Origin of the sequence: Roseibium sp. (assembly GCF_039982295.1) — a bacterium.
Classification (GTDB): Bacteria; Pseudomonadota; Alphaproteobacteria; order Rhizobiales; family Stappiaceae; genus Roseibium.
The window spans coordinates 225,478-336,894 of sequence record NZ_JBDWYP010000064.1; the positions used below are offsets into that span (position 1 = coordinate 225,478).

General features: G+C 57.6%; 106 protein-coding genes, 2 tRNA genes and 2 pseudogenes (1 of these 110 only partly in view). 55 read left to right on the forward strand and 55 right to left on the reverse strand.

The annotated features are described in order from the left end of the window. Together ABJZ52_RS13995 and ABJZ52_RS14000 are read right to left on the reverse strand one after the other, a co-directional pair. Positions 1-1,039, reverse strand: the 5' portion of a protein-coding gene (locus tag ABJZ52_RS13995; protein WP_348191795.1) for a M48 family metalloprotease. Its footprint begins 344 nt before the window's first position; 1,039 of the gene's 1,383 nt are visible here — the first part of the coding sequence; its start codon is at positions 1,037-1,039; its stop codon lies beyond the left edge, outside the window. Between the two features lie 128 nt (positions 1,040-1,167). Continuing rightward, positions 1,168-2,070 carry a hypothetical protein gene (locus ABJZ52_RS14000; RefSeq protein WP_348191792.1) on the reverse strand — a complete coding sequence of 301 codons (903 nt, stop codon included), beginning with the start codon at positions 2,068-2,070 and terminating at the stop codon, positions 1,168-1,170. A 159-nt stretch (positions 2,071-2,229) separates the two neighbouring features. On the opposite strand from ABJZ52_RS14000, the gene ABJZ52_RS14005 reads away from it, so the two are divergent. Then, a tRNA-Arg gene (locus tag ABJZ52_RS14005) sits at positions 2,230-2,306 on the forward strand. 26 nt (positions 2,307-2,332) lie between these two features. On the opposite strand, the gene ABJZ52_RS14010 is transcribed toward ABJZ52_RS14005, so the two are convergent. Beyond that, positions 2,333-2,734: a DUF393 domain-containing protein gene (locus ABJZ52_RS14010; protein WP_348191790.1), complete on the reverse strand. Its 402-nt coding sequence runs from the start codon at positions 2,732-2,734 to the stop codon at positions 2,333-2,335. 162 nt (positions 2,735-2,896) lie between these two features. Between ABJZ52_RS14010 and acuI the strand changes: the two genes are divergently transcribed. Then, positions 2,897-3,889 carry an acryloyl-CoA reductase gene (acuI, locus tag ABJZ52_RS14015; RefSeq protein WP_348191787.1) on the forward strand — a complete coding sequence of 331 codons (993 nt, stop codon included), beginning with the start codon at positions 2,897-2,899 and terminating at the stop codon, positions 3,887-3,889. Positions 3,890-3,933: 44 nt separating this feature from the next. On the opposite strand, the gene ABJZ52_RS14020 is transcribed toward acuI, so the two are convergent. The 4 genes from ABJZ52_RS14020 to ABJZ52_RS14035 form a co-directional block, all read right to left on the reverse strand. Next, positions 3,934-4,950 (reverse strand): ATP-dependent carboxylate-amine ligase, encoded by a 1,017-nt coding sequence (locus ABJZ52_RS14020; RefSeq protein WP_348191784.1) that lies wholly within the window; start codon positions 4,948-4,950, stop codon positions 3,934-3,936. A gap of 24 nt (positions 4,951-4,974) precedes the next feature. Next, entirely contained in the window at positions 4,975-5,613 is a 639-nt protein-coding gene (locus ABJZ52_RS14025; RefSeq protein WP_348191782.1) for an outer membrane lipoprotein carrier protein LolA, read from the reverse strand. Positions 5,614-5,696: 83 nt separating this feature from the next. Next, the gene (locus ABJZ52_RS14030) at positions 5,697-8,396 is read right to left on the reverse strand and encodes a DNA translocase FtsK (RefSeq protein WP_348191779.1); all 2,700 of its coding nucleotides are present in this window, start codon (positions 8,394-8,396) and stop codon (positions 5,697-5,699) included. Further along, complete coding sequence (locus tag ABJZ52_RS14035; RefSeq protein WP_348191776.1) at positions 8,393-9,628, reverse strand: aminotransferase class I/II-fold pyridoxal phosphate-dependent enzyme; 1,236 nt, start codon at positions 9,626-9,628, stop codon at positions 8,393-8,395. Before ABJZ52_RS14035 ends, ABJZ52_RS14030 begins: the two co-directional genes overlap by 4 nt. Before the next feature lie 175 nt (positions 9,629-9,803). Between ABJZ52_RS14035 and ABJZ52_RS14040 the strand changes: the two genes are divergently transcribed. Further along, a complete protein-coding gene (locus ABJZ52_RS14040) occupies positions 9,804-10,460 on the forward strand; it encodes a GDSL-type esterase/lipase family protein (protein WP_348191773.1) in 657 nt (218 codons plus the stop codon). Here ABJZ52_RS14040 and ABJZ52_RS14045 read toward each other — a convergent pair. Then, the gene (locus ABJZ52_RS14045) at positions 10,457-10,651 is read right to left on the reverse strand and encodes a DUF1674 domain-containing protein (RefSeq protein WP_348191958.1); all 195 of its coding nucleotides are present in this window, start codon (positions 10,649-10,651) and stop codon (positions 10,457-10,459) included. The genes ABJZ52_RS14040 and ABJZ52_RS14045 overlap by 4 nt on opposite strands. A gap of 247 nt (positions 10,652-10,898) precedes the next feature. On the opposite strand from ABJZ52_RS14045, the gene htpX reads away from it, so the two are divergent. From htpX to ABJZ52_RS14070, 5 genes are all read left to right on the forward strand, one after another. After that, positions 10,899-11,864, forward strand: a complete 966-nt coding sequence (gene htpX, locus ABJZ52_RS14050) for a zinc metalloprotease HtpX (RefSeq protein ID WP_348191770.1) — start codon at positions 10,899-10,901, stop codon at positions 11,862-11,864. Positions 11,865-11,928: 64 nt separating this feature from the next. Next, positions 11,929-13,377 carry a transcription antitermination factor NusB gene (locus tag ABJZ52_RS14055; RefSeq protein ID WP_348191767.1) on the forward strand — a complete coding sequence of 483 codons (1,449 nt, stop codon included), beginning with the start codon at positions 11,929-11,931 and terminating at the stop codon, positions 13,375-13,377. Positions 13,378-13,507: 130 nt separating this feature from the next. Further along, the gene (locus ABJZ52_RS14060) at positions 13,508-15,367 is read left to right on the forward strand and encodes a heparinase II/III family protein (RefSeq protein ID WP_348200148.1); all 1,860 of its coding nucleotides are present in this window, start codon (positions 13,508-13,510) and stop codon (positions 15,365-15,367) included. A 126-nt stretch (positions 15,368-15,493) separates the two neighbouring features. Further along, positions 15,494-17,110 (forward strand): bifunctional phosphoribosylaminoimidazolecarboxamide formyltransferase/IMP cyclohydrolase, encoded by a 1,617-nt coding sequence (gene purH / locus ABJZ52_RS14065; RefSeq protein ID WP_348187584.1) that lies wholly within the window; start codon positions 15,494-15,496, stop codon positions 17,108-17,110. A 286-nt stretch (positions 17,111-17,396) separates the two neighbouring features. Next, a complete protein-coding gene (locus ABJZ52_RS14070) occupies positions 17,397-19,496 on the forward strand; it encodes a methyl-accepting chemotaxis protein (protein ID WP_348187583.1) in 2,100 nt (699 codons plus the stop codon). Between the two features lie 73 nt (positions 19,497-19,569). On the opposite strand, the gene ABJZ52_RS14075 is transcribed toward ABJZ52_RS14070, so the two are convergent. Together ABJZ52_RS14075 and ABJZ52_RS14080 are read right to left on the reverse strand one after the other, a co-directional pair. Continuing rightward, the gene (locus tag ABJZ52_RS14075) at positions 19,570-20,925 is read right to left on the reverse strand and encodes an MFS transporter (RefSeq protein WP_348187582.1); all 1,356 of its coding nucleotides are present in this window, start codon (positions 20,923-20,925) and stop codon (positions 19,570-19,572) included. A gap of 71 nt (positions 20,926-20,996) precedes the next feature. Next, positions 20,997-25,802 (reverse strand): NAD-glutamate dehydrogenase, encoded by a 4,806-nt coding sequence (locus ABJZ52_RS14080; protein ID WP_348187580.1) that lies wholly within the window; start codon positions 25,800-25,802, stop codon positions 20,997-20,999. Between the two features lie 96 nt (positions 25,803-25,898). Between ABJZ52_RS14080 and ABJZ52_RS14085 the strand changes: the two genes are divergently transcribed. From ABJZ52_RS14085 to ABJZ52_RS14100, 4 genes are all read left to right on the forward strand, one after another. Beyond that, positions 25,899-26,468: a peroxidase-related enzyme gene (locus ABJZ52_RS14085; protein WP_348187579.1), complete on the forward strand. Its 570-nt coding sequence runs from the start codon at positions 25,899-25,901 to the stop codon at positions 26,466-26,468. 90 nt (positions 26,469-26,558) lie between these two features. Then, on the forward strand, positions 26,559-27,509 hold the full coding sequence (argC, locus tag ABJZ52_RS14090; protein ID WP_348187578.1) for an N-acetyl-gamma-glutamyl-phosphate reductase: 951 nt from the start codon (positions 26,559-26,561) through the stop codon (positions 27,507-27,509). Positions 27,510-27,549: 40 nt separating this feature from the next. Further along, positions 27,550-28,155 (forward strand): 3-isopropylmalate dehydratase small subunit, encoded by a 606-nt coding sequence (gene leuD, locus ABJZ52_RS14095; RefSeq protein ID WP_348187576.1) that lies wholly within the window; start codon positions 27,550-27,552, stop codon positions 28,153-28,155. Between the two features lie 158 nt (positions 28,156-28,313). Continuing rightward, positions 28,314-29,165, forward strand: coding sequence for a protein-methionine-sulfoxide reductase heme-binding subunit MsrQ (locus ABJZ52_RS14100; protein ID WP_348187574.1), 852 nt, complete (start codon positions 28,314-28,316; stop codon positions 29,163-29,165). Here ABJZ52_RS14100 and ABJZ52_RS14105 read toward each other — a convergent pair. Beyond that, on the reverse strand, positions 29,162-29,665 hold the full coding sequence (locus tag ABJZ52_RS14105) for a cyclic nucleotide-binding domain-containing protein (RefSeq protein ID WP_348187572.1): 504 nt from the start codon (positions 29,663-29,665) through the stop codon (positions 29,162-29,164). The two genes, ABJZ52_RS14100 and ABJZ52_RS14105, sit on opposite strands and share 4 nt — an antisense overlap. A gap of 25 nt (positions 29,666-29,690) precedes the next feature. Beyond that, complete coding sequence (locus ABJZ52_RS14110; RefSeq protein WP_348187571.1) at positions 29,691-30,374, reverse strand: response regulator transcription factor; 684 nt, start codon at positions 30,372-30,374, stop codon at positions 29,691-29,693. 227 nt (positions 30,375-30,601) lie between these two features. Between ABJZ52_RS14110 and ABJZ52_RS14115 the strand changes: the two genes are divergently transcribed. The 5 genes from ABJZ52_RS14115 to ftsY all read left to right on the forward strand — a co-directional run bounded on the left by ABJZ52_RS14115 (position 30,602) and on the right by ftsY (position 35,668). Next, on the forward strand, positions 30,602-31,126 hold the full coding sequence (locus tag ABJZ52_RS14115) for a L,D-transpeptidase family protein (protein ID WP_348187569.1): 525 nt from the start codon (positions 30,602-30,604) through the stop codon (positions 31,124-31,126). 87 nt (positions 31,127-31,213) lie between these two features. Beyond that, entirely contained in the window at positions 31,214-32,110 is an 897-nt protein-coding gene (locus ABJZ52_RS14120; protein ID WP_348312264.1) for a neutral zinc metallopeptidase, read from the forward strand. Positions 32,111-32,210: 100 nt separating this feature from the next. Further along, positions 32,211-33,143, forward strand: coding sequence for a diaminopimelate epimerase (gene dapF / locus ABJZ52_RS14125; protein WP_348187565.1), 933 nt, complete (start codon positions 32,211-32,213; stop codon positions 33,141-33,143). Further along, a complete protein-coding gene (mtaB, locus tag ABJZ52_RS14130) occupies positions 33,140-34,408 on the forward strand; it encodes a tRNA (N(6)-L-threonylcarbamoyladenosine(37)-C(2))-methylthiotransferase MtaB (RefSeq protein WP_348187563.1) in 1,269 nt (422 codons plus the stop codon). Before dapF ends, mtaB begins: the two co-directional genes overlap by 4 nt. Positions 34,409-34,453: 45 nt before the next feature. Further along, the gene (gene ftsY / locus ABJZ52_RS14135) at positions 34,454-35,668 is read left to right on the forward strand and encodes a signal recognition particle-docking protein FtsY (protein ID WP_348187560.1); all 1,215 of its coding nucleotides are present in this window, start codon (positions 34,454-34,456) and stop codon (positions 35,666-35,668) included. Positions 35,669-35,785: 117 nt separating this feature from the next. Here the strand turns inward: ftsY and ABJZ52_RS14140 are convergent, their stop codons facing one another. The 3 genes from ABJZ52_RS14140 to gloB form a co-directional block, all read right to left on the reverse strand. Then, the gene (locus ABJZ52_RS14140) at positions 35,786-36,226 is read right to left on the reverse strand and encodes a cupin domain-containing protein (protein ID WP_348187557.1); all 441 of its coding nucleotides are present in this window, start codon (positions 36,224-36,226) and stop codon (positions 35,786-35,788) included. 93 nt (positions 36,227-36,319) lie between these two features. Continuing rightward, positions 36,320-36,526, reverse strand: a complete 207-nt coding sequence (locus tag ABJZ52_RS14145; RefSeq protein WP_348187555.1) for a hypothetical protein — start codon at positions 36,524-36,526, stop codon at positions 36,320-36,322. A gap of 87 nt (positions 36,527-36,613) precedes the next feature. Then, the gene (gene gloB / locus ABJZ52_RS14150) at positions 36,614-37,402 is read right to left on the reverse strand and encodes a hydroxyacylglutathione hydrolase (protein WP_348187553.1); all 789 of its coding nucleotides are present in this window, start codon (positions 37,400-37,402) and stop codon (positions 36,614-36,616) included. 128 nt (positions 37,403-37,530) lie between these two features. Between gloB and ABJZ52_RS14155 the strand changes: the two genes are divergently transcribed. Further along, entirely contained in the window at positions 37,531-38,310 is a 780-nt protein-coding gene (locus ABJZ52_RS14155) for a methyltransferase domain-containing protein (protein WP_348187551.1), read from the forward strand. On the opposite strand, the gene metW is transcribed toward ABJZ52_RS14155, so the two are convergent. Next, a complete protein-coding gene (gene metW / locus ABJZ52_RS14160; protein WP_348187549.1) occupies positions 38,307-38,942 on the reverse strand; it encodes a methionine biosynthesis protein MetW in 636 nt (211 codons plus the stop codon). The genes ABJZ52_RS14155 and metW overlap by 4 nt on opposite strands. A gap of 1 nt (position 38,943) precedes the next feature. Continuing rightward, positions 38,944-40,140, reverse strand: a complete 1,197-nt coding sequence (locus tag ABJZ52_RS14165; protein WP_348187546.1) for a homoserine O-acetyltransferase — start codon at positions 40,138-40,140, stop codon at positions 38,944-38,946. 224 nt (positions 40,141-40,364) lie between these two features. Here ABJZ52_RS14165 and ABJZ52_RS14170 point away from each other — a divergent pair, with 224 nt between their 5' ends. From ABJZ52_RS14170 to ABJZ52_RS14180, 3 genes are read left to right on the forward strand one after another with little or no spacing between them, the layout of a single operon-like run. Next, positions 40,365-41,240, forward strand: a complete 876-nt coding sequence (locus tag ABJZ52_RS14170; RefSeq protein WP_348187544.1) for a chorismate mutase — start codon at positions 40,365-40,367, stop codon at positions 41,238-41,240. Continuing rightward, positions 41,237-42,364, forward strand: a complete 1,128-nt coding sequence (hisC, locus tag ABJZ52_RS14175) for a histidinol-phosphate transaminase (protein ID WP_348187541.1) — start codon at positions 41,237-41,239, stop codon at positions 42,362-42,364. The genes ABJZ52_RS14170 and hisC overlap by 4 nt, the downstream gene beginning before the upstream one ends. A gap of 23 nt (positions 42,365-42,387) precedes the next feature. Continuing rightward, positions 42,388-43,317: a prephenate/arogenate dehydrogenase family protein gene (locus tag ABJZ52_RS14180; RefSeq protein WP_348187539.1), complete on the forward strand. Its 930-nt coding sequence runs from the start codon at positions 42,388-42,390 to the stop codon at positions 43,315-43,317. Between the two features lie 7 nt (positions 43,318-43,324). Here ABJZ52_RS14180 and ABJZ52_RS14185 read toward each other — a convergent pair whose 3' ends face one another. After that, a complete protein-coding gene (locus ABJZ52_RS14185; RefSeq protein ID WP_348187593.1) occupies positions 43,325-44,185 on the reverse strand; it encodes a polyprenyl synthetase family protein in 861 nt (286 codons plus the stop codon). 218 nt (positions 44,186-44,403) lie between these two features. Here ABJZ52_RS14185 and ABJZ52_RS14190 point away from each other — a divergent pair, with 218 nt between their 5' ends. The 4 genes from ABJZ52_RS14190 (at position 44,404) to ABJZ52_RS14205 (ending at position 47,347) form a co-directional block, all read left to right on the forward strand. After that, positions 44,404-45,624 carry a cyclopropane-fatty-acyl-phospholipid synthase family protein gene (locus ABJZ52_RS14190; protein ID WP_348187537.1) on the forward strand — a complete coding sequence of 407 codons (1,221 nt, stop codon included), beginning with the start codon at positions 44,404-44,406 and terminating at the stop codon, positions 45,622-45,624. After that, entirely contained in the window at positions 45,611-46,396 is a 786-nt protein-coding gene (gene mtgA / locus ABJZ52_RS14195) for a monofunctional biosynthetic peptidoglycan transglycosylase (protein WP_348187534.1), read from the forward strand. Before ABJZ52_RS14190 ends, mtgA begins: the two co-directional genes overlap by 14 nt. Before the next feature lie 168 nt (positions 46,397-46,564). Continuing rightward, a complete protein-coding gene (gene rpmF, locus ABJZ52_RS14200) occupies positions 46,565-46,750 on the forward strand; it encodes a 50S ribosomal protein L32 (RefSeq protein ID WP_153771517.1) in 186 nt (61 codons plus the stop codon). A 174-nt stretch (positions 46,751-46,924) separates the two neighbouring features. Next, a complete protein-coding gene (locus ABJZ52_RS14205; RefSeq protein ID WP_348187531.1) occupies positions 46,925-47,347 on the forward strand; it encodes a hypothetical protein in 423 nt (140 codons plus the stop codon). Positions 47,348-47,393: 46 nt separating this feature from the next. Here ABJZ52_RS14205 and ABJZ52_RS14210 read toward each other — a convergent pair whose 3' ends face one another. After that, positions 47,394-48,038 (reverse strand): septation protein A, encoded by a 645-nt coding sequence (locus ABJZ52_RS14210; RefSeq protein ID WP_348187529.1) that lies wholly within the window; start codon positions 48,036-48,038, stop codon positions 47,394-47,396. A gap of 121 nt (positions 48,039-48,159) precedes the next feature. Here ABJZ52_RS14210 and ABJZ52_RS14215 point away from each other — a divergent pair, with 121 nt between their 5' ends. Both ABJZ52_RS14215 and ABJZ52_RS14220 read left to right on the forward strand, forming a co-directional pair. Further along, the gene (locus tag ABJZ52_RS14215; RefSeq protein WP_348187527.1) at positions 48,160-48,777 is read left to right on the forward strand and encodes a methyltransferase domain-containing protein; all 618 of its coding nucleotides are present in this window, start codon (positions 48,160-48,162) and stop codon (positions 48,775-48,777) included. Positions 48,778-48,814: 37 nt separating this feature from the next. Then, a complete protein-coding gene (locus tag ABJZ52_RS14220) occupies positions 48,815-49,543 on the forward strand; it encodes a DUF3299 domain-containing protein (RefSeq protein WP_348187524.1) in 729 nt (242 codons plus the stop codon). Between the two features lie 88 nt (positions 49,544-49,631). Here the strand turns inward: ABJZ52_RS14220 and phbB are convergent, their stop codons facing one another. After that, positions 49,632-50,360 (reverse strand): acetoacetyl-CoA reductase, encoded by a 729-nt coding sequence (gene phbB, locus ABJZ52_RS14225; RefSeq protein WP_192109906.1) that lies wholly within the window; start codon positions 50,358-50,360, stop codon positions 49,632-49,634. Positions 50,361-50,485: 125 nt separating this feature from the next. Continuing rightward, the gene (locus ABJZ52_RS14230) at positions 50,486-51,670 is read right to left on the reverse strand and encodes an acetyl-CoA C-acetyltransferase (protein WP_348187521.1); all 1,185 of its coding nucleotides are present in this window, start codon (positions 51,668-51,670) and stop codon (positions 50,486-50,488) included. A 305-nt stretch (positions 51,671-51,975) separates the two neighbouring features. Between ABJZ52_RS14230 and phaR the strand changes: the two genes are divergently transcribed. After that, the gene (phaR, locus tag ABJZ52_RS14235) at positions 51,976-52,572 is read left to right on the forward strand and encodes a polyhydroxyalkanoate synthesis repressor PhaR (RefSeq protein WP_348187518.1); all 597 of its coding nucleotides are present in this window, start codon (positions 51,976-51,978) and stop codon (positions 52,570-52,572) included. Positions 52,573-52,628: 56 nt separating this feature from the next. Here the strand turns inward: phaR and ABJZ52_RS14240 are convergent, their stop codons facing one another. Beyond that, complete coding sequence (locus tag ABJZ52_RS14240; RefSeq protein WP_348187516.1) at positions 52,629-53,060, reverse strand: heme-binding protein; 432 nt, start codon at positions 53,058-53,060, stop codon at positions 52,629-52,631. Positions 53,061-53,186: 126 nt separating this feature from the next. On the opposite strand from ABJZ52_RS14240, the gene ggt reads away from it, so the two are divergent. After that, a complete protein-coding gene (ggt, locus tag ABJZ52_RS14245; RefSeq protein WP_348187514.1) occupies positions 53,187-54,782 on the forward strand; it encodes a gamma-glutamyltransferase in 1,596 nt (531 codons plus the stop codon). A gap of 6 nt (positions 54,783-54,788) precedes the next feature. On the opposite strand, the gene ABJZ52_RS14250 is transcribed toward ggt, so the two are convergent. Continuing rightward, a complete protein-coding gene (locus tag ABJZ52_RS14250) occupies positions 54,789-55,097 on the reverse strand; it encodes a hypothetical protein (RefSeq protein WP_348187512.1) in 309 nt (102 codons plus the stop codon). A 179-nt stretch (positions 55,098-55,276) separates the two neighbouring features. Here ABJZ52_RS14250 and ABJZ52_RS14255 point away from each other — a divergent pair, with 179 nt between their 5' ends. Together ABJZ52_RS14255 and ABJZ52_RS14260 are read left to right on the forward strand one after the other, a co-directional pair. Further along, entirely contained in the window at positions 55,277-55,837 is a 561-nt protein-coding gene (locus ABJZ52_RS14255) for a helix-turn-helix transcriptional regulator (RefSeq protein WP_348208112.1), read from the forward strand. Between the two features lie 87 nt (positions 55,838-55,924). Next, positions 55,925-56,536: an HD domain-containing protein gene (locus tag ABJZ52_RS14260; protein WP_348187509.1), complete on the forward strand. Its 612-nt coding sequence runs from the start codon at positions 55,925-55,927 to the stop codon at positions 56,534-56,536. A 16-nt stretch (positions 56,537-56,552) separates the two neighbouring features. Here ABJZ52_RS14260 and ABJZ52_RS14265 read toward each other — a convergent pair whose 3' ends face one another. Further along, complete coding sequence (locus ABJZ52_RS14265) at positions 56,553-56,885, reverse strand: hypothetical protein (protein ID WP_348187507.1); 333 nt, start codon at positions 56,883-56,885, stop codon at positions 56,553-56,555. Between the two features lie 277 nt (positions 56,886-57,162). Between ABJZ52_RS14265 and ABJZ52_RS14270 the strand changes: the two genes are divergently transcribed. Beyond that, a complete protein-coding gene (locus ABJZ52_RS14270) occupies positions 57,163-57,519 on the forward strand; it encodes a hypothetical protein (RefSeq protein WP_348187506.1) in 357 nt (118 codons plus the stop codon). Here ABJZ52_RS14270 and ABJZ52_RS14275 read toward each other — a convergent pair. Continuing rightward, positions 57,513-58,466 (reverse strand): LysR family transcriptional regulator, encoded by a 954-nt coding sequence (locus tag ABJZ52_RS14275; RefSeq protein WP_348187504.1) that lies wholly within the window; start codon positions 58,464-58,466, stop codon positions 57,513-57,515. The two genes, ABJZ52_RS14270 and ABJZ52_RS14275, sit on opposite strands and share 7 nt — an antisense overlap. A 92-nt stretch (positions 58,467-58,558) precedes the next feature. Here ABJZ52_RS14275 and ABJZ52_RS14280 point away from each other — a divergent pair, with 92 nt between their 5' ends. Further along, on the forward strand, positions 58,559-59,524 hold the full coding sequence (locus ABJZ52_RS14280; protein ID WP_348187502.1) for an NAD-dependent epimerase/dehydratase family protein: 966 nt from the start codon (positions 58,559-58,561) through the stop codon (positions 59,522-59,524). A 96-nt stretch (positions 59,525-59,620) separates the two neighbouring features. On the opposite strand, the gene rplT is transcribed toward ABJZ52_RS14280, so the two are convergent. The 4 genes from rplT to ABJZ52_RS14300 form a co-directional block, all read right to left on the reverse strand. After that, positions 59,621-59,980 carry a 50S ribosomal protein L20 gene (gene rplT / locus ABJZ52_RS14285; protein WP_153771501.1) on the reverse strand — a complete coding sequence of 120 codons (360 nt, stop codon included), beginning with the start codon at positions 59,978-59,980 and terminating at the stop codon, positions 59,621-59,623. A 32-nt stretch (positions 59,981-60,012) separates the two neighbouring features. Beyond that, positions 60,013-60,210: a 50S ribosomal protein L35 gene (gene rpmI / locus ABJZ52_RS14290; protein ID WP_153771500.1), complete on the reverse strand. Its 198-nt coding sequence runs from the start codon at positions 60,208-60,210 to the stop codon at positions 60,013-60,015. Positions 60,211-60,441: 231 nt separating this feature from the next. Next, entirely contained in the window at positions 60,442-61,359 is a 918-nt protein-coding gene (locus tag ABJZ52_RS14295) for a response regulator (protein ID WP_348187499.1), read from the reverse strand. Next, positions 61,352-64,744, reverse strand: coding sequence for an ATP-binding protein (locus ABJZ52_RS14300; protein WP_348187497.1), 3,393 nt, complete (start codon positions 64,742-64,744; stop codon positions 61,352-61,354). The genes ABJZ52_RS14295 and ABJZ52_RS14300 overlap by 8 nt, the downstream gene beginning before the upstream one ends. A 299-nt stretch (positions 64,745-65,043) precedes the next feature. Between ABJZ52_RS14300 and urtA the strand changes: the two genes are divergently transcribed. From urtA to ABJZ52_RS14330, 6 genes are all read left to right on the forward strand, one after another. Next, positions 65,044-66,336 carry an urea ABC transporter substrate-binding protein gene (gene urtA, locus ABJZ52_RS14305; protein WP_348187495.1) on the forward strand — a complete coding sequence of 431 codons (1,293 nt, stop codon included), beginning with the start codon at positions 65,044-65,046 and terminating at the stop codon, positions 66,334-66,336. Between the two features lie 153 nt (positions 66,337-66,489). After that, positions 66,490-68,109 (forward strand): urea ABC transporter permease subunit UrtB, encoded by a 1,620-nt coding sequence (gene urtB, locus ABJZ52_RS14310; protein ID WP_348187493.1) that lies wholly within the window; start codon positions 66,490-66,492, stop codon positions 68,107-68,109. Then, entirely contained in the window at positions 68,106-69,332 is a 1,227-nt protein-coding gene (gene urtC / locus ABJZ52_RS14315; RefSeq protein ID WP_348187491.1) for an urea ABC transporter permease subunit UrtC, read from the forward strand. The genes urtB and urtC overlap by 4 nt, the downstream gene beginning before the upstream one ends. Before the next feature lie 4 nt (positions 69,333-69,336). Continuing rightward, positions 69,337-70,083 (forward strand): urea ABC transporter ATP-binding protein UrtD, encoded by a 747-nt coding sequence (gene urtD / locus ABJZ52_RS14320; protein WP_348187489.1) that lies wholly within the window; start codon positions 69,337-69,339, stop codon positions 70,081-70,083. 8 nt (positions 70,084-70,091) lie between these two features. Then, a complete protein-coding gene (urtE, locus tag ABJZ52_RS14325; protein ID WP_348187487.1) occupies positions 70,092-70,787 on the forward strand; it encodes an urea ABC transporter ATP-binding subunit UrtE in 696 nt (231 codons plus the stop codon). 82 nt (positions 70,788-70,869) lie between these two features. After that, the gene (locus ABJZ52_RS14330) at positions 70,870-73,743 is read left to right on the forward strand and encodes an AsmA family protein (protein ID WP_348187485.1); all 2,874 of its coding nucleotides are present in this window, start codon (positions 70,870-70,872) and stop codon (positions 73,741-73,743) included. 103 nt (positions 73,744-73,846) lie between these two features. Here the strand turns inward: ABJZ52_RS14330 and phnN are convergent, their stop codons facing one another. The 9 genes from phnN to phnG all read right to left on the reverse strand — a co-directional run bounded on the left by phnN (position 73,847) and on the right by phnG (position 81,090). Then, entirely contained in the window at positions 73,847-74,428 is a 582-nt protein-coding gene (gene phnN / locus ABJZ52_RS14335) for a phosphonate metabolism protein/1,5-bisphosphokinase (PRPP-forming) PhnN (protein WP_348187056.1), read from the reverse strand. After that, complete coding sequence (locus ABJZ52_RS14340) at positions 74,421-75,563, reverse strand: alpha-D-ribose 1-methylphosphonate 5-triphosphate diphosphatase (RefSeq protein ID WP_348187058.1); 1,143 nt, start codon at positions 75,561-75,563, stop codon at positions 74,421-74,423. The genes phnN and ABJZ52_RS14340 overlap by 8 nt, the downstream gene beginning before the upstream one ends. After that, entirely contained in the window at positions 75,560-76,294 is a 735-nt protein-coding gene (locus ABJZ52_RS14345; RefSeq protein ID WP_348187482.1) for a DUF1045 domain-containing protein, read from the reverse strand. The genes ABJZ52_RS14340 and ABJZ52_RS14345 overlap by 4 nt, the downstream gene beginning before the upstream one ends. A 102-nt stretch (positions 76,295-76,396) precedes the next feature. Beyond that, complete coding sequence (phnL, locus tag ABJZ52_RS14350; protein WP_348187480.1) at positions 76,397-77,095, reverse strand: phosphonate C-P lyase system protein PhnL; 699 nt, start codon at positions 77,093-77,095, stop codon at positions 76,397-76,399. An 8-nt stretch (positions 77,096-77,103) separates the two neighbouring features. Further along, the gene (gene phnK / locus ABJZ52_RS14355) at positions 77,104-77,892 is read right to left on the reverse strand and encodes a phosphonate C-P lyase system protein PhnK (RefSeq protein ID WP_348187478.1); all 789 of its coding nucleotides are present in this window, start codon (positions 77,890-77,892) and stop codon (positions 77,104-77,106) included. Then, complete coding sequence (locus tag ABJZ52_RS14360) at positions 77,889-78,824, reverse strand: alpha-D-ribose 1-methylphosphonate 5-phosphate C-P-lyase PhnJ (protein WP_348187476.1); 936 nt, start codon at positions 78,822-78,824, stop codon at positions 77,889-77,891. Before ABJZ52_RS14360 ends, phnK begins: the two co-directional genes overlap by 4 nt. Further along, complete coding sequence (locus ABJZ52_RS14365) at positions 78,821-79,957, reverse strand: carbon-phosphorus lyase complex subunit PhnI (RefSeq protein ID WP_348187474.1); 1,137 nt, start codon at positions 79,955-79,957, stop codon at positions 78,821-78,823. Before ABJZ52_RS14365 ends, ABJZ52_RS14360 begins: the two co-directional genes overlap by 4 nt. A 3-nt stretch (positions 79,958-79,960) precedes the next feature. Next, entirely contained in the window at positions 79,961-80,602 is a 642-nt protein-coding gene (gene phnH, locus ABJZ52_RS14370) for a phosphonate C-P lyase system protein PhnH (RefSeq protein WP_348187472.1), read from the reverse strand. Beyond that, entirely contained in the window at positions 80,602-81,090 is a 489-nt protein-coding gene (phnG, locus tag ABJZ52_RS14375; protein WP_348187470.1) for a phosphonate C-P lyase system protein PhnG, read from the reverse strand. The genes phnH and phnG overlap by 1 nt, the downstream gene beginning before the upstream one ends. A gap of 119 nt (positions 81,091-81,209) precedes the next feature. Here phnG and phnF point away from each other — a divergent pair, with 119 nt between their 5' ends. Further along, on the forward strand, positions 81,210-81,944 hold the full coding sequence (gene phnF / locus ABJZ52_RS14380; RefSeq protein WP_348187468.1) for a phosphonate metabolism transcriptional regulator PhnF: 735 nt from the start codon (positions 81,210-81,212) through the stop codon (positions 81,942-81,944). A gap of 24 nt (positions 81,945-81,968) precedes the next feature. Here phnF and ABJZ52_RS14385 read toward each other — a convergent pair whose 3' ends face one another. Further along, positions 81,969-83,528 carry a CYTH and CHAD domain-containing protein gene (locus ABJZ52_RS14385; protein ID WP_348187466.1) on the reverse strand — a complete coding sequence of 520 codons (1,560 nt, stop codon included), beginning with the start codon at positions 83,526-83,528 and terminating at the stop codon, positions 81,969-81,971. A gap of 89 nt (positions 83,529-83,617) precedes the next feature. After that, entirely contained in the window at positions 83,618-84,151 is a 534-nt protein-coding gene (locus tag ABJZ52_RS14390; protein ID WP_348187464.1) for a cupin domain-containing protein, read from the reverse strand. A 982-nt stretch (positions 84,152-85,133) separates the two neighbouring features. Between ABJZ52_RS14390 and ABJZ52_RS14395 the strand changes: the two genes are divergently transcribed. Beyond that, complete coding sequence (locus ABJZ52_RS14395) at positions 85,134-85,697, forward strand: hypothetical protein (protein ID WP_348187462.1); 564 nt, start codon at positions 85,134-85,136, stop codon at positions 85,695-85,697. 424 nt (positions 85,698-86,121) lie between these two features. On the opposite strand, the gene ABJZ52_RS14400 is transcribed toward ABJZ52_RS14395, so the two are convergent. The 4 genes and pseudogenes from ABJZ52_RS14400 to ABJZ52_RS14415 form a co-directional block, all read right to left on the reverse strand. Continuing rightward, the gene (locus ABJZ52_RS14400; protein WP_348187460.1) at positions 86,122-86,844 is read right to left on the reverse strand and encodes an SH3 domain-containing protein; all 723 of its coding nucleotides are present in this window, start codon (positions 86,842-86,844) and stop codon (positions 86,122-86,124) included. A 169-nt stretch (positions 86,845-87,013) separates the two neighbouring features. Next, positions 87,014-87,244: pseudogene (locus ABJZ52_RS14405) on the reverse strand (transposase); the annotation flags it as partial. Continuing rightward, positions 87,195-87,654, reverse strand: a pseudogene (locus tag ABJZ52_RS14410) (IS6 family transposase); the annotation flags it as partial. The pseudogenes ABJZ52_RS14410 and ABJZ52_RS14405, both read right to left, overlap by 50 nt. A gap of 468 nt (positions 87,655-88,122) precedes the next feature. After that, positions 88,123-88,207 (reverse strand) — tRNA-Leu (locus ABJZ52_RS14415). Positions 88,208-88,374: 167 nt separating this feature from the next. On the opposite strand from ABJZ52_RS14415, the gene ABJZ52_RS14420 reads away from it, so the two are divergent. From ABJZ52_RS14420 to ABJZ52_RS14435, 4 genes are read left to right on the forward strand one after another with little or no spacing between them, the layout of a single operon-like run. Then, positions 88,375-88,953 carry a YqaA family protein gene (locus ABJZ52_RS14420; RefSeq protein WP_348187458.1) on the forward strand — a complete coding sequence of 193 codons (579 nt, stop codon included), beginning with the start codon at positions 88,375-88,377 and terminating at the stop codon, positions 88,951-88,953. A gap of 17 nt (positions 88,954-88,970) precedes the next feature. Continuing rightward, positions 88,971-89,483, forward strand: coding sequence for a disulfide bond formation protein B (locus tag ABJZ52_RS14425; protein WP_348187456.1), 513 nt, complete (start codon positions 88,971-88,973; stop codon positions 89,481-89,483). Next, on the forward strand, positions 89,480-89,734 hold the full coding sequence (locus ABJZ52_RS14430; protein WP_348187454.1) for a hypothetical protein: 255 nt from the start codon (positions 89,480-89,482) through the stop codon (positions 89,732-89,734). Before ABJZ52_RS14425 ends, ABJZ52_RS14430 begins: the two co-directional genes overlap by 4 nt. 53 nt (positions 89,735-89,787) lie before the next feature. Continuing rightward, on the forward strand, positions 89,788-90,222 hold the full coding sequence (locus ABJZ52_RS14435) for a metallopeptidase family protein (protein WP_348187452.1): 435 nt from the start codon (positions 89,788-89,790) through the stop codon (positions 90,220-90,222). A gap of 39 nt (positions 90,223-90,261) precedes the next feature. Here the strand turns inward: ABJZ52_RS14435 and ppa are convergent, their stop codons facing one another. Further along, positions 90,262-90,801 carry an inorganic diphosphatase gene (gene ppa / locus ABJZ52_RS14440; RefSeq protein ID WP_348187450.1) on the reverse strand — a complete coding sequence of 180 codons (540 nt, stop codon included), beginning with the start codon at positions 90,799-90,801 and terminating at the stop codon, positions 90,262-90,264. A 161-nt stretch (positions 90,802-90,962) separates the two neighbouring features. On the opposite strand from ppa, the gene ABJZ52_RS14445 reads away from it, so the two are divergent. Together ABJZ52_RS14445 and ABJZ52_RS14450 are read left to right on the forward strand one after the other, a co-directional pair. Continuing rightward, on the forward strand, positions 90,963-91,517 hold the full coding sequence (locus ABJZ52_RS14445; protein ID WP_348187448.1) for a hypothetical protein: 555 nt from the start codon (positions 90,963-90,965) through the stop codon (positions 91,515-91,517). A gap of 647 nt (positions 91,518-92,164) precedes the next feature. Beyond that, complete coding sequence (locus tag ABJZ52_RS14450; RefSeq protein WP_348187446.1) at positions 92,165-92,560, forward strand: DUF2794 domain-containing protein; 396 nt, start codon at positions 92,165-92,167, stop codon at positions 92,558-92,560. A gap of 74 nt (positions 92,561-92,634) precedes the next feature. Here ABJZ52_RS14450 and ABJZ52_RS14455 read toward each other — a convergent pair whose 3' ends face one another. From ABJZ52_RS14455 to ABJZ52_RS14470, 4 genes are all read right to left on the reverse strand, one after another. Beyond that, positions 92,635-93,393, reverse strand: coding sequence for a Bax inhibitor-1/YccA family protein (locus tag ABJZ52_RS14455; RefSeq protein WP_348187444.1), 759 nt, complete (start codon positions 93,391-93,393; stop codon positions 92,635-92,637). Positions 93,394-93,561: 168 nt separating this feature from the next. Beyond that, the gene (locus tag ABJZ52_RS14460) at positions 93,562-94,335 is read right to left on the reverse strand and encodes a hypothetical protein (protein WP_348187442.1); all 774 of its coding nucleotides are present in this window, start codon (positions 94,333-94,335) and stop codon (positions 93,562-93,564) included. A 149-nt stretch (positions 94,336-94,484) separates the two neighbouring features. Further along, a complete protein-coding gene (locus ABJZ52_RS14465; RefSeq protein WP_348187440.1) occupies positions 94,485-97,055 on the reverse strand; it encodes an ABC transporter permease in 2,571 nt (856 codons plus the stop codon). Further along, positions 97,052-97,774, reverse strand: a complete 723-nt coding sequence (locus ABJZ52_RS14470; protein WP_348187438.1) for an ABC transporter ATP-binding protein — start codon at positions 97,772-97,774, stop codon at positions 97,052-97,054. The genes ABJZ52_RS14465 and ABJZ52_RS14470 overlap by 4 nt, the downstream gene beginning before the upstream one ends. A 170-nt stretch (positions 97,775-97,944) precedes the next feature. Between ABJZ52_RS14470 and ABJZ52_RS14475 the strand changes: the two genes are divergently transcribed. The 3 genes from ABJZ52_RS14475 to thpR all read left to right on the forward strand — a co-directional run bounded on the left by ABJZ52_RS14475 (position 97,945) and on the right by thpR (position 100,454). After that, positions 97,945-98,583: an arylesterase gene (locus ABJZ52_RS14475; RefSeq protein WP_348187436.1), complete on the forward strand. Its 639-nt coding sequence runs from the start codon at positions 97,945-97,947 to the stop codon at positions 98,581-98,583. 48 nt (positions 98,584-98,631) lie between these two features. Next, complete coding sequence (locus ABJZ52_RS14480; RefSeq protein WP_348187434.1) at positions 98,632-99,684, forward strand: aldo/keto reductase; 1,053 nt, start codon at positions 98,632-98,634, stop codon at positions 99,682-99,684. A gap of 233 nt (positions 99,685-99,917) precedes the next feature. Next, on the forward strand, positions 99,918-100,454 hold the full coding sequence (gene thpR / locus ABJZ52_RS14485; protein WP_348187432.1) for an RNA 2',3'-cyclic phosphodiesterase: 537 nt from the start codon (positions 99,918-99,920) through the stop codon (positions 100,452-100,454). A 4-nt stretch (positions 100,455-100,458) separates the two neighbouring features. Here the strand turns inward: thpR and ABJZ52_RS14490 are convergent, their stop codons facing one another. Beyond that, the gene (locus ABJZ52_RS14490; RefSeq protein WP_348187430.1) at positions 100,459-101,655 is read right to left on the reverse strand and encodes a glycosyltransferase family 4 protein; all 1,197 of its coding nucleotides are present in this window, start codon (positions 101,653-101,655) and stop codon (positions 100,459-100,461) included. An 88-nt stretch (positions 101,656-101,743) separates the two neighbouring features. Here ABJZ52_RS14490 and ABJZ52_RS14495 point away from each other — a divergent pair, with 88 nt between their 5' ends. Beyond that, positions 101,744-102,514, forward strand: a complete 771-nt coding sequence (locus ABJZ52_RS14495; protein ID WP_348187428.1) for an alpha/beta hydrolase — start codon at positions 101,744-101,746, stop codon at positions 102,512-102,514. Positions 102,515-102,526: 12 nt separating this feature from the next. Here the strand turns inward: ABJZ52_RS14495 and ABJZ52_RS14500 are convergent, their stop codons facing one another. Further along, a complete protein-coding gene (locus tag ABJZ52_RS14500) occupies positions 102,527-103,168 on the reverse strand; it encodes a DNA-3-methyladenine glycosylase 2 family protein (RefSeq protein WP_348187426.1) in 642 nt (213 codons plus the stop codon). Positions 103,169-103,276: 108 nt separating this feature from the next. Between ABJZ52_RS14500 and gluQRS the strand changes: the two genes are divergently transcribed. Further along, positions 103,277-104,182 carry a tRNA glutamyl-Q(34) synthetase GluQRS gene (gluQRS, locus tag ABJZ52_RS14505; protein ID WP_348187424.1) on the forward strand — a complete coding sequence of 302 codons (906 nt, stop codon included), beginning with the start codon at positions 103,277-103,279 and terminating at the stop codon, positions 104,180-104,182. Between the two features lie 299 nt (positions 104,183-104,481). Next, positions 104,482-106,590 (forward strand): EAL domain-containing protein, encoded by a 2,109-nt coding sequence (locus ABJZ52_RS14510; RefSeq protein WP_348187422.1) that lies wholly within the window; start codon positions 104,482-104,484, stop codon positions 106,588-106,590. Positions 106,591-106,610: 20 nt separating this feature from the next. Here ABJZ52_RS14510 and ABJZ52_RS14515 read toward each other — a convergent pair whose 3' ends face one another. Next, entirely contained in the window at positions 106,611-107,579 is a 969-nt protein-coding gene (locus tag ABJZ52_RS14515; RefSeq protein WP_348187420.1) for an AEC family transporter, read from the reverse strand. 237 nt (positions 107,580-107,816) lie between these two features. On the opposite strand from ABJZ52_RS14515, the gene ABJZ52_RS14520 reads away from it, so the two are divergent. Continuing rightward, positions 107,817-108,944 (forward strand): hybrid sensor histidine kinase/response regulator, encoded by a 1,128-nt coding sequence (locus ABJZ52_RS14520; RefSeq protein ID WP_348187418.1) that lies wholly within the window; start codon positions 107,817-107,819, stop codon positions 108,942-108,944. Between the two features lie 6 nt (positions 108,945-108,950). Here ABJZ52_RS14520 and ABJZ52_RS14525 read toward each other — a convergent pair whose 3' ends face one another. Next, entirely contained in the window at positions 108,951-109,577 is a 627-nt protein-coding gene (locus ABJZ52_RS14525; RefSeq protein ID WP_348187416.1) for a 2-hydroxychromene-2-carboxylate isomerase, read from the reverse strand. A 95-nt stretch (positions 109,578-109,672) separates the two neighbouring features. On the opposite strand from ABJZ52_RS14525, the gene ABJZ52_RS14530 reads away from it, so the two are divergent. Further along, a complete protein-coding gene (locus tag ABJZ52_RS14530) occupies positions 109,673-110,533 on the forward strand; it encodes a phosphatase PAP2 family protein (RefSeq protein WP_348187414.1) in 861 nt (286 codons plus the stop codon). Between the two features lie 20 nt (positions 110,534-110,553). Here the strand turns inward: ABJZ52_RS14530 and ABJZ52_RS14535 are convergent, their stop codons facing one another. Further along, positions 110,554-111,006 carry a host attachment family protein gene (locus ABJZ52_RS14535; RefSeq protein WP_348187412.1) on the reverse strand — a complete coding sequence of 151 codons (453 nt, stop codon included), beginning with the start codon at positions 111,004-111,006 and terminating at the stop codon, positions 110,554-110,556. Positions 111,007-111,133: 127 nt separating this feature from the next. Further along, complete coding sequence (locus tag ABJZ52_RS14540; protein ID WP_348187410.1) at positions 111,134-111,397, reverse strand: hypothetical protein; 264 nt, start codon at positions 111,395-111,397, stop codon at positions 111,134-111,136. Positions 111,398-111,417: the final 20 nt, after the last annotated feature.

Below are 111,417 nucleotides of genomic sequence, written 5' to 3' on the forward strand. Positions count from 1 at the left end.
CTGCAACAACACCAGGCAGGCCGTTGATCGTTGTTTCCCGAACGCTTTGCGGCAAAAGACCGTTGATCCAGCCCGATGTCATGTACTCACTGAGGGAATCATAAGTGCTGAGATCCGCACCGTCGAAACGCATGGCGGTGCCATCGCCATTGCTCGCAAGAACGGCTTCAGGAGAATTCTCCTGAATGTACCCCTTTGGGACAGTGAAACTGATCCCGAGAGCCTTATGTAGAAAGGCGCGCCCTCGCACGAATCCTTCGAGCGGATCGTCGCCAAAAAGCATTCCGTCGATCTGGCTCAAATATCGATTTCTGTCCCTTTCACCGATGCCTGGCGCGCCGACTTGACGTGCGGATTTGACCGCGAGGGCAAAGCGTTCCGGTGTTGTCGGATGGGAGGACAGGAAGTCGGGGGCGTTGTCTCTGTCGTTCTGCGCAGTCTGATAGGCGGAATAGTCGGCCATGGACTTCAGAAAGCGAGAGGCGGCGTAGGGATCATACCCGGCCTTGGCGAGGGTGCGCACGCCAACCACGTCGGCTTGCAATTCCTGAACCTGGGAAAAGCGTGCGAAGGAAAGCTGTGATGAGACGATGGCTGCCCGCGCCTTGGCCGAATCCTGAACCACATTGGTCAGGATCTTGTTCGCGAGCTCGCGGGCTTCCGCGCGTTGTTGGCGCTCAATGGCGTGATTGGAGGTTACATGGGCCATCTCATGGGCCAGAACCGCAGCCAGCTCCGATGTGTCATTGGCCAGGGCCAGCAATCCGCGAGTGACATAAAGGTAACCGCCCGGAAGGGCAAAGGCGTTGATCGCAGGCGAGTTCAGGATCGTGATCCGATAGCTTTGGGACGGATCTTCGGACGCGGCCACGAGGCGGCCTACAACGCTGGCCACCGCCCGCTCGGCGCCGGCATCCTTGTAGACGCCGCCATAAGTAGCGACGACGCGCGGGTGTTCGCGCGCTCCGATGTCCTCGGCCAGGCTGGGGCGCAGTGAACCCGGTGCAATTGACCCACCTGGCGATCCGGTATCAAGCAACTGGCAAGATGCGAGCAAAAGGAACAGCGACAGCGCCGCCGGTGCCGATCTCCGACATTTTATTGTCTTCGCTGCGGCGGGCACTTGCCTGATCCTCGCTATTGCCAGATTGAGAGCGCGTCGCGCAGTCACTTCCTGTCCTCTTCACGATCAAGGATCGTCAGTTGCCCCGGATGGCTCAGCCTCAGCAAGGGGCCATCCCGGACTTCTATCACACCACGCAAGCGAACCGCTCGCCCCGATAAATCCGTCCAGTCCAGACCCTGGTCCAAAAGCGCCTTTTGAAGGGCGTCGTCGTTTGCCGCGTCGATGCTGGCGGTGAAATCAGTTTTCCAGTACCTGCCAAAGTTGAGATAACGAGTGCGCTCGGTTTTTCCAAGCGAAACGATGCGTCCCTCGACGATAACGTGTTGCCCTGCAGCCTGAACAAGCGGTTCTGGATAATAGCTGCTGAAGATCTTGCGCGCTTGCCAGAGGCCGCTTTTGTCTTCGCGGGCCCGATCCTCGGCTTCAACAAGACGCTGAGTGCAGGACCAACTACCCAGTTTTGGGTCCACTGCGGTGAGACCCCGCGCGATAAGTTGTTCCTGCAGCAATCTGTGCTTTCTGTCCGGCCCATCTGCTTGAACAATCCAGGCCGGTATGAAACCCCAGCGGTTGGCCGGACCGGCGAGAAAAGCGCGAAATTTGGCGCTCGCGGCTAGATCCCGCTCCTTGTGCAGGGATGACCAGCCGCCAATTGTGTCTGCCAAGATGTAGAAGGTGTTGCCGGGACCGGGAAACAGGCCTTTGGATGTCGGAGGGCCAACGTCGACGGCTGACGACGATACGTGTTCTTGCAGGCAAGGGTGCTCGCTGATGTCTTCTGCCAGTGCAGGGCCTGTTATCACGGCGAGTAACGCGAGCAGGGCACCTTTCGCAAAAGCACTGGAAAATGTCCGCAATGCATCGTTCGCCAAACAGGTGTTGTTCGGTCGCATGAGATATTTGCGGCTGCCTTTTGCCGCAACCAGTGGGATGCAGAAAGCCAAATTTCCATTTTCCGCTGCCAACGTCTTTATTGACGTAGCCGTCAATTGCGGCAGGTGAAAGACCGAATCCGTCTCATTTTGGCGGTCTTTTCAAAATGCACATGACGCATGAGCAGAGGGCTCGCAAAGCCGATCTCTTCATGTTATCTGCAAAGACATGGTCCCGTAGCTCAGCAGGATAGAGCATCAGATTCCTAATCTGAGGGTCACAGGTTCGAATCCTGTCGGGATCACCAATCTTTTCAAGGTATTCTGATTTGCTTTAGCCGTCTTTGGCTAGGCTCTGAGCCGTCGTGCCTGCCTGTTCGGCGGCAAGCCGACAATGAGGATAAGCGTTGAAGCGGAGTTTGGCGAAGACGCGGTAGAGGCGGCTGGCCAGAGCATAGAGCAGGGGAATCCGCAGCAGGCGGGCCAAAAGCCGCCATCCGCTAAACTGGCCCCACAGAACAATAAAGGCATCGATACCACTGTGGATCTGGCCCTTGTTGTCCGCCACCCGCATGAACATCAGGGCTTCCGCCTCGCTGAGGCCGCTGCCGGCAAGTGTTTCCGGTGCCCGTGCCACGTCATTCCAGCGGATCGGCGCGCTTGCCTTGCGCTTTTGAAAAAAGGCGATCTCACGGGCACAAAGACCACATTTCCCGTCATAGTAGACTGTCAGCATCGTTGGGTTCCTCATACGCATCGGACTTTCGCCTTTTGGTTGATACGCCTAGACGAAGGGAGCAGATTTCTCCTGCTGCCCATTGCCTTTTTCCGCGATAGGATCATTCCACTTGAAGGCTGCTTTGCGAGCGGCGGGGGTTTGCAACATCTGGAGGTGCCTATGACGTTCAAGGCAATGGTTGTCGAGAAGGGCGAAGACGGCAAAACATCAGCATCCATCCAGGATCTTGATGACAGTCGCTTGCCGGATGGCGATGTAACGGTTGCGGTCGAGTATTCGACGGTCAACTACAAGGATGGCCTTTGTCTTGGCTCTGGTGGCGGACTTGTGCGGACCTATCCACATGTGCCGGGGATCGACTTTGCCGGGACCGTCGAAGCGTCTGATGATGCACGCTACAAGCCTGGAGACAAGGTTGTTCTGACCGGCTGGCGTGTCGGTGAGGCCTGGTGGGGCGGCTACGCACAGAAAGCCCGGGTCAAGGCGGATTGGCTGGTGCCGCTGCCAGATGGCTTGAATGCGCGTGACGCCATGGCGGTGGGAACCGCCGGGTTTACGGCGATGCTCGCGGTCATGGCGCTTGAGGATCATGGGTTGAAGGCAGGTGACGGTCCGGTTCTCGTAACAGGTGCGGCCGGCGGTGTCGGGTCGGTTGCGACCGCGATTCTATCGAACCTGGGGTATGAAGTTGCGGGGGTTACGGGTCGGCCGGAGACGGCTGACTATCTGACGTCGCTCGGCGCGAGCCAGATTGTTGCTCGAGAAGACATCAACGAGACAGTGAAACGCCCTCTTGAAACAGAAGCCTGGGCCGGATGTGTCGATGCGGTTGGCGGTGCGATGCTGGCGCGGGTCTTGGGTCAGATGAAATACGGCGCATCGGTTGCGGCAGTTGGGCTTGCGGGCGGAGCCGGGTTGCCGGCAACGGTGATCCCGTTCCTGCTGCGCGGGGTCAATCTTCTTGGCATCGACAGCGTAATGCGTCCCTACGAAGACCGGTTGCGCGCCTGGGAGCGTCTTTCGAAGGATCTGCCACTCGACAAGCTGCATGCCATGATCCAGCCAGCTACGCTGGCGGACCTACCGGAGTTGGGTGCATCGATCCTCAATGGCGGCGTCAAGGGGCGGGTCGTCGTCGACGTCAATGCCTGATCTGCCTTATCGGTCCTGCGTTGTTGGAAATCTGGAGGCGGCGCCTAATACGCCGCCTCCATCTGCTGCGTGAGCGCGTCAAAGACCTGCTCATATATGCCTTCGACCATTTTGGCGTGCACGGGCCCCAGTCGGTGCAGCATCGAGAGCCCGGGCGCCGCGTTTAGTTCCAAGATCTTGAAATCTGGTGCCGGGGCGCTTTGGGCGTTCTCGACGATCAGGTCCGCACCAAAATAACTGAGACCAAGCGCCTTGCCGCTGGCGATTGCCACGTCGGAGATTGCCTTTGGCAGATCTGGTGTGACATCACGGGCGCTTCCTCCTGACGAAAGATTGGCGGTCGGCAATAGCGTGACTTCAACGCCGGATGAGGGAACATCAGACAGGGCATATCCTTGATCCTCGAGCGTCTGGACAAGGCGGGGATCTTCAAGGGCGATTTGCTTTATTTCGCCAGCCAGGTCGGCAAGGCTTGAAAGCCCGTCGCCAACGACGGTGGGCGCTGTGCGCTCAACAGCGCAGAGGATCTTGTTGCCGAGCACCAAGACCCTGATGTCGCGGCCAATTGCTGCCTGCTGGAGAAGCGCCTTGTCGTGGCGCTGGAACAGGTTCGTCAGGCTGGATGCCAGTTCCGCCTGAGTCCGGACCTTGAAAACATCCGATCCTTCCTTGCCATCGTTGGGCTTTGCAAAAAGGGGATACCCCGCCTTTTTTGCGAACCTCTCCGCCGCCTGAAACCCTATGAGGGTGTCCGTGTAGCCCGGCTGTCTGGATGAGAGTGTGGCGATTGATGTGGGTGAACTGATCAGCAAGCTATCTGGAACGGGAAAACCATCGCGCCTCAGAAACTCCGCCGTATAGGCTTTGTCCCGCGCGATTTCACTTGCGCCCAGTGGATTGAGATCGAAGCGCGTGCCGACAAAGAACGAGCGTTTCCCGGCTTTGTTGGCAATGTAGCCGGCATGCCCAAGCGCATGGTCGATGACCAGGGACAGGTCATGGCGCTCGCAATAGTCCGTCAGGAGACGAGAGACCAGCGGCTTGGCTCTAGAGGCAGGCATGCCGCTGGTCATGGGCTGAGAAGATCAGTTCTGGTTCTGGCGCGTGTTTGCCAGATAGTCGATCTTGAAGAGCTTCGGATTGGTCGGGCCGTTAGAGGTTACGTTGTAGACGGCGACCGACGTGTCGTAGCCTTGAGCGTCGGTGACAGTCCATTGCTTCAACGCATAGTCCTTGGCATCGAAGATCAGGGTCAAGATACCGGAATTGAAAGTCGTCTTGTCTTCAAGCGTGACGGTCACGAGATCAGGCTCAACCAGAACATTCGTGACGTTCGCGTCTTTTTGCAGGTCGATGTTTTCGGCCAGCAGAAAGCGGAGTGGGGTCTGACTCAAGGGCCAGATGTCCTGTGTCGCGAGCTTCCGGTCTTTCACCGAAACGGATTTGCCATCGGCGATAATGTCGAGTTTGGCGGGTGGGTTGTAGTAAAAACGGACCTTTCCGGGGCGCGCGAGGTAGAATTTGCCTTCGAGCTGATTGCCTTCCGGCCCGAACTGGATGAAGTCGCCATGCATGGTCTTCACCGAGTTGAAGTAGGAGTTCACGTCGGACAGTGTCTTTGCCTGTTCCTCTGTCAGCGCCTTTGCGCCAAGGCCGCTCAGGCTCAGAAAAAGAGCTGCGACAAGGAGTGACTTCAACGCGGTTATGGCAGAACGGTGCAGCATGTCGTGTCCTGAGTGTCTCGTTGCATATGAGGTCTCATTCTTCAGGTAGAGCGCTCATGTGGCGAAGCTTGGGCGATGGCCTGTTAGATATCGTCATCATTGCCGTTTTGTACAAGGATCTCGCGCTTTCCGGCGTGATTTGCGGCACTTATCAGGCCCTCCTGTTCCATCCGCTCTATCAGGGAGGCCGCCCGGTTGTAGCCGATCGACAGGCGACGCTGGATATAGGATGTGGAGGCTTTTTTGTCGCGCAGGACAATGGCCACTGCCCGGTCGTAGAGATCGTTGCTTTCATCTCCGCCGCCGCCGGATCCGCCGCCGTCGTATGGGCTGTCGGAAGGCTCGTCTTCCTCTGTGACGGCTTCAAGATACTGAGGCGTGCCCTGGACCTTCAGATGGCTAACGATATGCTCGACCTCGTCATCGGACACGAACGGTCCGTGGACGCGCTGGATGCGTCCACCGCCTGCCATGAACAGCATGTCACCCATGCCAAGCAGCTGCTCGGCGCCCATTTCGCCAAGAATCGTGCGACTGTCGATCTTCGATGTGACCTGGAAGGAGATGCGGGTCGGGAAGTTCGCCTTGATCGTACCGGTGATCACATCTACGGACGGACGCTGGGTTGCCATGATCAAATGGATCCCTGCGGCACGAGCCATCTGAGCCAGGCGTTGAATGGCGCCTTCGATATCCTTGCCGGCGACCATCATCAGGTCAGCCATCTCATCGACCACAACGACGATGTACGGCATGGTTTCGAGCGGCAGATCCTCGTCTTCGTAGATCGGCTGCCCGGTCTCGCGGTCAAATCCGGTCTGGACCGTCCGGGTAAAGCTCTCGCCTTTTTCAAGCGCCTGCTTGATCCGGGTGTTGTAGCCGTCGATGTTGCGGACACCGACTTTCGACATTTTCTTGTAGCGGTCTTCCATCTCGCGAACGGTCCATTTCAAGGCAACCACGGCCTTTTTCGGATCGGTCACGACTGGCGTGAGCAAATGAGGGATGCCGTCATAGATCGACAGTTCGAGCATCTTCGGATCGATCATGATCATCTTGCACTCGTCCGGCGTCAGACGATAAAGCAGCGAGAGGATCATGGTGTTGATCGCGACCGACTTGCCCGAGCCGGTGGTACCTGCCACGAGCAGGTGAGGCATGCGGGTCAGATCTGCGACCACGCTTTCGCCATTGATGGTCTTTCCAAGTCCCAGTGCCAGCTTCGATTTTGTTTTCTCAAAGTCGTTCGAGGCCAGAAGCTCGCGCAGATAGACGGTTTCACGCCTCGCGTTTGGCAGTTCGATGCCGATGGCGTTCTTGCCTGGAATGACCGCGACGCGCGCGGAAATTGCGCTCATGGAGCGGGCAATATCGTCGGCAAGACCAATGACTCGAGAAGACTTGATGCCAGGTGCCGGCTCCAGTTCGTAGAGTGTCACAACCGGACCCGGGCGGACCTCGATGATTTCACCGCGGACGCCGAAATCTTCAAGAACACCTTCCAGGATGCGGGCATTCTGTTCCAATGCATCGGCGGAGAGTCCGGGGATCTTGCCCGTGGTCTTTGGTTCGGCGAGCAGCATTAACGGAGGCAGCTCGTAGTCCTCGGGAGCGCCCAGAAGAGATGGCTGTGCCTCGTTGATAACCCTTTTGCCCTGTTTTGGACGCGGGGCGGGCGGGATGATGCGACCTTGCGGCGGTGCTTCGTTGGCTGGCGCGGCGATGCCGACGGGTTTGGGCAGCGGGGCTTTTGAGATGAGGAGGTCATCCGGTTCGAAGCCCTCGCCCTCTTCGTCAAAGGAACCGTCTTCGCTTTCCGTCTCAGGCTCCTGATCCCGATCGTCATAGTATGTGCCGAGGCCATCGTCGTCGTTCGGCATCAACTTGTCGGCGAGGGCGCGACGGAAGGCTTTCAGGGCTCCGCCATGCTTTTCATTGACGGGCTCGTAGTCCTCTTCCTCCTCGTCCCACTCCTCTTCGACGTCCTGGGCACGCCCGTAACCGGTCGCGCGCCGCAGCAAGGATGCGCCCTGGAGCGACCAGTGGCTGACCATGCCGATCGTTGAGCTGAGGATCAGACCAATGCGAGATTCGCTTTCGTCGTCATCGTCAAGGCCCAGTTCGTCTTCAATGCTGCGACCGTGGCCGTTCGGAACCTGCCGTGCGACAGAGTCTTCGGAGATTTCTGCAGAGCGGAACCAGCCAGCAGAGGCGAAGAGCAGGAGAGCTGCCGGAAGACCAAGACCAAACACGCCGATGATCGTGGCGGCACCTTCGGTAAAATTGTCCGTGAGCAGTGCAGGGACAGCATGGACACTATCGCCGAGAAAACCGCCGAGACCTGTTGGCAAAGGCCAGCTTTCGGGTACTGGCAGGGACGCCAATGCACCAGAACTGATGACTGAGCCGGCGACCCAGTAAAACAAACGCTTGCGGCCAATGCGCATGGTGTGACCGGCCAGAAGCCGCCAGCCCCAGAGCACAACCGGAACGAGGAAGACTGCGGTTGCCAGGCCGATGGTCTGCATCAGGATGTCGGCAATGATTGCGCCTGGCCGTCCCAGGGCGTTGCGAGCGGGTTCGGATGTTGCGTGGTTGAGGCTTGGATCTGTGACCGACCATGTCGCAAGGCTTGCGGCGAGTGCCGCTGCAAAGGCGATGACACACAGGCCGCCGAGACCAACGAGATTCCGCTTCAGGAACCTTTTGACAGGGCTCTGTGTGTCGAGCAGGTCGATCGATGCGCGGCGGCCATTTCCGCGGACGGCACTTGCCCGTCTCATGCCTTGTCTCCCAACCAGGATGCTAAGCGCCCAAGCGCTGTTTCAGTGGTTTCAAGCGAGGCGCAGAGGCCAACGCGAATATAGGATTTGCCGGGATTGCTTCCGTCCGATTGATCAGACGCCAGATAGGCGCCTGGCAGGACCTTGATTCCGGTATCGGTCCAAAGGTCTCGTGTGACGGACTCGGAATCACCCCAGCGCGAAATGTTCAGCCAGAGGAAAAAGCCAGCCTCCGGTGTGACTTTGCCCATGAGCGGTGCGAGATGTCGCTCTGCCGCGTCGAACTTTTCGTTGTACAGGCGACGGTTTTCTATCACATGCGCTTCGTCACCATAGGCTGCTGCGGCAACGGCTTGATTGGGCAGTGGCACCTGAGGCGCGGCCAATCCGCGGAACTTGACCCACCTGCCGAGAAATTCCGGATCTCCTGCGGCAAACCCGCAACGCAGACCCGCCAGGTTGGAGCGTTTCGACAAGGAATTCAGGACGATGATCTTGTCAAAAACCTGGGAGTTGTCGCCGCCCATTGCCTTTGCTGCCTCAAGGATACCGACAGGCGGTACGTCTCGGTAAATCTCGGAGTAGCACTCGTCGGCAAAAATGTAGAAACGGTGCTTTCGCGCCAGGCCGATCAGTCTTTGCCAGTAAGCAATGTCTGCGACATAGCCTTCGGGATTTGTCGGGGATGCGATGTAGAAGGCGACTGTCCGATCGAGGATCTCGGGTGAGAGGCTGTCAAGGTCTGGCAGAAATCCGAGACCTGGAACTGCATCCAGGAGCACTGCTTGCGCGTCTGCAATATGGGCCGCGGCGGCATAGGTCTGGTAAAATGGGTTCGGAAGAATGACAACCGGATGATCCACGTCTTTTGCCAGCTGATCCCGGGCAGCAATTGCGCCAAATGAGAGACCCTCGCGGGATCCGTTCAGCGGCAGAACACCGTTTTCCCGGTTGATCAAGCCATCCAGCCCATAGCGCCGATCCAGCCAGTCTGCGACGGAAGCGCGGAATTCCGATGTGCCGTTGATGGGCGGATAGCGCCGGAAATCGGCCATGTTGTCATTGAAGACCCTGGCGGTGAATTCCGGCATCGCGTGTTGCGGCTCGCCGATGGTCATGGCAATGGGATCCATGCCCGGTGCCACGCCTTCGAGCAGGGACGCCAGTCGCCGAAACGGATTTGAACTCGGCAGGGCAGCGCCGCGCCGATACTGAGAGATACTAAGGGTCATGAATGTCCCGGGCATTCCGAATGCATGATTGCACTCAGGCTATAGCCCTGTTGGTAAAGCTCTGATTAACCAACCCGGAAAGGTGACAGTTCTTTCGGTTCGAAATTCGGTCTTGCGTTGAAGGCTTTCTGGCCTACTTTCAAGCCTCGGACAGAATGGTAAGGGCTTTGAAATCATGCGGGAAACCGGCGATCCAATCTCCGTCGTCTGCTTCGGCGATTCCCTGACCTGGGGGTTCAAGCCCGGAGAGCGCACACGCTATGGGCATGACCAACGCTGGACGCGTCTTCTGCAACGTGACCTGGGTGATGCTTTTTATGTCCTGGAAGAGGGCGTGAATGGGCGAACGACGGTGTTCGAGGATCCTGTCCGGGGGGACAAGAACGGTCTCGCTCACCTGGCAACTGTCCGCAAGACTCATATGCCGATCGACATTCTCGTGCTTATGCTTGGAACCAACGACCTTCAGTCACGGTTCAACATGAGTGCCGGCGCGATTGGCTACGCTGTTGCGCGCCTACTTGACTATGCTCGTACGCCGACCGACGACCCGGAAGGCAAGGCGCCGAGGATTCTCCTGATTTCTCCGCCGTCGCTGGGCGGCTTTGCAGAGTCACCCCTGGAATCCATGTTCTGCGACAAGAGCATAGCAGAATCGAAAAAACTCGCCGAAATCTACGCCGAGATTGCGAAGCAATATGGCGCGGCGTTCCTTGATGCGGGCTCGGTGGTCAGCGTCAGCGATGTGGATTCGGTTCATTGGGACGCAGAAATGCAGGCGCCCTTTGCGAAGGCTGTTGCCGATCAGGTGCGGAAACTGGTGAAGACCTAAAAGTCCGAGGTCAGGCCATTGACTTCCCAATCGTCGTAGCGGGTTGGCTCAAGGCCTCCGCGGCCGTTGACTTCCTTGGGAAGATCTTCCTGTTTTGCATCGATGTACTTACGCCGTTCTTCCGCTTCCTGCAGGGCGCGCTGGGCCGCGGGTGGCAAGTCCTCGAAGCGGCGCACAGGTGCTTCCTCGATGTTTGTCGCAAGACTGGGGGCATCGGTGGCAAGCTTGAAGTCGAGGATCTTGGCGTCCTGTTTGGGCGTGTCAGGGCTCTGATCAGTGCTATCGGTCACGGGTTTCAACCTCCTGATTTTCCCGGTTTCGGTCGTCAAAGCTTGCGCAAATGGCGGAACGACACCATTTCCTCTTCAACAGCAGGCTATATAGGGCCTCGATCCCGAATGCAAAAACCTGGGCTTTGATAGCGAGGTGAACAACACAATGAATTATATCCGTACGGCGATGCTTCTGGCTGCCATGACGGCGCTCTTCGTGGGCATTGGCTATATGATTGGCGGTCAGAGCGGCATGATGATTGCGCTGATGATCGCTGCCGCCATGAACGTGTTCAGCTACTGGAACTCGGACAAGATGGTGCTGAAAATGCACCATGCGCAAGAGGTGGATGAGCGCACGGCTCCGGAGCTTTTCCGGATGATCCGGCAGCTCTCCGCGAATGCGGATCTGCCGATGCCGAAGGTCTATCTGATCAACAATCCGCAGCCTAACGCCTTCGCTACGGGCCGGAACCCGCAGAATGCTGCCGTTGCCGCCACGACCGGGCTTCTTGACATGTTGACGATGGAAGAAGTTGCAGGAGTGATGGCCCATGAGCTGGCCCATGTGAAGAACCATGACACGCTTATCATGACGATCACTGCTACGCTGGCCGGCGCAATCTCAATGCTCGGCAATTTCGCGTTCTTTTTCGGTGGCAACCGGGACAACAACAATCCATTTGGTTTTGTCGGCGTGCTTGTGGCGATGATTGTAGCGCCCATGGCCGCCATGCTGGTGCAAATGGCAATTTCCAGGACCCGAGAATATGCGGCAGACCGTATGGGCGCCGAAATTTGCGGTCAGCCACTCTGGCTTGCCTCAGCGCTCGGCAAGATTGCCGGCGGTGTGGAGCGTATTCACAACCCGGACGCCGAGCAAAACCCAGCAACCGCACATATGTTCATCATGAACCCCTTGTCTGGTGAACGGATGGACAATCTGTTCTCCACGCATCCCAACACTGCCAACCGGATTGCAGAGCTGCAGAAGCTTGCCAATGCAGGTCTTGGCGGCGGTGGATACGCTCCTCGCCAAGAAGCACCGCAACGGGCATCTTTCGACGGACCATGGGGTGGTGGTGCACGCCAACCAAGCAAACCGCAGCGGCCGAAGGGGCCATGGGGCTAGGCCCATTCGCTGGTGATAGGCGGCGAAAAGAAATGGCTTTCGCCGACAGATCAAGCCTTTTACAATGCAGATCTTGCGCCGGGACCGGGAAACCGATCCCGGCGCTCATTTTTTCTTCAACCGCTTGAGAGTTCCCTTGTCGAACCTGACTGACCCAAACAAGAGGGTAAAGCCCTCAGATTTCGCCGGTAAGCCCCAGACGCCAGGGTTTGCCGCTCGCAAGATTGCAGCGGATCTCCTCGGCAATGTGGTCCACAAGCGGCGCCCGCTGGACAATGAGCTTGATCTCAATTCCGGCCACTCCGGGTTTCGGGAACTGGCCTTCAACGATCGCGCATTGGTGCGGGCTATCCTTGGTGTCTGTCTGAGGCATCGTGGTGAAATCGCCGAAATCATCGATCGCCTTCTGGATCGGCCCATTCCTGAGAAATCCGGCCGGGTTCTGGATATCCTGCACGTAGGCATTGCCCAGATGCTTTTCATGGAAGTGCCAGATCGCGCGGCAGTGTCTCTTGCTGTTGAGAACGCGTCCGCAGATCGCCGCGCGCGTCCGTACAAAGGCCTTGTGAATGGCGTTCTACGTCGGCTTGGGCGCGAGCGCGAAGCGTTGACGTCCGATCTCGACAGAGCTGCGCTGAACACGCCGGAGTGGCTGCTTGAAAGCTGGACACAGAGCTATGGTGCGGAAACGGCCAAGGCAATCGCAACTGCGCATCAAAGCGAAGCCGCGCTGGATCTGACGATCAAGGATGGGTCTGCAGCCGCCTGGGCGGAAAAACTCGGAGGAACAGTTGTTGGCGCCGGGTCGGTTCGCCTGGTCAAGAAGGGCGCAGTCGACAAGCTTGAGGGTTTCGAAGATGGCGCCTGGTGGGTCCAGGATGCGGCGGCGGCGTTGCCTGCAAAGCTTCTTGGAGACCTCACAGGCAAGCGCGTCGCGGATCTTTGTGCTGCGCCGGGCGGGAAGACGGCGCAGCTTGCGGCAGCTGGCGCCGAAGTGACCGCTGTCGATATTTCGAAAGGTCGGCTGAAACGCGTAAGCGAGAACCTTGCACGTCTAAAGCTCTCGGCGGAGGTTGTGACCTCGGATATCCGTGAGTGGGAACCGGAGGCGCCGTTCGATGCGATCCTGCTTGATGCGCCTTGCAGTGCGACAGGCACAATCCGGCGTCATCCAGATGTGCCCTGGTTGAAGCAACTCTATGATGTCGAGACCCTGTCGAAGATCCAGGGCGAGCTTCTGCGCAGGGTTATCGGTTGGCTGAAGCCGGGGGGCGTGCTGGTTTATTGCACCTGTTCGCTGGAGAAGGCTGAAGGCGAGGATCAGATTGCCGGCGTGCTTGCCGAGCGTGACGGTATTGAGCTGATCCCGGTCACAGCTGACGAGATCGGTGGCCTGACTGCGTCAGTGACCGAGGAAGGGTATCTCAGGACTCTGCCATGTCAGCCGGTGACGAAAACTGGCGATGAAACCGGCCTGGATGGCTTTTTCGCCGCGCGTATCAAGAGACTTTAACGGCGCATAAACCGTTCCTGCGCAGATAATGGCAACAAAATACTAACCTTAACGGTCCGTTGCCGTTCGATCCAGAGGACTTACTTATCCGCGCTCCTTGCCTCCCATATGGCGGAATGATGCCGTGACCATGAGCGTTGCTTCTGAAAAGGGGCGCGTGTGTCGGCTTGCTGCCGGATACGCGTGGCAGCGTCTCTTGCGCTGGCTTCATGGCGGCCCGCTGTTCCGGCTAAGACCTCAGCCGGGAGCACCAGCGCGCCTGCTGATTGCGCCTCAGGACCTGAGGACGGCGGATCAGACGAATGCAGCGGACATCTATGGTGGGCGCTTCCTGTTTTCCGGCTATCTCGTTGAGACACATGGTGCATCTCCGTTCGAACTGGAGGGCGAGCACCCTGATTGGCAGCGCCAGTTGCACGGCTTTGCCTGGCTGCGTGACCTTCGCGCGGCCGACAGCCGTATCTCCCGCCAGAATGCGAGAGCGCTGGTTGATGATTGGCTGAAGCACTCGGGCCGCTGGCATCCGATTGGCTGGGAAGCGCCGGTCGTGACCCGTCGGGTGATGTCCTGGCTGGCCCATTCGCCGTTCATTCTCGAAGACGGCGATCATGATTTCTACAATCGGTTTTTGCGGTCACTTTTGCGGCAGGTGCGATATTTGCGCCGAACCATCAATGAAACCCATGATGGGGTCGAACGACTGCAGGCAGCGCTTGCCATAGCGGCAGCCTGTGTCTCCATGTCCGGACAGGGGCGTTTCGCGCGTCAGAGCATTCGCCGTCTTGACCAGGAGCTTTTGCGCCAGATCCTGACCGACGGCGGACATATCTCGCGAAACCCACGGGCCATCGTCGAAATTCTCGCCGATTTGTTGCCGGTTCGTCAGGCATTCGTCGCTCAAGGCCTCGAGCTTCCTGCCGCGATGCTGCAGTCGGTTGACCGGATGATGCCGATGATGCGCTTCTTCCGCCACGGCGACGGTGCCCTCGCGCATTTCAATGGTATGGGGTCGACGCCAAATGATTTGATTGCCACGATCATGGCCTATGACGATGCTCGTGGCGCGCCGCCGATGAATGTGCCGCATACTGGCTACCAACGCCTGTGTGGCGGTTCGTCGGTCGTTATCATGGATACGGGAAAACCACCGCCCCTTGGCATCAGCGAAGATGCTCATGGGGGGTGTCTTGCCTTTGAATTTTCCTCAGGTCTCAAGCGGATTATCGTGAATTGCGGCGTCTCAAGCCGCAGCAACGAGATGTGGCGGAAGGTCAGTCGGTCAACGGCCGCCCATTCAACGGCGACGATCGAAGACACCTCTTCCTGCCGGTTCTTGAGCGAGAGGCCGTTCGGGCGTTGGCTGGGCGCGCCGATTATTGCCGGTCCGAAACATGTGCAGGTTGAACGTGAGGATGACGCTGCAGGCAGCCGCGTGACGGCCTCCCACGACGGTTACCAGCAGCAATTCGGGATTGTTCATGCGCGTGATATCCGCCTTTCAGGTGACGGCACCGTTCTAGACGGGATCGACAGCTTCCCTGTTGGTGCAAGGGTTGACGAACCCGGGGATCAGTTCGCCATTCGTTTTCATCTTCATCCCGCCATCAAGCCGTCGTTGCTCCGTGGCGGGACAGCGGTTCTTCTCGTCTGCCGCGATGGTGAGGCGTGGGAATTCGACGCGCCAGGCACCGAACTCGTGCTTGAAGAGTCCATTTACCTCTCTGACGTCTATGGGCACCGCAAGACCATGCAGATCGTCCTCTACGGACGTATTCGCGACAGTCAGTCATCTGCCTGGCAATTCCGCCGCACAGCGACTGCCAAACTCAGCCGCCGTGGATCCAGCGAATTTGACGAGTTGGCGCGGACAGCCGAGTTGCCGCTTGTTGATCCGGATGAAGATGCTCCCTCGGAGTTTGATCCGGAAATCGACGAGGCTATTGATGAAGACGGGCAAGAGCTCGCTCCAGATGTGGATCCCAAGGCTTAGGGCACCGTAACGGCCGCTTTCCCAGAGCCATTTCTCGTTCTTTGTCGTCGTGGCTTTTGATTTGGGCGCAATCGTGTTAGGGCGACGCCAACTTCCCCGGATCGTCCCAACCGCGAGGCAATTTTAATGGCCATTGTGTCCAAGAGCGTCCCTGTTCCTCCGCTTGTTCCCGTCAAACGGGCTCTCCTTTCCGTCTTTGACAAGACAGGTCTCGTCGACTTTGCGAAGGCGCTGTCCGAGCGCGGCGTCGAGTTGGTCTCCACGGGCGGATCCTACAAGGCGCTGAAGGATGCGGGCCTGGCGGTTCTGGACATTTCCGAGGTGACCAAGTTTCCGGAAATCATGGACGGGCGGGTGAAAACGCTTCATCCGATGGTTCATGGTGGCCTGCTTTCCATTCGCGACGATGCTGAACATCAGGCCGCGATGAGTGAGCATGACATCACTGGCATCGATCTCTTCTGCGGCAATCTTTATCCGTTTGAAGATGTTGTCGCCAAGGGCGCCGACTATGCGACCGGTGTCGAGAACATCGACATTGGCGGGCCAGCGATGACCCGTGCAGCCGCCAAGAACCACGCCTATGTCACCGTTGTTACGGACCCGGCCGACTATGATCAGGTGATTGCTGAACTCGACAAGAATGATGGCCAGTCGCCGATCGCCCTGCGCAAGAATCTGGCGCTCAAGGCCTTCGCCCGTACGGCTGCTTATGACGCCGCTGTTTCCAACTGGCTGTCGGATCAGCTTGACGAGGCCACTCCGGCCCACCGGGCAGTTGGCGGCGCGCTCGCTGAAGTCATGCGCTACGGCGAAAACCCGCACCAGTCTGCCGGCTTCTACAAGACTGGCGAAAATCGCCCGGGCGTTGCAACGGCTCGCCAGATCCAGGGCAAGACCCTGTCCTACAACAACATCAACGATACGGATGCGGCGTTCGAACTCGTTAGCGAGTTTGATCCGGCCCGGACGTCTGCTGTTGCCATCATCAAACACGCCAACCCCTGCGGTGTTGCAGAAGGTGCAAGCCTGAAGGAAGCCTATGAGCTGGCACTTCGCTGTGACCCGGTGTCTGCTTTCGGCGGCATCGTTGCCCTGAACCAGAAACTCGATGCAGCTGCGGCGGAAGAGATCGTCAAGATCTTCACCGAAGTCATTATTGCGCCTGAAGCTGATGAAGCTGCCATGGAGATCATCGCCGCCAAGAAGAACCTGCGTCTTCTGCTGACCGGCGGCCTTGCGGACGCTCGCTCCAGGGGGCTGTTCGTCAAGTCGGTGGCTGGTGGCCTGCTTGTTCAGTCCCGCGATAACGGTGTCGTTGATGACCTCGACCTGAAGGTTGTGACCAAGCGTGCGCCGAGCGAACAGGAACTCAACGATCTCAAGTTTGCCTTCCGCGTGGCAAAGCACGTGAAATCCAATGCCATCGTTTATGCCAAGGATGGTGCGACCGTCGGTGTTGGTGCAGGCCAGATGAGCCGTATCGACAGTGCACGTATCGCTGCCCGCAAGGCTCTGGATGCGACCGAAGCGGCTGGGCTTTCAGAAGCGCTGACCAAAGGTTGTGTGGTCGCGTCCGACGCCTTCTTCCCATTCGCCGATGGTCTTTTGTCGGCGGCTGAAGCTGGTGCGACCGCCGTCATTCAGCCTGGTGGTTCCATGCGAGATGACGACGTGATCGCGGCAGCCGATGAAGCAGGTCTCGCCATGGTCATGACCGGAATGCGTCACTTCCGTCATTAAGCTTGCATCAGGGATCTCTTTTGAGATCCGCTTGCTGCTTCTTCTGTTTTCAAACAACGATTTTGTTCAGCCGGTTCGTTCTGCGATCCGGCTGAAAGTGTATTTGGGGAGGTGGTTTCCCTTCCACGTAGCGGCAGCTTTCGCCGGCTCTGATTATCCGACTTTTGGCCACCGTAATTTTATCAGGTCGAAGGTCTTTTTTAACACAAAAATGGTGCAGTGCAGAGGTGTTTACACCTCATAGTTTTATGGGCTCCTGAAAAACTTGCCGTGGGATTCCGGATACATGTTTCAAAAGGCACAGGTCACGACCAAGCTCGTCGCCGTCAGCATTGCGGCGCTTGCCGCCGTTCTGGTTGCAGGCATTGGTTTCATCAGTTGGACGGCGTCCCAGGTGACGCAGCAACTCACGGTGCATCAGGCAGAGGCCGTTGCACGTGAGCAGGCGGAATATGTTCGCCGCACAATGGAAGAGGGCCTGACTGCAGCTCGAGGCTTTGCTTTCAGTCTCAACGGTTTGAAGAGTTCCGAAATGACCGACCGTGCCGCCTGGTCGTCGGTTGTCGAAGAGACAATGAAGTCCAACACGTCGCTTTCGGGCGCCTGGGCGGCGGTGATCAACAACGCGCTTGATGGCAGGGACGCAGACTTCAAAAACGCTGAGCTGCACGACGATTCCGGCGAGTGGCGACCGTATTACTACCGGCTTCCGGACGGAAATGTCGGGTTCCGCCCTCTCTCCGATCTGGATGAAACGGAAGCCAGCAACTGGTTCAATGTTCCTTACAAAACCGGCAAAGACTATGTGACAGAGCCCTACAGCTGGGAAGCTGGCGGCAAGACGGTTTCCGGCGTATCGTTTGGCATTCCGCTGCGTGACAAGACAGGTGTCATCGGAGTGGCTGGCGTCGACATCATGCTGACGCCGCTGGCGGAGACCTTGAACGGTCTGCATCCGCTGGAGACCGGTTCGATCCACCTTTTGTCGCGCGAGGGGAAATGGATTTCCCATTCTGATCCGGCACTTCTCGGCAAGGATTGGACCGAGGGGAGGTCACCCCTCGACGCCGAACAGGCCGGTGCCGTTCTCGGCGCAGTCAAAACGGCACAACCCTTCCAATACCCCGGGTATTCCAACAGCTTGAGTTCCGAGGTGCTGCGCATCATCACGCCAGTGGATATTGGAGATGGTGCCGCGAGCATGTCGGTTGTGGTCAATGTGCCCGTGTCGACCTTGAACGCTGCTTCGGCGGGCATTGTCTACACGATCATCGGGATCGGCGTTTTGCTTCTGATTGTTGTCGGCATGTCCATCTATCTCGTCGGCAACACCATTGTCCGTCGCCCGCTGGAGAAAATTGTCACCAGCATCCAGGCGTTGATGGACAAAAGATATGATGAGCCAATTCCAGGTGCTGGCCGCCACGATGAGATCGGCAAGATTGCGTCCGCACTTGAGGTGTTCCGCGAGAAGGCCCAGGAAGCAGACATGCTTGCGCAGGAGCAGGAACAGCTGCAGGAACAACAGCTTGCCCGAGCCACGCAAATCAGGGATCTTTCGGAGAGTTTTGACGCAAAGATTTCTCATCTGGTCCAGACGGTTCTTGCACAGGTGTCCGACCTGAACGGTGCTGCAGTTGTTTTGACCAAAGGCGCAGATCACACCAGCTCTCAGAGCACGATGGTTGCTGCCGCCTCGGAGGAAGCTTCTTCCAATGTTGAGACCGTGGCCTCGGCTGCGGAAGAGTTGATGGCATCTGTTGAAGAAATTCGCAGGCAGATGGGTCAGTCAGCCGAAATCGCAGGTCAGGCGGTTCAGCAAGCGCAAGACACCAATGCGAAGATCGAGGGACTCGCGGAAGCGGCCAGCCGGATCAACGAAGTGGTGAAGCTGATCACGGATATTGCCGAGCAGACCAACTTGCTGGCCCTGAACGCAACCATTGAGGCTGCCCGCGCGGGCGAAGCCGGCCGCGGCTTTGCAGTTGTTGCAGCGGAGGTCAAGGAACTCGCGACCCAGACGGCGAAGGCGACGGACGAAATCTCGATGCAGATCCAGTCGGTGCAGAGCGAGACTGAAGGCGCTGTCGGTGCGATCCAGGGGATTTCGCTGACCATCGAAAAGATGAACGAGATTGCCAACAGCATTCAAGGTTCTGTGGACCAGCAGGGTCAGGCGACCGAAGAGATCGCTCGCAACATCCAGGAAGCCGCCAATGGTACGCAGGATGTGGCGCGCAGCATCGTGACGGTTGCTTCATCGGCTGATGAGACCGGCAGCACAGCACGCCAGGTCAGTTCGGTGGCTGAAGTGCTTCAGAGTGAAGCCAGCAGCCTCAAGGACGAGGTTGATGGCTTCCTGGTAGGCGTCCGGTCGGTCGCGTAGGCTTGGACATTCCCTAAGATGCCGGAATGTCGGGCGCCGCAGCGATTTCTCGTTGCGGCGCCTTTTTTTGTTTCTAGTGCGATTTTGTCAGCAGAAATGCACCGATCCCGAAGAAAATCAGGATCGCGGACATGCCCGCAGCCTGGCTGCCGGTCGCAACTGTGAGCAGACTGACAGAGAGTGGTGCCAGAAAACTGGTGACCTTGCCGGAAAGCGCCAGAAGTCCGAAGAATTGCGAGATCTGTTCTTTTGGCGCCAGTTCGACCAGAAGGCTGCGTGATGCAGCCTGAAGCGGTCCTGCTGCAGCGCCAATCAAGGCGCCCAGGGCGAGGAAAAGCTGTTCAGGGGCTGTCGTGAACAGGCCGCTGTTTGTTGCGGGGGGCGCCGTCTTGATCAGAAACAGGATCGTTGTCTGATCAATCGAGATCAGTCCAAGTCCGCAGGTTGTCAGAATTGCAAGCGCCCCGAAAAGGACGGCCCTGGGACCATAACGATCGTCCAGCCGTCCGCCGACAATGGCACCGATGGTGCCGGTAATGGTCAGAAGAATGCCGAAGGCGCCGATCTGGATCGAGCCCCAGCCAAGTTGGCCTGCCGCGTAGATGCCGCCGAAGGCGAAGAGGGCTACGAGACCGTCCTTGTAGGCCATGTTTGCCAACAGAAACACAAACAGCGGCCGGTTGCGCCGAGCGTTGCGAAGGCTAGCCAGAAGGTTGGCAAGGCCTACCCTGATCGCCGGGGCGAGGTTCGCCTTCTTCGGGGCGTCCGGAACAAAGAAAAACAGCGGTACCACAAAGACCAGGTACCACAGCGCCGAGAATGGCTCTGAGGCCCGATCACCCTCGCGCGTTGCGGGATTGAGCCCGAACAGTGGATCAAAGCCCAAGAGGGTTTTGCCACTCTCCGGGTTCGCTGCCAAAAAACCTAGAGCTATCACGAGACTGACCAGTCCGCCCGCATAACCGGCAGCCCAGCCGGTGCCAGAGAGTCGGCCGACGCGGTTTGATGGCGCGAGATCCGTCATCATCGCGTTGTTGAAGACAGTGGCGAATTCGATGGCAAGTGTTGCCACAGCAAAGCTGGCCAAGGCCACTGGAATTGCCGAAGGATTTCCCGGCTCCGTATACCAGAGCATCCAGCAGGCGAAGACAAAGGGCAGCGAGAAGACGAAGATCCAGGGCTTGCGGTGTCCGGTTGCATCGGCAATCGCCCCGAGAATGGGGGCGAGCAAGGCGATGGCAAGACCGGCGCCTGCGGTCGCATAACCCCAAAGGGCCTGGCCCTCCGCGGGCGTATTGGCCAGGGCCGACGCGAAATAGGGCGCAAAGACAAAGGTGGTCACCAGCGTGAAGAACGGCTGGGCTGCCCAGTCGAACAGGGCCCAGGAGGCGATCGCAAGGCGGTTCGCCGGAGCAATCATTTGGGTCATGACACTTTCCGGAGCTTGAAGCGGACGACCGGCACACTGACTGCCGGCCGTCCTTCAGGTCAAGCCCGGGATCAGCGTGTTGCTTCGGCGAGCAAGCTTGCCGCAACGGAGAACTTGGAGACGGACAGCTCGCCTTCCAGAATCTCATTGACGGTCCGGGTCGTGCGAGCCACGGATTTCTCGTGGGCCGACAGCCAGGTCTGGAAGCTGCCGGCGGCGATTGCCTGCACCGCGAGGTTGCGATGAGCCGCAGCCAGGATGGACCGTGCCCGGTCAAGAGCCAGCCCATCATAGTAATCCGCTATGGAAAGTTCTCTTGCGAGAGCGTCCATCGCTCCGATGCGGAAGTGTGCTGCGACTTCAAAGAAGGCCTTTGCAACTTCGTCCAGCTGGCTGCCAGTTTCTTCGGCAACCAGGACAATGTCCGGAATTGCCGCTTCGACGGGTAGCCAGGCGATACGAGTTGCGAGTTCTTCCGGAACAGCATTGTCCACATAGTGCTCAGCCAGACGTGTTATTTCACTCGCCTGGTCTTCGCTCAGAATTACCGCTAGCAACGGCCGAAGACTTTTTACGCCGGCTCCAAAGCGCTCCACGACATCGGAAATGCCGTCTGTGAAGGAGACGTTGCGTTTGAACCAAACCACCTGTTCGAGGAGTAGATCCTGAATGCTTGAATAAAGTTCAAGCTGGATTGCTCCATCAATCGTCGTATCAAGCGCATCGATCTCAGCGTTCAGGTCTGTGAGATCGAAGCTGTTGCGTACCGCAACGAAGCTTTGGGCGATGTCAGATGCGGTGGCGCCGGTCTGATCCATGAGCCGGGTCAGGAACGTCGGTCCGCCACGGTTGATCATGGAATTGGCGAGCATGGTCGCGATAATCTCGCGTCGCAGGCGATGGGTTGATATTTCATCGGAATAGTCGCCGGCCATCTGGTCCGGGAAGTAGCGGAACAGCTCTCGCTCGAGGTAGGCATCGTCTGGCACGGTGCTGGCGAGCAGATCATCGTAGAGCGTGAGCTTGGCGTAGGCGAGCAGAACGCCAAGTTCTGCGCGGGTCAACGTCTGGCCAGCCTTGATCATTTCGGAGAGGCTGGAATTGTCCGGCAGTTGCTCGACCTGACGATCGAGAAGGCCTGCCTGTTCGAGCTGGCGCATCATCCGCGCCTGATAGCCAAGATCTTCCGAGCCGCGCCGTTCGGTCATCGAAATGGCGAGGGTTTGCAGATAGTTGTTCCGCAGAACCAAATCTGCGACTTCGTCCGTCATTTCGGCCAGGAGTTCGTTACGCTGGGCAATATCGAGCTTGTTTGCCTTCACCGCAGCGCCGAGGGCGATCTTGATGTTCACTTCCATATCGGAGGAATTCACGCCTGCGGAGTTGTCGATTGCATCGGAATTGCAGCGACCGCCCTGCTTGTGGAACTCAATCCGGGCAAGTTGTGTCAGGCCAAGGTTGGCGCCTTCACCAATAACCTTCGCGCCGACTTCCGGCGCAACGATGCGGATCGGGTCATTGGCACGATCGCCTGCGTCCGCATCCGTTTCGGTGGTGGCACGGATATAGGTGCCGATGCCGCCAAACCAGAGCAGATCGACATTCATGCGCAGGATCGCGGTCATGACAGCCTGCGGTGTAGCGTTTGCGTGGGAAATGCCGAGCAACGCCTGAATTTCAGGGGAAAGCGGAATGGATTTGGCTGATCTTGGGAAGATGCCGCCGCCCTTCGAGATCAATGATGTGTCGTAATCCTTCCAGGACGAACGCCCAAGGTCGAACATGCGCTTGCGTTCGGTCCAGGTCTTCGCCGGATCGGGATCGGGATCGATAAAGATATCGCGGTGGTCGAAGGCTGCGACCAGCTTTGTCGTTTTGGACAACAACATGCCGTTGCCGAATACGTCACCGGACATGTCGCCGACACCAGCGGCCGTGAAGGGTTCGCTCTGAATGTCGCGGTTCATTTCCCGGAAGTGCCGCTTGACCGCTTCCCAGGCTCCACGGGCCGTGATGCCCATCTTCTTGTGGTCGTAGCCGGCGGATCCACCCGAGGCGAAGGCGTCGCCGAGCCAGAAATCCCGGCCTTCCGAAATGGCGTTTGCGGTATCAGAGAAGGTTGCGGTGCCCTTGTCGGCGGCGACCACCAGATAAGGATCATCGCCATCGTAGCGCTGGACCTCAAGGGGTGGTTTTACCGCGTCGTCGACGAGATTATCGGTTACGTCCAGCAAGGCGTTGATGAAGATCTTGTAGCTTTCCGTGCCCTCCTGGAACCAGGCCTCACGGTTGCTCATGTCCGGGAGCATTTTGGGAACGAAACCACCTTTCGCACCAACGGGAACAATCACTGCATTCTTGACCTGCTGCGCCTTTACCAGGCCGAGCACTTCGGTGCGGAAATCCTGAGGGCGGTCGGACCAGCGCAGGCCGCCACGTGCGACCATGCCGAAGCGCAGATGCACGCCCTCAACGCGCGGGCTGTAGACGAAGATCTCCCGGAAAGGCCGCGGCTGTGGCAGTTCCTCGATTTTGCGCGAGTCAATCTTGAAGGCGAAGGTTTGTTTTGGCTTACCGTCTTTGTCCAGCTGGAAGAAGTTGGTGCGCAGGATGGAATCAATGGCGTTCTGGAACCGGCGCAGAATGCGGTCGTCATCCAGGCTGGTCACGCTATCCAGGGCGGCGGTGAGCTCGCTTTCCAGACGCGCGGTGCCCAAGGTTCGGTCCTTGTCCTTGGCGGTGGGCAGGAACCTGAGATGGAACAGCTCGACAAGCTTGGAGGTGATTTCCGGATAGTTGTTGAGCGTCGTCCACATATAGTCTTCGGAAAAGCGGATGCCGGCTTGCCTGAGATACTTCGACAGGGACCGGACGATCGCGATGTCGCGCCATGCAAGACCCGCGGTCAGAACGAGAGCGTTGTAGCCATCGTTCTCGGCCCGGCCTGACCAGATCGCCATGAACAGGCTTTCAAGCCTGTCCTGAAGGTCTCCCTCGAGGGCAATATCGCCGCTCCGGCTGGCCTCCAGCGTCATTTCATGGAAATAGGACAGGGGAGCATCCGAAGGAGTGATCCGATAGGTGCGCTCGTTGATGACCCGGAAGCCCATGTTTTCCAGAAGTGGGACACGAGCGGAAAGGGGGATCGGAGCGCTGCGGTTGAAAACCTTCAGGGAGAGGCGTGTCGCCTTTGCACCGGTGGTGCGGAAGAACGTGATCGCTGTAGTGCGCGCTTCCGACAGGGTTTCAATCTTGACCACATCGGACAATGCCGTTTCAGCGTTGTAGACTTCCTTGTAACCGCCATGGAAGGCCAGAGCGTAGCGGTCTGACAGATCACGGGCCCGTATGGGATCGAAGCGCGCCTTCATGGCGTCGCGCAGGCTGTCCGGCCAGGTTCTGACCATGGATGCGACAGCACGTTCCAACTCGTCCTGTTCCGGCTTGGGCGTCTCGCCCTTGTCGCGGCCGATGATGAAATGAACGCGCGCGAGTGGCCCCTCCATGTAGGTCACATACCAGGCTGACAGGCGACCTTCGTAGATCGACGCCAGGTAGGTTCCGATGTTGAGACGCACTTCTGTGGTGTACCGATCGCGCGGTACGAAGCAGAGGATCGACACGTAGCGGTCGAAGCGGTCGGCGCGCGATAGCACGCGAATGCGCGGCCTTTCGTCAAGCTGCAGGATCGTTATTGCAAAGTCGAAGAGCGTTTCGCGGTCGATCTGGAACAGTTCGTCCCGAGGGAAACCTTCCATGACATTGGTTAGTGCACGTCCGGAGTGGCTGTCCGGATCATAGCCGGCCTTGGCCAGAACGCTGGCCGTCTTGCGGCGCAAGAACGGGATTGTGCTGGTTGGTTCGGTGTAGGCCGTAGATGTGAACAGGCCAACGATGCGTAATTCGCCGACCATCTTGCCGTCGGCGTCAAACAGCTTTGCTCCGACATACTCCATGTGGACGCGGCGATGGACCTTGCTCCTCACATTTGCCTTGGCAATGATCAGAGGATCCGGCTTCATCAGGAATTCGCGGATTTCGGGCGTGATCTGCACGAATTCAGAACCACGACGCAGGACGCGCACGTCGGGATCTGCGAGCAGGCCCAGCCCTGTTCCGTCTTCGGGTGAAAGGTTGCCTTCCTCGACACCTCCTTGGAAGGTGTACTCCCTCATTCCCAGAAGAATGAAATTGTCGTTCGCCATCCATTCAAGGAAGTGGATGGCCTCCCAGAGTTCGTCGCTGCTGCCCTCAAGTTGCGCGGTCTTGTAGGTGTTGATCGCGCGCAGCAAGCGCTTGTGCATTGGCGTCCAGTCCTGAACGGCGGACCGGACGTCTTTCAGCACTGCGTCAAGACGGGCAGCCAGCTCTTCGCGTGCCGCCTCCGAGTCGAGCCGTGTCACATGAATGTGGATCAGGCTTTCCTGGTCTTCCTCGCGCGGAGCTCCTTTTTTCTTGCCAGTGGCGGAGACCAGGGCGCCGTCCGCGTTCCGTTCGACGTTGAAAATCGGATGGAGCACGAGATGGACTTCAAGGCGGCTGTCCTGCAGCTCCGCCATGACCGAGTCCACGAGGAACGGCATGTTGTCGTTGACGATCTCGACGACGGTCAGTTCCCCCGCCTTGTCGCCGTCTGCCTTGAAGGCCGGGTTTGTCACGTCGACGCGGTGGGTGCCTCGAGGGTGTATCTGGAAGTCGGCGAAAGCGTGTTTTGCGAAGCCGATCAGCTCTGCCTGCGAGTAACCCACGAGATCTTCAGCCGCGCCGCGGATGTAGAACTCCCGTGCGAAGTCCGCCAGGGCGGGATCCTCCTTCTGGAGGGTCTGGTGGATGGCTTCGATGAGCCCCATTTTTGCGACTTCTCTACGATCCGGCATTTCCAACCCTTTCGAATCCGTATTCGACGGCTTTTTGTCATGCTAGCTTCAGAACATGAAGGGAAAACTTACAGATTTATACATCAGGGGAAACGCATGAGCGAAAAATGCATAACGGCGCTTGATATGGGCGACGATGGGGCGCTCAGCCCGGAGACGCAAAAATACTTTGGCCTCTGTGAGGAAAAGCTCGGTCTGATTCCAAATGTGCTTAAGGCCTACGCCTTTGACGACACGAAATTGCGAGCCTTCACGGACATGTACAATGACCTGATGCTTGCCGAGAGTGGCTTGTCGAAGCTGGAGCGCGAGATGATTGCCGTCGCAGTTTCTTCGGTCAATCGTTGTTTCTACTGCCTGACGGCGCATGGGGCGGCTGTCCGGGAGCTCTCCGGTGATCCTGTTCTGGGGGAGCTGATGGTCATGAACTACAGGGTCGCGGACCTGAGTGAGCGCCATCGCATGATGCTTGATTTTGCGGTCAAACTGACAGAAAGGCCGGCGGAAATCCTGGAACAGGACCGCCAGGATCTGCGGGATGCAGGATTCTCGGATCGCGATATTTTCGATGTTGCGTCGGTTGCGGCCTTCTTCAACATGACCAACAGGGTCGCCGCTGCAACGGACATGCGCCCCAATGATGAGTATCACTCAATGGCGCGTTGAGTTCGTGAGGCTTGCAAGTCCGTGACATAATGGGCATTTGGGTGTAGGAGACACGGGTTTTTAAAACCCACAGGAGAGGGAGCCGGGGCTATGGTCGCGCGCGTGTTCATTGATGGCGAAGCAGGTACGACGGGTTTGCAGATCCGCGAGCGCCTCGCCACACGCCGTGATATCGAGCTCCTTTCGATCCCTGACCATCTGCGCAAGGATATCTCTGCGAAGACCGATATTCTGAATTCGGCCGATGCGGCGATCCTGTGCCTGCCTGATGCGGCAGCCAAGGAAAGCGTCTCCCTGATTTCCAACGACACCACGCGAGTGATCGATGCCTCGACCGCCCACCGGGTGGCGGATGGTTGGGAATACGGGTTTGCCGAAATGGACAAGGGCCAATCCTCGCGCATCGCGTCGGCGATCCGTGTCGCCAATCCTGGCTGCTGGCCGCAGGGCGTGATCGCGTTTGTTCGTCCGCTGATTGCGGCAGGCCTTCTGCCTGCTGACTATCGGCTGTCAGTCAATGGTATCTCTGGCTATTCCGGCGGCGGCAAGTCAATGATCGAGGCGTATGAGACTGCGGGCGACAATGCGAATGTGTTCCTGCCTTACGGTCTGGGTTTCAATCATAAGCACCTTCCGGAAATGAAGCGCTATTCGACGCTCGAGAACGAACCGCTTTTCGTGCCGGCCGTTGGCAACTACTACAAGGGCATGCTGACCGCAGTTCCCCTGCAGCTTTCGACCCTCGACAAGGTTCCGACCGGTGCCGAGCTGCACGCCGCAATTGCCGATCATTTTGCAGCTGTGCCCGGTGGGTTCGTTGAGGTTGCACCGCTGGCCGATCTGGAACGTGCCGGCGACCTGAGCCCGCAGACACACAACGGCACCAACGGCATGAGCTTGCATGTCTTTGCCAATGATGAACGCGCGCAGGCCGTTTTGATCGCGACCTATGACAATCTGGGCAAGGGCGCATCTGGTGCCGCTGTCCAGAACCTGAACCTGATGCTCGGCGTCGACGAGACCACAAGCCTCGCCGCCTGAGCCCAATTCAAGAAAAACAAAGACCTCTGGAGTAACCGCCTTGGACAAGTTCGATACACTTACAGGTGTTGCCGCGCCGCTGCCGATCATCAACATCGACACGGACATGATCATCCCGAAGCAGTACCTCAAGACGATCAAGCGCACGGGGCTCGGCACGGCGTTGTTCAGCGAGATGCGCTACAATGAAGATGGTTCCGACAATCCGGACTTCGTGCTGAACAAGCCTGCCTACAGCGGCGCCAGCATTCTGGTCACCGGAGAGAACTTCGGCTGCGGATCCTCGCGTGAACATGCGCCCTGGGCGCTGCTGGATTTCGGCATTCGCTGCGTGATCGCTACGTCCTTCGCAGACATTTTCTACAACAACTGCTTCAAGAACGGCATCCTGCCGATCAAGGTCTCTCCCGAGATCCTCGAGAAGTTGATGGATGACGCGTCGCGGGGCTCAAACTCCACGCTGACCGTCGATCTGGTCACCCAAACCATCAAAGGACCGGACGGCGGCGAGGTTAGCTTTGAGATTGACCCCTTCCGTAAGCATTGCTTGCTGAACGGCCTCGACGATATCGGCTTGACCATGGAAAAAGCGCCTAAGATCGATGTCTACGAAAACAAGACAGCCGAAAGCCGCCCCTGGGCATAAGCCAGTGCCTGGGTGGAGTTGACCTTGCATCAAGTTGTTTTGAGAAAGGCCGGGCTAAACGCCCGGTCTTTTTTTGACAGCCCTCTGGGCCATCACACCGTCTTGAATAACCGTTTGGTGAATTTTCGGACGTTTGGCTGTAGGTCTGAGGCATGATCATGACTGCTTCTCTTGCGCACTACGCTCCCTGGACAGACCGTCGAGGCATGCTGTCGGCTCTGCGGCTTGTCGTGTTTGTCGCCATCCTGGTGCCCGGGATCGCCATCTTTGCGGACTTGATATTCGGCCCGGTCCGGCCCGAGCCCTACGAGCATGCTCTGAATGAAAGCGGCGAATGGGCCGTTCGCTTGCTGCTGCTTTCGCTTTTCGTAACGCCCGTTCGGCGGATCTTCTCCTGGAACAAGGTGATCGGTGTCCGGCGAATGATCGGTGTTTCCGTTCTGGCTTACGGGCTCTTGCACCTCGGCCTCTACATGGCCCAGGAAAACTGGGACCTGGTGAAGGTTGCTTCAGAGATTGTCGTGCGGATTTATCTCACGATCGGATTTGTCGCATTGCTGGGTCTGGTGGCGCTGGGAGTGACGTCCTTTGACCGCGCTGTGCGACGTCTCGGGCCGACCTGGAACCGGCTGCATCAGCTTGCCTATCCAATCGCCGTACTTGGCATCCTGCACTTTTTCCTGCAGTCAAAGTCGGATGTGGCGCAGCCAACGGTGATGGCAGGATTGTTCGTGCTCCTGATGCTCTACCGTCTTGCTGCCCGTAGTCGCCTTCAAGTCTCAAGCTGGTGGGTCTTGCTGCTTTGTGCAGTTCTGGCGGCCGCCGCGACGGCGGGTCTTGAATATGCCTGGTACGCACTCGCAACGGGCATTCCGGCGCAGCTCGTGTTTTTGGCAAACTTTGATGTTGCGACAAGTTTCCGCCCGGCGGTCTGGGTCGGACTGTCCGGCGCGGTGGTAAGCCTGGCTGCTGGCGGGCAGCAGATGTGGCGATCCGTTCGGACGGCTTAAGTCTCGTTTGAGCCGCGCAGGCCCTTTGATACGGAAAGTCGTTCCAGTACCGCCATGCGTTCGCCGATCGGGGCAAGGGCGCTGGCGGTGAGTTTGTAACGTGCGGCGTGGGCTTCAAAAAGCCTCTGCGCCAGCTCCGGATATTCCTGGATCATGCGCTTGAACAGGGCGCGCCGGATCCGAATGACGCGAACGTACCCGATTGCGATAGCGCGGCAGGGACGGGTCGCATCAACCAGCATGGCCGTTTCACCCAGAAGCGTTCCGGTTTGTGCCAGATCGATTTCCTCGAAACCGTTCGGACCGCGCCTTTGCAGGCTTACGTCACCTTCGGCAATAACCAGACCGCCGTCAGCGCGTTCGCCTTCATCGAAGAGCATCATGCCGTTCGGATAGTCGAGGCTCTCGGCGCTGAAGGCGAGGAGACGCAATTGGTCATCGGCAAAATCCGACAGCATCGGAATCTTTTGCAGAATCGCTATGTCCTGAACGAGGCTCATATGTCTGATTTACGCTCATTAGCCCTCAGGGCACAAGCTTGTATCCACCGGCTTCTGTTACCAAAAGCTCCGCATTGGACGGATCACGCTCGATTTTCTGCCGCAGCCGGTAGATGTGCGTTTCCAGCGTGTGCGTGGTGACGCCCGAGTTATAGCCCCAGACCTCATGCAGAAGGATGTCGCGGGTGACAGGCTTTTCGCCGGCGCGGTAGAGGAACTTCAGGATCGAGGTTTCCTTCTCCGTCAGGCGCACCTTGCTGCCCTTGTCGTCCTGCATGATTTTTGCGGCGGGGCGGAAGGAATAGCGGCCGATGGCGAATGTCGCGTCTTCGCTCTGCTCATGCTGGCGCAGATGGGCACGAACCCTGGCCAGCAGAACCGCAAACTTGAAGGGCTTGGTGACATAGTCGTTGGCACCAGCCTCAAGGCCGAGAATCGTGTCGCTGTCGCCGTCATGGCCTGTCAGCATAATGATCGGTGCCTTGAAACCGTTCTTGCGCAGGAGCTTGACGGCCTCGCGGCCATCAATGTCGGGCAGACCGACGTCCATCAGAAGCAGATCGACATGGTCGTCCTTGGCAAGGGCAATGCCGTTTGCAGCGGAATCAGCCTGGATGGTGGCAAACTCGTCATAGAGAGAGAGCTGCTCTACAAGCGCTTCGCGCAATTCGGTGTCGTCATCGACAATCAGGATGGTGCGGGCGGTCATATCGTGCTCCTCGCTCGGCCCCCGGGCCTTACCTCTGGTTTCCCGTCGCTGTTCTCACGGCGATGTGAAAAACAGATGGGGGCTGTCACGTGTTTGTGCGAGCGAAATCCTCGTCAAACAAGTCATTCGCCGTCAATTCTACTTCACGCCGGGTTTATGGACGGTTTATCAAGAGCTTCAGGGCTTTGATGATTGGTGAGGTCCGTTTGACCGGGAGAAATGACAAATTGGCCAGATACCTTGATGTTCGCGCCCTTCCAAGCTGCAAAACAAGAGGAAACCTGACGTTCGGAGCGATCACGGTTCCGTGCGCCCTCGGCCGGTCCGGCTTGACGCAGATGAAGCAGGAAGGCGATGGCGGCACCCCGATTGGCCAGTTTGAACTGTTGAATGTCTACTACAGGGCCGATCGTGGCCGACGTCCGATGACGGAATTGCCCGTGGAGGCGCTGAACCCGGACGATGGCTGGTGCGACGCGCCGGGTCACCCGCGCTACAATCGGCCGGTGGAGCAGCCCTTTGACGCCAGTCACGAGAAAATGTGGCGGACTGACCGGCTCTATGACATCGTCGTTGTTCTGAATTGCAACATGTTTCCGGCGGTTCCCGGCAGAGGCAGCGCGATCTTTTTTCACATTGCCCGCGAGACCTATACGCCGACGGAGGGATGCGTGGCCGTTGCTCCCGAACATATGCGCCTGATCCTCTCCAAGGTTCGCACGGGTGATATCATGCGTGTGTGGAGCAACTGATTGCCGTAACAGCCGGTGTTTGACGTTCATCACCGGAACGCTTGCTGCTATTCAGTCATTGACCACAGGAACAGCAGGAGTTCTCCGATGCGCTGGAAAGGCCGCCGCGGCAGTAGCAACATCGATGACAGGCGTGGGGCTCGCTCCCCGGGACGGCGAATGCGTTTGCCGACCGGGCGGCGTACCCGAACAGGCGGTGGCCTTGGCCTGACCGGAATTGTGGTGGTGCTCGTTATCTCATGGGTTACGGGCATCAATCCGCTCACACTTCTTGGAAGTATTGATGACGGCGGCGGCAATCCGTCCTATCAGACCCCGGTTCCAACCGAAAACGCGGGCAATGATGAGCAAGCAGAGTTCGTCTCGGTCATTTTGGCGGATACTGAAAACACCTGGAACCAGCTTCTTGCGCGTCATTCGGTGGATTATCCGGAACCTACGCTGGTCTTGTTCTCGGATTCAGTGGCGTCGGCTTGCGGCAATGCCAGTTCTGCGACGGGGCCGTTTTATTATGGCGCGGACAGCAAGATCTACATCGACCTTTCCTTTTATCGGCAGCTTGCAGGCCAGTTGAATGCACCGGGCGATTTTGCGCAGGCCTATGTCCTGGCACACGAAGTCGGTCATCATTTGCAAAATGTTCTTGGCATCCTGCCGGAATTCCACAAGGCGCGGCGCTCGATGTCCAAGGCAGACGCCAACGCTCTTTCGGTGAGGGTTGAATTGCAGGCGGATTGCTTCGCGGGCATTTGGGCTCATCATGCCGCCCGACAGCGCGGCTTTATCGAAGATGGTGATGTGGAAGAGGCGTTGAATGCGGCCAGCCGCATTGGCGACGATACCTTGCAGCGTGAGGCTCAGGGTTATGTCGTGCCTGAAAGCTTCAATCATGGAACGTCGGCTCAGCGCGTGCGATGGTTCCGGGAAGGCTTTCGATCCGGTGACATGGGTATGTGCGATACGTTCAATGCGACAAGCCTTTAACGCTGAGCTGCAATGATCACGCCTTAGACTGGTAATTGGTCAGGGTTTCCGCCATATAGGAGCAAATGACCTGTCGTGGAACAGGCGATTTCCAAACCCGATGAATGAAGCGAACACTGGTATGGCGCAGGCGCGCAGGCCCTTTTTGAAGATGAATGGTCTTGGCAACGACTTCCTGGTCTGGGATGCGCGGGATGAACCGTTGCGCCTGGACGCAGAGGTTATTGCCAAACTGGGCGACCGCAACACCGGTATCGGATTTGACCAGATGATCACGGTGGAACGTTCGCCCGCCGGCGCTGACGCCTTCATGCGGATCCACAATTGTGATGGTTCCCAGGTCGATGCCTGCGGCAACGCAACCCGCTGCATCGGACGTTTGCTGATCGAGGAAGCCGGCAAGGATTTCGCGACCATCGAAACCAATGCAGGGCTTTTGCATGCCTTTGCAAGCAAGACGCCGCGCACCGTAACGGTCGACATGGGCAAGCCCCGCCTTGAATGGGACCAGATCCCTTTGGCGGAAGAATTCGCCGACACACGCGCTATTGAATTGCAAATCGGCCCCATTGACGATCCGATCCTGCATACGCCGGCTGCCGTTTCGATGGGCAACCCGCACGGTATCTTTTGGGTCGACGATATCGAGGCCTATGACCTGTCCAAGGTCGGACCGCTGCTTGAGCACCACCCGGTCTTTCCTGAAAGCGCGAATATCTCGCTGGCTCATGTTTTTGCGCCGAATGAAATCCGGGTGAAAGTCTGGGAACGCGGCGTTGGTCTGACCGAGGCCTGCGGAACCGCGGCTTGTGCTGTTGCCGTAGCCGCTGCGCGGGACAGCAAGGCGGGACGCTTGTCGACCATCCACCTGCCGGGTGGGCCGCTTCAGATCGAGTGGCGCGAGAGCGACGATCACGTGCTGATGACCGGGCCGACCGAGATTGAATTCGAGGGTGAGATCGATCTCGAAACGCTGCACTGGTCGAAGACCGGTAAGGGCGACGAGATTTCTGTGGCGGGAGCTGCAGAATGACCATTGATGTCGTCACCTTCGGTTGTCGCCTGAATTCCTATGAATCCGAGGTGATGAAGCGCGAAGCGGAAGCTGCGGGCCTCAAGGATGCTATTCTGGTCAATACCTGCGCGGTCACCAATGAAGCTGTTCGCCAGGCGCGGCAGGCCGTGCGCAAGGCCAGGCGCGACAATCCGGAAGCGCGTATCATCGTGACCGGCTGCGCCGCGCAGACGGAAAGTGCCACTTTCTCCGAAATGGAAGAAGTTGATCTGGTGCTCGGCAATACCGAGAAACTGGAGCGAAAGTCCTATCAGCAGGTAGCCGCATTCGGCATCGACGACAGCGAGAAGGTCCGGGTCAACGACATCATGAGTGTCGAAGAGACTGCGGGCCATCTGATCGACGGGCTTGAAGGACGCGCGCGGGCTTTCGTACAGGTTCAAAACGGCTGCGATCACCGCTGCACCTTCTGCATCATTCCATACGGCCGGGGAAACTCGCGCTCGGTCCCTATGGGTGTTGTGATCGATCAGATCCGCCGCCTGGTGGAGAATGGTTACAATGAGATCGTCCTGACGGGCGTCGACATCACATCCTATGGCGCTGACCTTCCGGGCGCGCCGAAGCTTGGCACTTTGACGGCGAAGATCCTGAAGATGGTGCCTGACCTCAAGCGTTTGCGCCTGTCCTCAATCGACTCCATCGAGGCGGATGACGATCTGATGCGGGTCATTGCCGAGGACGAGCGGCTGATGCCGCACTTCCATCTTTCCCTGCAGGCCGGGGATGACATGATCCTCAAGCGCATGAAGCGCCGTCATCTGCGCGCCGACACGATTGCCTTTTGCGAGGACGTGCGGCGAATGCGTCCCGATGTCGTTTTCGGCGCCGATATCATTGCCGGTTTTCCGACCGAGACCGAAGAGATGTTCCTGAACAGCCTGCGCATTGTCGATGAATGCGGGCTGACGCATCTGCATGTTTTCCCGTTTTCGCCGCGTCCCGGAACGCCGGCCGCGCGCATGCCTCAGCTGCAACGCCCTGTCATCAAGGAGCGGGGCGCCAGGCTGCGCGCAAAAGGCGATGCCGCGCTTCTTGCGCATCTGTCGTCTGAAGTCGGCAAGACCCGGCCAGTTCTGGTGGAGAAGGAAGGTCTTGGGCGAACGGAGCAGTTCACACAGACCGAGATTTCCGGCGGTGTGGCTGGAGAAATCCTTCCGGTTAAAATCACTGGCCATTCCGGTCGACATCTTCTGGGCGACGTGGTCTCGAAAGCGGCTTAACATCAGGTCGGCTTTTCTTTCACACAGATCCATCAAGGCGAGTTCATGAGCGAGAAAAAGCGCGGGTTTCTTGGGCGGTTGTTTGGCAGCAAGGACGACCAGCCGGATGAGCTTGCTGACGTTGCCAGCGAGCCCGAGGCCGAAATTACGGCTGCGCCGGAACCCGTCGCAGAGGCTGACGATGCGACGTTCGAGGACACGGAAACGATGGTTCATCCGGTCGCGGACATGAGCCCGGTTCCAGACGTTCTAGATGCTGGCTCGACCCCTGACCTTGCGCCGGTCCCTGCCTTTCAAGACCCGGCCCCTGCGCAAATCTCGACCGATACGGCGTCTGAGCCGAAGCGGTCCTGGTTCCAGAAGCTGAAGCATGGTCTTTCGCGTTCATCTTCTGCGCTGACAGATGGTATTTCGTCCATCTTCACCAAGCGCAAGCTTGATGCGACGATGCTTGAGGAGCTGGAGGACATCCTGATCCAGGCGGATCTTGGTGTCGATACGGCCATGGCCATCACCGAGCGATTGTCAGAAGGACGCTACGACAAGGAAATCGAGCCTGAGGAAGTCCGCGCTATCCTGTCCGAGGAGGTCGAGAAGGTTCTGGAGCCGGTCGCGCGCCCGCTTGATCTGAACCGCGGGAAGTCACCGCATGTGGTGCTCATGGTCGGTGTAAATGGCACCGGAAAGACCACGACAATCGGCAAGCTCTCCCAGAAACTTGCTTCTGAGGGCAAGACAGTGATGCTGGCGGCCGGTGACACCTTCCGTGCGGCAGCTGTTGAGCAGCTGAAGATCTGGGGTCAGCGGACAGGCGCCGAGGTTGTAGCGCGCGAAACAGGCGCAGATGCCGCTGGCCTTGCGTTTGACGCCATGAAAGCTGCCAAGGAAAAGGGCGTCGACGTTCTTCTGATCGATACCGCCGGCAGGCTTCAGAACAAGACCGAGTTGATGGATGAGCTGGAAAAGGTCATCCGCGTGATCAAGAAGCTGGATCCGGACGCTCCGCATGACGTCATTCTGACACTGGATGCAACAACAGGACAGAATGCGCTTAGCCAGGTCGAGATCTTCGGCAAGGTGGCCGGTGTGACAGGTCTCGTGATGACCAAGCTCGACGGCACCGCCCGCGGCGGGATTCTCGTCGCCATTGCTGCAAAGAACCAGCTGCCGGTGCATTTCATCGGTGTTGGCGAGGGCGTTGAGGACCTGGAGCCTTTCTCCGCCAAGGACTTTGCATCTGCAATTGCAGGTTTGGCTTAGGTTATTCCGCTTCCGGCTCAATGCGGGGATGGCTGGGGAGCAATGATCACCATTTCCGAAGTGCAGACCTCTCCTCAAGTGCCTTGCCGGTACCGGGATGAGGCGCACGTATGAGCGCTAGCCCGGTTCCCAGCCTTCTGGCGCCATTTCAAATCCGTCAAACTGGAAGCCCGGTGCGACGGTACAGCCTACGAGAGTCCAGGTGCCGAGCGAGCGGGCCTGTTGCCAACTATAACGGGGCACGACGCCTTGAGGGCGTTCACCAATGATCAGATCGTTGCCGAGAGTGTGTCTCTCGACCGTCACGCCATCTGAACTGATGGAAAGTTCCAGCGGGCTGCCTGCGTACCAGTGCCAGGTCTCGACCGCATCAACCTTGTGCCAGTGTGACGTCACGCCTGCAGGCAGCAGAAAGTAGATCGCTGTCGAAGCTGCACGCCCCGTTTCGTCTGTGACTTCATCGCGGAACGTTTCAACGTAAAAGCCACCTTCGGGATGCGGTTGCATGTTGAGGAACTTGACGATTTCGTCGGCAGACAGGGACGTGATGTCAGGCATTTCCGAGCTCTTTTCCGTGGCAGGCCCGAAACTCTAATGCGTTGCGGGCCTGCAAGTAAGTCTTTTGAAGCTCCTGGGCAAACGTGTCTCTGCCTAGTTCGCAGATGTTTGCGCCAGATCATCAATGGCTTCACGCAAGGCGCCCAGCACTTCTGCATGAAGTGTCAAGGTGTCGAGCTTGTGACCGCCGCCTTGCTGAGCGGGAATAGGCTCTGCCTGCATTAGGATGCGGTGAACCACCGCTTGCGCGCGTTGTTCAGCTGTGCGCGCTTCGCACGCACAAGGTTTCGTGTCCGTCATCACAAAATGCCCCTTTCTGATGGCGAGGCTTTTCATATGGGAACGCATTTGACCTTTCGAAAGGTCACTTGTGAATTTTGGAGAAGCTTATGCATTGTCCTTGCGCGTGCGGATTTCGGCGAAGACCGCCGCGTCGGAGGCATCACTCATGCCAAGAGCTGCTTTGATCGAAGGTTCATTCGCCCGCAAGAAGGGGTTCGTGGCGAGCTCCTGCGCCATCGTGGTCGGCAAGGTTGGCTTCCCATGGGCGCGCAGGATCTCTACCTCTTTGGCGCGGTCTTGCAAGTCGGTGTTTTGCGGATCGATCGTCAGGGCGAATGTGGCATTCGATTGCGTGTACTCGTGGCCGCAGTAGATTTCCGTGTCTTCGGGCAGGATCCGCTTCAGCTTGTCGAGAGAAGCCCACATCATCTCCGCATCGCCCTCGAACAGGCGGCCGCAGCCGAGGGAAAACAGAGTGTCGCCGGTGTGGGCGAACTTGAGCGCGGGATAGTACCAGGAGATCTGATCGAGCGTGTGGCCGGGTGTCGAGATCGCCAGCGCCTCAAAGGGCCCGGTCAGAACCTTGTCGCCATCTTCGACGGTCGCATCCATACCGCTGATCTTTTGGCGGGATCGTTCAGGACCAATGACATGGGCGTCTGTCTTTTCCTTCAGTTCCGACAGACCCTGAACATGATCCCAATGATGATGGGTGATCAGGATGTGAGAGAGTTTCCAGCCAGTGTCATCAAGGACTGCCAGATAGGGTGCTGCATCGGGCACATCGATGGCGATGGTCGTTCCGCTGTCCGGGTCATGGATCAACACGCCGAAATTGTCGGAAAGGCATGGAAACTGACGGATCTCGACTTGGGGCGTGGTGGACGTGGACATTCCTGGGGTACTCCGGTTGCAGGTCGCGTCGCCCTAACGTGGCAAAGCCATTCAGCCGGGACAAGTGTTGGTCCTTGCGAAATGGTCCGGATCAAGGTTCAATCGCGCCAGTTTCAGATGAGCGGACCATGTATCTCGACGTTGCCGATCTAAGGACTTTCTATGATCTGCCCATGGGCCGGCTTTTGCGGGTCCTGATCGGTGGCCGGATCCGTGCGCTCTGGCCAAGCCTCGAAGGACAAAGCCTGCTCGGGATTGGCTACGCCGGGCCATTCATGCGGCCGTATCTGGGGAGTGCGGAACGATGTATCGCAGCCATGCCCGCGCCACAGGGCGCGGTTGGATGGCCCCGCGAGGCTGATAATGCAGCGGTCCTCATAGAGGATGGCCGGCTTCCCGTGTCCGATGCGTTTTTCGACCGGGTTTTGGCGGTTCATGCGCTCGATCATGCGGCCGATCCTGCCGCCATACTACGCGAAGCCTGGCGTGTTCTGGCGCCAGGTGGGCGGATGATCGCCATCGTTCCGAACCGGCGTGGATTGTGGTCCCAGTCGGAGCTGTCGCCATTCGGCTATGGCAGGCCCTATTCGCGCGGACAGTTGAAGGGGCTCCTGCGCAGCTGCCAGTTCGATGTGGCGGCTCAGGATGACGCGCTTTTTCTACCTCCGACAAGAGCGCGGTTTGTTTTGCGCTCGGCACGCACATGGGAGGGGATCGGGCGCCGGATGTGGCCGGCGTTTGGCGGCTTGCTGATTATGGAGGCGGAGAAGAAGGTTTTCCGCGGCCTGCCGGTCGAGGGCACCAGAAGTGCTCTCCGTGTGCTGAAGCCGGTCTTTATTCCGGAGGGAGCGCCCGCCGGGCTAAAGCCGGTGCGGCGTTCAAGTGCAGTGACACAATCTGAGACTTAGGGGCGCCGTAGTTGGAAAACCGCCTGCTCGGCGATGATGTTCCAGACCCACCAAGGCGCAGCAACCGGAATTTCATTGCCCTTGCCGCTCAGCGCGACAGCCTTTTCGACCGTTGCATCCAGCTCCCGGCAAAGTTCGACAAAGTCGCGCAGGGAACAGAAGTGAATGTTTGGCGTGTCATACCACTCGTAGGGCAAGTATTTGGTTACCGGCATGCGGCCCCGGAACAAAAGCTGCAAGCGGTTGCGCCAATGAGCGAAATTCGGGATCGAAATGATCACCTGGTTGCCGATGCGCAGCAGTTCGTCCATGACGCCCTTCGGATCCCGGGTTGCCTGAAGGGTCTGGCTCATCACCACGACATCAAAGGACTTGTCTGGATAATCCGCCAAATCGGTGTCTGCGTCGCCCTGGATCACGGAAAGTCCTCGTGCGACGCATTTGTTCACGCCGTTCTGGGAAAGCTCAATCCCCCGGCCGTCCACGTCACATTCTTTGGCAAGCAGCATCAAAAGAGTGCCGTCGCTGGAGCCGATATCCAGGACGCGTGCGCCTTGGGGCATGAGATTTGCGACCACGCGGTGGTCGCCACGCACGGGAACTACACCAAGAGCCGGATCGAAGTTTGTCATGTCAGTCGCTCCCTCCGGGCGCGGGAATGCCACGTGCGTTGGCCGCACCGGTGATGAAGCCGCGAATGGTCGAGAACATCTCCGGCACATCGAGCAGGAAGGCATCGTGGCCCCTGTCGCTGTCGATTTCGACAAAGGATACGTTCGCAGCAGCGGCATTGAGCGCTTTGACCACGGCGCGACTTTCCGATGTGGGGAACAGCCAGTCCGACGTGAAAGACATCACGCAAAACCGGGTGTTGCTGTCCTTGAATGCTGCGGGCAGTGAGCCGAATTCAGCGGCCAGATCAAAATAGTCCATCGCCCGTGTGACATAGAGATAGGAATTGGCGTCAAACCGGTCGACGAACGTCATGCCCTGATGGCGCAGGTAGCTTTCGATCTGGAAATCAGCGTCGAAGCCAAAGGTCAGATCATCCCGGTCCTGCAGGTTTCTGCCAAATTTCTGATGCAGGGATTCATCAGACATATAAGTGATGTGCGCCGCCATGCGTGCGACCGACAACCCCTTGGTGGGTCGTTTGCCGGCAGCAATGTAGGCGCCGCCGCACCAGTCCGGGTCAGCCATTATGGCTTGGCGCCCGACCTCATGAAACGCAATGTTCTGGGACGAGTGGCGCGCACCGGCTGCAATTGGGACGGCCGCGAACACACGTTCAGGATAGCTGGCTGCCCATTGCAACACCTGCATGCCGCCCATGGAACCACCAACAACGGCGAAGAGCGTGTCTATGCCAAGGCGGTCGATCAGGCGTGCCTGTGCGCGAACCATGTCGCGGATGGTCACCACCGGCATCTTCAAGCCATAGGGCGCATCGGTTGCCGGGTTCGTCGTCGCTGGACCCGTTGTGCCCAGACATCCGCCAAGAACATTCGCACAGATCACAAAGTAGCGATCCGTATCGATCGGGCGTCCTGGTCCCACCATGCGGGTCCACCAGCCCGGTTTTCCAGTGATTGGATTGCTGGATGCTACATATTGATCGCCGGTCAAGGCGTGGCAGATCAGAACCGCGTTTGTCTTTTCCGCGTTTAGCTCACCGTAGGTCTCATAAGCAATTTGCCAGGGCGCGAGTTCTGTTCCCGCGTCGAGCTCGAGCGGTTCGTTCGCCGGGAATTCCGCGAGTTTGCTGCTCGGGCGGTCTGCTTCTGCCAACGGGATGTTTGCTGGATCTGTCGCGGAGGTCTCTTCGGCCATATCAGGGTCGCGGGTCACTCTAGTGCGGTTTTGTCCGGGAAAAGCGAGCCAATGGGTCGTTTCACTGGTCCGTTGCCGACTTGCTGGTCAGGTTCCCGGCCGGGAACCAAGCACCTAGGATCGGCAGGGGCGCGGTGTCAATGTTTTCTTTTGCCATTTCGGTGTGCCATGCCTATGACTAAGGCCTTCAAAAGCTTGCTCCCACAGAGGTTCCAGGGTTCCCAATGAGCATCACTACCGACCGCGAAGCAACGCTGGATGGTTTGCATCACCGTATCGACGAGCTGGATGGCCAGTTGCATGCACTTCTAATGGAACGTGCGCAGATCGGGTCTGGAATAGCCGCCGCGAGATTGGCGAGCGGCGCAGAAAGCGTGGTTTTCCAGCCGGACCGAGAAGCCGAACTAATGCGCCACCTGGTGGAACGCCACGAAGGTGTGTTGCCGCTGGTAACAGTTGAGCACCTTTGGAGGGAGCTGATCTCGGCGTCATTGCGCCTGCAGGGTGATTTTCAGCTGCATCTGGATGGCAGTGCGGACCTTCTGGGAATGCTGGATCTCGCAAGATTCCATTTCGGCTTTTCCTGCGAGCTTGTGCCAGGCGCCGATGCGGCGGATGTGGTTGGATCGGTCGCGGCTTCTGACGGTGATCTCGGATTGATTGCACTTCAGGACCGGGCAGATCTTCCCTGGTGGCGTGGTCTCAACACCGATGGCGCGGAGGTGATCGCCCGCCTTCCCTTCCTGGTTGTTGATGAGCGACCGGCAGATATGCCGGCCCTGGTGATTTCCCGGTCGGTGGCCGAAACGGTGAAGCGCGACACATTGGTCTTTGACGCGCGCTGGACCGGAGTCCTGCCAGGCAACCTGATGAATGAAGGGCTTGAGGTCGTCAGCTTCCACCGCTCCGCCAGTGGCGTTGACGCCTTGCTTGCAGTCTCTGCGCAGTTGAGCGAAGACGAAATATTCAAGGCCTGTGCCGCTGCAGGCGCCGAGCCGGATGTTTTGAGACTGGTTGGCGGCTACTCCGCCCCGATCGACGTTGAAGGCGATGCGGATGAAGATTTTGATGCCGCTGCCTCTGAAGGAATGACTGAATGACCGATGCATCGAAATCCACGGTCGCCGACGAGACCTCGAAGCGACCTCTGCCACGTCCTGGTGTTCTGGATATTGCCGCCTATGTGCCGGGCAAGTCCAAGGGATCCAAAGGCGTGACACTCCACAAGCTGTCGTCCAATGAGACGCCGCTGGGTGCGAGTAAAAACGCCATCGCTGCGGTGGCCAATGTCGCTGAACACCTGGAGCTTTATCCAGATGGTGCATCTACGGCGTTGCGAGAGGCCATTGGCGAGGTCTATGGACTGAACGCCGACCGGATCATCTGTGGTGCCGGTTCGGACGAGATCCTCAGCCTGCTCGCCTACACCTATCTGGCGCCGGGCGATGAAGCGATTTATTCCGAGCACGGTTTTCTGGTCTATGACATTGCGATCCGGGCGGCCGGAGCAACTCCGGTGGTGGCCCCGGAAAAGAACCTGACGACCGATGTCGACGCCATTTTGGAGCGGGTGACGGAGCGCACGAAAGTCGTTTTCATCGCCAATCCGAACAATCCGACTGGTACATATTTACCGTTTGAGGAAGTGCGCCGCCTGCATGACGAGTTGCCAGCCAACGTACTTCTGGTGCTCGACGCAGCCTATGCGGAATATGTGCGCAAGAACGATTATGAGAGCGGCATGGACCTGGCCGCCACTGCTGAAAACGTGGTGATGACCCGCACGTTCTCCAAAATCTACGGCCTTGCCAGTTTGCGCCTGGGGTGGGGTTTTGGCCCTGCTCACATCATGGACGCCATGAACCGTATCCGCGGGCCTTTCAACGTCAATGGTCCTGCCATTGCTGCCGGTATTGCTGCCGTTCGTGACAAGGCCTTTCTTGAGCGCGCTGTTGATCACAATGAAACCTGGTTGCCCTGGGTGACGGCAGAGCTTGAAAAGCTCGGTCTGTCGGTCACGCCGAGTGTCGGTAACTTCGTCCTGATCCATTTTCCGGACATCGAAGGCAAGCGCGCGAAAGACGCCGATGCGTTTCTTCTGGATCGCGGCTGCGTTCTGCGCCTGGTTGGAAATTATGGCCTCCCGAACTCTCTTCGCATGTCGATCGGTTCCGAAGATGCCAACAAGACCGTCGTCTCCGCCCTTGCCGAGTTTCTTGGATAACCCACTGAAGTCCTGTTTGTCTGATGAGTGAACCACAGTTTGAACGTTTGGCCCTGATCGGTATCGGCCTGATCGGATCTTCGATTGCCCGGGTCGCCCGCGAGCGGAATCTTGCGCGCGAGATTGTTGTGTCCACGCGCTCTGCGGAAACGCTGGCCCGTGCGGAAGAGCTGGACCTTGGCGATCGCTATTGTCTCGATGCGGGAGAAGCCGTCGAGGGAGCCGATCTTGTCGTTCTCTGTGTTCCCGTTGGGGCAAACGGCGCCGTGGCCAAATGGATTGCGCCTTCCCTGTCACCAGGGGCAATCCTGACGGATGTTGGCTCGACAAAGCAATCGGTGGTGGATCAGGTCCGGCCACATGTGCCGGATGGTGTTCATTTCATACCAGGCCATCCGATTGCCGGCACGGAGCAATCCGGCCCGGACGCCGGGTTTGCAACCCTGTTCGACAACCGCTGGTGCATCCTGACGCCGGAACCGGGCGTTGATGCCGCGGCCACTGAAAAGCTCTCTGCATTTTGGCGCGGTTGCGGATCGAATGTGGACCTGATGGATGCGGACCACCATGATCTGGTGCTCGCGATCGTCTCGCACCTCCCGCATCTTATTGCCTACAACATCGTTGGCACGGCCGATGATCTTGCAACGGTGACAAAGTCGGAAGTCATCAAGTATTCAGCCTCGGGTTTTCGCGATTTTACCCGCCTTGCGGCGTCGGACCCGACCATGTGGCGTGACGTCTGCCTGAACAACAAGGACGCTATCCTGGAAATGCTGTCCAGATTTTCGGAAGATCTGTCGGCCATGCAGCGCGCGATCCGTTGGGGCGATGGCGATGCCTTGTTCGATCTCTTCACGCGAACCCGCAGCATCAGGCGGTCGATTATCGAAGCGGGCCAGGAAACAGACGCGCCAGACTTCGGCCGTGTACAGCCGAAAGCGGACGATTGAAGCAGCACTAGTGATCGCGGTTTGCGATGAAGCCGGCGATCGCAGAGAGGTGGCCCGCCCTGTCGCCAAAAGGCGCCAGAAGGGTCTGCGCTTCCTCCAGAAGCCTTGAAATTTCAGTACGCGTTGCATCGGCGCCCAGGAGCGCCACAAGAGTGGCCTTGCCTGCGTCAGCGTCCTTGCCCGTCGCCTTGCCTGTGACGTCAGAGCTTGCTTCGACGTCCAGCAGGTCATCGGCAAGCTGAAACGCAAGGCCGATAATCTCGCCGAAACGGGTCATGCGCTGGATCTCGATGTCGTTCGCATCAGCAAGAATTGCGCCTGCACGGCAGGCATATCGAAGGAGCGCACCGGTCTTCATGGCCTGCAGCGTTCGAATTTCCGTTTCTGTCCTGTCCCGGTTCTCCGACTCGATATCCAGCATCTGGCCGCCAGCCATTCCCCCGACTCCTGCGGCACGGGAGAGCTCGCGGCCAAGTTTTAAGCGCGTTGCGGCCTCTGGATGAACCATCTCATCGGTGATGACATCGAAAGCCAGGGTCAGGAGTGCATCACCTGCGAGTATGGCTGTTGCCTCGTCAAAGGCCTTGTGGGTCGTCGGACGACCGCGTCTCAGGTCATCATCATCCATGGCCGGTAGATCATCGTGGACCAATGAGTAGCAGTGGATGAACTCCAGCGCGGCACCCGCCTGACAAACCCCTTCGTCTGCTCGTCCAAACAGGGCTGCCGTCTCCATCAAGAGCACGGGGCGCAGTCGTTTGCCGCCGCTGAGGGCCGCATAGCGCATTGCCTCAAGTAGTCGGGCCGGTCGAGTTGTCTCTCCCGCCACGACCTGCTCGCGAAGCAATCCTTCGAGAGCCGTTTCCATTTGCTGTGCCTGTTTGGCAAGGTGCGGCTTGATGTCGAAGGTCAAGATCGGCTCCTGGATGGGTAACGTGATTGGCGAGCAAGTTTCGGTTTCCCTGAAGCCAATTGCCTGTATCGTCAAGAAAGAAAGATAAAAATCGATAGCATCAATTTGAATTGCGATTGTTTGGGCCGCTCTCTTGGATAAGTGCCAATCAGGTTTTGCCGGAGGTTTGTTGAATGCGTCTTTTGTCGAGCTTGCTGAAATCCTTTGTGAAACGCGGGCAGATGCGCGTCTATGACGCCGAGGGTGACCTGCATGAATTTGGATCGGGTACAGATGGCCCGACGGTTGCGATCCGTCTGCACGACAAGAAACTCTATAGGTCGCTTTTTCTCAATCCGGAGCTCGCCGCCGGCGAAGCCTATATGGACGGAAGCCTGACCCTGGAGGAAGGCTCAACGATCTACGACTTCATGTTTCTGTTTTCGATCAACCGGGCACCTCTGGGCTCCAACCCGGTCCAGGGGCTTCTACGGCGTTTCTGGAAGGCGTTCAGGCGGCGGCAGCAGAAGAACAACGTGGAGCGGGCAAAGGAGCAGGCTCGGCATCACTATGACCTCTCAACCGAGATGTATCGCCTGTTCATGGATGAGGGGCTGAACTACAGCTGCGCCTACTACTCTTCGCCCGACGACACGCTGGAGCAGGCCCAGGCGGCCAAGTTGAACCATCTTGTCGCCAAGCTTGATCTGCAACCGGGCATGGAGGTGCTGGAAATTGGCGGCGGCTGGGGATCTCTGGCAATCCGTATGGCCCAGGCTGGCGCCAAGGTGACCTCGCTGAACGTCTCGCCAGAACAGGTGAAGATTGCAGAAGAGCGTGTCCGAGCAGCCGGGCTGGAGGACAAGATCCAGTTTGTGCTGAAAGACTATCGCGAGTTTGAGGGACAGTTTGACCGGGTGATTTCAGTCGGCATGATGGAACATGTCGGCATTGGCCATCTCGATGCGTATTTCGGCAAGATCAAGGATTGCCTGACCGACAGGGGCTATGCTGTCATCCACTCCATCGGCCGTATGACCCCTCCGGGAACGACGGGGCCGTTCATCCGCAAATATATTTTTCCTGGCGGCTACGTTCCGGCGCTCTCGGAAGTCTTTGCCTCCACCGAGCGGCTTGGGCTATGGGTCTGCGACAACGAGATCCTGCGATTGCATTATTACTATACAATCCGGGACTGGCGGCTGCGGTTTGAGGCGCGCCGGGAAGACGCGGCGAAACTCTATGACGAAACCTTTTGCCGTATGTGGGAGTTTTATCTCTGCGCGGTGGAGTTGGGATTCCTGCATGGCTCAAACATGGTGTTCCAGCTTCTCCTGTCGAAGGAACGCGACGCTGTGCCGATCATTCGGGATTTCATCGTCGACAACGAACGGAAACTGAATGGCCCGAACTAAGGCCGGGACTGCCAAATCCACGGCAGGCAAGACGGGCAAGGGGAAACGACAGGACAGAGGTGATGCTAGCCGTGGCGTGCTTGCCAGATGGCTGGACAAGGCATCGTGGCGCCGTTGGGCGATCCGCGGTGCCTTCGCGATTCTGCTGCTGCCGCCGTTTCTGACTGTTGTCTATGCAGTTGTGCCACCCGTCAGCACCTTGATGCTTGCCCGTTATGCTCAACTGTTGTGGGTGGACCGGCAATGGCGCTCTCTGGACGAAATATCGCCACATCTGGTGCGCTCCGTCATCACGTCGGAAGATAGCGGCTATTGTGACCATGGCGGTGTCGACTGGGCTGCGCTGCAAAAACAGGTCGATGTTCTTTTGAATGAGGGGGAAGCGCCACGCGGTGCCAGCACCCTCACCATGCAGACTGCAAAGAATCTTTATCTATGGGGCGGGCGCAGCTATCTGCGAAAAGGGCTTGAATTGCCGCTGGCCCTGATGATCGACGGGATCTTGACGAAACGCCGGATCATGGAAATTTACCTCAACATTGCCGAGTGGGGAGAAGGCATATTTGGAGCGGAGGCTGCCAGTCAGGCCTGGTTCGGAAAACCGGCCAAAGATCTGACGAGAACCCAGGCTGCGCGTCTGGCAACCGCACTGCCGAACCCGTTGGGGCGAAATCCCGCAAAGCCTTCCCAGGGCCACCGCAAGCTGTCTTCGACCAACCTTTCCCGGGTCAAAGGTGCCGGCCCCATATTCGGCTGTGTGCTTGGCTCTTGACGGGCCGGTTGCTTCTGTGTACGTCGGCAGCAAGAAATTTCACTTGATGGGCTGGCAAAAGCTGAGCGTTGCCTGTATAACGCCGCCCATTCCAACACGCTGCGTGACGCCACGCCCCGGGCTTTCCCGGTCCGGGCCGCGCGACTATGGACCACGGAGAAGAACAAAATGGCCGTACCGAAGAGGAAAACTTCGCGCATGAAGCGCGGTTTCCGCCGTTCCCCGGACGCCCTGAAGCAGCCGACATACGTTGAGGACAAGGATTCAGGCGAACTGCGTCGCCCGCATCATGTTGACCTCAAGTCTGGCATGTACCGGGGCCGTCAGATCCTCGCACCCAAGGACGACGTCTAAGGGTTCAGGATTGCCGCACGGCAAACGAGATTGAGGCTGGCCTTGTTTCGACAGGCCGGCCTTTTTCTTTTTGTGGCCTGCCATCTTGAATTGGCCGGGAAGATCGTGTCAGGTCCGCAGCATCAGCCTTTCCCGGGATCAGCGCCCCGGGCAAACGCAATCTGGAGCCTGTTCATGCGCCTTCTCTCCGCCTTGCCATTCACCCTGTTCGCGTTTCTGATCTACAACGGCCTGACCTTCACAGCCGGCGAAACGGATCCGGGGTTCTGGACCACGCCGGTCATCACCTTCGGCATGGTCTCCGGCGCGACGTTCCAGCTGCTCGCCAGTGATCTCCTGATCACCGCAGGCCTGTTTTTTCTTTTCGTTGAAATTCTGAAGGCCACGCGCATCGGACGGGCGGCCCTGCTTGACCACATGCTGTCAGTGCTTGTGCTCGTGGCTTATCTGGTCGAGTTCCTGGTGCTGCCACAGGCAGCAACCTCGCTCTTCTTCATCCTGATGGTCATCGCCCTGATTGACGTCATCGCAGGCTTTTCGATCTCCATCACCGGCGCGCGCCGGGACGTGGCTTTTGGCCACGGCGACATGCATTGATCAATCGCGGTGTTTGCTCGTCGGGGCTAAATCCGGGATGAGGTGATCAGGCCTGATCACCGTCGTCCTCGACAAGAGCGTGCTTTTGAATCAGCGGCAACTGGGTCATCGTGAACAGCAGGGTGATCGGCATGACGCCGAAGACCTTGAAGTTGACCCAGAAGTCGGTCGAAAAATTGCGCCAGACGATCTCGTTGATGGCGGCAAGCACGAAAAAGAACAGACCCCAGCGCCACGTCAAAACGCGCCAGCCCTCGTCGGTCAGTTTGAAGGCGCTGTCGAAAACATAGCCCAAAAGCGATTTTCCGAAGAGCAGGCCGCCGAGCAGAACGGCGCCAAAAAGGCAGTTGATGATCGTCGGCTTCAGCTTGATGAAGAGATCATCATGTAGCCAAAGTGTGAGGCCACCAAAGACCAGCACGACAACACCTGTGATCAGAGGCATGACCGGCAGGCGTTTGGTCAGGGCAAGAGATGCGACGAGCGAAATGGCGATGGCGACCATGAAGGCTGCCGTTGCCAGGAAGATCGGCTTGCCAAGCGCCTGAAGCACGGGAAAGGCTTCTGCAATCTGCTCGCCGCGGGAATTGAACAGGAAAAAGATCGCCAGCGGTCCAAGTTCGAGGGCCAATTTCAGGAGCGGTGAAAGCTCCTTGCGCGAGGGATCGTTCGGATCGCGTTCAAATTCCATGGGGCTCTTTCAGTCAGGAAGGGTCGCCGTTCATTTAGCAATGTCACATAGTGACCAGACGCGGGAAAGGTCAAGGGACGGTATGGTGGGAATTTCGAATGAGGTTCGGCAGGGCGGAAACATGCGGCATGCTGACGATGCCCTGAACACCTATGAGACGATTTCTGACAGCTGGATCACACGGTCGGAGCAGATCGACATCGAGGGCCTTTATCAGCCGGTGAGGGATTTGTTGCCGCCGCCACCTGCGAACGTTCTGGATATTGGCGCAGGAACGGGGCGCGACGCGGCCTGGTTTGCGGCGAAGGGGCACCCTGTGACTGCAGCCGAGCCTGCTGCGCGACTGCGATCTGCCGGAGAGGCCTTGCATGCAGGTAAGGCTATCGAGTGGTCAGATGCGCAGCTTCCTGATCTTGGTGCGCTGGGTGCGGGCAATCGCTATGATTGCCAGGTGATGATCGGTGTTTGGCAGCATCTGCCGGAGCCACAGAGACCCCCGGCCATGAAACGGCTTTATGAGCTTGCCAGTGAGAAAGGGCGTGTGGTCATGTCTCTGCGCCACGGGCCGGGCGCACCTGGGCGCCCGGTGTTTCCGATTGATGCCCCGGCGACTGCGGAGCTTGCGAAGGCAAATGGCTTTTCCGTACTCAGGAGCGTGATCATGTCCTCCATGCAGGACTGGAATCGCAAAGAGGGCGTTGAATGGACTTGGCAGGTTCTCGAGGCCTCGCGCAGTTGACCGGGCACGATGCAAGGGCCACAGGAGATAAAACCTGATGAGAAAGATCTTTCTTGTTGCAGCCGTCACAGGTTTCCTGCTGCCGGGCCTTCTGGCATTTGGGGCACTTGCCGCAACGACGATTACCTGGGAGGCCTTGAACGACACGCCGGCGGCGCAGTTCGAAGATCCCTACGAGGCATTGAGCATTCAGGAACTGAGGTCACTTGGAATCGTTCTCAGATTGCGGCAGCAACTGTCCGGGACCGGCGTCGCGGGCGGGGAACGCCAGGAGCTTCAGAAACAGCTCAACAGTGAGGAAGCCAAGCTCGCTGCCGCAGGTGTTCGAACGGACTGGCTTCTGGAGCAACGCGAAGCGATCGGTCTTCAGCGCGCCAAGGCAGCCCTTGAGGGCAATCCGGCGCTCGGGGGCAAGGATGTTGCCATAACCGGTTATGTGATCCCTGTCCTGAACAGCGACGGTGTGTCCATGAGTGGTTATCTGGTTCCAGAGTTTGGCATGTGCAGCCATATTCCGGCACCTGACCCAAACCAGATGATTCACTACAAGTTGCCCGCCGAATGGCAAGCCGATCAGATCTATCAAGCTGTTATGCTGAAAGGCCGACTTGATCTGACGGTGACCCGCCAGGCCATTCATCTGCTTGATGGTCAGGTGGAGATGATTTCGGCCTATGACATGGCCGTCTCGGAAATCCAACCGTTGGAGCCGGGCGGTCGATCCCTCAAGGAGCGGATCTTCCGGTTCTTCAAGCCAGGGGATTAGCGGGCTAACGCTCTATGGGCACGCAAGGTCCGGAAATAAAAAAGGCGCCCCGAGAGGCGCCTTTCGTTCCTGGTGGCATTGGCCGTCATCAGCCGTTGGCGATGTATTGACCGCCGTTGATGGTCATCACAGCTCCGGTCATGAAGGCCGCGACATCGGAGGCGAGATAGACCACGGTGCCGGCGATTTCTTCCGGATGGCCAAGGCGGCCGACCGGAATGCCGGAGATGATAGAGGTCAGAACCTTTTCAGGCATGGCCGCCACCATGTCAGTGTTGATATAGCCCGGGCAGATCGCGTTCACAGTGATGCCCTTGAACGCGTTTTCCTGTGCCAGAGCCTTGGTGAAGCCGATCACGCCGGCCTTGGCCGCCGAATAGTTCGCCTGACCCATCTGGCCCTTCTGGCCATTGATCGACGAAATGTTGATGATCCGGCCGGAGCCGCGGGCACGCATGCCTTCGATCACGGGACGGGTCATGGTGAACATGGAATCGAGGTTGGTGGAAAGTACCGCGCGCCACTGGTCGAAGGACATTTTGTGGAACATGCCGTCCTTCGTGATGCCGGCGTTGTTGACCAGAACTTCAACCGGTCCAAGGTCAGCTTCGACCTTGGCGATGCCTTCGGCGCATTCCTCCGGGTTGGCGACATCCCACTTGTAGACGTGAATGCCAGTCTCGGCCTTGAACGCCTCAGCTTTTTCGACGTTGCCGTGATAGGTGGCAGCGACGGTGTAGCCCGCTTCTTTGAGACCTCGCGAAATGGCTTCGCCGATGCCGCGCGTTCCGCCCGTGACCAGTGCAACCTTGTTCATCTGTACCTCCTCTTTCGCCCGTAGACCGGGCTTTCACAATCCCCGTGGTCGGTATGTCATGACAAAGCCGCTTTTGCTTCGCCATGACAGATATCAAATGTGGTTAGGCCTTTTGGGCCCAGCGGTTATGACCGCTCGATGCACATGGCAACGCCCATGCCTCCGCCGATGCAGAGGGTGGCGAGACCCTTCTTGGCGTCGCGACGGACCATTTCGTGGATCAAGGTGCAGAGAACACGTGCGCCAGAAGCGCCGATCGGATGCCCGATGGCGATGGCGCCACCATTGACGTTGACGATGTCCGTATCCCAACCCATGTCCTTGTTGACCGCACAGGCCTGTGCGGCGAAGGCTTCGTTGGCTTCGACCAGATCCAGTTCGGAAGCGGACCAGCCTGCCTTTTCCAGTGCCTTGCGGGAGGCAGGTATTGGACCTGAGCCCATGATCGCAGGGTCGACGCCTGCGGTGGCCCAGGAGGCGATGCGCGCGAGTGGCTTGAGGCCGCGTTTTTCGGCTTCTGCTGCGCTCATTACCAGAATCGCAGCTGCGCCGTCGTTGATGCCCGAAGCATTGGCTGCAGTGACGGATCCTTCCTTGGTGAAGGCCGGACGCAGTTTTTGCATGCTTTCCAGTGTCGCGCCGTGGCGGATGTATTCGTCGTCTTCAACGATCGTGTCGCCCTTGCGGCCCTTGATCGTGACCGGGGTGATCTCGTCCTTGAACTTGCCGGCCTTCTGGGCGGCTTCCGCCTTGTTCTGCGAGGCAAGGGCGAATTCATCCTGCTGTTCGCGGGAAATTTCCCACTTTTCGGCAACGTTTTCAGCTGTCTGACCCATGTGATAGCCGTTGAAGGCATCCCACAGACCGTCCTTGATCATGGTGTCGACCATCTTGTAGTCGCCCATCTTGTAACCGGCCCGCATAGGGGCGCAGTGAGGCGACAGGGTCATGTTTTCCTGACCGCCAGCCATCATGATCGTGGCGTCGCCGCACATGATCTGCTGGGCGGCAATAGCAACCGAGCGAAGACCCGAACCGCAGACCTGGTTGAGGCCCCATGCGGTTGCGCCTTCCGAGATGCCAGCCCCGATTGCAGCCTGGCGTGCCGGGTTCTGACCCATGCCGGCGGTGAGGACCTGGCCGAAAACGACTTCGTCGACATCGTCACCGGAGACTCCGGCCTTGTCGAGGGCGGCCTTCATGACAATCGCGCCTAGCTCATGGGCGGGGGTGGTGGCAAATGCACCGTTAAAAGAACCGACGGGGGTGCGTGTCGCGCTGACAATTACGACATCAGTAGAAGCGCTCATCATAAACTCCAGATGCTTTTCCTCCAGGAAGGGCCGCGGCGCACAATGGCAGCATGGCTGCACTGGCGTGTTGTCCCTCTCTCCGCGACTAGAAACTGTGGCCCATCTCAAGTCAACCGGAATGCCCCTTACTTGCATGCGCTTTTCGCAGGCGCATAAACATCCTTTCGTCACTGCACACAAAAAGGCTGGCAAGAGCTGCATCTATTGGCTTAGTCTCAAAGTTGGAGGAAGCGGCGGCGAGCTCTATTAGCTTGTCGTCAAACGGGAACTTGCCGCGAGGCTCCTTGCAACGGAAGACGGGAATGGCAAAGACCAACGAGCCAACGATCATTAAAAAATACGCCAACAGGCGGCTCTACAACACAGGTACCAGCACGTATGTGACGCTGGAGGACCTGGCCGTGATGGTGAAGGGGGAAGAGGACTTCATCGTCTATGACGCTAAAACGGGAGACGATATCACGCGCTCTGTTCTGACGCAGATTATCTTCGAGCAGGAAGGCAAAGGCCAGAATTTGCTGCCGGTCCCATTCCTGCGTCAGTTGATCCGCTTCTACGGTGACAGCATGCAGGGACTGGTTCCCAGCTTTCTGGAATATTCGATGACGTCACTGACTCAGGAGCAGGACAAGCTGCGGGCGCAGATGAGTGACACCTTCGGCGCGACGGCCTTCGACGCCATCGAAGACCAGGTCAAGCGCAACACGGAAATGTTCGAGCGGGCAATGAAGATGTTCATGCCCTTTTCTGCGGGCGAAGCTGGCGGCAGTCCTGCGGCGGGAGACGGCGCTTCTGCACCGCAGGCCGCCAAGGCCGAGCCGTCGTCGGATCTCGATGACATGAAGCGCCAACTTGCCGATATGCAGGCCAAGATCAACGCGCTGGGCGACAAGAACTGACAGGGCGTGTGTCAGCCGGGTTCAAGTCACCCGGCTGACTGCATGGAAGTTTGGCGTCAGCCGCAGTCGGCAACCAGATCGACCGCTGCAACGCCGGCAAGCGCGGCTGCTTCATCATTGTCAGATGTGTCGCCCGTGATGCCGACGGCACCGACCACGTCGCCGGCTTCATCCTTCATCAGGACACCGCCAGCTACGGGAACGATGGCGCCGCCAGAGACACCATTCAGTGCCTGCACGAAGTGTGGGCGGCTTTCCGCATTGGCATTCAGCCAGCGGGTGCCGGTTCCCACGGCCAGGGCACCGAAGGCTTTTCCGCTGGCGATTTGCGGACGCATGATCGAAGCGCCGTCCTGGCGCGAGAGCGAGACGAGATGTCCGCCAGCATCGAGAACGGCCACCGTCAGGGGCTTGAGTTTCAGCTCCGCTGCCTTTTCGAAAGCGGCTGAAATGATTTGCTCAGCCATTGAAAGAGTTAGTTTGCGCATCTGGTTGCTTCTCCCTTACAAATTGGACACCTCAGTGTGACAGGGCTAACAGATTGCCTGCCGGGCGAACAGAAGCCTGAATAACCAAAGATTTCCTCCTGGGAGGAAAAACTCCGGAGATTGAATTTGAAACGCGATTTTGAAGCGCCAGGACGTTCACCGGTTTTTGCACGTGAAGCGGCCGTAGCCACATCGCATCCGCTTGCCACCAGCGCGGCGCTTGAGGTGCTGCAGGCGGGCGGGAATGCCGTGGACGCTGCTATCGCTGCATCAGCAGTTCAGGCCGTGGTCGAGCCGCAAATGACTGGAGTTGGCGGTGACTGCTTTGCCATCGTTACGGAGCCGGACGGAAGAATGGCCGGTTTCAACGGATCGGGGGGTGCACCTGCGTGCATCAGCACGGACTATCTGGCCGCTAGGGGCATCGATGAACTGACGCCGACATCGCCACATGCCGTAACCGTCCCAGGCGCTGTTCGGGCATGGGAGACGCTTTTGAAAGCGCATGGCACGCTCGGTTTCGACGCTTTGTTCAAGCGGGCCATCGATTATGCGGAGAATGGTTTTCCGGTCGCGCCGCGGGTTCAGCATGACTGGAAAGACAGCGTCGACCGGGTGAGCGGATCAGAGGCGGCCAAGGCTGCCTATCTGCCGGGCGGAAAAGCTCCTGACGTCGGTCAGATCATGAAGTTTCCGAGGCTTGCGGAGACTTTGAAAGCAATCGCAGCCGGTGGTGCCGATGCTTTCTACACTGGCCCAGTTGCGGAAGATATTGTCTCGACCCTTCAGGGGCTTGGCGGCGTCATGACGCGTGAAGACCTTGCGGCCTGTCATACGACAGCGGTGTCTCCCGTGATCCGTGATTATCGAGGCTTCACCATTGCCGAGCTGCCACCCAACGGTCAGGGGGTAATTGCCCTGGTGATCCTCGGCATTCTGGAACGTTTCGATCTTGAAAGCCTGGATCCATTGGGTCCGGAGCGGTTGCACCTGGAGATGGAGGCATCGCGTATCGGCTATGCGGTTCGAGACAAATTCGTTACCGATCCCGGCTACATGGACATCTGCCACACAAATCTGATTGCGGAAGACTATCTGGATCAGCTTGCGGCCATGATCGATCCCTACAAGAAGCTTGAGGAACTTCCCGGAACAAGCTTGGCGCCTCAAACGGATACGGTCTATCTGACCGTGGTCGACAAGAACGGCCTTTCGATCTCCTTCATCAATTCGATCTTCAACTCGTTCGGCAGTGGCATTCTGGCGCCTGAAAGCGGCGTTCTGTTGCACAACCGCGGGGCCGTCTTCCACGCCAAGCCGGGTCATGCCAACACGATTGCCGGTGGCAAGCGCCCGATGCACACGATTATCCCGGCGATGGCTTTGAAGGACGGAGCTCCCTGGCTTTCCTTCGGCGTGATGGGTGGTCATTATCAGGCTTGCGGCCACGCTCATCTGATTTCGAACATCATTGATTACGGCATGGATGTTCAGATGGCGATCGACTTCCCACGCATGTTCTTTGACCTGGACACACATGTGCTGGAAGCCGAAAAAATGATTCCACAGTCCACGCTCGATGGCCTGGCCGCAAAGGGCCATGAAGTGCGCCGTGCAGCCGGTGCGATCGGTGGAAGTCAGGCGATCATGATCGACAAGGCCAACCATGCGTTGATTGCAGGATCCGATCCGCGCAAGGACGGCCACGCGGCCGGATACTGACGTGGTTCAGAAGGTTGCCGAGTATTGGTGGCCGGTCAGGCGGCCTGCCTCTCGTTGGCCGGCGTTGCGGTAAATCGCAGCGCCGGTGGACAAAGTGATGGCATCGTTCTGAGCTGCGGTCATCCGCAGCAAGTCTGGTGAATACGCCAGCGGACTTGCCGGGTTGGTTGCCTCGCGACCGGAGCTGGCTGGCTGTCTCTTTTCCTCAATCAGCGAAAATTCTGCGCGGCGTCGCGCGCGTGGTTCGGCCTGTCGCGCTTCCTGACGGGCGAAAGTCGGGCTATCATCAACGCGGGTGATGGCTGTGATCTGCATGGTGCTGATCCTCTTTCCAGGTGGCCGTTCGGCGGCCTCATGCGGTAAACGCATTGTCAGGTGTAGAGGTTCCGCAGCGTTCGTGGCGTGTTGAGGATCACACATTCGAGACTTGCTGGGCGAGACTTGCTGGGCGAGACTTGTTGGGCGCAGGAGAGCCAGACGTGTTTCAGCTGGGCATGCAACGTCATGAATGGTTTGGGCCGACATTGCGTCGATGGCGAATACTGAATCGGGTCAAACAATCTTCACTTGCGGCCGAAATGAGGGTTTCACAAACCACCGTGTCCCGTTGGGAGAGTGGCCGGCTGGTTCCAGAGGGTGCGCATGCGCAGTGGCTTGAACGGCTTTTAAGCGCTCGGCCCACATCGTCAGCGGACCATGCCTTGAACGAGTTGGTCGAAACTTCCCGGCAACCGGTTCATCTCATCTGCGACTTCACCCACCGTTTGCTGGCAGCGTCAGCTCCGCGCCTTGAAGACTGGCGTGTTCCGCTCAGCGACAAGCTCGGGACGTCGCTCTGGCGCTATGCGACGGATGGCATTCGTGTTGGCGAGGCCAGTCTTGCGGGGAAGGGTTGGATGGATGCCCACCCGCCGGAGGTGACGGTCTTGACCGAACGCATGGATCATCGCGATCTGACAATCCGGGCAGGCGAGATAGTCTATACGCGTATCGCGCTGTCGGACGGCAGTTTTGCGCGCCTGGTCCGCGATGGAGCTCGTCAGGAGCTGGCATAAACGCGTCGCTGGCCTGGTTTCCTCTGCATTGGCTGCATAAATTATGCGGGACGTTGCGGCACAGCAGGTGGTCGATATTCTTGCGTCATGACTTTTGCACCTGATCAAGAACCAATCCCCGCCGACACAGCTCGGCACGTTCGTATCATCGATTTTATCCAGGCTGCCGAGACGTTGAAGGACACGCTGCGGAGTGGTCGAACAGCGCAAGGACGCCTTGAGAGTACCGCCGAGCACACGTGGCGACTCTGCCTTCTGGCTATTCTGTTTGAAGCGGAGGTGGCTAATATCGACGTGCTTAAGTTGCTGAAGATCTGCGTTGTTCATGATCTGGGAGAGGCGATTTCAGGTGATGTGCCGGCGCCCATCCAATCTTCAGATGACGGCAGGGCTGCGCGGGAACGTCAGGATTTGCTAACTTTGTGCAAAGCGCTGCCGGAAGATCTTTCTGCTGAAATTGTCGCGCTTTGGGATGAGTATACGGACGCCAGGTCACCGGAAGCCATTCTTGCCAAGGGGTTCGACAAGATCGAAACCATGCTGCAGCATGTCAAAGGGCGTAATGCTCCAGGCTTTGATTATGCTTTTAATCTTGGCTATGGGCGCGAAGCGACGGATCGGCATCCGTTGCTGAGGGAGGTGCGATCGCTCGTGGATGAGCTGACACAGCGAGAGATGGCGTCTCAAGCGGACGCATGACACGAGCTGAAGGAGTTCAATATTCGATGGCTATGAGATGCCCTGCTTCTCGCTTGCGGGGGCTGGCTGCCGTCTCGCGATAGCGGCTTGTACCAATCTCCGGCTCGGTCTGACGCTTGTATCTGGTCTGCGGATCACCGTCGCGGGTAGCGATGAGGTGCGCCAGGAACGTGGCATTCGGACGATAGCGGGCAATGAAACGGTCGTGATCTTCTTCGATGTGCGCTTCCTGCGGTACCAGTTGCAGCTGGAACGCGCTTTTCTCGCGCGGCTGTTCTGGCTCGTCCCGATACCGGCGCTTGCGCTTCATATTGGAACGCCCGAGGGCTTTGACCGGTTCAATACGCACGTGGATCGCCTCATCTTGTCCCACAACGGTACGAGGACCCCGTACCTGACTGGAACGTCGCAATGCTCATGCCAAATTCTAGCGTTTGTTAACTTTTGTGTCGCGGAAAACCTTGCGTCTTGTCCAAAATGGTTAACGCCAAAGGTGCAATCCGATCAATCCGGCGACGTTGTCCATTCCCATGAACCGAAGATGAACGGGAGCTTCAAAGCGCGTTCAGTACGCCGTTGCCATAGTCAGGTCATCGAAATAGAGACGAAGCGCAAAGGGTAAGACGATGTTCCGGAAATCTGCTATCGTAGTCATCGCCGTTGTTCTGAGCGGGCTGTCCGTCACCACCCCGGTCATGGCTGACAATTCATCCAGAAGCGTTCGCGACCATCGGCAGGAGACCAGGGTCGCGGTGCGCGACCATCGGACGAAACGTTCGAATGAGGGTGTTGCCGTAAAGCGCAAGCATTGCCGCGTCGGTTATGAAAACCTTCGTCGCGACGGATTCCGTCCAATCGTGGCCTATGACTGCCAGGGCAGCGAATATCACTATTCTGCTCAGCGTGATGCCAAACTCTATCGGGTCGCCATGAATGCCTACTCAGGGTCCATGGAAGTTATCTTTATTGGTTTGGCTCATTGAGATTGCGCAATTCGGCTCGGTTGGCGCTGTGATGGCACTTCAGCTCGGCTGCCATCCCTCGCATATGAGGTCATGGCCGCATGGAGGTGATCGAAGACGAGGCGCATGCGCTGATCGCCTTTGAGATCTTCATGCATGGTGATCCAGCTTTCCAGTGGGATGTCGACTTCATCCGCCAGCAAGCGCGTTAGTCCTGGCGCGCGCGCTGCCAGACCAATCTGACAAAATCCGATGCCGCAGCCTTGCCGAATAGCGGAGAGTTGGGCGATCTGGTTGTCGATCCTGTAGGTGAAATGTGCGGGATCCAGCGGCAAGCCGAACTGCTTGAGCAGGCGGTGGGCGTTCGGATCCCTGTCAAACCCTATGATGATGTGTTCTTTGAGGTCATCGGTTGATTTCGGACCGCCGTGACGCTCAAGGTAATCGGGATGGGCAAAGAGCCCCAGCCTGATGTCCGGACACCGCCTAGCGATCAGCGCTTTCTGGTTTGGGCGGGTCATCCGGATGGCAATATCCGCTTCTCGACGAAGAAGGTCTGTCATTTGATTGGACGGGCTGATTTCAAAAACCAGACCCGGATGCCGGGCGCGGATTTCCCTCAAAAACCCCGGTAAAACCTCGGCGCCAATAACATCGCTTGCGGCGATCCTGATGACACCGGTCATAGCAGATGGGTTGCCTGCGGCGCTGCGCTGGAGTGCTGCGGCTGCTGATTCCATGGCTTCGGCATGGGGGGCAAGTCGAAGGGCGGCGTCGGTCGGGGTCAGGCCTTGAGGCGCCCTGGTGAAAAGTCGTCCGGAGCTCAGACTGGCTTCGAGCTGGTCAAGATGACGGGAAATCGTCGGCTGGGTGAGCTGAAGGGATCTGGCAGCCGCTGACAAGCTGCCTTCACGCAAAATGGCCAGAAACGACCTGTAATGATCCCATGTGGGAGATGGATGGCTCATATAATTTTCTATAACAGAGATACGCATTACGACAATTTATTTTATCTCAAGACCTGTCAACTTTCCGCTCAGTCGAATTGATGGAGACTGACATGACAGGCAAGACGGCGTTGATACTCGGAGCGACCGGTGGATCCGGATTGGCGGTCGCACGTGCCCTATTGGCGGGGGGGTGGAAAATTCGTGCGTTGCATCGTCACCCGGAAGACGTGCGATCACTGCTTCCGCAGGCGGTGTGGATCCAGGGCGATGCGATGGTCAAGGAAGCGGTTGTCGCCGCAGCGGAAGGCGCCTCTTTGATCTTTCACGGGGTGAATCCACCTCGTTACAAAAATTGGCCCAAGCTGGTTCTGCCGATGCTTGAGAGCACTCTCGCAGCCGCAAGGGCAAGCGGTGCGCGGATCATTCTTCCTGGCACGATCTATAACTATGGTGTTGGCGATGGGCCTTTGCTGAGCGAGACGACCCCTCAGAGACCAACAACGCGCAAGGGTACAATCCGCGTCGAGTTGGAAGAGCGTTTGCGCAAGGCCAGCGAAAGGGATGGTGTGAAGGTTCTGATTGTTCGGGCCGGGGATTTCTTTGGGGAGGAGACCAAAAGCTCGTGGTTTTCACAGGTGGTCGTCGAGCCGGGCAAGCCTTTGCGGAAGCTGACCTATCCGGGACGCGCGAGTGCAGGGCATGCATGGGCATATTTGCCTGACTTTGCCGAGGCCATCGCGCAGCTGGTAGCTATGGAGGGTGAACTTGCCCCGTTCGATTGCTATCATTTTCGAGGCCATTGGTTCGAGCGCGGCGTCAGTATAGCTGAAGAGGTCTGCTCTGCTGCTGGCCGACCAGATCTGCCGATCGGCTCCTTCCCCTGGTGGGCGATCAAGGCGCTTTCACCTGTTGTGCCGTTTTTTCGTGAGCTCTCGGACATTTCCGTCTTCTGGAAGAACGGCTTGAATCTCGATAATACCAAGCTGACAGCGAGGCTAGGGTCCGAGCCGCATACTCCCCTCTCGCAAGCCCTTCGCGATACGCTTTTAGGACTGGGTTGCTTGTCTGACCGATAACGCGATCGGCAGAAATAAAAAAGGCGCGGTCCTTGCGGAGCGCGCCTTTTGTCGTTTTGAACTGGCATGACGCCAATTCGGATCTTTTCGTCCGGATCAGGCGGTCAGAGCGCCCTGAGCCTTCTCGACCAGAGCCTTGAAGGCATCCGGCTGATGAATGGCGAGATCGGACAGAACCTTGCGGTCAACTTCGACGCCAGCCTTGTTAAGGCCGTCGATGAAGCGGCCGTATGTGAGGCCCTGTTCACGAACCGCAGCGTTGATACGCTGGATCCAGAGCGAACGGAAATTGCGCTTCTTGGCTTTCCGGTCGCGATAAGCGTACTGGCCGGCCTTTTCGACCGCCTGCTTTGCGACGCGGATGGTGCTCTTGCGGCGGCCGTAGTAGCCTTTGGCAGCCTTCAGAACCTTCTTGTGACGTGCATGGGCGGTTACGCCCCTTTTTACGCGCGACATGTGATAACTCCTCTAAGGATAGGTGCTTGGGCTCAGGCGTACGGCAGGAACTGCTTCACGATCTTCGCATCCTGCGGTGCCAGCGTGGTGGTGCCACGGGCGTTGCGGATGAACTTGGTCGTGCGCTTGATCATGCCATGACGCTTACCGGCCTGGGCTGTTTTCACTTTGCCGCTTGCGGTCAGCTTGAAGCGCTTCTTGGCTCCAGACTTCGTCTTCAGCTTGGGCATTTTGCATCCTTTCATTGGCGCGGAGGGTAAACCCGCCGCATTCTTGTTGGTGCATCGAGAGGTCGCCACGGCATGCCCTAGTGTATCAGGAGCGATCCTGCTTTCACCTTCGGAAAACCGGAGATGGAGGCATGAATATACTGCTCCCGAAGAGCCGGACGACTCTGGATCGGGGGCTTATAGGGGGACTCTTGTCTTCATGCAACCGAAAATCGGCATGAATTGGCCGATTTAGAGCTCATGCAGCACATGTGCTGCACGCACGGCGGCGGAAGCACGGTTTTCGACACCAAGCTTTTGATAGATCTGTTCCAGATGCTTGTTCACGGTGCGCGGACTTAGGCCCAGAATCTCGCCGATGTCCCGGTTCGCCTTGCCCTTTGCGATCCACAAGAGAACATCCGCCTCACGGGCGGTGAGGCCGAAGTGCTGGCGCAAGACCTCGTCCTGGTTGGGGTGATCGCTGGTCGTCATCCGAAACAGGAACTCGTCAGGGCCGATTGCACCGAGATATTGCATTTGAAGGGTCAAGTCGTTGCCGGGCGAAAGCTCAAAGGGATCTGACTGTCCCGATGGTTTTCCGGCGTCGGCGGCGAGCCAGCTGCCAAGCTCGGCGCCAATGTCCTGCAGAAGCTTGTCACCGTTGCCGGTCGTGCTGAGGACCTGGTGCGTTTGCGGCGTCGACCAGCGGATTGTGCCATCGCGTGCAATGGCGATGAGGTGCCGCCCTGCCGCATCAAGCGCAATACGGGCGCTTTGGACAGACCGGGCATTGGCCAGATGAACCCGGATCCTTGCCTGCAACTCATCGATGTTGATCGGCTTGGTGAGAAAGTCGACACCGCCAGAATCAAGAGCATTGACCACATGCTCGGTTTCGCTCAATCCGGTCATGAAAATAACCGGTACATGCTGCAAATGTGGTTTGGACTTGATCTGCTGGCAGGTTTCAAAGCCCGAGAGACCGGGCATGATGGCGTCCATCAAAATGATGTCGGGGGTCACTCTGTCGGCGACAGAAAGGGCGGCGGCTCCGCTGGTGGCGACGAGCACCGTGATACCGGCGGTTTCAAGGGCGGTGGTCAGAAAGCCGAGTGTCTCCGGAGAGTCGTCGACGGCCAGAACAATATCGCGCTGCGCTTCAGTCATTCTTGTCCAACTTCTCCAGAACCTTGGTGTAGCCGTCGAAATCGAAGACCTTCAAGTGTCCGCGCAGGACGGCGACTATAGCGCCGTTGTCCGGATCTTCCGCCAATTCGGTCAGTTTGGCTTCAATACCATGGATGTAGCCGATTTCACCCAGACTTATCAGCTCACGGACATGTCTTGCGCCCGGGCCCCTGCCTGGGTCGCCTGCAGGTTCCGGTGCTGACGGTGCCTGTGGCGCTTCGCTCTCCAGCCATTGCAGGGCGAGGTGCCGCTGCATCTTGTCGAGCAACTGGCGCAGATCAAACGGCTTGGCCAGGGTGTCGTTGTGAAGATCCTTGCCGTCCGCTCTGAGAGATCCGTCTCCGATGTTGGCCGACAGCATGATGATCGGTGTGCTGACACCTCTTTCGCGCAGACTTGCAACGAGCTCCCAGCCGTTCATGCCCGGCATCAGGATGTCGATCAGGAAAAGGTCCGGGCAATGGTCTTTCATCATCTCCAAACAAGTGGCGCCGTCTTCCGCTTCCAGGATGTCAAAGCCCAGTGGGACCAGGATTTCGGCCAGCAGCGTGCGGTGGTCCGGATTGTCGTCAATGACGGCAATTGAACGGCGACGACCTTCGTACCCGCGGATTTGCCTTTCTGCGGGAATGGACTTCGGCGGATTGGCAACGGCAGCCAACATCAGCCGGACCTCAAAGGAAGAACCCTTGCCGGGATCGCTGGAAAGGGCGACAGCACCGCCAAGGGTCTCTGCCAAGAGTTTGGTGATTGTCAGACCAAGGCCAAGGCCCGGGGTTCTTCTTGCTTCCACCTCCTGGCTGCGCCCGAAGGGTTCGAAGATCTTGCCCTGCTCGGAGAGATCTATGCCGGGGCCGGTGTCCGTCACAGTGAAGCTGGCGACCTGGGAGCGGTAGCCGACCTTGAGGCTGACAGAGCCCTCATCGGTGAATTTGATGGCGTTGGAGAGCAAGTTGACCAGGATCTGCCGAAGACGCTTTTCATCCGTGCGCACATAAACAGGGAGATTGTCGGCACGCTCATGACTGAAACCAAGCCCCTTCGCACTGGCCTGCATCTTGAACATGTCGACGATCTGGTCGAGGAAATCGTGAATGTTGATTTCGTTCGAATAGACCTGCAGCCGCCCCGCCTCGATGCGCGAGATGTCGAGCAGCCCGTCAATCAATCCCGACAGGTGCTCGGCGCTGCGACGGATGGTGTTGATGTTGGACTTGCGCGCTTCGGGAATGGTGTCGTCGCGTTCAAGGACCTGAGCATAGCCAAGGACCGCATTCAGTGGCGTTCTGAGCTCATGGGAAAGGCCGACGACATAGCGGCTTTTGGCCATATTGGCCGCTTCTGCGTTTTCCTTGGCTTTCTGCAGGGCGGCGTCGGTCTTGCCGTGGGCGTTGATTTCCTTTTGCAGCAATGCGTTCTGGCGTTGGGATTCTTCCTCTGCCACGTGCCTGGTGTCGTGGGCAAGAACCAGAAACCAGGAGGCAATCCCCGCAGCCACGGCAAAGACGAAGAAGATCAACGTTACGGTCTGACCGATGATGACGGAGGCGTCTGGAAAGCGTTCGGCCGCCTGATTGTAGATCACCCAGAGGACGAAGCCGATGGCAGCAATGGAAAAGCTGGCCGTCAGACCATACCGACCGAGACGTGTCCTCAGATGAGCCAGGGTTTTTTCGGGCAGGAAATGCTCGGCAACGACACCGAGCTGATGATTGATCCGGGCCTTGGGCTTGCAAAGGTCATGACAGCGGGCGTCCAGCGAGCAGCACAGTGAGCAAATCGGCGCCTGATAAGCCGGACAATAGGCCATGTCTTCGGGTTCGAAGGGGTTTTCGCAGATCGAACAGGTGATCGTGCTTTCATTCTGCCAATGGGCACGAGGCTTTCTGGCGAGATAAAACTTGCCCTTGGTGGCCACCGCGATGGCGGGAGCGGCGATAAAGGCTATGACCATTGCGAGGAAGGTCGAAAGGGCGGCAGCTTCCTCGCCAAAATGGCCGTAGTAGGCGAGAATGCCCAGGGTCGCCGCGAGTGCCATCGCACCCGTGCCGACCGGGTTGATATCGTAAAGATGTGCCCGTTTGAACTCGATGCCTGGTGGTGACAATCCAAGTGGTTTGTTGACAAAGAGATCAGCGGAGATCGCGCTCAGCCAGGCCATCGCGATGATGGAGAAAACGCCAAGGGTTTCTTCCAGCAACTTGTAGATGCCCAATTCCATCAGCAAGAGGGCGATGCCGACGTTAAAGACAAGCCAGACCACCCTGCCGGGATGGCTGTGGGTCAGACGGGAGAAAAAATTTGACCATGCGAGTGAGCCCGCATAGGCGTTCATCACATTGATCTTGAGCTGCGAGACGACGACAAAGGCCGCCATGAGCAGCAAGGCCATGTGCTCGGACGGCAGCATGTAGCCAAAAGCGACCGCAAACATGCGAGATGGTTCATCGGCATGTTCTGGCGATACCCCGGCCGAGAGCACGAGCACGGCGAGGAAAGAGCCCGCAAGCATTTTGGGCGCACCCAGAATGACCCAGCCGGGACCAGCCAGAAACAGAGCGAACCGATGCCTTTTGCGGGCAACTTCACCGGCTGGAACAAAGCGCAGGAAATCGACCTGTTCGCCGATCTGGGCCATGAGTGCGAGAATGACCGCAGAGGCGGCGCCGACGCTGATGAGGTTGATATCAGACAGCCCGCCGCCTGATTGTATCGGCGTGTTGGTCTGCGGATCGATGCCGGGAAATCCCAGCCACTGCCCGAAAACACTCCAGTCCGCATAGGCAATGAAGAAAAAGGGAAGAATGTTGAGAACGATCCAGAAGGGTTGGGTGATCAGCTGGAACTTGGAAATGAGCGTGATGCCGTGTGTGACCAGCGGAATGACGGCGACTGCACTCAGGATGTAGCCGATCCAGAGCGGCACGCCGAAGGCGTATTCCAGCGCGCTTGACATGATCGATGCTTCGATCGCGAAGAGTATGAACGTGAAGCTCGCATAGATCAGCGACGTCAGCGTTGATCCGATGTAGCCGAAACCGGCACCTCGGGTCAGAAGGTCGATGTCGACGCCATGGCGGATCGCATATTTGGCAATCGGGATGCCGACGAAGAGCAAAACCAGGCTTCCCAGCAGAATTGCAACGAAGGCGTTTGCTGTCCCATAGGACAATGTGATCGCACCACCGATGGCCTCCAGAGCCAGAAAGGAAATCGCGCCGATAGCGGTCTGGGAAATTCTGCGCGAGGAAAAGCGCCGTGCGCTCTTCGCAGTGAAGCGCAGTGCGTAATCTTCCAGGGTCTGATTGTTGACCCATTGATTGTATTGGCGCCGAACCGGCAGAATACGTTGGCGCGCGTTCATGGACTTGCCCTAAAATTAGGCATATGCCTTCTCGTTGTGCGATATTCGCCTGAAATCAGCGACATTCTACTTTTTCTCCCCGTGCTCACCCCTGTGCTAGCAGAGTTTGTGCCGCTTTATTGGCCAAGGATTATTTTGTCGCTTTGTCCTGCCTGCGTATTTTGCGCAAAAGGCGCAGCTGCCTACGTCAATTGACGTATGTCGCAGTGCAGCGTTCCCCCGCACGATCCTGGCCAGACGGCAGTCCTTCCACCTGCCGCAGAATGCCAAAAGGCTTCACCAAGAGGGGACTCAACATTATGAAAAAGACACTTACAGGTCTCGCCCTAGCGGGTTTGATGACCAGCACATTCGCCGGTTTGTCCTATGCACAGGAAGAGACCATCAAGGTCGGTATCCTGCACTCGCTCTCCGGCACAATGGCGATTTCCGAAACGACGCTCAAAGACGCCATGCTGATGCTCATCGAAGAGCAGAACAAAAAAGGCGGTGTCCTGGGCAAGAAGCTTGAAGCTGTCGTTGTTGACCCGGCTTCCGATTGGCCATTGTTTGCTGAAAAGGCTCGCGAGCTGATCGAAGTCAACGGTGTTGATGCTGTCTTCGGTTGCTGGACTTCCGTGTCGCGCAAGTCTGTTCTGCCAGTGTTTGAAGAACTCAACTCCCTGCTGTTCTACCCGGTTCAGTACGAAGGTGAAGAGTCGCAGCGCAACGTGTTTTACACTGGTGCTGCTCCGAACACTCAGGCAATTCCTGCCGTTGACTACCTGATGAGCGAAGAAGGCGGCTCGGTCGAGCGCTGGGTTCTCGCCGGCACCGACTATGTTTATCCGCGCACAACCAACAAGATCCTCGAAGCCTACCTGAAGTCCAAGGGCGTGGCTGAAGAAGACATCATGATCAATTATACGCCGTTCGGTCATTCCGACTGGCAGACGATCGTGTCCGACATCAAGACTTTCGGCTCGGCTGGCAAGAAGACTGCTGTTGTCTCCACCATCAACGGTGACGCGAATGTTCCTTTCTACAAGGAATTGGGCAACGCCGGCATCAAGGCCGAAGACATTCCTGTCGTTGCCTTCTCCGTCGGTGAGGAAGAACTCGCCGGTCTCGACACCGGTCCTCTCGTCGGTCACCTGGCTGCCTGGAACTACTTCCAGTCCGCGGACACCGATGCGAATGCCGAGTTCATCGAAACCTGGCAGGCCTTCACCGGTGACGAAAATCGTGTAACCAACGATCCGATGGAAGCAAGCTACATCGGCTTCAACATGTGGGTTGAAGCGGTCGAAAAGGCCGGCACCACAGATGCAGACGCCGTGATCGATGCCATCGTCGGTGTTTCCGTTCCGAACCTGACCGGCGGCTACTCCGCGATGATGCCGAACCACCACATCACCAAGCCGGTTCTGATCGGTGAAATCCAGGAAGACGGACAGTTTGAAACTGTTTGGGAAACCTCTGGTCTGGTCGGTGGCGACGCATGGTCAGACTACCTGGAAGGTTCCAAGGACTTGATCTCCGATTGGCGCGCTCCGATGTCTTGCGGCAACTTCAACGTGAAGACCGGCAAGTGCGGCGGTTCCGACTCCTAAAATCCTGAAAAGAGGGGGCGGGCCTTGTGGTCCGCCTCCTTTCGCCATCACCCCCAAGTCCTCTTGCCAGGAGGGGTTTGGGGTGGTGGTTCTTCCAGAGTGCAGTTGCCTTGCAATGACGAGGCGCGAGACCTTGAAAGACCCGGTGGGCCCATGTCCTTTTTGAAACCTTTTCTGCTGTTCCTTTGCTTGATGGTCGGCCTCGTCGGCACAGGCGCAGCGCAGAGTGATCTGGAAAGCTTGCGGCCTCTGGTGAATGCGCTTGCCGAGGGTAAGTACAAAGAGACGCAAAAGCAGATCGGTGACCTGGCAGCGACCGGAGATCCTGCTGTCGCACCAGTCCTTGAAGCGCTGAGTGCCGGCGAGCTCTTTTTTCGGAAATCCGACAAACAGGTCTTTATCGCGCAAAAGGCCGGTAAGGGATATGCGCTGAGCGATCCCTTGACGCTTGAAGATGCCGGAGAGACCGGCAGGCGCGCAGTGACCAAAATCAAGGTCAACAACAACCTGCGGCGGGTTATTCGATCCGCGCTTGGTTCCCTGACCTTGCTGGCTCCTGATCCGAAGGTGCGCATGGCAGCGGCTGAGGCCGTTTTCAAGGCGAAAGATCCGGAGGCCATCGAAAGTCTTGAAGCAGCGATTGCAAAGGAGACTGATGATGACGTGCGTTTGGTCATGGAGCAGGCCAGGGCCGCAGCCGTTCTCAATTCCGACGGCAGTGACGGTGATAAGCTTGAAGCAATTGAAACCCTCGCGAGCATGGGCAACCGTGAGGCGCTCTCCCTTCTGATCGGCCTTCGCGACAATTCTGAAGGCGAGGTTCAGCAGGCCGCTACACGTGCGGTCAAGAGTATCAACAAGTCACTCGCGCTTTGGGACAATGCCCAGAACATCTGGTACGGCATCTCGCTGGGCTCGGTGCTGCTGCTCGCTGCGATTGGCCTTGCGATCACCTTCGGCGTCATGGGGGTCATCAACATGGCTCATGGCGAAATGGTCATGATCGGTGCTTACACGACCTTCGTGGTTCAGGAGCTGATCCGGTCGTCGGCGCCAGGGCTGTTTGAGTACTCGCTTTTCATCGCTTTGCCGCTGGCGTTTCTGGTCTCCGGCGCGATTGGTGTCGGGATTGAGCGCGGCGTCATTCGCTGGCTTTACGGCCGGCCGCTGGAGACACTCCTGGCGACCTGGGGCATCTCGCTGATCCTGCAACAGGCGGTGCGGTCCATTTTCGGGCCAACCAACCGGGAGGTCGGCAATCCCGACTGGATGTCCGGAGCCTTTGAGCTTGGCCAGCTGACCATCACCTACAACCGTATGTGGATCGTCGTCTTCGCCATTCTGGTGTTTGCCGGATTGATGCTCGTGCTGAAGAAGACGTCATTTGGCCTCTTTACACGAGCTGTTACCCAGAACCGCCGCATGGCGGCTTCCATGGGCATTCGTACGCCCTGGATCGATGCAATGACCTTCGGTCTTGGTTCAGGGATTGCCGGTATTGCCGGTGTGGCGCTCTCGCAGATCGACAATGTGTCGCCAAACCTTGGACAGGGTTACATCATCGACAGCTTCATGGTCGTTGTTTTCGGTGGTGTGGGCAATCTCTGGGGCACACTGGTCGGCGCCATGACCCTCGGCGTGGTCAACAAGTTCCTTGAGCCTTATGCAGGCGCCGTTCTCGGCAAGATCCTTGTGCTCGTCTTTATCATTCTCTTTATCCAGAAACGTCCACGGGGCCTCTTCGCCCTCAAGGGCCGGGCAGTCGAAGCATGATGACCTCCTTTCTCTTCCGCGCCCTCGACGCCAAGGCTGGTGTTTTCGTCGCAATCCTTTTGGCGGTGATTGTTGCCGTGCCTGCCCTGAACCTTTTGACACCGCCGGACAGTCCGTTTCACGTGCCGACCTATGCTGTGACGCTGATGGGCAAGTATCTGACCTATGCCTTGCTGGCTCTGTCCGTCGATCTGGTCTGGGGCTTTTGCGGCATTCTCTCTCTTGGCCATGGCGCGTTCTTTGCGCTGGGCGGCTATGCCATGGGCATGTATCTCATGCGCCAAATCGGGACGCGCGGCGTCTATGGTGACCCGGTCCTACCGGACTTCATGGTGTTTCTGAACTGGGGCGAGTTGCCCTGGTACTGGTACGGCTTCGACATGGCCTGGTTTGCCTTTCTGATGGTGCTGTTTGTGCCGGGTGCATTGGCCTTCATTTTCGGCTGGTTCGCCTTCCGCTCCCGGGTCACAGGCGTCTATCTTTCGATCATCACCCAGGCACTGACCTATGCGCTCCTGCTTGCGTTCTTCCGCAATGATATGGGCTTTGGCGGCAACAACGGCCTGACGGACTTCAAGGATATTCTCGGGTTTGATGTTCAGGCCAAAACCACCCGGGCCGGTCTGTTCGCGGCTTCAGGCCTGGCGCTGATGATCTGCTTCCTGATTTGCCGTGCGATCACCCGCTCGAAGCTGGGCAAGGTTCTGGTCGCCGTGCGGGACGCCGAGAGTCGCACCCGTTTCCTGGGGTACCGGGTTGAAAACTACAAGCTGTTCGTCTGGGTGATTTCCGCCATGATGGCGGGCATTGCCGGCGCGCTTTATGTGCCGCAAGTCGGGATCATCAATCCGGGTGAGTTTGCACCGGCGAACTCGATCGAGGCCGTGATCTGGGTTGCCGTCGGCGGACGCGGAACGTTGGTCGGAGCCGTGATTGGGGCTGTTTTGGTGAATTTTGCCAAAACCTGGTTCACCGCAGCCCTTCCCGATGTCTGGCTCTTTGCCCTTGGCGCGCTTTTCGTAGTCGTGACGCTGTTCCTGCCGAAGGGAATCGTCGGGACGATCAGTCAGGGCTGGACCGCCATCCGGCAGCGCAAGCTGTCCGCTGCCTATGCCGATGGATCCGACGAGCCACCGAACCTTCCGCCCAACAGTCCTGCGGCTCCCGCCAATGTGACCCGCGCCGCGCCGTCTTCCGGTGCCGAGCCTCAGCCTGCGGAGTAAGACAATGGCGAAAAGTTCCAGCCTTCTGTACCTCGACGGTGTCTCTGTCTCCTTTGACGGGTTCAAGGCGCTCAATGAATTGTCCCTGGTGATTGCCCCGGGTGAAATGCGCGCCATCATCGGACCCAATGGCGCTGGCAAGACAACCATGATGGATGTCATCACGGGCAAGACCCGGCCGGACAGCGGCGAAGTCTTCTTCAATGGCACCGTCGATCTGACGGATGAAGATGAAGCATCGATCGCTGAATTGGGGATCGGCCGTAAATTTCAAAAACCAACCGTCTTCGAGAGCCATACGATTTGGGACAATCTGGAGTTGGCGTTGAAAGCGCCGCGAGGTCCCTTTGCAACGCTGTTTCATGTGACCGCGGGCGCTGAAAAGGCCAGGATTGAGGAATTGCTTGAGTTGATCCGTCTTGGCGACAAGCGCGATGAGCTGGCGGCGAACCTGTCTCATGGCCAGAAGCAGTGGCTGGAAATCGGCATGCTGCTTGCTCAGGATCCCAAGCTTCTGCTTGTCGATGAGCCGGCGGCGGGCATGACCGATGCGGAGACGGCGGAAACGGCGGAGCTGCTGAAGGATATTGCCAAATCGCATTCCGTCGTGGTCGTCGAGCACGACATGACCTTCATCCGGGCGCTCGGCGTCAAAGTCACCTGCCTTGCGGAAGGCTCTGTTCTGGCCGAAGGGTCGCTGGATCATGTCTCGGCGGACGAGCGGGTCGTTGAAGTCTATTTGGGGCGCTAGGAAACATCATGTTGAGCGTGGAAAACATCGATCTTCACTATGGCGCGGCGCAGGCGTTGAAGAATGTCTCCCTAACCGCGGAAGTGGGCAAGGTGACCTGTGTCATGGGTCGAAATGGCGTCGGCAAGACATCGACATTGCGCGCTGTGGTCGGGCAACATCCGGTCAGTGCGGGCAAAATCTTCTGGAATGGTGAGGATGTGTCCAAACTCGCGGCCCATGCAAGGGCCAAGCGGGGCATTGCGGTGGTCCCACAGGGACGTGAAATCTTCTCCCTTTTGTCGGTCAAGGAGAACCTCGAAACAGGATATGCCTGCGTCCCGCGCAAGGATCGGACGGTTCCCGAGACAATTTTCGAGCTCTTTCCTGTTCTCAAGTCCATGCTCTCGCGTCGGGGAGGTGATCTCTCCGGTGGGCAGCAGCAGCAGCTGGCAATCGCCCGTGCCCTCGTGACCCGCCCAAAGCTCCTGGTTCTTGATGAACCAACCGAGGGCATTCAGCCGTCAATCATCAAGGATATCGGCCGTGCGATCGAGTGGCTGCGTGATCAGGGCGACATGGCGATCGTTCTGGTCGAGCAGTATTTCGAATTTGCCCGTGATCTGGCAGATGATTTCGCAGTCATGGATCGCGGTGAAGTGGTCATGGCTGGGACACGTGCCGAATTGGATGAAACCGAAGTGCGCAAGCATCTGACGGTCTGATTCCGCAAAGACAATTTGACAGTCATGCTCCTGCCACGCTTTCTCCTAGACTGGGAAAGCGATTCGTGACGGGGAGCATTGTATGCGACGGCTATTGATCGGGCTTGGAGGCCTGTTCTTCCTACTGGCAACAATTGTGCTGGTGGTGCCATTTCTGCTGCCCAAGGACACCATCAAGCAGCAGGTCATTGCGGAAGTCGAGAAGGCCGTTGGCTGGCGTTTGAGGCTTGATGGCCCCGTAAGCCTTTCCCTTTTGCCCGGGTTTTCACTTATTGCCGAGAAGGTCGGTCTGTCCGGCGAGGCTGGAGCGGATGGCATAGAGTTCGCCAAAGCAGAGAAAATCGAGTTCGGCCTGGGTTGGGGTGGGCTCTTCGGTGGTGAAGTTCAAGTCACGGGCATTGCGCTGATCGACCCGGATATCTTTCTTGAAATCGGGACCTCCGGCCTGACAAGTTGGGCGCCCCGCCGCGATTTGACGCCGGCGGAAGAGGCTGCCGAGATTCTTTCAGGCGAACTAAGTGCTCCAAAGGCCCCGGACGAGGAAGAGGTTGTTGAGGAAACAGAGGTCGCGGGATCTTCTGATGCGAATTTCCTCAAGCGGATCGGGATAGATCGTCTCGATATCGAGAACGGTACGGTGCTGTATCACGACCGGAACGCCGAACAACGACACGAAGTTTCTAATCTGAATTTGACGCTGATGGCGCCGGATCTCGAGGGTGAGGTTTCGCTCGACACCACTTTCGTCTGGCAGGAAAAGCCGATGGGGCTGAAGGGTACATTGGAAAATCCTCTGGGATTTGCTGCCGGTGCGCGCATTCCGATGGACCTGATGTTGACGGTCGATGAAAGCAGCCTGGGCGTCGCCGGTCAGGCTGGACTGGATCCGATTTGGGCGGATGTCGCTGTAACGGGTCAAGGGCCGTCCTTGCAGCGTTTTGCTGCGATTTTGGGAACAACGCTTGCCAATGATCCCGGATCATTTTCGATTTTTGCCAAAATCACGGGCGATGAAACCGCCCTGTCTCTTTCCGATCTGACGGCAAGCGTCGGCAGTCTCGGGCTTGACGGTAATGTTGAGGCGAACCTCGGCGGCGATGTTCCGCAGGTTGCTGGCCGGATTATCCTGCGTGAGAGCAACCTGGAAGATCTGCTTACACTTGCCGGACAGTCTTTACCGGCGAAGGGGCAGCTTGCTGGTGATGTTACCTTTGAAGCCTCAGGTGATACAGCTGAGGCGCTCCTTGCGGCACTCGATGTCAGGGGCTCTGCCCGCGTGGTGGGCGGCGAGGTGTCCGGTCTGGGTCTTGCTGATGCGGTCGGAGGCGATGTATCGGCCGATGAAATCAAGGACATCGCGCTTGAGCTGGATCTGAATGGTCTGGATGAGAAGGCCAACCTGCGCGGCGGGCTTTCCTGGCGTGGAGAGGCCTTCACGGTCACAGGAAGTGCCACGCCGGCACCTTTGCTCGATGGGCGATCTGCGCCAGTGTCTGTCAAGGTGAAGGGCACCAAGCTCAGTGCAGGGTATGAAGGCAGCGCCTCGGGTGTCGGAGGTCTTGAAGGCGCGGTTTCCGTCGAGACGGCAAGCCTGCGAGATCTGATGGCCTGGATGGGGCAGCCGGTCGAGGCAGGCAATGGTCTCCAGGGGTTCAAGGCGTCTGGGGTCTTCGCCGTTGCGGGCGATACCATACGCTTTGACGAGACGCGATTTACTCTGGATGAAACATCCGGGTCGGCCAGCGGCCGGATCACATTGGCAGATCGGCCGGATGTGGTCGCAAAGCTCTCGCTGAATGCGCTGGTGCTTGACCCTTATCTGGAATCTGCTCCGGGGAGATCTGACGGGTCCGGGAGCGCAGCATCTTCTGGATCAGGCGGTGGCACAGCAAACAGTCAGCCGGGATCAGCCTGGAGCGATGCCCCAATCGACTTCTCGGGTCTGAAAGCGGCGGATGTCGACTTTGCGATCACGACCAAGGAAATCCGCTGGGACAAGATCAAGATTGATGAGAGTGCACTGGACGCGACGATCAAGAATGGTGTGCTTGACGCGAACCTGAAGACCTTGCGCCTCTATGGGGGAAGCGGTAGCGGAGCCGTGCGTGTGAACGGGGCTGGAGATGCCGCTCAGGTCAGCGCTCAATTTGCTCTCAGCGACTTGGATGGTTATCCGGTGCTCCATGATGCGGCTGATTTCGAATGGCTTGAGGGCAAGGCAAACATTGCGCTTGATGTGACAACCGCAGGGTGGTCGGAAAAAGCGATGGTGGAAGGCCTCAACGGAACTGCATCTTACAGCTTTGCTGACGGTGCGATCCGTGGCGTCAATATTCCAAAGCTTGTACGGGGTCTCTCGGTTGAGACGCTTCTTGGTTGGCAGTCTTCCTCGGCGGAGAAGACCGACTTCAGCTCGCTGTCAGCTTCTTTCGACGTCACCAATGGTATCGCGACGACCAGCGACATTTCCCTCGTTGGCCCGCTTGTGCGCATGAGCGGTCAGGGTGCCACGAACCTGCCTTCAAAGACGCTCGATTGGCGCGTTGAACCGAAGATCGTGCCGACCCTGGAAGGGCAGGCTCCGACCCCGCGCAAGAAGGGTGCCGAAAAGCAGATGGCGGGGCTGGGTGTGCCCATCGTCGTGAAGGGCCCCTGGTCAAACCCTCAGATCTATCCGGATATCCAGGGAATCCTGGAGAACCCCGAGGCGGCCTACAAACAGCTGCAGTCCATGGGTGGCGAGCTGTCCAAAATCCTGAAAGGCGGGAAACCGGATGAGGCGTTGGTCGATGCCGCTAATGAGGCGATCAGCCGTGCAACTGGCGGCAAGACCCAGATCGACGTTCAGAAGGTGATTGAGGGTGAGGTTGACGATCAGGAAATTCTGAAAGCCGTTGAAGACGGGTTCGGTCTGCCTTCCGGTCTGCTCGGATCCTTCGGACGGAAGAAGAACTAGACGGAAGCTTTGCCGGAATAGGATGCTGCTTGGCAGAGCACCTGCCAGGAAAATCTATTTCCTCTGGCTCAGAGTCTGAATGGCAGAGTTGGTTGAACCTGATCTAGAAATCGAGCTGCCGGATGATTTTATCAACACCGTCTTCAACCGTTCCGGTGTTCTCGATCCGGACCAGGTTTTCGCTTTCGCTGACGTCCAGATCTGCAAGTTTCAGCCGCTTCTCGATGGCTTCACGGCTTTCACGGCCCCTACTCGCCAGCCGTTCTGCAAGCACTTCGATTGGAGCGGTGATCAGAAGAACCGCGACGTTTTGATATTTGGCGAAAGCATGCGGCAGGGCGCGGCGAGAGCCATTGGCGATTACCGTTCCGCCAGCCCGGATCTCATCATCGTAGCGAACCGGAATGACATAACCCAGGTCATGCGCTGACCAGGCAAGCGCCACATTGCCGGTCTTGACCAGATGGTCGAATTCCTTCTGGCTGAGACTGTCATGATCTTCGCTGCCGGCATCCGCCTTCCGTGTGATCGCGCGGCGGGCAAATTGCACATCGGCCTGATCCTTGAGCCGAGCGCGGAGGCCGTCCAGCAGCGTGTCTTTGCCGGCTCCGCTGGGGCCGACGACCAAGACAAGGCGGCCAGGGCCGACCTTGCCTGGGTTGTTGCTCTGTGGTGCCTCAGGCAACGCGGCGGCCTTCGCGCCAGACGCCACGGACGATCGGCACATTGCCGACCATGCGAACTTGAACGAGATCTGCACGTCGCCCGACTTCGAGGGCGCCGCGATCTGTCAGGCCTATCGTGTTGGCTGGGGTAGATGTGACCATCGCAACGGCTTTGGGTAAGCTGATTGCCTCGACGTCGTCCGCAAGCTGGAAAGCAGCCTGGATCAGTGACACCGGAACATAGTCGGAAGACAGCACATCAAGGCAGCCCGCCTCGGCAAGTTCGCGAGCCGAGACATTTCCCGAGTGAGAACCGCCTCGCACCACGTTCGGGGCGCCCATCAGCACGGCCATATTGGCGTCGTGAGATGCACGGGCTGCTTCCACGGTGGTCGGAAACTCAGCGATGCTGGTGCCCAGATCAATGGCTTCGCCAACATGGTCAAGTGAGGCATCGTCATGGCTGGCGATGGCGATGCCGCGACCATGAGCGTCTGCTGCGATTTTTTTGCGGTTCTCCGGAGCGATGTCGCCTGCGCGCTCCTGACGTGCCTTGATAAAGGCGTTCATCTGCTCGTCGGAAAAGCCCTTTTTACCTTGGTAGTAGACCTTGTAGGCATCAAGCGACATGAACTGCCGTTGGCCTGGCGTGTGGTCCATCAGAGAGATCAGGCGAATTTTGTCGTCGCCCTCGAATACCGAGTAGGCATCCAGAACGTCTGGAGCCGAGACTTCGCAACGCAAGTGAATGAAGTGATCAGCTCGCAGCCGGTTTTCAGCCTGCCCCGTATCGATGGCGTCTGCAAGTTGGCGCATATCGGCGGCACGTAAATCGGCATCTTCGTCCATGCCGACGCGAAGGGCGTCGAAAACCGTTGTGATGCCGGCGCAGGCGATCTGCGCATCATGGGCTTGAACCGCGGAGACGGGGTTCCAGCGAACTTTTGGTCGCGGTGCGTAGTGGACTTCCAGATGATCTGTATGAAGCTCGACGAGGCCGGGGATCAGGTAATCGCCCTCTAGATCGTGACCTACGACTGTGCTCGAGGCTGAAATGTCAGCGATCTTGCCGTCTTCGATCTTGAGTGCGCCGTCCATGACGCTGTCTGGCAGGACGAGACGGGCGTTCTTGAAGGTGCCTGGAGTGGCGCTCATTTTGAACCTCGGCATTTGGAAAGAGATTGATCCGGCGTTTGTGTGCCGGTCAGCGGGAAGATGGTGTGAACCAAGAAGGGCGCGCCGCGTTCGGCCTCGCAGTAGAGGCCTAGGCTTTCGACCTGCCGCGGCCGATCCGTCAGGTCTTGAAAGTGTGCTCTGGCCGCGGCCTCGAGTGTTGCCGCTTCCTTTTCGTTCTCAAGCTTGTTGCTCAAGGTCATGTGAAAACGGAAGTCCTCGAAGATATACGGATAGCCCCATTCAACGAGCTTGTGTTCCTGGTCCGGCGTAAGACCGCTTTTGCGGCGCCGCTCGAGATCACTTTCGGACAGTGGTTTGCGGAATGGTTCGAACCGACGAACGCAGGTCGCTGCGAAGGCTGACAAGTCTTGTTCGGCGGCATTTGGCGTCAATGCCAGAAACTGCCCGAGGCGATTGACCGACAGGCCTTGTAGCGCAAACGAAGCCGATTCGGCAGCAAAGGCAGCACAGGCTGCTACCAATTCATCGACCGTTGTCCCGCCCTGAAGCGCGAAAGGCGCTTTTAGTGTGCCGTGGAAACCATAGCGTCGAGGCTCTGTCGTGAGTTCCTGAAAACGTTCACTGCTCATTGCGTTGAGCGATGGCTGGTCTAAGGCCTGGCCCGTGAATGGATCGCGGCCGAGCCATAGATTGCCAAGTTGCATCAGCGGGTCATTAGCAGGAGCAGCGAAATAAAGTGCGTAGCGCATCGATAGGCTCGAACAGCGTTGATTGCGGAGAAGGCAGGATCGGCATCATCGACCTAAGCGGCTCTCATGTCGATCCTGTGACAGGGGTTCGTGAAACTGTCTTTATGCAGCGATCTTGAATGCGGTGACGTCGATAATCCTGTCGGCGATGCGATCGCGAACATCCTGGTCATGCAGAATGCCGAGCATTGCAACACCGGCAGCTTTCTTTTCATCGACCAGCTCTACCACCACTGACCGGTTCACTGCATCAAGCGAGGCAGTTGGCTCGTCGAGAAGCAGTATCGGGTAATGAGCAATGAATCCGCGAGCGATGTTCACGCGCTGTTGCTCGCCGCCTGAAAAGGTCGCGGGTGGCAGGTTCCAAAGTCGTTCGGGCACATTGAGTCGGTTCAGGAGATCGCGTGCCTTGGCAAGGGCTGTCTCTTCGCTCGTCCCCTGGGCGATCAATGGTTCAGCAACAACCTCTGTTGCCGATACCCTGGGGATGACCCTGAGGAACTGACTGACATAGCCGATCGTGTCCTGGCGCAACGAGAGGATCTGGCGCGGGGCTGCGTCTGCGATGTTGACGATTTCGTCGTTGCAGGTGATCAGGATCTGACCCTCGTCACAGCGATAGTTGCCGAAGATCATCTTGAGTATTGAACTCTTGCCGGCACCTGAGGGACCTCCGAGAACCACGCACTCTCCGGCTTCAACGGCAAAGTCGACGTTGGACACGACCGGGATCGATGTGCCGCCCTGCAGATGCATTGTGAAGGTCTTGCCGACGGTGTTCAGATAAAGACGGACTGGCATGACTGACCTCAGACCTGGAGAATGGAAGAGACGAGAAGCTGCGTATACGGCTCGCGCGGGTCATCGAGCACCTGATCGGTCAGACCGGTCTCGATGACTGCCCCATGCCGCATGACCATGATGCGGTGGGACAAGAGTCGGGCCACAGCAAGGTCGTGGGTAACGATGATGACGGACAGGCCAAGTTCGCTGACCAGCCGTCGCAGCATGTCGAGCAGCCGTGCCTGAACGGATACGTCGAGGCCGCCGGTCGGCTCATCCATGAACACGAGCCGCGGGTGGGTGACCAGATTGCGGGCAATCTGAAGCCGTTGACGCATACCGCCGGAGAAGGCGCGCGGGTCGTCATCAATGCGGTCGGCGGTGATTTCAACCCGGTCGAGCCAGTCCGTCGCCGTTTCGCGGATTTTCCCGTAGTGACGTTGACCGACGGCCATCAATCGTTCGCCGACATTGGCGCCAGCGGAGACGGTCATGCGTAGTCCGTCTGCAGCGTTTTGATGGACGAAACCCCAATCGGTGCGCATGAGCAGGCGCCGTTCGGCTTCGCTCAACTCATAGAGGTTGCGCATGGAGCCGTCGCGCATGCGGTATTCAATGGCGCCAGCAGTTGGTGCAAGCCGGGTCGACAGGCAGTTGAGCAGCGTGGTCTTGCCTGATCCGCTTTCGCCAACAATGGCAAGCACTTCGCCGGGCCAGAGCTGGAAGTCCACGTCGTTGCAGCCGATGCGGTCGCCATAATAGCGGGTGACGCCATGCACCTGCAGCAGCGGCTCCTGATTGTTCTGATCGCTCATTGGCCCTTCTCCTCGGTTCCACCGGACAGCAGCGTGGCGGCGGGGTCGGCGGCCATGGGGCCGAGATGTCCATTTGCTCGTCTTTCCTCGCAATGATCGCTGTCGGAGCAGACGAACATGCGCCCGCCCTTGTCATCCAGAACGACCTCGTCGAGATAGACGCCTTCGGCGTTGCAGAGAGCACAGGGTTTGTCGAAGGACTGGACCTCAAACGGATAGTCATCGAAATCAAGGCTTTTGACCTTGGTGTAGGGCGGGATGGCATAGATCCGCTTTTCCCGGCCCGCGCCATAGAGCTGCAGCGCTTCCATGTTGTCGATCTTCGGATTATCGAATTTCGGCGTTGGCGAAGGATCCATCACATAACGGCCGTTGACCTCGACGGGATACGCATAGGTCGTTGCGATGTGGCCGTTCTTGGCAATGTCTTCATAGAGCTTCACATGCATCAAGCCGTATTCTTCCAGCGCATGCATCTTGCGGGTTTCGGTCTCGCGCGGCTCGAGGAACCGGAGCGGCTCGGGAATCGGAACCTGAAAGACAAGGATCTGATTGGCGCTCAGTGGCATCTCCGGAATCCGGTGCCTGGTCTGAATGATGCTTGCGTCCTCTGTGCTGGTGGTCGTGGCGACACCAGCGGTCTTTTCGAAGAAGCCACGGATGGCGACTGCGTTGGTGGTGTCGTCTGAGCCCTGGTCAATGACCTTCAGCGTATCGTCCGCGCCAAGGATCGCAGCGGTGACCTGAACGCCGCCGGTGCCCCAGCCGTACGGCATGGGCATTTCGCGTGAGGCGAAAGGTACCTGGTAGCCGGGAATGGCGATCCCCTTGAGGATTGCGCGGCGGATCATGCGCTTGGTTTGTTCGTCGAGGTAGGCGAAGTTGTAACTGCCTTCATCGGGCGCGATGGATGTGGATTCTGGGAGGGTCATTCTGCGGCCTCCTTTCCCGTCTCGAGATCGGTTTGCGCGTATGGATCCTGCTGATCGCGCGCAGCGAACCACTCCGCACGCATCCGGCGTACGAGATCTAGTTCAGCCTGGAAATCCACGTAATGCGGCAGTTTCAGGTGTTCGACAAAGCCAGTGGCCTGGATGTTGTCGGAGTGGGACAGGACGAATTCCGTGTCTTGCACGGGGGCGGTCTGTTCTTCACCGAGTTCTTCCCACCTCAGAGCGCGGTCGACCATGGACATGGCCATGGCTTTTCGCTCTACCTGGCCGAAGACGAGACCGTAACCACGGGTAAATTTCGGCGGCGACTTGGCCGAGCCCGAGAATTGGTTCACCATCTGGCACTCAGTCACTTTGATCGCGCCGAGTTTGACGTTGAAACCAAGCTCCTCGGCGAAAAACTCCACTTCGACCTCGCCGTAGCGGATCTCACCGGTAAAGGGGTGGGTACGGGCATATCCGCGTTGTGAGGAGTAGGCCAATGACAACAGGAAGCCCTCGTCGCCGCGCGCCAGGTTTTGAAGGCGCAGATCGCGATCAGCCGGGAACGACAGCGGTTCGCGGGTGAGATCGCCAACGGTCTCGCTGGCTTCGGGAAGCGGGTCTGCTTCCATCAGGCCTTCGTCGCTCAGAAGGTCCGTGACCCGCGGCATGCCTTCATCCGAAGGCGTTTCGCTTTCCACTGCATCAAGCGCACCTTCATCCTCGGCGGCCATGGCGAAATCGAGCAGACGGTGGCTGTAGTCGAAGGTTGGTCCAAGCAGCTGGCCGCCCGGAAGATCCTTGTAAGTGGCTGAAATACGCCGCTCGACCAGCATTTTGGCGGTGTCGAGGGTTTCCGAGTAGCCGAAACGGGGCAGGGTCGTGCGGTAGGCCCTGATGAGAAAGGCAGCTTCGATGAGGTCACCGCGGGCCTGTTTGATCGCGAGCGCGGCAAGACCTTCATCGTAAAGAGAGCCCTCGCACATCACGCGGGCGACCGAAAGCGCCAGCTGTTCGGCAATCTGATCCACTGTCAGCGATGGAACCGAGGTGTCTCCCCGCCGACGTTTGGCCAGAAGCTTATGGGCATTGCGGATTGCCTTCTCACCGCCCTTTACTGCAACGTACATGGCTCAGGCCTCCGGTCGGGTGAGTTGAGTGGAGCGTGGCAAAGCCGCGATTTGTGTCTCGCCGGTGAAAATCACGTCCACGCCGCGTGGGAACTGTGCGTTGTTGGCCTGAACCTGATCCCAAAAGGTCGTCGGCACGGGGCTAGTGCTGAAGCGGGCGACATCCTTGATGCCCGGTCCCTTGAGCTTGAGCGAAGCCCCCTTGCCGAAAGTCTGGTTCATGAGAACCAGGGTTGCGGACTGGTCAGGATAGTCAGGCGTTCCCTGCGCGAAATTGCCGAGGCCGGTCAACCGTTCGGGCTCGCTGACTAGTGCGAAGGCGGCTTCAACCGGAACGTCCACAATGGGCGCGCCAGTATGAAAACGGAGGAAGCTGACTGCGTCTGGCGACTTGGCCAGAGCCGGATCCAGCCAGACAGGGGTGTCATAGTCGAGCAAGGTAAGTGCGACAGCAGCGCCCATTGCTGTGAGCGGTCCGGGCAGGTCCGTCAGACCAGGCTCGAACGTTTGCAGTGTTCCGGGCCGGGCCATGGCCTGCATCACTTTTCGGAAGCAGTTTTGTGCCTCGTGAACGGGATCTGAAAAACCTGCGGCCAGACGCGCAGCAGGGCTCGCAGCAGGCGTGTTGATTGTTTCGGTGTTCATCAATCGTCTCCACGAACCATGGTGAAGAAGTCGACCTTTGTCGCCGCTGTTTCGGCCTTGATCTCTTCCTGCTTTTGGCGGCTGCTGTTTTGGAGTGGTGCAACAATGAGGTCTTCGACCTTTTGCCGGTGATCGGGGTTCTGCCAAAGACCGTCCAGAATGGCCGCCTGAAGAGCATGCTGCTTGTGTCGGCCGAGAATGTAAGAGCTTCCGGTTTCACCGGTTGCCAAGCGCACGACGCAGCGGGTCACTGTCACTTCACCGAGGTTGAAGGCACTGCCGGTGCCGCCCATCCGACCGCGGACCATTACAAGACCTGTTTCGGGCCCGCGAACCAGGTCGTGGGAGGGGTGATCCGGGTAGCTTTCAAATGTTTTTGCGAGCGCAGGAGTCGGGGCTTCAGCCATCACTGCCATGATTTCCTGCCGACGTGCGGTGGTTTGATCGGCCGGGCTTTTGGGCAGTGGAGCCGTGGTTTCTTCGGACATGTCTTTCGACCTTTTTCGTGGCGAGCTAACGAAGAGGCTTGAGTCATACAATAGATTGTCTATTTGTATAGACGAATTTTTGAATTGACACCTTGCTAGTCGGGTTTGATGACGAAGACATGACGAAGCAGATGAAAATCGATCGCGGCGCGGGGATCGCCATTTGGCGGCAGATTGCCGAATGGCTGAAAGCTGAAATCAGCTCGGGAACCTTCGTGACCGGCTCCAAGCTTCCGACAGAGGCGGATATCGCGGCGCGGTTTGACGTCAATCGCCATACGGTGCGCCGGGCGATTGCGGTTCTGGTCAATGAAGGGATTCTACGCGCTGACCAGGGTCGGGGAACCTTTGTCGCGGCGGCACCGATAAACTATCCGATTGGCAGTCGAACGCGGTTCTCGGAGATCGTTTCAGGGCAGCACAAAACGCCCAGCGGGCGGATGATCGGATCTGCGCTGGAAGACGCGGACGCTCTTTTGGCGACTGAACTCAAAGTGCCACATGGGGCACAGCTGATACGGATCGAAACGCTGCGCGTTGTCGATGGAAATCCGGTTCTGGTCGCAACAAGCTGGTTCGAACAGGCAAGGTTTCCAGGGCTGGTGGCCGCTTACGCCGAGACTGGATCATTCACCAAGGCGCTCCGGCAATGTGGCCTTGATGACTACCGCCGTCTTGAGACGCGCGTCAGCGCGGAGCTGATCGATGCGCAGGATGCTGCGTTCCTGCAAATTCCCCAGGGGCAGCCGGTTCTGATCGTTGAGAGCACGAACGTGGATGCTGAAGGCAAGCCGATCCAATACACTCGGACCCGAATGGCAGCGGACCGAATCCAACTGCTGATCGAGAGCTGACCTTTCGGTGATGCGGGCAGGCCGTTAGCGCCAGAACTTCGGAGCAGCCTTCGTCTCTGCCCAGTAGTCCTTTGCGTGGCGCCACATTTGCGACGCCTGGGCGTCATGCCAGCCGATTGCAAAGCCCATCGCAAGAGAGGTGTCAGAGACGCCGGCGCCCTTGGCGCTGGGAAGATCAAGCAGCTTTTCTGCCATTGCGACATCGTTCAGATAGCCAAAGATGTCCTGGAGCTTTTTCATACGCTTCAGGAACGGTTTGACCTCGGCCTTTGGATAGAGCGAACTGAAAAACTCGATCCCGTACCGAAGCTTCTTGAGTGCCTTGCGCATCTCATGACGTTCTGGAATCGACATCTTCTCGATGCCCGAGCCGTGTTTCGAAACCTTGCGCCATTGCTTGTTCTGCGCCTTGCGCGCAAAGGTCGAGACAGGCGCTGCGAGCAACGTGGTCTGGTCGAAATTTTCCGCATCCAGCCATCCGCGTCCTTCCGTATAGGCGGCGAGAGAGAACAGAAATTCGTTGATTTCGGTCGACTGCAGATGGTCGATCAGCTCTTTTCGGCAGCTGCTGCGGATTTTTGCCAGATGTTTCAGCAAGGGATCCAGGGACATGTTCTGCGGCGCATGATCTGAAAGGGGGGCTACGATTTCGCTCGCAAGCACATCGAGATCGCGCAACTCACCGACTTTCCTGGCCAATGTACGCGCGCTTGCGTCCAATGGTCGAAATGTTAGCGGATTGATCACTGGACGAAATAGTCGAAAGGCGCTTCGCAGCCGCCTCAAGCCGACGCGCAGCTGATGTGGGCCTTCCGGATCGTCGTTTGCGAGCAACGCCATTCGGTTATGGGCGATCTGCTCGAGGCAGGATCTCAGAACGCTCCTGAACGCATGTTCGACGCTTTCGGAAGCCGTCAACTCGACCTTCCTGGCGAGGCTCGGCGCTTCTGCGCCAGAGCTCTCGCCGTCGGCGAGACGGAAGCCACGTTCTGCCTTGCTAAAGGGCGAAAAATGGAAGGGTGTATCTTCCAGAAGACCTTGAGCTGCGGCGTAGAGGTTGCCGCTTGCGCCTTCCAGCAACTCCAGTTCGACCTCGGCGAGGGGAGCCGAGCGCTTTCCCGCCTTGATATCTCCCACGTCAAAGGCGACTTCAATGCGACTGCCATCTTCGGCCGTCAGGATACGAGTGGTGCGCTTGATGACTGTTTCAAAAGTTTCAGCCAATGGTGCGCCGTTGATGGTTTCAACGAGGTGGCGCAGGACTTGCGGATCTTCAATGACGGTCAGATCGATTGCCCGGCCAGCCACGGGATGTTCCGCCTCAACGGCTGATGACATTCCGCCAATGACACCTGTGCCGATTTTGGCCGTTTGCACCCAGCTCTGGCCCACCTTGCGGACACGCAGCGATATGCGGGCCTTTCTCAGGGCCTGATCGGCTGTATCGAAATAGATTGATTGGAGCGTTTTCGTCACCGCCCGGGAGGCCGTGAAGCCTTCTGGCGGAGGAGATTTGCGCAGGGATTCCTGTGCTTGTGGCGGCACTTCGAGCTTAAGCTCGATTTCTTTGGGCGAACTGCTCATGGGTCGACACTAGCCAAGGGGCAATGACCTGTCCAGAACGCCTGCTCATCTTCCGCGCAGGTTGCAGGCCATGGTCCTGTTGCCAAGTCTTATGGCATGGTCGGCAGCCCGAGGAGCTTGAAGACCTTGTTTGCGCCGCGCGCGAGGATGTGAAGATATGCCGGCACGGGTCGCTGGTTGAAGGCGATCTTGCGGATATACCGGGGAACCACCCAGGTTGCCGAAGAGCCTGCCGGAAAGAAAAGGCTGGTGCCGGGACGGCCAACATAGACCTGACCTTCATCATCGGTAATGACGACCTCGCCCTCAAGAAACATGACAGTCTCGTCCCAGGCGTAGTGCCAGCGGAATTTGCCAGCCGTGCAAGACCAGTGATCGGTGGTTGCCCAGCCACGGCTCATGACCGAGAGATTGCGCACCTTTGCTTCCGGGTTGCCTTCGAGGATCCAGTCGGGGTTGATCGGTGACGGCTGAAGCGTGTCCTTGGTCAATCGGGCGAGCGTAAAGAGGCCCGTGTCATCCACGGGATCAGCAATGTCGGCAACGGTAGAGGTAGCTTCGTCAAACGTTTCGACTGGCTCGATGTCTGTCAGGTTTTCCCGTTTTTGCTCCACGACAGCCATTTCTTTCCCCGATCAGCGCTGTTGTCAGTCGGGATTGCTTATCCGAAATAAATCACTTTTGCGTTAAGCGCCAAATCCGGAACGCGATTTTGGGTCTGCCAAAGCAAATTCGAAAATCGTCGTAAGCAAATGGTGAAATATGGCTTGGGGAAGACGGCAAGCCCGTGCTTCGAGATAACGGGTTGCGATCTGAAAGCTGGTGCCCCCCGCCGGAATCGTGTTGCACAAATCATTGGGTGTCACGCAGAGGTCCCTTACCCAGACTGTTGGCATCATGAGATACGCTCGAACGTGGGATGTCCGAGGGAAGTCATCTTGCCCGGGACTGAGACGCCGATTCGGCTCTCGGTTCTCTGATTTTCAGGGTACGTGATCTTAGCCTTTCCCTGATGACCGACTTCCAGCTGCCGATGAGCGTTTCCGCGCGCGTTCTGTGGTTATATCCGGTGCTCTTTTGGCAGGCCATGTGGCCATGGGCCTTGAACGCCAAAACATCCAGATCCCGCGCGGTGGGGGTGGTCTCGGCCCAGTTCGTCATACGAAGCCTGGATTTCGCAATCTTGTGCCGGCGGGAGGCGTGGTGTTTGAACGGCATTCACGGAACTTCAGAATGCAGATAACGACGGTCAGGTAGGCCACCAATCCTACTGATGCAACAACGCCAACCGCAACACCCAAAAAGGGAACCGACAGAGCAAAAGTTTGCAACAGAATCCCAACGATCTTTTTTTAGAAGAGCAGTTCCAAATATTACATTTAGATCTAAATCCCAATGCTATCGTATTTTACAACTAAAGTGACAGATTTTTTTGCAGAGGCGAGGGTGGAAGATGGTCGTTAAAGCTTCAACAGCATTAATCCATAAATCAAGCAATCATGTTTTGGAAACGGTGCATGTGCACAAAAAAAGAACGTCTTTCGAAGGATCTTCTGTGCCTTTCATAGAAGGTGCACGAACAACTCACCAAATACAATTAATAAGGTGGACATTGTTGACTTAATTGCCGCGAAAGCAGCTGAGCCTAAAAAAGCAAAATATTATAATATTGCGGCTCGGGAGCGAATATCCTTGAGGCGTTCTATAGACATTGATCCTTTTTTTGGAAAATTGCCAAGTCGAGTGAAAAATTTACTATCTCTACGGAAAAATCAACTTCTTGTTGCTGCAAAGAGCGGTCACTTGGACATCTGGGCCAAAGAAATGGGTTTGGAGCGCCTATGGCGTGATGAAAATGATAGGAATAGTGCTTTAGGTTCAATGTGGCAAGATACGCGACGCTTCCACCTCATTATGAATTTGAATATGGCTCGTTTCCAAGAATTACCAGATTCTGCTCTAGCCGAAATCGGCTTGGATGATTTCGATAGTGAAGATTTGGCGGCGCTATGGATCGATAAGAAACGTGAATATTACTTCTCGCTGTGTGCTGATGATTTCGCAGGCATAACGGATGAAGAGTTGGCTTCAGTAAACCTTGGGCCAGAAACCACTTCTAGAGAGAAGCTTTGGCAAATGCATTCTGACGCGCAGGAGCCGCGGGTGTAGCTGATTTGAGATTTTCGGGTCCTGTTGATCGAGCGACCCCAGGGTGGACCTGCAGCGGCTCTCATCCGATGGTGGGCTCGACAGGAAAAAAGACGCCCGCTCACGAAGAGCGGGCGCTAAAATAAATGAAGTAATCAGAAGCTGGAAGTGTGGGGACAAAACTGAGGCTCAAACGAGCCCCGCCTCGCTGCTGGTCTAGGCATAGCCAATTCGGCTTATGACAGGGCTGCACCGGCGAGATGAACGTCTGAAATCCGTCAAAAGCGCGGCACCTTGCGGGCAAAACAAGTTGGCAATCACCTGAACACAACTAAAGTTTTCAACAGAACCACGCCATAGGCATGTCGCAACTTTCATCAAAAGCGAGAAGAAGCGAAAGGCGCGAAGGGTTTCGCGCCTTTCGATCGACAAGTTGTTTCCGGCCTCACCTCCGGCGCTTACCTGCGTCGGCGGACTTACGCGAGATTCGGGAATATTCGATGCTGCGCAACCTACCGCCGGCTTTGGCCTCGCGAGAACCTGAGGCATTGCGCGACTGCGCTACCTTCTGTGAGTGATCGGCGCCCCGTCCAAAGCTGAATTTTTTTACCTTCAGTTTGCCGCGCCTGTTTTTCTTGACGTTGACCCCTTTACAGCTCCCATCGGAACAGCCGACGACTGTAACGCCTGTCTTGCCCGGCCGGATATTTACCGCGCCGCATCCCTTGCCCGTGCAACCGACGGCCGTCTTGCCGACAACCTTGAACGAATTGAAAACACCGTGATTGCCGTGCTGACCACCGTTGTGCCCTCCATGATGACCGTTCGGGAATTTGATCACCGAAATGCCGATGGCAGCGCTTACCGTCGGGGTCACGACCACTAGCCGATCGTTGTATTTTACGTTCAAATAGCGTGCGGAAACCCAGCCGCGCTTGTATCCGTAGCCGACATCGCACCAAGTGGCGCTTGCTGTGCAACCGTGAACTTTTACAGAAGTGTTCTCGTCCAGGACTTGGACTACGGAAAACCTTGTGCCGGGGCCGCTGCGCATGTTTAGATCGCTTACCGTCACGGCCGTTTCGGCGGAGGCTTGGCTCGGCGTCAGTGCCGCAAAACTCATCATCAGAAAAGAGGCTGCGGCCATTGGGATTTTTTTAAAAGTCATCGAATTGCTTCTCCATATTACCTGAAGCACCGGCACCAATCAGTGCCTGCCAGACAGATGGCAGTTTCCGACGAATGAAGACTGTGATCCGCAACACTGGAAGCAGAGGGCAATGACCGGGGCGTAATTACCCACCCCTTAATTCGTGATTTCCGGTGCTTTTCTCGGGCTATGTCAGGACGGATTTGATGACCTGGAAGGGGTTTGCGCCTTTAAGCGGGCGGTATCGACGGTCGTGCGTATGTTCGCCTCGGCTTGGGGGGCACATGGCGCGATATCCGTTTGTCACCTTTCGCTGGATGACGCATGGACGGAGCTTTCGCTCGGACGTGTTGTTGGTGACATCGACCTCTCCGGGATAGTCGCAAAACGTCAGAAGCTGATCGCAGGCCCGCCAGATTGGCTCCGCTTTTGTCCATGACAACCTTCTTGAGCAAATCGTTGTTCTCGATGGACATAGTGAAAAACGCCGTTGCCGCCGCTTCATCACGGGTTTCTGACAGCATGAAATCGACCGTATCTCCGTGCTTGTCGACCGCACGGTAGAGATAAACCCATTTACCTCGGACCTTGACGTAGGTTTCGTCCATTCATCCAGGATGAACACACGGGCCGCTTTCTGGCTTTGGCCTTTGCAGCAATTGCTGGGCTGTATCGAACGGCCCAGCGGTTCAGTGTTGTGTGGTCCAGATCAACACCGCGTTCTTCCATGATTTCTTCCAGATCCCGGTAGGAAACCCCATAACGGACATAGAAGAAAACGGCGAACACAACCACGTCCTTCGGGAACCGGCTGCCTTTGAAACTGATCGACGCTACACACTTGGAAAATCTGAGCGGAGGACCTCCTCCTAAACCGCAACATGCGCATTGGAACCGACGGAGCAAAAGTTTGCGACACTACCATGGCCGCATGACCTGGTAAAAGAGCTCCGGATATAACCAGAGCGCGCGCGGAAACGCTCATGGGCCGCTGGAAGTCGGTCATCAGGGAAAGGCTAAGATCACGTACCCTGAAAAATCAGAGAACCGAGAGCCGGATCGGCGTCTCGGCCCCGGGCAAGATGACTTCCCTCGGACGTCCCACATTCGAGCGTATCTCATGATGCCCAAATTCTGGGTAAGGGACCCCTGCGTGACGCCCAATGATTTGTCCAACACGATGGCGATCAGCCCGCGCACCTGGGTTCAAATTGATTTTGTTAAGAGAACAATGAAGACGGAGATGTGGGTAGTTTTACAAGGTATTCAAATAAATATTGTGAAATTACAGAAATGTGGTGCCCCCCGCCGGAATCGAACCGGCACTTCCGAAGAAACGGGATTTTGAATCCCGCGCGTCTACCAATTCCGCCAGAGGGGCAGCGTCAAGGTGGCGCGATAATAGCCAGCGGCTGTCCGGCGTCAATGCCTTCCGGACGCTTTCCTTCGCCCTGTGTAAAGTTGCCTGAAAAACCGCTATTGGTGCGGTGTTTCTCGGCTGTGTTTTGCGCGGGTGACATTGCGCAGGTGAAAGGCTATGGAGAACGGATGTTACGCCGTTTGTACGATTGGACCTTGTCCCTTGCCTCCGGACCCCGCGCGCCTGCAGCCCTGGGAACGGTGTCGTTTGTCGAGAGCTCATTTTTTCCGATCCCGCCCGACATTCTTCTGATACCCATGGTTATCGCGCGAAAGGAGAAGGCCTGGTTTCTGGCGCTTCTTTGCACGGTGACCTCGGTTCTGGGCGGGCTTGCCGGCTATATGATCGGGTCGTTTCTGTTCCAGCAGGTCGCCGAACCAATCCTCGGATTTTACGGATATCTCGACAAGTTCGAGAGCTTCAGCGAGATTTTCAACGCCTGGGGTTGGTGGTTCGTCTTTATCGCGGGACTGACTCCCTTTCCTTACAAGGTCATCACCATCGCCAGCGGAGCTGCCGGGCTCAGCCTGCCGATCTTCCTGGTGGCGAGTATCGTGTCTCGCGGCATCCGGTTTTTCGTAGTCGCGGCTCTGCTCTATTTCTTTGGTCCACCCATCCGTGACTTTATCGAAAAACGCCTCGGCCTCATGTTTACCCTGTTTGTGGTGCTTCTGGTCGGCGGTTTCGTATTGATCAAGTTGCTTTGAGGGCGGGAGCTTCAGGAATGACCAGCATTGCCAAACCGAAGGCTATTGCCCTTCTCCTTCTGGTTGCCGGCCTCGCGGTGATTTGCACGGCTTGGGGCTTTCAGCTGATCGGCGGTTATGTCCCCTGTAAATTGTGCCTTGAGCAGCGTGTTCCCTATTATGCCGGATTGCCACTGACGGTCTTTGGGCTGCTCCTGATGAGCCGCAGCCGACCCGGGCTTGCGGGTGGGATGATGGTCGTTGTTGCGCTGGTCTTTGCCTATGGCGCGGGCCTTGGCATCTATCAGTCCGGCGCGGAGTGGGGCTTCTGGCCTGGACCGTCTGATTGCGGCGGCGGCAGCGCTGGCCCTGCGGACGCCACCAACATGCTTTCAGCACTCAAGTCCACGCGGGTGGTCAGCTGCACCGAGGCGAGCTGGCGAATGTTTGGACTTTCCTTTGCAGGTTGGAATGCAGTTGCTTCCGCGGGCCTGGCACTGTTGGCAGCGCTCTCGGCTGCACTTTCGTTTCACGGGGGGCGTCGACCATGAACGACAAGCGCTCCCAAGACGACGCGCGTCGTGACGAGGCCTTGCGATCCCTCGACCGGGTGGAGGCTGAGAGCGAGACGGTTGCTGGCTCGACCTTCGTTCGGATGGCCAAGCGGGCCCAGGATCATTTTGGGGCACAAGATCTTGATGAAGACGACAGGGTGGAAGTTTGGGGAACACGGATCGGACGCGGAGCGGGGCTGATCTTTGCGGTCGGACTTTTAGTCTATCTGGCGATCACCTATCTTTAGCCATGCAATCCCGAACCGCATGTCCACCCGCACAAGAAAACAGGAGCTGAGCGATGGGGTCCAGCCTTCCCGGGCGCAGAACCGAATGGGCAGATCGTTTCGCTCCTGATCTGGAGGTCTTCGAAGCCCTGGCGAGCGAAACCCTTGCCAACCTCCCGCATGAAATTCTGGCCCAATGCGGACACATGCAAGTCAGTCTGGCGGACTATGCCGAGGATGCTGTGCTCAATGCCCTTGGTATTGAAGATCCGCATGATCTTCTGGGTCTTTTTGAAGGGGCAGGGCTGACGGAAGGCGCAGCGGAACTGGTAACAGATCAGATGCCAAACCGGATCTGGTTGTTCCGTCGTCCGATTCTGGACTATTGGGCGTCAAATCCCGAAACGCTGGGCGAGATTGTGTCTCATGTGCTTGTACATGAGATTGGCCATCATTTTGGCCTGTCCGACGCAGACATGGATAGAATTGAAGCCGCAGCAGAGATTTGATCCGCGGCGGCTCCAAAAGAACTCTAAAGGAAGTCGACGTTACTCGGCGGCGTCTGCCTGGGCGCGGTCGATCGACTCCATAATCATCTTCTTGGCAACGTCTACGCCTTCGATACCGGTTACCTTGACCCACTTGCCAGGTTCCAGGTCCTTGTAGTGTTCGAAGAAGTGCTTGACCTGGGCCATGGTGATTTCCGGCAAGTCGCTGACATCGTGGACGTTCTCATAGCGACGCGTCAGCTTGTTGCCAGGCACTGCAATGATCTTTTCGTCCTGACCGGATTCGTCTTCCATGATCAGAACCCCGATGGGGCGGCAGTTCATGATTGCTCCGGGGACGACTGGTCGCTGGTTCACGACTATAACATCAATCGGATCGCCATCGCCGCAGAGAGTGTGCGGCACGAACCCGTAATTACCCGGGTAGCGCATCGGTGTGTAAAGGAAGCGGTCGACGTACATCGCACCAGCATCCTTGTCCATTTCGTACTTGATCGGCTCGCCGCCGACCGAAACTTCGATGATGACGTTGATGTCTTCTGGCGGGTTCTTGCCGATCGGCACTGCATCAATACGCATGCTGCTTGACTCCTGTTGGCTGTTGAGGGGTCTATTGCAGCCTGATCGTTTCAGCGCAAGCCTTTATTGTTGCGTTGCAACCATATGATGATGGGTGTCGCAGGCCTGCTACGCGAACAAGCGCAGTGTGCTGGACCGAGCCTTTGCAGGAGGAAACCGAGATGAAGAGCTTTTTAGCAACCCTTGTTTTTTGGGCAATTCTGGCTGTCGGCGCACAGGCTGCCTCCATCGACAGCGCCTATACCAAGATCAAGCTGGACAATTGCCAGGTGCAAGAGATACCTGCGGCTGACGAGGGAACATTCGGTGGGTCCTGGTTATGTGCCGGATACAAGGGCATGCCCGTCTATGTCGCCGAGGGCGATCTGCGCATGTTCGTGTCTTTCGGCATTGGAGCAGAAGGCGAGCGCGCCGCTGAGCAGACGCTGCCGAATTTCAACACGGTCAACGAGACCCTTGAATGGCGTCTGCGTGATGGTGAGGCCTTTGCAACGATCCTGCGCTGGTTCATCGACAACCCGGAGGGTGGCAAGCCGGGCAGCATCTTGATCGTGACACAAGTCGTTCCCGGGGCAACCTGTCAGATCGCCCGGATTGATGCCCGTGCCAATCAGAACGCGAACCAGATGGCGCGGCAGGCCGCCGACACGATGGCCGGTCACTATGATTGTAGTCAGGAGCCGCAGGTTCTTGGCACGCCTGGTGCGCTGAATTGAATTGATGCAGGCTTGAGGTCGGGCGAAGTCGGGGCTTATGCCTCGCCTTTGGCAGACCAGCCGTAAACAGTCAGTTTGTGAGGCGTGTCGGGGCTGCAGTAAGATGACCTTGCCGCGAGTTTTCCGCCCAGTGCCCTATAGAACCCGCAGGCGGATTGATTGTCATGCAGGCGATCGTGCAGGACGACCGTACGAGGGAGAAGAAAAAGGGACGACATGCGCCAAGGCACTTCCTGCGCTGGCAAACCACGTGAAGTTACGGTGAGATGCTCCAAAGAGCAGCAGACATGAAAAGGGCCGGCTTGTGGCCGGCCCTTCAGTTGCCCTGATGTTCAAGTACGCGAATACAAGATCCGATCAACTCTGACCCCGGGGGGCTGGGGGGCTAATGCGTTCCGAAGCCAAGTGTTCAGGACCATCAGGGTATGATCTCAATATGGGTGGCCAAAATGGCTGGCCAAGGGCTGGAATAAGGCAAAATAGTGATTTTTTTTAAGGCCAAAAAGACGCCATTTGAATGGCTTGAAAGCCTTGCACTTGCCAAAGGTGCAAAGACTTGCGCATCATGACGGAAAGATGACGCCGAAGCGGGGAATGCTCTGACTTGGTGTCTCTGGAGGTCTCACCGAACCTGTTCAGGAGGCGGAATGAGCGAAACCGACGAGAACGCGTCCAAGCGTGGTTCACATGGCATTGCCGTGGCCACGCCATCTCCGCAGCCAACGCCGCTGCCAAAGCCATTGGTGGCCTTCAACCGGCTGGAACTCAACACAATTCTGAAGCTGTACGGACGCATGGTCGCTGACGGTGAATGGCGGGATTATGCGATCGATCTGATGAGCGAACGAGCCGTCTTTTCGGTGTTCCGCCATAGCTCCGAGATGCCGCTCTACCGAATTGAGAAAAATCCGAAGCTGGCCCGGCGTCAGGGTGCCTATTCTGTCGTTGCGACCGGAGGAATGATCCTCAAGCGTGGCCACGATCTGGCGCAGGTCCTGAAGGTTCTGGAAAAGAAGAAGCACTTGCGGTTGATTGACGCCTGAAAGGCAATGCAGCACGCAATAAAAAAGCCCGGCGCGCAGGCCGGGCTTTTCTTGTTTCTGGCTGAAGGTCCAGCTTATTCGCGGTTGCCGAACAGCTGAAGCAGCATCAGGAACATGTTGATGAAGTCGAGGTAGAGACGCAGGGCGCCCATGACGGACTTCTTCGTTGCGACTTCGCTGGAGTCGCCTTCGTAGTACATTTCCTTGATCTGCTGCGTGTCGTAGGCGGTGAGGCCGGCAAACACGAGGACACCGATCACGGAGATGGCGAACTGCAGGGCGGAAGATGCCAGGAAGATGTTGACCAGCGACGCGATGACGATGCCGATCAGGCCCATGAACAGGAATGAACCCCAGGCCGACAGATCTTTCTTGGTGGTGTAGCCGAAGAGGCTCAACGCACCGAAGGATGCTGCGGTGATGAAGAACACGCGGGCGATGGAACCACCTGTGTAGACCAGGAAGATCGACGACAGCGATATGCCCATCACGGCTGCGTAGACCAGGAAGGTCGTCCGAGCTGCTGATGCGCTCATGGACTGGATCTTGAACGACAGGAACATGACCATGCCGAGCGGCGCGAGCATGACAACCCACTTGAGCGGGGAGCCGTAAAGGGCCTGGCCAAGCGGCGTCAGAGCCATACCGCCAGCGGTCTGTTCGACTGCCAGGAAGACGGTGCCAAGAGCAAAGAACCCGGTCAGCGCAAGGCCGAGGGTCATGTAGTTGTAAACGCCCAGCATGTAGCTGCGCAGGCCCTGATCGATCGCTGCATCGGCCTGAGTGCCGGCCACCGAATACGACGCCTGTGAATTTCGGTTAAAGGTCGACATGGTCGTGTGATTCCCCTTCCGGTTCGAAATTGCATGCGAAATTACATGCAACAAAACTCCCTCAACATATGGGAAAGTCCTGATAGTAGCACAAGATGAATTTTCTGACAAAACTGTAACATTTTGGTCTTTGCCAGTGTTTCCACCAATATGCGCAAGCCCTTACGCCTATTTCATTGCTTTCAGGCGTGATGCAATTTGTCTGTCACAGTCTCCGCGCGGATTGCGAACCACTTGTTCTGACGCGAAATCCAGAATTTCCCGCTTCGGATCGCGCATCTGGGCGTCGGTTACACCTGGTTTGAACATCTGCAGCACGGCATAGTCACCGCCGGCGTCGGTGAAGAAACCAATCGGTGTGCCGTTTTCGACGATGCCCATGCGGCCAACCCTGACCTCTTCCACGGTCACATTTCGCTTTTCGCCGTCAATTGTGAGGCTGTTGCGGCCAAGGTTGAGCTTCTTGAGCTGGGAAGCTGCGGTGCCGACCCAGCTGCCAAAAAACCGCTTGCCCTTGCCTTCGACGGACAGACAGGAATTCTTGTAGTTCGGAATCGATAGACGCTCGGCCGTGACTTCAAAGGCTTCTTCGCCCTTTGGCGCCACGGTGTACTTCATCGTGTGTTCGCCGGTGCGGTAGACGCGAATGCCGACCGGCGTGTAGCCCTTGTCACCGATGGAGCGGGTGAAAAAATCGAATTGGTTGGCATCGTTTGTTCCGGCGCGGCGATAAAGCCAGCGTTTCGGCAAACCATCTTCGAACACCAGCCAGTCGCTGACAACAAGACCGCGCGATCCATCCTTGGTGTTCAACTGCCATACGCCCGTGTGGAACGGACTTTCAGCAACCGCTGGAGCGCTATGAGTAAAAGCGCCCAGGACAGCGAGTGCCGCGGCTGCCGTAATTGACTTGAGAGTGAAATTGACTTTTGACTTAAGCATAAATGGCCCCTTAGCTAAAACCGCTTAGTAATGGGTTAGCCAAGAAACCGACACTGTGCAAGCTATCAAAGAGCAAATGAGTGTTTAGGGAAATCATGGGCTTATGATCTTCCTAAACAACTCGTTAAGCAAAACTGCGGCGCGCTCGACTACAGGTTTCGCAGCACAGGCGCCGGTTTCTCTCCCAGAACCTTCCATGTCCCGATCAGGCCAAAGCCAACTGTGAGCACAAGAGCGATCAAAGCGGCTGTCATGGCTGTTGCGGGAAGCATGACGAAACTGCCTCCCATGACCTGCGTAATGACGAACCATGCCGCAACGCCTCCGGCAACGAGCGCGAAGACCGCCGTGACGATTCCAAGGATCGCGTACTCGAGAGCATAGGCGAGGATCAACCGTCCGCGGGTTGCTCCGAGCGTCTTCAAGATGACGGCATCGTAGATCCGGCTGCGATTGCCAGCCGCCAACGCGCCCGCCAGAACGAGAATGCTTGCGATCAACGTGATGGAAGATGCTCCTCGGATAGCCCAGGCAAGCTGAGCCACCAGATCATTGACCTGAGCAATGGCGTCTTTGACGCGAACCGCCGTCACCGTCGGGAATGTGCTCGAGACAGACCGCAGGATATCAAGCTCCTGATCGGCAGAAACGTCCTCATCCCAACCCAATGTCATCAAATGGGCGTGCGGAGCTCCGGCGAAAGTGTTCGGGGAGAACACCAGCACGAAATTGATGGCAAGTGAACGCCATTCGACCTTCCTGGTGTTTGCGATTTCGGCTGTGATGTCGCGTCCGAGCACATTGACGGTGATTTCATCACCGATCGTGAGACCAAGCTCTCTTGCGGCTTCATCTTCAAATGAAACAAGGGGTTTCCCCGCATAGTCTGCAGGCCACCAGTTGCCGGAGGTCAATTCGGCATTTTCCGGCTGCTCGGCTTCATAGGTGATGCCTCGATCGCCCCGCAAGATCCATGCGACATTGGGGGGCGCCTTGATTTCACTCGAGGGCACGCCCTTCAGTGAAGTCAGCCTGCCACGTAGCATCGGCACGCTGCGCAGGTTTGCATTGTCCGTCTCGGTGTTCAGCAGGGTTTCGAAGGCATCGCGTTCGTGGCTTTGAATGTCGACGAAGAAGAAGCTTGGCGCTTCCTGTGCAACGGTCGCAGTCAGTTCGCGCCGCAAGTTTCCGTCGATCAGGGCAAGAGCGACGAGAAGCGAAAGTCCCAAGCCAAGTGACAACACGACCGATGGTGTCAGCGCACCTGGGCGGTGAATGTTTGCGATCGCAAGGCGCAGCTCTGTCGATCGGACGGTAGGCAGACGTTTGGCAATCGCCATGATCAGGCGAGCCACCAGCACCAGCAGTACGAACGCAGATGCGGATGCCCCGATGTAGATGAGCGCGATGCGCTTGTCATAAGCGAGTAGAATAGCAATTCCGGCGAGCGCGAGAACCGTGATCGCGGTGGACACGAGATAGCGTTTGCGCGGCAGGCTGCGTGCCTTGCCGGAAACCATGTCGCGAAACAGGGCCGTGGGCGGAACGTCGTGTGCGCGTCCAAGCGGCCAAAGAGCAAAGGCGAGCGCTGTCAGAATGCCGTAGAGAAGGCCAAGGCCCAGTTCCTGAGGATAGATCGCGGCAGCAAGATCAATCGGCAGAACGCTCGAAAGCGCTGCTCCGGCTGCAAAAGGCAGCATTGCGCCGACCAAAAGGCCGATGCCGATGCCGATGGCTGCAAGGCACAGCATCTGGATCAGGTAAACCTGAAACGCGAACCCGCCGGTGGCACCAAGGCACTTGAAGCTGGCAATGACCGCTTGTTTCGTGTCGAGAAAAGCACGGATGGCGTTGGCCACACCGACGCCGCCCACGACAAGTGCAGTCAAGCCGACGAGGGTCAGGAATTGCGCAAAGCGATTGATGTTGCGCTGAAGACCAGGAGCGGCATTGGCTCTTGAGCGAACTCTCCAACCCGCATCAGGGAATGTTTCTTCAGCCTCGGCAATGACACCTTTGACGGCCTCTTCAGATGCTGTTCCAGGCAATTTGACCCTGTATCGCCACCTCACAAGGCTGCCCGGTTGGATAAGGCCGGTTTCAGGAATGGCCTCTTCTGAAATCATCAGGCGTGGACCCAACTCCATGCCGCCGGCCAATTTGTCCGGTTCGCTCGCGATAACGTCGCTGATCCGAACAGTTGCTCTGCCGATAGCGAGGGTGTCGCCCGGCTCAAGTCCGAGGCGCGCGAGAAGCGAGAGGTCCGCGACAGCGCCCCAAAGGCCATCTTTTTGAGACAACGCGTCGGCCAACGTGCCGCCACCTTCAAGCTCCATTTCGCCATAAAGTGGATAGGCGCCGTCGACGGCTTTCATTTCCACGAGAGCTTGATCCCCGGTTTCCGGTCGCCGGGCCATCGCTCGCATTGTTGCGACACTTGAAACATCGCCGAGCGTCTGCAGCCATGCGCTTTCGCTGTCGCCCGCCTCACGATGCACAATCGAAAAGGCGATGTCGCCGCCGAGAATGGACTGGCCCTCGGCCGAAATACCTTCCGTCAGTCCACGGGAAATCGACGTCACACCTGCAATCGCGGCGACACCCAGTGCGATACAGGCAATGAAGATGTAGAAGCCCTTGAAGCCGCCGCGCAGTTCTCGGAGCGCAAATCGAAGGGCGAGGGAAAAACCGGTCGGCGCTTTGGCCACAAAGGCGTTCATATAGGTGCCCCGGCGGTTTCGCGCGCAAGGCTTGCAGCATTGTCTTCTTCTTCGATTTCGCCCGAGCGAACCCGGATCATCCTGTCGCAGCGTTGTGCCAGGGCCGGGTCATGGGTCACGAGCACCAATGTCATCTGGCGCTCCCTCTGCGCCTTGAACATGAGTTCAACAATCTGTGCACCGGTGTCGTCGTCAAGATTGCCTGTCGGCTCATCGGCGATCAGGATCTTGGGATGAACCACCAAGGCCCGTGCAACGGCCACGCGTTGTTGCTCGCCGCCGGACATCTGGGCGGGATAGTGATGCAAGCGATGGCCAAGTCCGACGGCTTCAAGCTCCTGACGGGCTTTGTCGAATGCTGCAGCATCCCCTGACAACTCAAGCGGAACTGCGACGTTTTCCAGAGCGGTCATGTTCGGGACAAGGTGGAATGACTGAAAGATGATCCCGACGGTTTGTCCGCGGAAACGGGCCAACTCATCTTCCGACAAGGGAGAAAGTTCGGAGCCTGCGACCTGGACCTGGCCGCTGTCAGACCGCTCCAGCCCGGCCATGACCATAAGGAGGGTCGACTTGCCGGATCCCGAGGGGCCGACCAGTCCAACCGCGGTTCCGTCCTCGATGGTCAGATCGATGCCTTTAAGGATATGGACCCTTCCTGCGCCCTCTCCCAGACTGAGATGTACGTCTTTGAGAGAGATAGCCGGTCCATTTGTCATCTTTGCCCCTATATACTGTCTTGTGTTCCAAATGCGGAGCGAACGTGCGCCTTGGGTGCCGACTGGTCGCGACTGCATCGTTTCTGCAATATGATCAACAAGTCACCGCCTTGCCGAAACTGGTTTCTGCGACCATATGGGGACTTACCAAGGAGTGATCCAGACCCGCCATGCGTACAAATTTGTATCAGTTTGTCATACTTTTCCTGCTCGCACTCGGTTTGCCAACCGCAGGTGTTGCCACGGAGGCTCTAAAGCTCGTTGTTCTGGGAGACAGTCTGTCCGCAGGGTACCAGCTTGCGCCGGGGGAGGGTTTCCCCAGTCAGCTTCAAAAAGCCTTGTCCGAAAAAGGCTATGCAATCGAGGTGGTCAACGCCGGTGTCTCGGGTGACACGTCTTCAGGTGGCCTGGGCCGTCTTGACTGGTCGGTTGGTCCAGATGTTGATGCCGTGATCGTCGAGCTTGGCGCGAACGACATGCTTCGAGGCATCGCGCCGGAACTGACCAAAGAGAATCTCATCGAAATTGTCTCACGACTGAGGGAGCGCGGTGTTGAGGTGCTCGTGGCGGGCATGTTGGCGCAACGCAATCTCGGCGATGAATATGCCGAAGCCTTCGATCCAATCTATGCGGATGTGGCTGCTGCGCATGATGCGTTGCTCTATCCGTTTTTCCTCGAAGGGGTCGCACTCAACCCGGAGCTTAACCTTCCAGATGGAATGCATCCGACCGGAGAGGGCGTTTCCGTGATTGTCCAGAATATGTTACCAACGGTCGAAGAACTTCTGAAACGAGCCGGTTCACCCTGAAACCGGCTTCCCGATTCAATCGCAAAATCTGAATTCAAGGAACCAGTGATGGATTATCGCCGTCTCGGTCGCACCGATTTGAACGTGAGCTCTCTTTGTCTCGGCACCATGACATATGGCGAGCAGAACTGCGAAGCTGAAGGCCACGCGCAGATGGACCTCGCCCTGGATAGGGGAGTCAATTTCTTCGATGCGGCAGAACTCTATTCGATCCCGCCCAACCGGGAGACGCAGGGTCGGACCGAGCGGATCATTGGCACCTGGTTTAAAGCCCGGGGAACGCGCGACAAGGTCATTATGGCCACCAAGGTTGTCGGCCGTTCCGACATGGACTGGTTCCGTGAGAATGGCGCGAAGGCAAAGCTGACTCGTGAGCAGATTGAATTTGCTGTCGACCGGAGCCTTCGGAACCTTCAGACGGACTACATAGATCTCTATCAGTTGCACTGGCCAGACCGGAACGTCTCTGCGTTCGGTAGCAACCCCACTCGGTGGAAGGACGTTGAGCCAGCCGCGGACGAGAATTCGATCGAAAGCACACTTGAGGTGCTCTCCGACCTTGTGAAGGCCGGCAAGATCCGCCACGTCGGGCTCTCGAACGAGAGCGCATGGGGTACCATGAGTTTCGTCAGTGCCGCCGAACGCCATGGTCTGCCGCGCGTTGCCTCAATCCAGAATGCCTATTCTCTGGTGAACCGGACCTTCGAAACGGGCCTTGCCGAGATCTCGCTCAGGGAGGATGTTTCACTTCTTGCCTATTCGGCACTCGCGCAGGGGTTTCTGACCGGAAAATATCGTGACGGCGCCACGCCGAAGGGCGCCCGGAAGACGCTGTTCAATCGGATGCAGCGTTATGAAACGCCGGGTGCCGAAGAGACATTCAATGAGTATCTGGACCTTGCAGCGGACGCTGGGCTCAATCCTTCACAGATGGCCTTGGCCTTCGCGCATACCCGCAGCTTCATGACCTCCGTCATTCTGGGGGCGACCCGTCTCGATCAGCTGGAGCAGGATCTGGATGTGGTCGACATGACCCTTTCGGACGATGTTCTGACCAAGATTGATGAAATTCATCAACGTCGCGGCAACCCCTGCCCATAGCATCTGATTATTTGAAACAAGATCGCGCCGCGGATGGCATCCGTGGCGCGATTTTTCGTTTGTGACAGAGAATCATTTTGCCGTCGCAACGACCTGAAATCGGTGAGGCGTAGCGATCTCGTAGACGCGAAATTTTCGATAATCATTTTTGTATCAGTAGGTTACGAATTTTCTTGCGCTTCGGGCGAAGTTGATTCCTGATGATTAAGTCGAAACCAGCGAAGGGGCAGGCTATGCCGCGCTTGTTTACTGGCTTTGAGATTCCGTCCCAAACGGGTCTCTTGCTGTCGATGCTCCGGGGAGGCCTTCGGGGCACCCGCTGGATCGATCCCGAGAACTACCACATCACGCTCCGCTTCATTGGCGACATCGACGACCGTACGGCAGATGAAGTGGCCAATGCGCTGGATCGGGTCCGGCGTCAGCCTGTCGAGATTCGCCTGAACGGGCTTGGATCCTTTGGTAATGGCAAGCCGCATGCCGTTTGGGCCAGGGTAGAGCCTTCGCCGGAGCTTGCCGAGTTGCAGGCCGAGCACGAGCGGATCCTTCAAAGAATCGGCCTACCCTGCGAACGTCGCAAATATACGCCGCACGTGACGCTTGGTCGTTGCCGGACGTCTTCCAATGATGATGTTGCAAGGTGGTTGGCTGAACATGGGAACTTCCAGGCCGCACCCTTTGTCGCCGGGCGGTTTGTTCTCTTCTCAGCCAAGGCCAGTGTCGGCGGTGGCCCCTATCTGGTTGAGGAGGCTTACCCTCTTGCTGCGTGAGTTGTCAGCGCTGTTGGTTCGGGCCCTGATCTGACAGCAGGTTGCGGTAGGCTTTCAGCGTTTTTTCGCACATGGCCTCGACGGAGAAATTCTCACCCACATGATGGGCGGCACGTTCCGTGAGTGCCTGCCTGTCCTTGCTCTCGAGATCCAGCACCTGGCGAAGCACTGCGGCGAGGGCTTCCGGGTTTCCCGGAGGAACACGCCATCCGGTGCGCTCGTCATCGCTTTTTTCCGGAGGAGCCAGAACTGTTTCGGGCACGGCGCCGAGATCCGAAACAATCACCGGCACACGCGCTGCCTGAGCCTCAACGGCGGCACGGCCGAAGGCTTCAGCTTCCACGGATGCGACGACAGCGACATCAGCGAGCGACAGGGCCGCTGGAACATCAGCGCAGTGTCCGACAAGCAGGATACGGTCTTCAAGTCCGTGGCTTGCGATTTGTGCCCTCAGTTCGGCGAGGTATTTGTCGCGCCCCTGGGCATCGCCTGCCAGGACGGCGATCGTCTGACTGTCGCCAGCCTCTGCGAGCTTTGCCATCGCGTCAATCACGATACCCTGGCCTTTCCAGGCAGTCAGGCGCCCCATGTTGAGGATCATCGGCCGGTTGGTGTCGATCTTCCATGCGTCCGCCAGCGTTTTGCGGCGTTCTGAAGAGACAGCCTCAGGTGAGAGCGCGCCGAGATCCGACCCTCTGTGGATGACAAGGATCTTGCCCGCCGCCACAGGGTGTCGCTTCTGGATCAAATTCGCCGTGTAGCCCGAGTTGGCGATGACCGTATCACCGCGGGCCATGACTGAATTGTAGAAGGCCTTGAGCCGTGACTTTTGATTGTAGACACCGTGATAGGTTGTCACGAAGGGTATATTTTCGCGGCGTGCCGCCAGAAGCGCTGACCATGCCGGTGCGCGGCTGCGTGCGTGGATCAGTCCGACGTTCCGGTCACGGATTACCTCGCCAAGTCGCGCAGCGTTGCGCCAGATCGTAAGCGGGTTTTTCGATTTGACCGGCTGCGTGATGTGATGCGCGCCAAAGCTTTCGAGCTCCGCGACGAGACGACCGCCTTCGCTGGCGACCAGTGCTGTCCAGCCGCCATCTGTCAACGCCTTGGCAACGTCGATAGTTGTGCGTTCGGCGCCGCCTGTTTCCAGATCGGGGATGACCTGCAGGACAACCGGCTTGCTCTTTTGAATGGACACTTTCTGCTCCGGCGCTGACACTTTGTATTTGGCCTTCGCCTGTGCCAAAGGAGAGGCACTTGGGACATAAACCAGCCAGAGCCATAGTATGAGCCAGAAAGATCCGCAATTCATCACGGTCGGAAAAAGCGCCAGTCAGCGGCAAATTGCGATTTGTCACAACCCAGCTGACGGCGATCCAGGTCTCTTTTGGCTGTCGGGCTTCAAGTCGGACATGAGCGGCACCAAGGCGCTTGCGCTCGCGGATCACGCATCAGAGAAGAAGCTGGCGTGCACCCGCTTCGACTACTCAGGACACGGTCTGTCGTCAGGAGAATTCGAAGACGCTTGTGTGTCTGATTGGCTTGAAGAGGCCCTGGCGGTATTTGATCGTTTTTGTACTGGCCCGACGGTTGTCGTGGGCTCTTCGATGGGGGGCTGGATCGGTATGCTTCTGGCGCTCGCCCGTCGCGAGACCGGACTGTTAAAAGGCATGGTTCTGATCGCGCCGGCCGTTGATTTCACCGAAGAACTCATGTGGAAACAGCGCTTCACTGAAGAGATCCGTGACACGATCCTGCGCGACGGGCGTTGGCAGCAACCCTCCGCCTATGCGGACGAACCTTATGTGATCACCGAAAAGCTGATCGAGGACGGGCGCAAGCACCTGATTCTTGACCAACCTGTCGCGACGGGTTGCCCGGTGACCATCCTGCAAGGTGCGCTTGATCCCGACGTGCCTTGGCAGCACGCTCAGCGATTGGCAGAAGCGCTTCCGGAAGATGATGTGACCTTTTCACTGGTCCCTGATGGCGACCACCGATTGTCGCGCCCTGAAGATATTGCGCTTCTGCTTCGCGTCGTGGATCGGCTGCTTTAAAAAGCGCGTAGCCTAAACCGGCAAGGTTTCCCGCCCTTGCTTTTGAGCCCTGTACCAGGCCCAGAAGAGCCGCGCTGCTATGCCCCGCCAAGGTGCCCAAGCCTCGGCACGCTCGTCGAGCTGTCTGACAGAGGGCTTCTCCTCCAGTTTGAATGCGTCGCGGACCGCAATCTGCAAAGCCAGGTCGCCGCTCGGAAAGACGTCCGGATGGCCTGCACAAAACAGGAGAAAGATGTCGGCGCTCCACCGCCCGATGCCCTTGATCTGGCAGAGCGCTGCATGGGCTTCTTCCGCGGGTCGAAGGGCAAGGCCGGTGAGGTCTAGCCCATCACTGCATGCTTGCGAGACAGCTCGAAGGGTTTTGATCTTGGGACGGGACAGGCCCGCTCCGGCAAGCTCCACATCCGAGTGATCCGCCAACGTCTCTACGGTGAGAGGTGTGACGAGTTCTTCAAGCCGACGGAATATGGCCGCTGCGCTGGCAACGGACACCTGCTGCCCCATTACGATTTGGGCAAGTCCGGCAAAGTTTGCGGATCGTCGGCGGAGAGGTAGTGGACCTGCCTGCTGGGCAAAAGGCACAAGATGGGGGGCTTGGCATAGAAGCGCAGCCAGCCCTTGCTCAACATCTTTCAGGGTTTCGATCGAGTTCACGAAGGTCTCACGGGTTCGGCGTTTCTCGAGGCGGGCGAAGCTGCTAGGACCATTGTTCAAACACTCCGCAGAATCTGACAACCCGTTTGTCGCTTGAAACCGATGCATATGACACAGCCTGTCTTCCGTTTTGCGCCTTCTCCCAATGGCAAATTGCATTTGGGTCATGCTTTTTCGGCGCTCCTGAACTTCCGTGCTGCCGAGGCGTTGTCCGGAAGGCTTCTGCTCCGCATGGAGGATATTGATGTTGTCCGATGTACGCCAGACTATGAGGCAGGCATCGTCGAAGATCTGACATGGCTTGGGATTGGTTGGGAAGAGCCAATCCTGCGGCAGTCGGAGCACTTCGATGACTACAGGGCAGCTCTTGGAAAACTGGAAGAACTGGGACTGGTGTATCGGGCTTTTCTCACGCGCGCGGAGATCAAGCGGTACGTTGCCGAATTCGAGGCTGGCAGCCGGACCTGGCCGAGGGACCCTGATGGCGCACCTCTTTATCCGGGCGATGCGGCCGTCTTATCTGAAACAGAGCTTGCTGAGCGCCGGAAAGGCGATGCTGCTTATGCGCTCCGCCTGGATATGAAGGCAGCCCTGCGCGAGCTGAAAAAGCCGCTTTCCTGGTGGGAGGGACCTGCGGACTGCTCGAAAGCAAAAAACGCTAGCGACTGGTACCTTGGACGTGAAGTGGTCGCGGATCCAGCTGCCTGGGGAGATGTTGTCCTCGCGCGCAAGGAGACGCCGACGAGCTATCATCTCTCGGTTGTGGTGGATGATGCCCGTCAAGGCATAACGGATGTGATCCGAGGAAGGGATATTTTTCCTGCAACCTCAGTGCACCGGCTGCTTCAAGTGCTGTTAGACCTGCCTGAGCTGCGCTATCGACACCATGAATTGGTGTTGGCTGAGGACGGTCAAAAACTTTCCAAATCCAATTTCGATACCAGCCTGCAATCGTTGCGTTCTGCGAGTGTTTCTGTCCAGATTATTGAGAGTAGACTTCTGAAAAATCCTTAGTTTTCTGCGGATTTTATTTGTGGTAAATGACTAGGTGAATATTAGTTCATTTGATTGAAGTAATGCTTTCGATCTATAGATGTCGATATTGAAAATTATCTATTTATACACGGGTTCCCGGGTACAAGGACTGAATTCAGTCGGGTGCTTTTGAGGGACAGGATGTTCGTAAGTTTACCAGCGATACTTTGCCGTTTGTGCACGGTTGCGTTGATACAGGCTTGGGTGAAGGCTGGCAGGAGTCAGGGACAAGCGAAGCTGGTCTACCTGCGCACCGGCAAGCGTGGCGCTTAGAAAATATGCCCAATATAAAGCACCTCCTTGAGCGCGGCCGCAGTGCGCTTGGTCGCGTGTTTGTTCGCTCGACGGTCTATGTCGTGGTGCTGTTGCTGGCTTTCACCACGCTGGTCGCATGCTTCGGTTATTTCTCACAGGTCTGGAAGATTGAAGAGCGACTCGCGGAAAACGCCCGCAATCATGCGGTGCTTGTTTCGCGCATTGCTGCTCGGGAGATCGAGGACAAGAACTACGCGAATGTCGAGAAGCTGCTCGACGCATTGGGAGACGAAGAGCTTGTCGTCGCGGCGAAGGCCTACAGCAGGTTTGGACATGTGTTTGCAAGCGACCTTAACTCTCGTACCAATGGTGCGCTGCAAGTCATAGACGAAGATGTTCTTGATGCTATTCAGGGACAAACGACACTCACCCGTGAGACTGATGCGTTTCATCAATTTGTTCTGCCTGTCTATCGTGACGGGATCGGCGTTGGCGCAGTCGAAATCACCGTGTCAAAGGATGAAATCCAGGACCTCAGACGTGAGATCGTGTTTCAGACCTTGATCCTGGCCGGAACCCTGTTTTTCGTCTTTGTGCCGTTGGCGACATTCTTGATGTACCGTTCAACCCACGGCATCAGCCGGGTTACAGAGGCTGCAAACGAAGCGGCACAAGGCTTCCTAGACACGAAGATGAAAGTCGACACGGTCGGGGAAGTCGGAGAGTTGCAGGTGGCGTTCCGCCAAATGGCTGTGAACTTGCGCAACAATATTCAAAGGGTCGAATATCTCGCGCATGTCGACGGCGTTACAGGCCTGCCTAACCGGCTGAAGTTCAGCAACGTTGCCACTCAGCTTATTGATCTGTCGCCCAATGCTGACGGGGGAATGATTTTTGTCGATCTCGACCGGTTCAAGGCGATCAACGACATGCATGGTCATGTGATCGGTGACAGGCTTTTGGCGCTGGTCGCCGAGCGGCTTAGCGATCTGATCAAGATATTTGTTGATGGGCGCTTTCAATGCAAGCCGTTTGTCGCCCGTTTCACAGGTGATGAGTTCATTGTCGTGCTGCCGGGATTGTCGGACCCTGACATACTCAAGGAGTTGTCGGATCTGATCGTCAGAAAAATCAGAATGCCATTCAGAGTCGACCATTTGAAACTCATGGTGCGGGCAAGTATTGGCGTTGCGCTCTATCCTCAGGACGGAAAGTCTGCCGATGATGTGCTGCGTTGTGCAGACATGGCAATGTTCACAGCTAAGGGTGGCGGACGAGATCAGACGGTCATTTTTGATGAGAGCATTCGTCAAAAGGCCGATGAGCGCGAGAAAATCGAGCGCTGCCTTCGCACTGCGCTCGATCATGATGAGTTGACGGTCTTCTACCAGCCGAAGATAGACATCTTGACTGGCCAGATCATGGGCTCCGAAGCGTTGTTGCGCTGGGAACATCCCGAGCTCGGCAGTGTGCCGCCGTGGAAGTTCATTCCGCTTGCGGAAGAATGCGGTTTGATGCCCTCCATCGGTGAGTTCGTCCTGCGACAGTCGCTTGAGGACATGAATGTAGTGCGAAAGCAAGGTTGCGATCTCTCGGTGGCCGTTAATGTTGCGCCGGTCCAGTTCCAATCAGACAGTTTCACAGATCGTACTCTTGGAATTCTTGGCGAGAGCGGTTTTCCGCTCGACAAGCTGGAGCTTGAGATAACCGAATCCAGCATCATGGAAGATCCGCAGCGCGTTTATCGTCAGATTGTTCCGATCAGGGACGAAGGTGTCGAGTTCGCGATCGATGACTTCGGAACAGGCTATTCAAGCCTGAATACGCTTGCGACCATGCCGTTTGATACGCTGAAGATCGACCGGTCCTTCGTGATGAACATGGCCGAAAGCGAAGACCGTAGAGTTATTGTGCAGCTGATCTTGATGATGGCGCAGCAGCTACGGATGAAGACTGTGGCAGAAGGTATCGAAACACGCGGACAATACGATCATCTGAAAGCCTGGGGTGCAAACTTTGCGCAGGGCTATCTATGGAGTCCACCTGTTCCCTTTGCAGCTTTCAGAGCGATGGTGAGCGCAGGTCTGGATGTCGACGATGCGGATGGCCGTTCTGGTGAACTTCGGGCCTAGGCCTGCAGGGACGGACAGGTTTAGCCGGCGGCGCGCCAAGCTTCCACGATTGCCACCCACAGACCGCTGGTGACCACGGCAGTGATGGTTGTCAATGTGATCGAGTTGGCTGACATTGCATGGCCGGTGCCGTATCGGTTCGCGAAAATATAGGCGTTGACGCCGGTTGGGCATGCGGCCGTCAGAGTGGCGACGGCCGTCCAGAGCGGTGGAAGATGCAGGATGTAAGCGCCGACCAGGAACACGATGGCCGGCATTACACCAATCTTCAGGCAGCTGAGCAATAGGCCAGGAAGGATATTGCCGCGTATCCCATAGGGCACCATGCTCATCCCCAGGGACAAGAGAGCGACCGGAAGCGCCGTAGATGAAATGCGGCCAAGTACGTCACTCAGGATTGGAGTGAAGGACAGGCCCGACAAACGCCATACCAATGCGCAGACCAGAGCTATGATGATGGGATTGGTTGCGAGGTTTCTCGCGATCTTGACGATCATTTCACCCAGCGGCGGCGGGGTGCTGATGCCATCCAGCGCTGCCGCCCGTTCCATCAAGACCGAGATGATGACAGTCATGATTGGCATATGCACCGAAATGATGATGAGCAAAGGAACAAGGCCTTCGTCACCATAGACCGTGGAAACGAGCGGAAGGCCAACCATCACCGTGTTGGCAAACGCAGCTGATATGCCGCCCACGACACCCGCCCTGGCCTCTCGCTTGAAACCCTTGCGTATTAGAAGAGAAGCTAGCATCCAGGTGGCCGCGACACCGCAGAAATAGGTCGCCCAGAGCGCCCAGGGGTTTTCGTCACCAAACTCGACAACTGACAGGGTTTTGAAGATGAGCGCGGGTATGGCGATGACAAAGACGAACTGGCCTAGCGCCTCTCCGACAGCCTGGGAAACCAGTCCTATCCTGGCTGCAATGTATCCAATGCCGATCAGGATGAAGACGGGAAGGACGATGGACAGGATTTCTAGCGGCATTCAATCCCCGGCGGGCTTTGGATTTCAGGTTGAGCAACCTGTGATCTGGCGCGATCTCCCTGAAAGGACGTTCGACACGGACGTTCCGGCCGAAGTTGGCAGTTCGGGAGGCCGGAAATGCGGGCGCGCAGATAGCAAGACGATTGCGTTTGGATATTGTCAGACAAAATGACGAGCAATTGGCAAAGTGGCAAGTGCAGTTTGCGGTTTGCCTGGAAGTCATACTAGATTCATCCCATGGATGGAGACCAAGATCAAAATCATGAAATTGCGCTGCTTGCGCATGACCTTCGAACGCCGCTGTCGGCCATGAAACTGACAGCCGAGCTGATCGGGGTCGAGAAGCTGTCACCCGTCCAGGTGGAGCGTCTCAAGCTTTTGATTCGCAGTATCGACGCCCTGAGCGACATGACCGGAGCGCTGCTCCTTACCTCCGAAACAGGAGATCGTGCGCCGGAACTCTCTGCGATAGCCGCTGATACGGCCGAGCTTTTCCGCGCACCAGCCGAGGCAAAGGGGCTCGGCTACAAAGTCGAAATTGAAGCGTCGAAAATCCGTCTTGAACCCGTTCGTGCCGGGGCTCTGCGGCGGGTGATGACGACCCTTTTGGACAATGCGGTCAAATACACTGATGCCGGCAAGATCAGTATTTCCTTCGAGATTTTGCCTGGGAAAGGTGAAACTCCGGCAGAAGTCCGGCTTGCCGTTACCGACACTGGCCCGGGCATTGATCCCATGGAGCGCCGCCGCCTGTTCAAACCCTATGTTAGGGGGACCGCCGGAAAGGCCCGGAGCCACGGATCAGGACTCGGGCTTTGGGGCGCTTCGCAATTGGTTGCAGACCACGGAGGCAGGCTGCGCTTGAAAAGTCCCAAGGCTGGAGGCTGCCGTTTTGAAATGAGCCTGCCTTTGGCTCAGGGGGCAAAAGAAAGCGTGGTTCGGGCGGATCCCGCCGATGTGTCGGATGCGGAAGCGCATGTTCTGATCGTTGATGACAATGAGACCAACCGGCGCCTGCTGTCTGCCTTGCTGGAGTCCTTCGGCATTTCCTGTGACCAGGTACCCAGTGGCATGGACGCGCTCAAGGTCATTTTAGAAACCGAATATGATGCGGTCTTGCTGGATCTGCATATGCCCGTCATGGACGGCCTTGAAACAGCCGCCCGGATCCGGGAGATTGGCAACACGGAAGGTTTGCCGCTGATCGCGGTAACGGCCGCGATGGAATCCGTTGGCGACAAGCGCATGCGGCAGGCAGGCTTTGTGGAGGTGCTCGCAAAGCCGCTTTCACCTTCGCTGTTGTTTCAGGCGATGGAGCATGCCCGGCGACGCCATGCGGCACGGTTGAGCGTTTCGGCGACTTGAGGTCGATCAGTCCGTCATCATGAGGGCTTCATCCAGGGCTTGCTCCAACCTGTCGTGACCCCAGAACAATTCGCCCGATTGCGTCACGAAACTGGGCGCGCCAAAGATGCCTTGAGTTTCGGCCTCGGAAACCGCGGCACGCAGACCGATCTTGATGTCCATCGTCTCGGCGTGAGCGAGTACTTTCTTCGCATCTGCCCCGACTTCCATGAGAATGCCTGCCAGAATGGCCGGGTCGCCAATGTCGAGACCTGCTCCAAATTCGGAATAGAACACGGCCCTGACGAATTCTCCGATCCAGGCTTCATTCCGGCCGGCGTGAGCCAGGCGGGCAGCCAAAAGGCTGTTTTGCGGAAATGGATCAGGGGCAATGAGCGGAAGACCCAGCACCTCGCATTGCCTCTCCATATCCCGCCACATGTAGCGACCCTTGGCAGGCATCAGATTGAAGGGCGAGGTTTCCCATCCCTGCTTCTTGAAGATCGGCCCGAGCAGGAAGGGGTGCCAAACGATCTCGACCGAGCGATCGCCGGCAACGGTTTCGATCCGCATGGCGGAGAGGTAACTGTAGGTCGAGGCGAAATCGAACCAGAAATGCAAACGTGGCTTTCGGTCGTGGAGTTCGGCTTCCATCAAACGCCTGCCTTTCCGATTTCCTGGAGAAAATTCCGAATGCGAATGGTTTGGATTTTATTGGTCATGTGCGTCGAATGGGTTAAACAGCGCAGATGACACGATGCAAGGCCTATTGGCGCATGATTTCTGATCGTTTTGCAAAGCCCTTGGCCTGGGTGGCTGCCAATCCGATGAAGGCTGTGGGCCTTTATCTGCTGGCTGTGTCCGCCTTTTTTCTCGTTTTTCCTGCTGTTGATCTCTGGGCCAGCGGTTTGTTCTACAGCGATGAAAGCGGATTTTTTGCGCGCAATGATCCTTTTCTACGTCGGTTCCGCCATCTGGGGCCGCATATTGTCAAGATCGTCGCGATAACCTGCGTTGTGGTGCTCTTGGCAAAGCTTTTCCTGCCGGCAAGAAGCCCGCTCATGCCCCTGCGTGCACCGGTGTTCTTGCTGACCACGCTGATTTTGGGGCCAGGCGTTCTCGTCAACCTGATCTTGAAGAACAACTGGGGTCGGCCCCGTCCGGTGATGGTTGATGTCTTCGGTGGAGACATGCCCTACCAGCCGGTATGGCTGCCATCAGACTGGTGCGATACCAATTGCTCGTTTGTTTCAGGCGAAGCGTCCGCAGGCATGTGGCTGGTTGCTGCGGTTTTCATCGCGCCCATTGCGTGGCGTTTCGCCTTGTTGGCGTTTCTTCTGCCGCTTGGTTTTCTGCTCTCACTTAACCGTATCGCATTCGGGGGGCATTTCCTGTCGGATACACTGATTTCCTGGGGGCTGACACTTCTCGCGATCCTTGCGGTCTACCGGATCCTGTATGTTCAGGCGCCAGCATGGTTGCGCGATAGCCATCTGGATGAATGGCTTACCCGAAAGGGCCGAATTCTTCAGGTGATCATGAGCCGTGGCGGCACCCGGGCATCAGCCCGGATGCGCCATTTCGCGGGTATGTTTGGCAACCGCCATTAGACCTTAGCCAAAGGCTGGCGTCAGGACTTGCGGGTCAGGATCCGTTCGATTTCGACCGGCGGATGGCTCGTCAGGGTCTTGTCGACCTCGGCAACCACGCGATCCTTGACCTCTTTGTGGAACGCCTTGCGCAGGTCTCCGAGGATCATCGGCGGCGCTGCCACCACCAGTTTCTCGTATCTGCCCTTGTGTGCGGCCTTGTAGAGCATTTCGGCCATCTCCTTGGCAAAGCGGTGTTTCTCCAGCGTGTGCCAGTCGGTCTGTTCCATGGAGCTTTTCTGAGGTCCGGGGCCGTCACCCTTGCGCCCTGGTGCGTCGGTGCCCTGTTCAGAGGTTTTGGGGTTTTCGCTCTCCATCTGGCGGATCACTTGCAGATTGGGAAATTCCCGGTCACCTTCGTTCCGGAACACCAGCGCTTTTTCGCCGTCGCCGACCAGAACCCAGGCGTCGTGATCTATCTGTAAGCCAGGCATGATGAGACTCCCTTTGTCGATTGTCTTGACGGCAGCAGGAGCATTCGCTGCTCATGCCGCCATTATTTGATGTGATATCTGCTGGCCGAGGTTCAAGGGCTTGGTGGAGGCTTGAGTATTCACCCGGCTAGCTGGACTTGCGCGGGCGTGTACGCTTCAAGATGCGCGCGAAACGCATTGGAGAGCGATCCTCCAGCCAGGTAAAGATGCTGTTGAGGCGCGGAACCCTGCGCCTGCGGTTCCGCAGTGCCCTGGCAGCCTGGCGACTGGTTGCGATGATGACAATCATGCCCAGAGCGAGGAGGGGAACGCCTGTCGGGATGGGCAGCCAGACCGTTGCGAGGCCAAGCGCAATCAAGACCAGAGCGAACGTCCAAAAGAGCAACTTCATAAACTGTACGGTCCTTCGTG

Coding starts and splice junctions, on each gene's coding strand:
- gloB (WP_348187553.1), bottom strand. CDS start 37,402: ATGTCCACGTCCACCACGCCCCAAGTCGAGATCCGTCAGTTTCCATGC.
- ABJZ52_RS14460 (WP_348187442.1), bottom strand. CDS start 94,335: ATGCTTAAGTCAAAAGTCAATTTCACTCTCAAGTCAATTACGGCAGCC.
- rpmF (WP_153771517.1), top strand. CDS start 46,565: ATGGCCGTACCGAAGAGGAAAACTTCGCGCATGAAGCGCGGTTTCCGC.
- ABJZ52_RS14080 (WP_348187580.1), bottom strand. CDS start 25,802: ATGCCGGATCGTAGAGAAGTCGCAAAAATGGGGCTCATCGAAGCCATC.
- rpmI (WP_153771500.1), bottom strand. CDS start 60,210: ATGCCCAAGCTGAAGACGAAGTCTGGAGCCAAGAAGCGCTTCAAGCTG.
- ABJZ52_RS14120 (WP_348312264.1), top strand. CDS start 31,214: ATGCGCTGGAAAGGCCGCCGCGGCAGTAGCAACATCGATGACAGGCGT.
- ABJZ52_RS14445 (WP_348187448.1), top strand. CDS start 90,963: ATGAAGAGCTTTTTAGCAACCCTTGTTTTTTGGGCAATTCTGGCTGTC.
- ABJZ52_RS14035 (WP_348191776.1), bottom strand. CDS start 9,628: ATGACCCTTAGTATCTCTCAGTATCGGCGCGGCGCTGCCCTGCCGAGT.
- ABJZ52_RS14030 (WP_348191779.1), bottom strand. CDS start 8,396: ATGAGACGGGCAAGTGCCGTCCGCGGAAATGGCCGCCGCGCATCGATC.
- ABJZ52_RS14055 (WP_348191767.1), top strand. CDS start 11,929: ATGCAGATCTTGCGCCGGGACCGGGAAACCGATCCCGGCGCTCATTTT.
- ABJZ52_RS14025 (WP_348191782.1), bottom strand. CDS start 5,613: ATGCTGCACCGTTCTGCCATAACCGCGTTGAAGTCACTCCTTGTCGCA.
- ABJZ52_RS14230 (WP_348187521.1), bottom strand. CDS start 51,670: ATGAGCGCTTCTACTGATGTCGTAATTGTCAGCGCGACACGCACCCCC.
- ABJZ52_RS14060 (WP_348200148.1), top strand. CDS start 13,508: ATGAGCGTTGCTTCTGAAAAGGGGCGCGTGTGTCGGCTTGCTGCCGGA.
- ABJZ52_RS14470 (WP_348187438.1), bottom strand. CDS start 97,774: ATGACAAATGGACCGGCTATCTCTCTCAAAGACGTACATCTCAGTCTG.
- ABJZ52_RS14540 (WP_348187410.1), bottom strand. CDS start 111,397: ATGAAGTTGCTCTTTTGGACGTTCGCTCTGGTCTTGATTGCGCTTGGC.
- urtB (WP_348187493.1), top strand. CDS start 66,490: ATGTCCTTTTTGAAACCTTTTCTGCTGTTCCTTTGCTTGATGGTCGGC.
- urtD (WP_348187489.1), top strand. CDS start 69,337: ATGGCGAAAAGTTCCAGCCTTCTGTACCTCGACGGTGTCTCTGTCTCC.
- rplT (WP_153771501.1), bottom strand. CDS start 59,980: ATGTCGCGCGTAAAAAGGGGCGTAACCGCCCATGCACGTCACAAGAAG.
- ABJZ52_RS14525 (WP_348187416.1), bottom strand. CDS start 109,577: ATGGAAGCCGAACTCCACGACCGAAAGCCACGTTTGCATTTCTGGTTC.
- argC (WP_348187578.1), top strand. CDS start 26,559: ATGGTCGCGCGCGTGTTCATTGATGGCGAAGCAGGTACGACGGGTTTG.
- ABJZ52_RS14155 (WP_348187551.1), top strand. CDS start 37,531: ATGTATCTCGACGTTGCCGATCTAAGGACTTTCTATGATCTGCCCATG.
- ABJZ52_RS14270 (WP_348187506.1), top strand. CDS start 57,163: ATGTTCCGGAAATCTGCTATCGTAGTCATCGCCGTTGTTCTGAGCGGG.
- ABJZ52_RS14010 (WP_348191790.1), bottom strand. CDS start 2,734: ATGCTGACAGTCTACTATGACGGGAAATGTGGTCTTTGTGCCCGTGAG.
- gluQRS (WP_348187424.1), top strand. CDS start 103,277: ATGACACAGCCTGTCTTCCGTTTTGCGCCTTCTCCCAATGGCAAATTG.
- ABJZ52_RS14510 (WP_348187422.1), top strand. CDS start 104,482: ATGCCCAATATAAAGCACCTCCTTGAGCGCGGCCGCAGTGCGCTTGGT.
- ABJZ52_RS14165 (WP_348187546.1), bottom strand. CDS start 40,140: ATGGCCGAAGAGACCTCCGCGACAGATCCAGCAAACATCCCGTTGGCA.
- ABJZ52_RS14365 (WP_348187474.1), bottom strand. CDS start 79,957: ATGTACGTTGCAGTAAAGGGCGGTGAGAAGGCAATCCGCAATGCCCAT.
- ABJZ52_RS14280 (WP_348187502.1), top strand. CDS start 58,559: ATGACAGGCAAGACGGCGTTGATACTCGGAGCGACCGGTGGATCCGGA.
- ABJZ52_RS14240 (WP_348187516.1), bottom strand. CDS start 53,060: ATGCGCAAACTAACTCTTTCAATGGCTGAGCAAATCATTTCAGCCGCT.
- ABJZ52_RS14250 (WP_348187512.1), bottom strand. CDS start 55,097: ATGCAGATCACAGCCATCACCCGCGTTGATGATAGCCCGACTTTCGCC.
- ABJZ52_RS14140 (WP_348187557.1), bottom strand. CDS start 36,226: ATGCCTGACATCACGTCCCTGTCTGCCGACGAAATCGTCAAGTTCCTC.
- purH (WP_348187584.1), top strand. CDS start 15,494: ATGGCCATTGTGTCCAAGAGCGTCCCTGTTCCTCCGCTTGTTCCCGTC.
- ABJZ52_RS14085 (WP_348187579.1), top strand. CDS start 25,899: ATGAGCGAAAAATGCATAACGGCGCTTGATATGGGCGACGATGGGGCG.
- ABJZ52_RS14345 (WP_348187482.1), bottom strand. CDS start 76,294: ATGCGCTACGCACTTTATTTCGCTGCTCCTGCTAATGACCCGCTGATG.
- mtaB (WP_348187563.1), top strand. CDS start 33,140: ATGACCATTGATGTCGTCACCTTCGGTTGTCGCCTGAATTCCTATGAA.
- phbB (WP_192109906.1), bottom strand. CDS start 50,360: ATGAACAAGGTTGCACTGGTCACGGGCGGAACGCGCGGCATCGGCGAA.
- htpX (WP_348191770.1), top strand. CDS start 10,899: ATGAATTATATCCGTACGGCGATGCTTCTGGCTGCCATGACGGCGCTC.
- ABJZ52_RS14475 (WP_348187436.1), top strand. CDS start 97,945: ATGCGTACAAATTTGTATCAGTTTGTCATACTTTTCCTGCTCGCACTC.
- ABJZ52_RS14075 (WP_348187582.1), bottom strand. CDS start 20,925: ATGACCCAAATGATTGCTCCGGCGAACCGCCTTGCGATCGCCTCCTGG.
- ABJZ52_RS14425 (WP_348187456.1), top strand. CDS start 88,971: ATGACCAGCATTGCCAAACCGAAGGCTATTGCCCTTCTCCTTCTGGTT.
- ABJZ52_RS14170 (WP_348187544.1), top strand. CDS start 40,365: ATGAGCATCACTACCGACCGCGAAGCAACGCTGGATGGTTTGCATCAC.
- ABJZ52_RS14070 (WP_348187583.1), top strand. CDS start 17,397: ATGTTTCAAAAGGCACAGGTCACGACCAAGCTCGTCGCCGTCAGCATT.
- phnF (WP_348187468.1), top strand. CDS start 81,210: ATGACGAAGCAGATGAAAATCGATCGCGGCGCGGGGATCGCCATTTGG.
- ABJZ52_RS14330 (WP_348187485.1), top strand. CDS start 70,870: ATGCGACGGCTATTGATCGGGCTTGGAGGCCTGTTCTTCCTACTGGCA.
- ABJZ52_RS14430 (WP_348187454.1), top strand. CDS start 89,480: ATGAACGACAAGCGCTCCCAAGACGACGCGCGTCGTGACGAGGCCTTG.
- urtE (WP_348187487.1), top strand. CDS start 70,092: ATGTTGAGCGTGGAAAACATCGATCTTCACTATGGCGCGGCGCAGGCG.
- phnL (WP_348187480.1), bottom strand. CDS start 77,095: ATGCCAGTCCGTCTTTATCTGAACACCGTCGGCAAGACCTTCACAATG.
- urtC (WP_348187491.1), top strand. CDS start 68,106: ATGATGACCTCCTTTCTCTTCCGCGCCCTCGACGCCAAGGCTGGTGTT.
- ABJZ52_RS14390 (WP_348187464.1), bottom strand. CDS start 84,151: ATGGCTGTCGTGGAGCAAAAACGGGAAAACCTGACAGACATCGAGCCA.
- ABJZ52_RS14300 (WP_348187497.1), bottom strand. CDS start 64,744: ATGAACGCGCGCCAACGTATTCTGCCGGTTCGGCGCCAATACAATCAA.
- ABJZ52_RS14145 (WP_348187555.1), bottom strand. CDS start 36,526: ATGACGGACACGAAACCTTGTGCGTGCGAAGCGCGCACAGCTGAACAA.
- ABJZ52_RS14515 (WP_348187420.1), bottom strand. CDS start 107,579: ATGCCGCTAGAAATCCTGTCCATCGTCCTTCCCGTCTTCATCCTGATC.
- ABJZ52_RS14520 (WP_348187418.1), top strand. CDS start 107,817: ATGGATGGAGACCAAGATCAAAATCATGAAATTGCGCTGCTTGCGCAT.
- metW (WP_348187549.1), bottom strand. CDS start 38,942: ATGACAAACTTCGATCCGGCTCTTGGTGTAGTTCCCGTGCGTGGCGAC.
- ABJZ52_RS14210 (WP_348187529.1), bottom strand. CDS start 48,038: ATGGAATTTGAACGCGATCCGAACGATCCCTCGCGCAAGGAGCTTTCA.
- ABJZ52_RS14495 (WP_348187428.1), top strand. CDS start 101,744: ATGAGCCAGAAAGATCCGCAATTCATCACGGTCGGAAAAAGCGCCAGT.
- ABJZ52_RS14530 (WP_348187414.1), top strand. CDS start 109,673: ATGACACGATGCAAGGCCTATTGGCGCATGATTTCTGATCGTTTTGCA.
- dapF (WP_348187565.1), top strand. CDS start 32,211: ATGAATGAAGCGAACACTGGTATGGCGCAGGCGCGCAGGCCCTTTTTG.
- ABJZ52_RS14220 (WP_348187524.1), top strand. CDS start 48,815: ATGAGAAAGATCTTTCTTGTTGCAGCCGTCACAGGTTTCCTGCTGCCG.
- ABJZ52_RS14040 (WP_348191773.1), top strand. CDS start 9,804: ATGCGGGAAACCGGCGATCCAATCTCCGTCGTCTGCTTCGGCGATTCC.
- ABJZ52_RS14420 (WP_348187458.1), top strand. CDS start 88,375: ATGTTACGCCGTTTGTACGATTGGACCTTGTCCCTTGCCTCCGGACCC.
- ABJZ52_RS14450 (WP_348187446.1), top strand. CDS start 92,165: ATGAGCGAAACCGACGAGAACGCGTCCAAGCGTGGTTCACATGGCATT.
- ABJZ52_RS14340 (WP_348187058.1), bottom strand. CDS start 75,563: ATGAGCGCCACTCCAGGCACCTTCAAGAACGCCCGTCTCGTCCTGCCA.
- phnK (WP_348187478.1), bottom strand. CDS start 77,892: ATGAGCGATCAGAACAATCAGGAGCCGCTGCTGCAGGTGCATGGCGTC.
- phnH (WP_348187472.1), bottom strand. CDS start 80,602: ATGAACACCGAAACAATCAACACGCCTGCTGCGAGCCCTGCTGCGCGT.
- ABJZ52_RS14295 (WP_348187499.1), bottom strand. CDS start 61,359: ATGACTGAAGCGCAGCGCGATATTGTTCTGGCCGTCGACGACTCTCCG.
- urtA (WP_348187495.1), top strand. CDS start 65,044: ATGAAAAAGACACTTACAGGTCTCGCCCTAGCGGGTTTGATGACCAGC.
- ABJZ52_RS14275 (WP_348187504.1), bottom strand. CDS start 58,466: ATGAGCCATCCATCTCCCACATGGGATCATTACAGGTCGTTTCTGGCC.
- ABJZ52_RS14215 (WP_348187527.1), top strand. CDS start 48,160: ATGCGGCATGCTGACGATGCCCTGAACACCTATGAGACGATTTCTGAC.
- ABJZ52_RS14360 (WP_348187476.1), bottom strand. CDS start 78,824: ATGACCCTCCCAGAATCCACATCCATCGCGCCCGATGAAGGCAGTTAC.
- ABJZ52_RS14020 (WP_348191784.1), bottom strand. CDS start 4,950: ATGCCTGCCTCTAGAGCCAAGCCGCTGGTCTCTCGTCTCCTGACGGAC.
- ABJZ52_RS14100 (WP_348187574.1), top strand. CDS start 28,314: ATGACTGCTTCTCTTGCGCACTACGCTCCCTGGACAGACCGTCGAGGC.
- ABJZ52_RS14105 (WP_348187572.1), bottom strand. CDS start 29,665: ATGAGCCTCGTTCAGGACATAGCGATTCTGCAAAAGATTCCGATGCTG.
- ABJZ52_RS14185 (WP_348187593.1), bottom strand. CDS start 44,185: ATGGAAACGGCTCTCGAAGGATTGCTTCGCGAGCAGGTCGTGGCGGGA.
- ABJZ52_RS14110 (WP_348187571.1), bottom strand. CDS start 30,374: ATGACCGCCCGCACCATCCTGATTGTCGATGACGACACCGAATTGCGC.
- ABJZ52_RS14535 (WP_348187412.1), bottom strand. CDS start 111,006: ATGCCTGGCTTACAGATAGATCACGACGCCTGGGTTCTGGTCGGCGAC.
- hisC (WP_348187541.1), top strand. CDS start 41,237: ATGACCGATGCATCGAAATCCACGGTCGCCGACGAGACCTCGAAGCGA.
- acuI (WP_348191787.1), top strand. CDS start 2,897: ATGACGTTCAAGGCAATGGTTGTCGAGAAGGGCGAAGACGGCAAAACA.
- ftsY (WP_348187560.1), top strand. CDS start 34,454: ATGAGCGAGAAAAAGCGCGGGTTTCTTGGGCGGTTGTTTGGCAGCAAG.
- ABJZ52_RS14260 (WP_348187509.1), top strand. CDS start 55,925: ATGACTTTTGCACCTGATCAAGAACCAATCCCCGCCGACACAGCTCGG.
- ABJZ52_RS14480 (WP_348187434.1), top strand. CDS start 98,632: ATGGATTATCGCCGTCTCGGTCGCACCGATTTGAACGTGAGCTCTCTT.
- ABJZ52_RS14465 (WP_348187440.1), bottom strand. CDS start 97,055: ATGAACGCCTTTGTGGCCAAAGCGCCGACCGGTTTTTCCCTCGCCCTT.
- ppa (WP_348187450.1), bottom strand. CDS start 90,801: ATGCGTATTGATGCAGTGCCGATCGGCAAGAACCCGCCAGAAGACATC.
- phaR (WP_348187518.1), top strand. CDS start 51,976: ATGGCAAAGACCAACGAGCCAACGATCATTAAAAAATACGCCAACAGG.
- ABJZ52_RS14400 (WP_348187460.1), bottom strand. CDS start 86,844: ATGACTTTTAAAAAAATCCCAATGGCCGCAGCCTCTTTTCTGATGATG.
- phnG (WP_348187470.1), bottom strand. CDS start 81,090: ATGTCCGAAGAAACCACGGCTCCACTGCCCAAAAGCCCGGCCGATCAA.
- ABJZ52_RS14190 (WP_348187537.1), top strand. CDS start 44,404: ATGCGTCTTTTGTCGAGCTTGCTGAAATCCTTTGTGAAACGCGGGCAG.
- thpR (WP_348187432.1), top strand. CDS start 99,918: ATGCCGCGCTTGTTTACTGGCTTTGAGATTCCGTCCCAAACGGGTCTC.
- mtgA (WP_348187534.1), top strand. CDS start 45,611: ATGGCCCGAACTAAGGCCGGGACTGCCAAATCCACGGCAGGCAAGACG.
- ABJZ52_RS14255 (WP_348208112.1), top strand. CDS start 55,277: ATGCAACGTCATGAATGGTTTGGGCCGACATTGCGTCGATGGCGAATA.
- ABJZ52_RS14205 (WP_348187531.1), top strand. CDS start 46,925: ATGCGCCTTCTCTCCGCCTTGCCATTCACCCTGTTCGCGTTTCTGATC.
- ABJZ52_RS14435 (WP_348187452.1), top strand. CDS start 89,788: ATGGGGTCCAGCCTTCCCGGGCGCAGAACCGAATGGGCAGATCGTTTC.
- ABJZ52_RS14180 (WP_348187539.1), top strand. CDS start 42,388: ATGAGTGAACCACAGTTTGAACGTTTGGCCCTGATCGGTATCGGCCTG.
- ABJZ52_RS14455 (WP_348187444.1), bottom strand. CDS start 93,393: ATGTCGACCTTTAACCGAAATTCACAGGCGTCGTATTCGGTGGCCGGC.
- ABJZ52_RS14385 (WP_348187466.1), bottom strand. CDS start 83,528: ATGAGCAGTTCGCCCAAAGAAATCGAGCTTAAGCTCGAAGTGCCGCCA.